At 37.3% G+C, this 98,443-nt stretch carries 96 protein-coding genes, 2 rRNA genes, 2 pseudogenes and 2 riboswitches; of the genes and pseudogenes, 90 read left to right on the top strand and 10 right to left on the bottom strand.

What is annotated here, in order from left to right; genetic code table 11:
• The 33 genes and pseudogenes from WQ54_RS18535 to WQ54_RS18365 form a co-directional block, all read left to right on the top strand.
• Positions 1-309 (top strand): 23S ribosomal RNA (locus tag WQ54_RS18535); the annotation flags it as partial.
• Positions 310-390: 81 nt separating this feature from the next.
• Positions 391-506: ribosomal RNA gene (gene rrf, locus WQ54_RS18530) — 5S ribosomal RNA — on the top strand.
• A gap of 1,033 nt (positions 507-1,539) precedes the next feature.
• Positions 1,540-1,893 carry a DoxX family protein gene (locus WQ54_RS18515; RefSeq protein WP_084822153.1) on the top strand — a complete coding sequence of 118 codons (354 nt, stop codon included), beginning with the start codon at positions 1,540-1,542 and terminating at the stop codon, positions 1,891-1,893.
• Between the two features lie 21 nt (positions 1,894-1,914).
• Entirely contained in the window at positions 1,915-2,682 is a 768-nt protein-coding gene (locus WQ54_RS18510) for a pirin family protein (RefSeq protein WP_331435138.1), read from the top strand.
• Between the two features lie 26 nt (positions 2,683-2,708).
• Positions 2,709-3,152: a MarR family winged helix-turn-helix transcriptional regulator gene (locus WQ54_RS18505; RefSeq protein WP_231597572.1), complete on the top strand. Its 444-nt coding sequence runs from the start codon at positions 2,709-2,711 to the stop codon at positions 3,150-3,152.
• A 30-nt stretch (positions 3,153-3,182) separates the two neighbouring features.
• A complete protein-coding gene (locus WQ54_RS18500) occupies positions 3,183-3,734 on the top strand; it encodes an NADPH-dependent FMN reductase (protein ID WP_046586129.1) in 552 nt (183 codons plus the stop codon).
• A gap of 622 nt (positions 3,735-4,356) precedes the next feature.
• Entirely contained in the window at positions 4,357-4,680 is a 324-nt protein-coding gene (locus tag WQ54_RS18495) for a hypothetical protein (RefSeq protein WP_052737864.1), read from the top strand.
• A 336-nt stretch (positions 4,681-5,016) separates the two neighbouring features.
• On the top strand, positions 5,017-5,418 hold the full coding sequence (locus WQ54_RS18490) for a DUF6157 family protein (RefSeq protein ID WP_046586127.1): 402 nt from the start codon (positions 5,017-5,019) through the stop codon (positions 5,416-5,418).
• A 49-nt stretch (positions 5,419-5,467) separates the two neighbouring features.
• Positions 5,468-5,769 (top strand): annotated as a pseudogene (locus WQ54_RS18485) (ATP-binding cassette domain-containing protein); the annotation flags it as partial.
• Positions 5,770-6,612: 843 nt separating this feature from the next.
• Positions 6,613-8,460, top strand: a complete 1,848-nt coding sequence (locus WQ54_RS35490) for a family 43 glycosylhydrolase (RefSeq protein ID WP_084822152.1) — start codon at positions 6,613-6,615, stop codon at positions 8,458-8,460.
• A 579-nt stretch (positions 8,461-9,039) separates the two neighbouring features.
• The gene (spoIID, locus tag WQ54_RS18475) at positions 9,040-9,819 is read left to right on the top strand and encodes a stage II sporulation protein D (RefSeq protein WP_231597571.1); all 780 of its coding nucleotides are present in this window, start codon (positions 9,040-9,042) and stop codon (positions 9,817-9,819) included.
• A 130-nt stretch (positions 9,820-9,949) separates the two neighbouring features.
• Positions 9,950-10,150 carry a helix-turn-helix transcriptional regulator gene (locus WQ54_RS18470; RefSeq protein ID WP_046586125.1) on the top strand — a complete coding sequence of 67 codons (201 nt, stop codon included), beginning with the start codon at positions 9,950-9,952 and terminating at the stop codon, positions 10,148-10,150.
• 2 nt (positions 10,151-10,152) lie between these two features.
• Entirely contained in the window at positions 10,153-10,593 is a 441-nt protein-coding gene (locus WQ54_RS18465; protein WP_046586123.1) for a hypothetical protein, read from the top strand.
• Positions 10,594-10,762: 169 nt separating this feature from the next.
• A complete protein-coding gene (locus WQ54_RS18460; RefSeq protein ID WP_052737863.1) occupies positions 10,763-11,233 on the top strand; it encodes an AAA family ATPase in 471 nt (156 codons plus the stop codon).
• A gap of 420 nt (positions 11,234-11,653) precedes the next feature.
• A riboswitch (cobalamin riboswitch) is annotated at positions 11,654-11,848 on the top strand.
• A gap of 248 nt (positions 11,849-12,096) precedes the next feature.
• Complete coding sequence (locus WQ54_RS18455; RefSeq protein ID WP_156178015.1) at positions 12,097-12,765, top strand: energy-coupling factor ABC transporter permease; 669 nt, start codon at positions 12,097-12,099, stop codon at positions 12,763-12,765.
• 1 nt (position 12,766) lies between these two features.
• The gene (locus tag WQ54_RS18450; RefSeq protein WP_046586119.1) at positions 12,767-13,060 is read left to right on the top strand and encodes an energy-coupling factor ABC transporter substrate-binding protein; all 294 of its coding nucleotides are present in this window, start codon (positions 12,767-12,769) and stop codon (positions 13,058-13,060) included.
• A 5-nt stretch (positions 13,061-13,065) separates the two neighbouring features.
• Positions 13,066-13,848: a cobalt ECF transporter T component CbiQ gene (cbiQ, locus tag WQ54_RS18445; protein WP_046586117.1), complete on the top strand. Its 783-nt coding sequence runs from the start codon at positions 13,066-13,068 to the stop codon at positions 13,846-13,848.
• A gap of 27 nt (positions 13,849-13,875) precedes the next feature.
• Complete coding sequence (locus WQ54_RS18440; protein ID WP_231597570.1) at positions 13,876-14,721, top strand: energy-coupling factor ABC transporter ATP-binding protein; 846 nt, start codon at positions 13,876-13,878, stop codon at positions 14,719-14,721.
• A gap of 128 nt (positions 14,722-14,849) precedes the next feature.
• Positions 14,850-15,029: riboswitch (cobalamin riboswitch) on the top strand.
• Between the two features lie 136 nt (positions 15,030-15,165).
• Positions 15,166-16,788 (top strand): precorrin-3B C(17)-methyltransferase, encoded by a 1,623-nt coding sequence (gene cobJ / locus WQ54_RS18435; protein ID WP_046586115.1) that lies wholly within the window; start codon positions 15,166-15,168, stop codon positions 16,786-16,788.
• 13 nt (positions 16,789-16,801) lie between these two features.
• On the top strand, positions 16,802-17,578 hold the full coding sequence (gene cobK, locus WQ54_RS18430; RefSeq protein WP_046586113.1) for a precorrin-6A reductase: 777 nt from the start codon (positions 16,802-16,804) through the stop codon (positions 17,576-17,578).
• The gene (locus WQ54_RS18425) at positions 17,568-18,233 is read left to right on the top strand and encodes a precorrin-8X methylmutase (RefSeq protein ID WP_197089625.1); all 666 of its coding nucleotides are present in this window, start codon (positions 17,568-17,570) and stop codon (positions 18,231-18,233) included. The genes cobK and WQ54_RS18425 overlap by 11 nt, the downstream gene beginning before the upstream one ends.
• Positions 18,208-19,344, top strand: a complete 1,137-nt coding sequence (locus WQ54_RS18420) for a cobalt-precorrin-5B (C(1))-methyltransferase (protein ID WP_046586145.1) — start codon at positions 18,208-18,210, stop codon at positions 19,342-19,344. The genes WQ54_RS18425 and WQ54_RS18420 overlap by 26 nt, the downstream gene beginning before the upstream one ends.
• Positions 19,319-20,512: a bifunctional cobalt-precorrin-7 (C(5))-methyltransferase/cobalt-precorrin-6B (C(15))-methyltransferase gene (locus tag WQ54_RS18415; protein ID WP_046586143.1), complete on the top strand. Its 1,194-nt coding sequence runs from the start codon at positions 19,319-19,321 to the stop codon at positions 20,510-20,512. Before WQ54_RS18420 ends, WQ54_RS18415 begins: the two co-directional genes overlap by 26 nt.
• Positions 20,512-21,216, top strand: coding sequence for a precorrin-2 C(20)-methyltransferase (gene cobI, locus WQ54_RS18410; RefSeq protein WP_046586108.1), 705 nt, complete (start codon positions 20,512-20,514; stop codon positions 21,214-21,216). The genes WQ54_RS18415 and cobI overlap by 1 nt, the downstream gene beginning before the upstream one ends.
• Complete coding sequence (cobM, locus tag WQ54_RS18405) at positions 21,216-21,998, top strand: precorrin-4 C(11)-methyltransferase (protein WP_046586106.1); 783 nt, start codon at positions 21,216-21,218, stop codon at positions 21,996-21,998. The genes cobI and cobM overlap by 1 nt, the downstream gene beginning before the upstream one ends.
• Complete coding sequence (locus WQ54_RS18400; protein ID WP_046586104.1) at positions 21,991-23,127, top strand: cobalt-precorrin 5A hydrolase; 1,137 nt, start codon at positions 21,991-21,993, stop codon at positions 23,125-23,127. Before cobM ends, WQ54_RS18400 begins: the two co-directional genes overlap by 8 nt.
• A complete protein-coding gene (locus tag WQ54_RS18395) occupies positions 23,124-24,509 on the top strand; it encodes a cobyrinate a,c-diamide synthase (protein WP_046586102.1) in 1,386 nt (461 codons plus the stop codon). Before WQ54_RS18400 ends, WQ54_RS18395 begins: the two co-directional genes overlap by 4 nt.
• The gene (locus WQ54_RS18390) at positions 24,478-25,107 is read left to right on the top strand and encodes a bifunctional precorrin-2 dehydrogenase/sirohydrochlorin ferrochelatase (protein WP_046586100.1); all 630 of its coding nucleotides are present in this window, start codon (positions 24,478-24,480) and stop codon (positions 25,105-25,107) included. Before WQ54_RS18395 ends, WQ54_RS18390 begins: the two co-directional genes overlap by 32 nt.
• Positions 25,104-25,865: a uroporphyrinogen-III C-methyltransferase gene (cobA, locus tag WQ54_RS18385; protein WP_046586098.1), complete on the top strand. Its 762-nt coding sequence runs from the start codon at positions 25,104-25,106 to the stop codon at positions 25,863-25,865. The genes WQ54_RS18390 and cobA overlap by 4 nt, the downstream gene beginning before the upstream one ends.
• A complete protein-coding gene (locus tag WQ54_RS18380; RefSeq protein ID WP_046586097.1) occupies positions 25,859-26,413 on the top strand; it encodes a nitroreductase in 555 nt (184 codons plus the stop codon). The genes cobA and WQ54_RS18380 overlap by 7 nt, the downstream gene beginning before the upstream one ends.
• A gap of 12 nt (positions 26,414-26,425) precedes the next feature.
• Positions 26,426-26,965 carry a cob(I)yrinic acid a,c-diamide adenosyltransferase gene (locus WQ54_RS18375; RefSeq protein WP_046586095.1) on the top strand — a complete coding sequence of 180 codons (540 nt, stop codon included), beginning with the start codon at positions 26,426-26,428 and terminating at the stop codon, positions 26,963-26,965.
• Positions 26,966-27,263: 298 nt separating this feature from the next.
• On the top strand, positions 27,264-28,103 hold the full coding sequence (locus WQ54_RS18370) for a class I SAM-dependent methyltransferase (RefSeq protein WP_046586093.1): 840 nt from the start codon (positions 27,264-27,266) through the stop codon (positions 28,101-28,103).
• A 162-nt stretch (positions 28,104-28,265) separates the two neighbouring features.
• Positions 28,266-29,465 carry a CbiX/SirB N-terminal domain-containing protein gene (locus tag WQ54_RS18365; protein ID WP_046586091.1) on the top strand — a complete coding sequence of 400 codons (1,200 nt, stop codon included), beginning with the start codon at positions 28,266-28,268 and terminating at the stop codon, positions 29,463-29,465.
• Between the two features lie 329 nt (positions 29,466-29,794).
• Here WQ54_RS18365 and WQ54_RS18360 read toward each other — a convergent pair whose 3' ends face one another.
• Entirely contained in the window at positions 29,795-31,024 is a 1,230-nt protein-coding gene (locus WQ54_RS18360) for an ROK family transcriptional regulator (protein WP_046586089.1), read from the bottom strand.
• A gap of 426 nt (positions 31,025-31,450) precedes the next feature.
• Between WQ54_RS18360 and WQ54_RS18355 the strand changes: the two genes are divergently transcribed.
• From WQ54_RS18355 to WQ54_RS18310, 10 genes are all read left to right on the top strand, one after another.
• Complete coding sequence (locus WQ54_RS18355) at positions 31,451-32,479, top strand: L-threonine dehydrogenase (protein ID WP_046586087.1); 1,029 nt, start codon at positions 31,451-31,453, stop codon at positions 32,477-32,479.
• A gap of 24 nt (positions 32,480-32,503) precedes the next feature.
• Positions 32,504-33,496, top strand: coding sequence for a hydroxyacid dehydrogenase (locus WQ54_RS18350; RefSeq protein WP_046586086.1), 993 nt, complete (start codon positions 32,504-32,506; stop codon positions 33,494-33,496).
• On the top strand, positions 33,493-34,329 hold the full coding sequence (locus WQ54_RS18345) for a sugar phosphate isomerase/epimerase (RefSeq protein ID WP_046586084.1): 837 nt from the start codon (positions 33,493-33,495) through the stop codon (positions 34,327-34,329). Before WQ54_RS18350 ends, WQ54_RS18345 begins: the two co-directional genes overlap by 4 nt.
• A gap of 26 nt (positions 34,330-34,355) precedes the next feature.
• On the top strand, positions 34,356-35,408 hold the full coding sequence (locus tag WQ54_RS18340; RefSeq protein ID WP_046586082.1) for a Gfo/Idh/MocA family protein: 1,053 nt from the start codon (positions 34,356-34,358) through the stop codon (positions 35,406-35,408).
• A 309-nt stretch (positions 35,409-35,717) separates the two neighbouring features.
• Complete coding sequence (locus tag WQ54_RS18335; RefSeq protein ID WP_331435137.1) at positions 35,718-36,689, top strand: ABC transporter permease subunit; 972 nt, start codon at positions 35,718-35,720, stop codon at positions 36,687-36,689.
• A 29-nt stretch (positions 36,690-36,718) separates the two neighbouring features.
• Positions 36,719-37,615, top strand: a complete 897-nt coding sequence (locus WQ54_RS18330) for a carbohydrate ABC transporter permease (RefSeq protein ID WP_046586080.1) — start codon at positions 36,719-36,721, stop codon at positions 37,613-37,615.
• Between the two features lie 83 nt (positions 37,616-37,698).
• Positions 37,699-39,333 carry an ABC transporter substrate-binding protein gene (locus tag WQ54_RS18325; RefSeq protein WP_156178012.1) on the top strand — a complete coding sequence of 545 codons (1,635 nt, stop codon included), beginning with the start codon at positions 37,699-37,701 and terminating at the stop codon, positions 39,331-39,333.
• A 158-nt stretch (positions 39,334-39,491) separates the two neighbouring features.
• The gene (locus tag WQ54_RS18320; RefSeq protein ID WP_046586077.1) at positions 39,492-40,802 is read left to right on the top strand and encodes an alpha-L-fucosidase; all 1,311 of its coding nucleotides are present in this window, start codon (positions 39,492-39,494) and stop codon (positions 40,800-40,802) included.
• A gap of 216 nt (positions 40,803-41,018) precedes the next feature.
• Positions 41,019-42,188, top strand: a complete 1,170-nt coding sequence (locus WQ54_RS18315) for an MFS transporter (RefSeq protein WP_046586075.1) — start codon at positions 41,019-41,021, stop codon at positions 42,186-42,188.
• Between the two features lie 263 nt (positions 42,189-42,451).
• Positions 42,452-43,807, top strand: coding sequence for a TrkH family potassium uptake protein (locus tag WQ54_RS18310; protein WP_046586073.1), 1,356 nt, complete (start codon positions 42,452-42,454; stop codon positions 43,805-43,807).
• A 438-nt stretch (positions 43,808-44,245) separates the two neighbouring features.
• Here the strand turns inward: WQ54_RS18310 and WQ54_RS34340 are convergent, their stop codons facing one another.
• Positions 44,246-44,392 carry a hypothetical protein gene (locus WQ54_RS34340; protein WP_197089624.1) on the bottom strand — a complete coding sequence of 49 codons (147 nt, stop codon included), beginning with the start codon at positions 44,390-44,392 and terminating at the stop codon, positions 44,246-44,248.
• A 594-nt stretch (positions 44,393-44,986) separates the two neighbouring features.
• Here WQ54_RS34340 and WQ54_RS18305 point away from each other — a divergent pair.
• The 14 genes from WQ54_RS18305 to WQ54_RS18245 all read left to right on the top strand — a co-directional run bounded on the left by WQ54_RS18305 (position 44,987) and on the right by WQ54_RS18245 (position 56,411).
• Positions 44,987-45,712, top strand: a complete 726-nt coding sequence (locus WQ54_RS18305) for a GntR family transcriptional regulator (protein WP_046586072.1) — start codon at positions 44,987-44,989, stop codon at positions 45,710-45,712.
• A gap of 285 nt (positions 45,713-45,997) precedes the next feature.
• Positions 45,998-48,124, top strand: a complete 2,127-nt coding sequence (locus WQ54_RS18300) for a BglG family transcription antiterminator (protein WP_046586070.1) — start codon at positions 45,998-46,000, stop codon at positions 48,122-48,124.
• Positions 48,125-48,151: 27 nt separating this feature from the next.
• Positions 48,152-48,595 (top strand): PTS sugar transporter subunit IIA, encoded by a 444-nt coding sequence (locus WQ54_RS18295; protein ID WP_046586068.1) that lies wholly within the window; start codon positions 48,152-48,154, stop codon positions 48,593-48,595.
• Positions 48,592-48,858, top strand: coding sequence for a PTS sugar transporter subunit IIB (locus WQ54_RS18290; protein WP_046586067.1), 267 nt, complete (start codon positions 48,592-48,594; stop codon positions 48,856-48,858). The genes WQ54_RS18295 and WQ54_RS18290 overlap by 4 nt, the downstream gene beginning before the upstream one ends.
• Positions 48,859-48,885: 27 nt before the next feature.
• Positions 48,886-50,181 carry a PTS ascorbate transporter subunit IIC gene (locus WQ54_RS18285; RefSeq protein ID WP_046586065.1) on the top strand — a complete coding sequence of 432 codons (1,296 nt, stop codon included), beginning with the start codon at positions 48,886-48,888 and terminating at the stop codon, positions 50,179-50,181.
• Positions 50,182-50,257: 76 nt separating this feature from the next.
• Positions 50,258-51,250 carry a phosphotriesterase gene (locus tag WQ54_RS18280; protein ID WP_046586063.1) on the top strand — a complete coding sequence of 331 codons (993 nt, stop codon included), beginning with the start codon at positions 50,258-50,260 and terminating at the stop codon, positions 51,248-51,250.
• 14 nt (positions 51,251-51,264) lie between these two features.
• The gene (locus WQ54_RS18275; RefSeq protein WP_046586061.1) at positions 51,265-52,005 is read left to right on the top strand and encodes a creatininase family protein; all 741 of its coding nucleotides are present in this window, start codon (positions 51,265-51,267) and stop codon (positions 52,003-52,005) included.
• Between the two features lie 55 nt (positions 52,006-52,060).
• A complete protein-coding gene (locus WQ54_RS18270) occupies positions 52,061-52,795 on the top strand; it encodes an SIS domain-containing protein (protein WP_046586059.1) in 735 nt (244 codons plus the stop codon).
• Positions 52,796-52,905: 110 nt separating this feature from the next.
• Entirely contained in the window at positions 52,906-53,049 is a 144-nt protein-coding gene (locus WQ54_RS32850) for a sporulation histidine kinase inhibitor Sda (RefSeq protein WP_231597569.1), read from the top strand.
• A gap of 583 nt (positions 53,050-53,632) precedes the next feature.
• Positions 53,633-54,115, top strand: coding sequence for a DUF2975 domain-containing protein (locus WQ54_RS18265; protein ID WP_046586057.1), 483 nt, complete (start codon positions 53,633-53,635; stop codon positions 54,113-54,115).
• A 9-nt stretch (positions 54,116-54,124) separates the two neighbouring features.
• Positions 54,125-54,349 (top strand): helix-turn-helix transcriptional regulator, encoded by a 225-nt coding sequence (locus WQ54_RS18260; protein WP_046586055.1) that lies wholly within the window; start codon positions 54,125-54,127, stop codon positions 54,347-54,349.
• A 166-nt stretch (positions 54,350-54,515) separates the two neighbouring features.
• Positions 54,516-55,307: a DUF817 domain-containing protein gene (locus WQ54_RS18255; RefSeq protein ID WP_046586140.1), complete on the top strand. Its 792-nt coding sequence runs from the start codon at positions 54,516-54,518 to the stop codon at positions 55,305-55,307.
• 368 nt (positions 55,308-55,675) lie between these two features.
• A complete protein-coding gene (locus WQ54_RS18250; RefSeq protein ID WP_046586054.1) occupies positions 55,676-56,167 on the top strand; it encodes a DUF2975 domain-containing protein in 492 nt (163 codons plus the stop codon).
• A 10-nt stretch (positions 56,168-56,177) separates the two neighbouring features.
• Entirely contained in the window at positions 56,178-56,411 is a 234-nt protein-coding gene (locus WQ54_RS18245; RefSeq protein ID WP_046586052.1) for a helix-turn-helix transcriptional regulator, read from the top strand.
• Positions 56,412-56,696: 285 nt separating this feature from the next.
• Here the strand turns inward: WQ54_RS18245 and WQ54_RS18240 are convergent, their stop codons facing one another.
• Positions 56,697-57,683: an SIS domain-containing protein gene (locus WQ54_RS18240; protein ID WP_046586050.1), complete on the bottom strand. Its 987-nt coding sequence runs from the start codon at positions 57,681-57,683 to the stop codon at positions 56,697-56,699.
• 279 nt (positions 57,684-57,962) lie between these two features.
• Between WQ54_RS18240 and WQ54_RS18235 the strand changes: the two genes are divergently transcribed.
• The 8 genes from WQ54_RS18235 (at position 57,963) to WQ54_RS35305 (ending at position 65,836) form a co-directional block, all read left to right on the top strand.
• The gene (locus WQ54_RS18235; protein ID WP_046586048.1) at positions 57,963-58,796 is read left to right on the top strand and encodes a sugar phosphate isomerase/epimerase; all 834 of its coding nucleotides are present in this window, start codon (positions 57,963-57,965) and stop codon (positions 58,794-58,796) included.
• A 109-nt stretch (positions 58,797-58,905) separates the two neighbouring features.
• Positions 58,906-59,622, top strand: a complete 717-nt coding sequence (locus WQ54_RS18230) for a GntR family transcriptional regulator (protein WP_046586047.1) — start codon at positions 58,906-58,908, stop codon at positions 59,620-59,622.
• 84 nt (positions 59,623-59,706) lie between these two features.
• Positions 59,707-60,546 carry a YitT family protein gene (locus WQ54_RS18225; RefSeq protein WP_046586045.1) on the top strand — a complete coding sequence of 280 codons (840 nt, stop codon included), beginning with the start codon at positions 59,707-59,709 and terminating at the stop codon, positions 60,544-60,546.
• Between the two features lie 354 nt (positions 60,547-60,900).
• Positions 60,901-61,590, top strand: coding sequence for a response regulator transcription factor (locus WQ54_RS18220; RefSeq protein WP_046586043.1), 690 nt, complete (start codon positions 60,901-60,903; stop codon positions 61,588-61,590).
• Positions 61,591-61,604: 14 nt separating this feature from the next.
• Positions 61,605-62,606, top strand: a complete 1,002-nt coding sequence (locus WQ54_RS18215) for a HAMP domain-containing sensor histidine kinase (RefSeq protein WP_046586041.1) — start codon at positions 61,605-61,607, stop codon at positions 62,604-62,606.
• An 86-nt stretch (positions 62,607-62,692) separates the two neighbouring features.
• Positions 62,693-63,457, top strand: coding sequence for an ABC transporter ATP-binding protein (locus WQ54_RS18210; RefSeq protein WP_046586040.1), 765 nt, complete (start codon positions 62,693-62,695; stop codon positions 63,455-63,457).
• On the top strand, positions 63,432-65,294 hold the full coding sequence (locus WQ54_RS18205; RefSeq protein WP_046586039.1) for an ABC transporter permease: 1,863 nt from the start codon (positions 63,432-63,434) through the stop codon (positions 65,292-65,294). Before WQ54_RS18210 ends, WQ54_RS18205 begins: the two co-directional genes overlap by 26 nt.
• A gap of 332 nt (positions 65,295-65,626) precedes the next feature.
• On the top strand, positions 65,627-65,836 hold the full coding sequence (locus tag WQ54_RS35305; RefSeq protein WP_046586037.1) for a YjcZ family sporulation protein: 210 nt from the start codon (positions 65,627-65,629) through the stop codon (positions 65,834-65,836).
• 116 nt (positions 65,837-65,952) lie between these two features.
• Here the strand turns inward: WQ54_RS35305 and WQ54_RS18195 are convergent, their stop codons facing one another.
• Positions 65,953-66,570, bottom strand: a complete 618-nt coding sequence (locus WQ54_RS18195) for a cell wall hydrolase (RefSeq protein WP_046586035.1) — start codon at positions 66,568-66,570, stop codon at positions 65,953-65,955.
• 340 nt (positions 66,571-66,910) lie between these two features.
• Between WQ54_RS18195 and WQ54_RS33770 the strand changes: the two genes are divergently transcribed.
• From WQ54_RS33770 to WQ54_RS18180, 4 genes are all read left to right on the top strand, one after another.
• Positions 66,911-67,051, top strand: a complete 141-nt coding sequence (locus WQ54_RS33770) for a hypothetical protein (protein ID WP_156178011.1) — start codon at positions 66,911-66,913, stop codon at positions 67,049-67,051.
• A gap of 176 nt (positions 67,052-67,227) precedes the next feature.
• Complete coding sequence (locus WQ54_RS18190; protein WP_046586033.1) at positions 67,228-67,731, top strand: DinB family protein; 504 nt, start codon at positions 67,228-67,230, stop codon at positions 67,729-67,731.
• 292 nt (positions 67,732-68,023) lie between these two features.
• Positions 68,024-69,478, top strand: a complete 1,455-nt coding sequence (argH, locus tag WQ54_RS18185; RefSeq protein ID WP_046586031.1) for an argininosuccinate lyase — start codon at positions 68,024-68,026, stop codon at positions 69,476-69,478.
• A 210-nt stretch (positions 69,479-69,688) separates the two neighbouring features.
• On the top strand, positions 69,689-71,245 hold the full coding sequence (locus tag WQ54_RS18180) for an amidase (protein ID WP_046586029.1): 1,557 nt from the start codon (positions 69,689-69,691) through the stop codon (positions 71,243-71,245).
• Positions 71,246-71,664: 419 nt separating this feature from the next.
• Here the strand turns inward: WQ54_RS18180 and WQ54_RS18175 are convergent, their stop codons facing one another.
• Complete coding sequence (locus WQ54_RS18175; RefSeq protein WP_046586027.1) at positions 71,665-72,168, bottom strand: DinB family protein; 504 nt, start codon at positions 72,166-72,168, stop codon at positions 71,665-71,667.
• A gap of 1,033 nt (positions 72,169-73,201) precedes the next feature.
• Here WQ54_RS18175 and WQ54_RS18170 point away from each other — a divergent pair.
• From WQ54_RS18170 to WQ54_RS32840, 6 genes are all read left to right on the top strand, one after another.
• A complete protein-coding gene (locus WQ54_RS18170; protein WP_231597568.1) occupies positions 73,202-74,074 on the top strand; it encodes a DUF1565 domain-containing protein in 873 nt (290 codons plus the stop codon).
• The gene (locus tag WQ54_RS34805; RefSeq protein WP_231597567.1) at positions 74,044-74,718 is read left to right on the top strand and encodes a hypothetical protein; all 675 of its coding nucleotides are present in this window, start codon (positions 74,044-74,046) and stop codon (positions 74,716-74,718) included. Before WQ54_RS18170 ends, WQ54_RS34805 begins: the two co-directional genes overlap by 31 nt.
• A gap of 263 nt (positions 74,719-74,981) precedes the next feature.
• Positions 74,982-75,458, top strand: a complete 477-nt coding sequence (locus WQ54_RS18165; protein WP_046586026.1) for a GNAT family N-acetyltransferase — start codon at positions 74,982-74,984, stop codon at positions 75,456-75,458.
• Positions 75,459-76,298: 840 nt separating this feature from the next.
• A complete protein-coding gene (locus WQ54_RS18160) occupies positions 76,299-77,483 on the top strand; it encodes a nitrate/nitrite transporter (protein WP_046586024.1) in 1,185 nt (394 codons plus the stop codon).
• Between the two features lie 327 nt (positions 77,484-77,810).
• On the top strand, positions 77,811-77,969 hold the full coding sequence (locus tag WQ54_RS32845; RefSeq protein WP_084822149.1) for a DUF1540 domain-containing protein: 159 nt from the start codon (positions 77,811-77,813) through the stop codon (positions 77,967-77,969).
• A 159-nt stretch (positions 77,970-78,128) separates the two neighbouring features.
• Positions 78,129-78,284, top strand: coding sequence for a DUF1540 domain-containing protein (locus tag WQ54_RS32840; protein ID WP_084822148.1), 156 nt, complete (start codon positions 78,129-78,131; stop codon positions 78,282-78,284).
• Positions 78,285-78,433: 149 nt separating this feature from the next.
• Here WQ54_RS32840 and WQ54_RS18155 read toward each other — a convergent pair whose 3' ends face one another.
• Positions 78,434-78,682, bottom strand: a complete 249-nt coding sequence (locus WQ54_RS18155; RefSeq protein WP_046586022.1) for a hypothetical protein — start codon at positions 78,680-78,682, stop codon at positions 78,434-78,436.
• Between the two features lie 1,222 nt (positions 78,683-79,904).
• Between WQ54_RS18155 and WQ54_RS18150 the strand changes: the two genes are divergently transcribed.
• Complete coding sequence (locus WQ54_RS18150) at positions 79,905-81,221, top strand: sugar ABC transporter substrate-binding protein (protein WP_052737861.1); 1,317 nt, start codon at positions 79,905-79,907, stop codon at positions 81,219-81,221.
• 261 nt (positions 81,222-81,482) lie between these two features.
• Here the strand turns inward: WQ54_RS18150 and WQ54_RS18145 are convergent, their stop codons facing one another.
• The 3 genes from WQ54_RS18145 to WQ54_RS18135 form a co-directional block, all read right to left on the bottom strand.
• Positions 81,483-82,733, bottom strand: coding sequence for a hypothetical protein (locus WQ54_RS18145; RefSeq protein ID WP_046586020.1), 1,251 nt, complete (start codon positions 82,731-82,733; stop codon positions 81,483-81,485).
• Positions 82,734-82,861: 128 nt separating this feature from the next.
• Positions 82,862-83,740: an AraC family transcriptional regulator gene (locus tag WQ54_RS18140; protein WP_046586018.1), complete on the bottom strand. Its 879-nt coding sequence runs from the start codon at positions 83,738-83,740 to the stop codon at positions 82,862-82,864.
• Positions 83,741-84,570: 830 nt separating this feature from the next.
• Positions 84,571-85,080 carry a GNAT family N-acetyltransferase gene (locus WQ54_RS18135; protein WP_046586016.1) on the bottom strand — a complete coding sequence of 170 codons (510 nt, stop codon included), beginning with the start codon at positions 85,078-85,080 and terminating at the stop codon, positions 84,571-84,573.
• A 292-nt stretch (positions 85,081-85,372) separates the two neighbouring features.
• On the opposite strand from WQ54_RS18135, the gene WQ54_RS18130 reads away from it, so the two are divergent.
• The 10 genes and pseudogenes from WQ54_RS18130 to WQ54_RS18085 form a co-directional block, all read left to right on the top strand.
• Positions 85,373-86,104, top strand: coding sequence for an alpha/beta fold hydrolase (locus WQ54_RS18130; RefSeq protein WP_046586014.1), 732 nt, complete (start codon positions 85,373-85,375; stop codon positions 86,102-86,104).
• A gap of 50 nt (positions 86,105-86,154) precedes the next feature.
• Positions 86,155-86,808, top strand: a complete 654-nt coding sequence (locus WQ54_RS18125; RefSeq protein WP_046586012.1) for a hypothetical protein — start codon at positions 86,155-86,157, stop codon at positions 86,806-86,808.
• A gap of 217 nt (positions 86,809-87,025) precedes the next feature.
• Complete coding sequence (locus WQ54_RS18120) at positions 87,026-87,463, top strand: MarR family winged helix-turn-helix transcriptional regulator (RefSeq protein WP_046586010.1); 438 nt, start codon at positions 87,026-87,028, stop codon at positions 87,461-87,463.
• 219 nt (positions 87,464-87,682) lie between these two features.
• On the top strand, positions 87,683-88,714 hold the full coding sequence (locus WQ54_RS18115; RefSeq protein WP_046586008.1) for an NADH:flavin oxidoreductase/NADH oxidase: 1,032 nt from the start codon (positions 87,683-87,685) through the stop codon (positions 88,712-88,714).
• A gap of 182 nt (positions 88,715-88,896) precedes the next feature.
• On the top strand, positions 88,897-90,108 hold the full coding sequence (locus WQ54_RS18110) for a multidrug effflux MFS transporter (RefSeq protein WP_046586006.1): 1,212 nt from the start codon (positions 88,897-88,899) through the stop codon (positions 90,106-90,108).
• Between the two features lie 129 nt (positions 90,109-90,237).
• Positions 90,238-91,062, top strand: a complete 825-nt coding sequence (locus WQ54_RS18105; RefSeq protein ID WP_046586004.1) for an aldo/keto reductase — start codon at positions 90,238-90,240, stop codon at positions 91,060-91,062.
• A gap of 377 nt (positions 91,063-91,439) precedes the next feature.
• The gene (locus tag WQ54_RS18100; RefSeq protein ID WP_046586002.1) at positions 91,440-92,222 is read left to right on the top strand and encodes a helix-turn-helix domain-containing protein; all 783 of its coding nucleotides are present in this window, start codon (positions 91,440-91,442) and stop codon (positions 92,220-92,222) included.
• 20 nt (positions 92,223-92,242) lie between these two features.
• Complete coding sequence (locus WQ54_RS18095) at positions 92,243-92,683, top strand: SRPBCC family protein (protein WP_046586001.1); 441 nt, start codon at positions 92,243-92,245, stop codon at positions 92,681-92,683.
• Positions 92,684-92,874: 191 nt separating this feature from the next.
• Positions 92,875-93,492: an NUDIX hydrolase gene (locus WQ54_RS18090; protein ID WP_046585999.1), complete on the top strand. Its 618-nt coding sequence runs from the start codon at positions 92,875-92,877 to the stop codon at positions 93,490-93,492.
• A gap of 63 nt (positions 93,493-93,555) precedes the next feature.
• Positions 93,556-93,774: pseudogene (locus WQ54_RS18085) on the top strand (hypothetical protein); the annotation flags it as partial.
• A gap of 140 nt (positions 93,775-93,914) precedes the next feature.
• Here WQ54_RS18085 and WQ54_RS18080 read toward each other — a convergent pair.
• Positions 93,915-95,054: a low temperature requirement protein A gene (locus WQ54_RS18080; protein WP_046585997.1), complete on the bottom strand. Its 1,140-nt coding sequence runs from the start codon at positions 95,052-95,054 to the stop codon at positions 93,915-93,917.
• Positions 95,055-95,441: 387 nt separating this feature from the next.
• Here WQ54_RS18080 and WQ54_RS18075 point away from each other — a divergent pair, with 387 nt between their 5' ends.
• From WQ54_RS18075 to WQ54_RS18060, 4 genes are all read left to right on the top strand, one after another.
• The gene (locus tag WQ54_RS18075) at positions 95,442-95,999 is read left to right on the top strand and encodes an NADPH-dependent FMN reductase (protein ID WP_046585996.1); all 558 of its coding nucleotides are present in this window, start codon (positions 95,442-95,444) and stop codon (positions 95,997-95,999) included.
• Between the two features lie 167 nt (positions 96,000-96,166).
• Complete coding sequence (ycaC, locus tag WQ54_RS18070; RefSeq protein ID WP_046585994.1) at positions 96,167-96,811, top strand: isochorismate family cysteine hydrolase YcaC; 645 nt, start codon at positions 96,167-96,169, stop codon at positions 96,809-96,811.
• 257 nt (positions 96,812-97,068) lie between these two features.
• Entirely contained in the window at positions 97,069-97,509 is a 441-nt protein-coding gene (locus tag WQ54_RS18065; protein WP_046585991.1) for a cell wall hydrolase, read from the top strand.
• A 111-nt stretch (positions 97,510-97,620) separates the two neighbouring features.
• A partial coding sequence (locus tag WQ54_RS18060) for an IS1182 family transposase (RefSeq protein ID WP_046585989.1) occupies positions 97,621-98,443 on the top strand: 823 nt, incomplete at its 3' end.

The following is a 98,443-nucleotide window of genomic DNA, read 5'->3' as shown; positions in this document are numbered from 1 at the left end:
GTCGTGAGACAGTTCGGTCCCTATCCGTCGTGGGCGCAGGAAATTTGAGAGGAGCTGTCCTTAGTACGAGAGGACCGGGATGGACGCACCGCTGGTGTACCAGTTGTCTTGCCAAAGGCATAGCTGGGTAGCTATGTGCGGAAGGGATAAGTGCTGAAAGCATCTAAGCATGAAGCCCCCCTCAAGATGAGATTTCCCTGTTACTTTGTAACGTAAGATCCCTGAAAGATGATCAGGTTGATAGGTCAGAGGTGGAAGCGCGGTGACGTGTGGAGCTGACTGATACTAATCGATCGAGGACTTAACCTAATACAAAAGCGAAAAGCTCAGTGAATGAATTGTATAATCGTTATCTAGTTTTGAAGGAATATGCCTTCAAACTTAAATATATCTGGTGGCGATGGCGAAGAGGTCACACCCGTTCCCATGCCGAACACGGAAGTTAAGCTCTTCAGCGCCGATGGTAGTTGGGGGTCTCCCCCTGTGAGAGTAGGACGTTGCCAGGTAAGAAGAGAAAAGATCAGTAGAGATATTGGTCTTTTTATTATGGAGTTAAATAAAAACCGTAAGGTTTTTTAGATAAAAGCAGAATTCAAAGTAACCCTTCTAGCCTGAGGCTTGGGAGAAGCAAGAAGGTCGAGGAAGCGCAGAGAGAGAAGACCGGAATGTGCGTTCTTCGGGCACATGAGGATCTGAACGAACAAGCTGACGAAGAGATTCGCCGCTTATCACAAGCCGAAATCCGAATACGGAAGTTAAGCTCTCGCGCCGATGGTAGTTGGGGGTCTCCCCCTGTGAGAGTAGGACGTTGCCAGGTAAGAAGAGAAAAGATCAGTAGAAATATTGGTCTTTTTATTATGGAGTTAAATAAAAACCGTAAGGTTTTTTAGATAAAAGCAGAATTCAAAGTAACTCTTCTAGCCTGAGGCTTGGGAGAAGCAAGAAGGTCGAGGAAGCGCAGAGAGAGAAGACCGGAATGTGCGTTCTTCGGGCACATGAGGATCTGAACGAACAAGCTGACGAAGAGATTCGCCGCTTATCGCAAGCCGAAATCCGAATACGGAAGTTAAGCTCTCGCGCCGATGGTAGTTGGGGGTCTCCCCCTGTGAGAGTAGGACGTTGCCAGGCAAACAAAAAAGAGTGGGCAAAAGTAGCTGACTCTTTTTTTATTCTTTCTTTTAGAGCTAATCCAGTGCACCACCACTTTAATATGAGATCCACTTTATAGAAAGTAATCGTTAGGTAGCTATGTTCCTTTTTACTTCTTTACTCCAGAATTAACTTATAATACAGCATTTTTCCATTAGATGAAATCGTGAGGAAACATGAGAAATCGTAAGGTCACTATTTCATTATAGAGGAGTTTAGAATTAATAAGGAACATTTTGAATAGTAAATAGCAAGACAACCCAATAACCATTAATTGGGTTGTTTTTTTTGTTGACAAAAAGTTTATCCTAATGTTAGGATAAAATAGTCCTAAAGTTAGGATAAATAATACTAGGATAAATAATGTTAGGATAAAGGGAGAGAAAATAAATGAATGTTCTATCAATTATTCTTCAAGGCATATTAGGATTAGGATTCTTAATGTTTGGGCTTATGAAGTTCGGTTCAAAACAAATGGTGGATGAATTTGGGCGTTATGGGTATCCAAGAGGTTTTAGGATATTCACAGGCTTGGTTGAAGTTATTTCAGCGGTATTCGTTATCTCAGGAATTTGGAATGATCAATTAGCTGCGTGGGGTGGTTTAATTATCGTTGGGACAATGATTGGGGCAATTTTCACGCACATCAAAGTTAAAGATCCTGTCAACAGAATGATGATGCCGATTGTTTTATTACTTCTTGGATTAGTTGTATTAGTATTAAATGTTGGATCATTGCTTTAAGCCTGTTAATATAAAGGGGGAATTACTATAGATATTAAAATAATTAAACCACAGGATCAGGCGTTTGGACAGTTTGATGGAGGTAAAATAGCAGAGCAGAAACCCATCGGCTTTTCTGGAGAAGGATCACTAATTAATAGGCTGGGTCCTTTATTTTACTGGGCATGGGCTAAAACTGAAGGCGAAAGTGGTATTGGTTTTCATCCTCATCAGGGATTCGAGATCTTAACCTACAACATTAAAGGAAAAGTTCGTCACCAAGATACTCTTGGTACAATTAGTGAAGTAGGGACTGGCGGTGTTCAAGTGATGCAAACTGGCTCAGGTGTGCAACATGCCGAAACTGTTCCTGAGCCATCAGAAGCGTTTCAAATTTGGTTCGAGCCGCACTTGAGCAAAGCCATTAAGCGATCACCTACTTACTCAAAATATGTGCATGAAGATTTCCCAGTCACCTCCGAAAACGGTGTAATCATTAAGACGATATTAGGTGAACACTCACCAATCAATCTCATGACAGACGGCAAAATGTACGATGTTTTAATTAGAAATGATGCAACCTATAAGTATTCTCTCTCACCTAATCGGACGCTAGCTGGTTTATCTATTAGAGGTCATGGTGGTTTGATTGATGAATCAGGACTTAGATTTGATAATAAGGATTTCCTCATTATTCAGTCAGAGAAAGCTGAAAGCTTTACCATTCAGCCCAAAGGTGAAGAACTAAGGATGCTGCTAATAGAGATTCCAACTGAAGTTGATTATCCTTTATACAGAAAACCAAGATAACCTTAATTTTTAAAGGAGGTTGAGTGATGGAAGATCAAAGTAATCGGGATTTGAGATTGTTTCGTGTTTGGATGAAAGCATCCAAAGCTGTTTTTGGAAACATCCAGAAAGATGTTGAAAGTCATAAAATTAGTAATGAAAATTTTATGATTCTTGAATTGCTTTACAGTAAAGGTCCTCATCCAGTCCAAAAAATTAGTGAGATACTCTCTATTCCAAGTGGAAGTATCACCTATGTAGTTGACAAGTTAGAAAAGAAAGGGCTTGTGGAGAGACAACCAAACCCGAATGATAGAAGGGCTTCTAATGTCGTTTTGACAGAAGAAGGAAGAGCACTATTTGACGAGATTTTCCCAAAACATGTTGCAACCATTTCTCAAAATTTATCATTTATTTCAAATGATGAAAAAGAACAGCTAATTGATTTATTAAAGAGAATTGGAATGGGTGCACAGAATTTGGAAAAATAAATTTATAAAAGTTATAGAGGAGGAACAAACATGGCAAATGAGAAATTGAATATTGGAATTATTTTAGGTAGCACAAGAGAAGGCAGAGTTAGTCCGCAAGTGGGAGAATGGGTACAAGGAATTGCTGAAAAACGTGGAGATGCAAACTATGAAATCGTAGATATCGCAGATTACCATTTACCATTTTTAGGGACAACTGATGGGACAGAACCTGGAATTGCAGCTTGGAATGAAAAACTTAACAACTTGGATGGTTTCGTATTCATCGTTCAAGAATATAATCACAGCATAACGGGAGCCTTAAAAAATGCACTTGATTTAGCTCGTGAGCCATGGAATAACAAAGCAGCAGGTATCGTTAGTTATGGGTCAACTGGCGGGGCCCGTGCTGCTGAACATTTAAGAGGAATCTTGGGTGAATTAATGGTTGCAGATGTCCGAGTACATCCTACATTGTCCTTATTTACCGACTTTGAAAACTATTCTACATTTAAACCAGCTGACTTGCACCTTAATAATGTAAATGCAATGCTTGATCAAGTTGTTGCTTGGAGCGGTGCATTAAGAACCATAAGAAAATAATCAAATATCATATTGAAGAAGAATTCGAATATTGAATATCGGGCACTACCTAAAAGTAGTGTCCGATATTCTTTTTTATTAAATTTAACTCGGTAAAAACATTTTAACGAAGGCGGTTTGTTGAATTACATACAGTATAGAAAAAGCCATCATCCTACTTAGGAGAATCGGTTTTTCATTCTTTATTGATTACTTAACTGGGTCGTTGTTTTGAAGGACTACACATGAAGCTACTTAGTACAATAGAAACCAAACTTACTATCAAGAATAGTAATCCTCCTAACTATTGCCGTATCAATTGTTATCTATAAATTGCACTAAGACAAAAACAACCCATTTTGGAAATCAGGAGCTTCTCCGAGCCGCAGAGTTAATCCAATATATACTAACATAATTTCCTATAGCAACTAATATACCTCACAACAAAATCGTTCCCATCATAGGGACCAATGAATTTCTCCGTAAGGAATGACAATATATGAACTAGTCTTAATGTGTTTTTCCTTTTATTGTCCCAAATAACGTGCAGTATAAGGCAAACAGAAATTGCTTATATTAATTGAAAATGATAAAGATGGTACATCGTCTATTTTATAAAATAGGGATTAGAGAGAGGGAGAAAATGAAAAAGTTACCTTTTATTTTATTAACTTTGTCTTTAAGTTCAGTCTTATATGGTTGTAAAAATGTTCAAGAATTGCAAGATAAAGAACCAGCCGAAAGCTTAGCAAATACAGGTGAAAAACCATTTGAACGAAAAGTCTTTATTATTGATTCAATTGATACTCCATTACCCCCGGAAGCCAAAAATGTTCAATCAATCCCCAATAAAAGTGAGCCTCAACAAATTCCAAATGCAAATCTAAACGACCCACTTGTCATTACAAAAATGCCGCATTCAGATAGGAAAAGCTCTGAAAAACCAAATGGCATCAGGCAAGGATAGAGAAAAAGATGTGTTAAACCAAATGTCGATCAAACCTATTATTTCGGTATTATAGAGATAAAGTATTTACGAAATAATTCTTATAATGAATAGCTTCAACATTATTTAGAAGCTTATTCAACAATCGTGCGTCCTATTGGAGTAGGGTTGATTGCTCCTATTTTGCTTTACAGAACAAATTTGTTTAACACTTAGTAGTGAATTGGATATTTATGTTAAAATGTAGATTGAGTTTTAAAGGATTGTACTTAAACTATTAAAGCAGGAGAATTAAAGCAGGAAAAATAATAAACGAATTTATAAACATTTTACTAGGTTTAATAAGGAGGGAGTTTTTTGAGTTACAAGAACACTTTTATTACAATTTCTGAGGATTCAACAGTTACTTCAGCTATTGTACCTGTCCCACGAAATGAAAAACCTACAATTGCTTCTATTGAATTTGATTTAATCAAGAATAATCCTTATAAATATACACAAGAGGATGTACAATTTAAAACTTATTTAATCAAGAATCAAATCGAGTCAAATAATTTAGTTGAACTACGTGAGCAATTCTTTACAAAACCTAAAGCATGTTTCAGAGCTTCTCCATTAGTAAAAAAATATGGGTGGGGAATACACTATGATGATAAAGGAAAAATTGCCCTATACGATGTTAAAAGTGAAACATATAATCAATTTCTCGAATCGAATATCATAGCCATTGTAAAAGGTATGCGTTCGAAAAGAAAATAAAACATTTTCTAACAAAATCTTTTATTCCGTTTAATGGTGCCTTTCTTGAGAAAAAGCAAACAGTTACCCAGGAGAATTATCAGGTGGACAAAAACAGCGTGTGGTAATTGCAAGAGCATTAGCGATGGGTCCAAAAATTATGCTATTTGATGAACCGACTTCTTCACTTGATCCTGAAATGGTTGGAGAAGTTCTAGAAGTTATGAAGCAATTAGCTAATGAGGGGATGACGATGATCGTTGTCACCCATGAGATGGGATTTGCACGTGAAGTTGGCGACAGAGTTATCTTTATGGATGGTGGTTATATTGTAGAAGAAAACGTCCCAAAGGAATGTTCGGCAATCCTTAGCATGAACGAACAAAATAATTCTTAAGTAAAGTACTTACTTTACTTGAATATTTTTTTACATTCACCATCCTTAGAGCTAGCATTGTGGTACGTAACCGAGATTTGGTTGTTAATGTTAGATCTAGTTTTATAATCCTTTAAAAGGCTTGTAGAGAAAGGAATATTTTCTCTCAAGCTTTTTTTTATTGTATTTAAATAGTCCTTTTTCATCTGATTTTTGATTTATTGTTCGGGGACCGCTTAAGCGTCCTTTTAGCTTAAGCACATTAACTTCCTTGATGCTTACTGGATTAATACTAATATGGGATTTTATTTCTATGAATGAACATGTCAGTAATAAGATAATCTTCTAATTTAACAAGCAGCTTAAAGGATCTTCAATTGGAAGATCCTTTTCAGTACCGATAATATCGCTTTTGTTGACTAAAAATGTATAAGGTGTTCATCAAAAAATAGAGCCGTTATTAACCTATACTACGAAATAATACTGAGGAGTGCATGGTCATTTTGACCATGCCTGTTCATTTGTATTAAAAAGAAAAGTATCTAAGCAACAAAATTTTTTAGAAAAGATTGACAATTCTGGATATGTATATATAATTTGTATTAAAACATATATTTTGTAATAAATAAGAGGTTATTTCGTGTGTAAATACGAATATTTAGAGGATTTACGCATTTTTTATAGATATAACACTTATTTAATACAAAATTTTTGTATTGAAAGGAGGAGTTTTAAAGAAGGACTGGCAAGCTTTTTTGAATTATTGAGTTTCGTAGAGTGAAAGTAACACTATTTTTTCATTTGTTAATTTTATAATGATTATCGGAGGTGGATGGCAATTGAACTTAAAAAAAGGAATCCCTTATAAGATGATGTTGTTGTTAGTTATGTTTACTCTTTTTTTATCTCTATTTGGTATCAATCATTCAAAAGCCGGATCTACATATACATTCTCTAATCCTATAAATACGGCAGGTGCTGACCCTTATGTGATGCTTCATACAGATGGGTATTACTATTTTACCCGTACACTTGGTCATCGAATAGATATCTGGAAATCAAGATCTCTGACTGGAATAGACCTGGGAGAACGAAAGACTGTATGGACAACTCCATCTAATTTAAGAGACATATGGGCACCTGAAATCCATTATCTCGATGGAAAATGGTATATTTATTATACGGCCAATACAGGATGCGGTGATGATTGTCGCGGCGTTTACGTGTTGGAGAATTCTTCTGAAGATCCTCTAGAGGGAGAGTGGGTAAATAAAGGGAAGGTAAATACTCAATACTCCGGTCTCGATGGTTCAGTATTTGAACATAAAGGGCAACGGTATTTCATGTATGCAGCATACGGAGATTGGTCTGGTAAGCATGGCAGCGCTATTGCAATTGCTCCAATGTCTAATCCTTGGACACTTGATGGAGAAAATGTCATTTTAACTAAACCTGAATTTGACTGGGAAAAGAAAGGGATGGATGTAAATGAAGGCGCTGTCATTTTGAAAAGAAATGGTAGTATCTTTCTAATCTATTCTGCAAGTGCGTGCTGGGAGGACGATTACTCTCTTGGCATGCTAACAGCTTCGGAATCTAGTAATTTGTTAGATCCATCATCCTGGACTAAATCAGAAACACCAGTTTTCAACAAATCTACAGAAAACGGAATATACGGCCCAGGACATAATTCATTTGTTAAATCGAAAGACGGTACACAAGATTTAATTGTCTACCACGGAAATAACGGAGCCGGCCAGGGTTGTGGACCACGTCCAACAAGAATTCAGGAGTTTGACTGGAATGCTGATGGTACACCAAATTTTGGCATTCCAACAAATGGACCCCTTGAAGTCTCTTCAGGTGATTTTAGAATTGAGGCAGAGCATGGCTTCCCTGAAAGCTCTACTATCATGAAGATGAAAGGAGCATCTGGCGAAAAAGTAGTAAGAATGAATAACACGAAAAGCTCCTTGTATATCAAAGATGTTAATGTGCCAGAGAGGGGAACGTATACTCTTACAATAGGATACAAAAGCAGTGCAGGACCTAAAGCTACACAAACGGTATCAGTAAATGGAATGCCTGGTAAATCACTCTCATATCCGCAAACAGGCAGCAACAAATTCGGAAAAGTGACGATACAGGTGGAATTGAATAAAGGATACAATAATACAATTGAATTTTCAAAAGGAAAGCATACGGTTGATATTGACTTCATTGAACTTTCAGGTGACAACGAGTTTTCCGTCAAATCTGGAAGGGAATATAAACTAATCAATCCAAACGGGGGTAAGGCGCTTGATATTATAGGGGCAAATACGGCAAATGATAGCTTTACTCAAGTATGGGATGAATCAGAGGGAAATCCAGCTCAACGTTGGAAAATTATAGACCTTGGAGACGGCACCTACACCCTAATAAACCCTAACAGTAACAAAGCGTTAACGGTACAAGATCCTTCAGCTTCATGGGGTAGAGCTGTAATACGCGATTATCAAGGCCTTGATACACAAAAGTGGAAAATTATCGACATAGGAAACGGCTATTGCAAATTAATCAATGTCGAAACAGCTAAAGCCTTAGATGTAGGTGGGGCAAGCATTGATCGTGGTGCGGAAGTCGGAACTTGGGAGGACATCCCTGGTGGAGTCGCGCAATATTGGCTATTATATCTTTTAGACTGAATAAAATAAGAATAATGGACTAATTCTTTGGCAGATAAAGAATTTCAATTCCGGAATCGGACGCGTTTCATAGAAACGCGTCTTTTATGTATTAGGCCAGAGTTAGATCCTCCTCCTTTTATAAGAAATATATGTAAAAATATAGGTGTCTGCTCTATGTTAAATACCTAATTAGTTACGGAGTCACAATCGTAGAATTGTATATTTTTACCATATAATGTATATGCTGCTATCACTGCAATTAACAAAGAAACAAGTTCCCTTTATATACATTTCCTGTAAAATGCTAGTTCTAAATGCTTGTCCAATCTCCATATAAATTAGTAAAAAAAATATATGGAGGCTTTAAATGAAATCCTTGAAACCCTTTTACATAATTGTGATATCTTTCATGGTTATTATTTTAGGTGTACCCTCATTAATTGTTATTGCTTTTGGGTCAAATGACACAAATCAAACCACAAAAAATATTTCCAAAACCACATCTTCACCTACAGCACCAACTAAAAACGATACAAAAAGCATGACTGTATCAGTATATAGGACGAATTTTCAAGAAATTGAAAAGGTTCATCTGGAATGCCTGCAAGTTATGAAGTGGAGGCCTTAAAAGCACAGGCAATAAGTGCAAGAACTTATTTATTTAGATTTCTTATGACAGATAAGGAAGGTCAAGTACCACAAGGATCTGATATTACAGACTCCACCAACCATCAAGTTTACAAAAGCCAGGATGAATTAAAAGAAATGTGGAAAAACGATGATTATGAAAGGTATATAAAGAAAATATCTCAAGCTGTTACCGAAACGGAAGGGTTAATCATGACTTACAATGGAAAACTCATTGATGCTTCTTTCTTCGCTATAAGCAACGGCTATACTGAGAACTCAGAAGACTACTGGAACGCATCCCTGCCGTATTTAAGAAGTGTACCTAGTCCGTGGGATAAAAATTCCCCTGATTTTATTGAAACAAAAGAAGTTTCTTCAAAAGAATTTCAGGCGAAGCTTGGTGTTAAATTGACAAGTGATATTAGTGTTCAAAGAACTTCCACAAATCGAGTGTCCTCTATTACAATTAACGGAAAGGAATTTACTGGTGAGATATTTAAGAAGGATTTAGGGTTAAGATCAACAGATTTTAGCTTTAAAATTATAGGCGATACGATCCAATTTACCACAAAAGGGTACGGACATGGAGTTGGTATGAGTCAATATGGGGCAAATAGTATGGCAAAGGAAGGAAAGACCTATAAAGAAATACTAGAGTATTATTATAAAGGCATTAAAATAGAGGATTTAAAATCAAATCAGGAATACAATGATAAGCTTGTCGTGAAAAGTGAAGAGACTTCTTAATGCTATTTTTAATACGTTAAAAATAGCATTTTTTAAGTAAATTTAAAATATATTGCAATGCTTTTGCAATATATATATTGCATTACGTAAAATATATGTTACATTTTTAATAGGGAGGGATATACATAAGGTGAAAAATAATGTGAAATTGGCTCGTGTACAAATGAACTTTACCCAACAGCAATTAGCTGAAAAAACGGGTGTTACCCGGCAGACTATTAGCTTAATTGAAAAGGGAAAGTATAATCCTTCATTAAAATTATGTTTGGATATATGTTATGCCCTTAATAAATCGTTAAATGAATTATTTTGGCTTGAAAAGGGGGATTAACAGTGAAAATAATTAAGGATGAACGTTTAATCATTCAAAGTTTAAGAAATATTCGTATCGCCTTTGTTTTCCAAACGTTATGCATCTTAGGGATTTTGATTTACGACGGAATAAATAAGGGAATTACACACGTTACAAACAATCCCTTATGGTTAGTTTTTATAGGAACTTCCGTTATACTGGGATACTTGAATTTAAGAATATCAGTCGATGAATATGAAACCCATAATGAGAAAAAACAACGACCTTATTATAAAAATGTATTTCTCTCATTGATTGTAGGAGTTATTTTTGGTGTGATTACCATCCTTACTCCTGAAGGTACTGTTCGTGATGCCGTTATCATAGGGGGAGTAATGTTTGGATGTTTCTTATTTTCATTTACAGTGGTCTACTATCTAAGAAAAAAACGTTATCATGAGGAAAATGATGATGAGGAGTAAACTGATTTGTCCAATCTTATTCCACTAAAGGGACAATGCTTCAATAAGGAAGTGTCTCTTTTTCTTCTTGCACAAACAAAGCAGTAAAGCGATTCGCTTTTTAAGTATAGAAGTATTCCATATTTCCCCACAGTTTTAGAAAAAAGCAAATGGCAGGAGGGGGTATCTAATGTTTAATGTTTGTATAGATTGTGGACAATACCGAGTTGATAAGGAAATCAAAGCACTTGGAGGAAAAACATTCGGGATATGTCCGGAATGCAATTATTCTCATGAGTTTTTGCAACTTCCATTGTTTATTGTTACTGGGGCAAGTGGTACAGGAAAATCGACATCTGCGTTTTCACTATCTAATTTGTCCAAAGATTATGTTCCGTTGGAGACAGACATATTGTGGGATAATCGCTTTAACACGCCAGAGACAAATTATCGGGAATATAGAGAGCTTTGGTTAAGAACCGCTAAGAACATTTCTCAAGCTGGCAAGCCAGTTATCTTATGCGGAACAGCGATGCCGGACCAGCTGGAGCAATGTGTTGAAAGGCGTTATTTTACTGAAATTTACTACCTGGCATTAGTGTGTGATAATAAAGAGCTTACTCAACGATTATTGAACAGACCTTCGTGGAGAAAGCAATAAAGAATTTATTAATAACATGATTTCATATAATAATTGGTTAATTGAAAATGGAGAAAAGAATAATCCTGTCATAGACTTACTATATACCACAAATCTATCTGAAAAAGAAACTGCTGAGAAAATCTTATTATGGGCATCGTCAAGGTGTTCATAGTTAAACTTGAGGGTGTAAGAGCATGCCACACATGAAATGACAACAAAGATCTGCGATCACAAGCCCAATTTTTAAATGCAGACCTGGATACTGCCAGGTATCCAAATCGTTAGTCATAAAAAGATTTGATTAAAAGACTATGTGAACGAGTTTGATTGAAAAAACTAAACTAAAAGCCGCCTTAGGGCGGCTTTTAATCATTTAATAGGGGATAAAAGAAAATATGGTAGACAGGAAGCGTCTGTTCATATAATATAAAGAAAATTATATACATCGTTTAAACAGGTGCTATGCATGTTAGAATGTATAGCTTAATAGGGAAGTTCGGTGAAAATCCGACACGGTACCCGCCACTGTAATTCGGAGCGACCTGCACAATGTCACTGCTTTAGTTTAAAGCGGGAAGGCGCAAGGAGCAATGAAGGTAAGTCAGGAGACCTGCCTGTTTAGATAAAACGACGTGACCTACGGGCTATAGGGGATGTTTTACGAAGACGGAAGTATGCTTTTTTCTGTTTAAAGCAGAACATACCATTGTTTTTTGTGAGCATTTAAACCCACCAGGTTTAAATGCTCTTTTTCGTTTGGTCACAATTATTTAGCATGGAGGTAAATTTAAGTGAAAAAAAGATCATTCTGGGTTTCATTTCTTGTACTGTTAGGTTTAACAAGCTATTTTTGGACGAACTCTTATCGACCAGCCTATGCCATGCATATTATGGAAGGATTTTTGCCATTTGGTTGGACTGTTTTCTGGTGGGGGATCACCATTCCATTTGTTGCCATTGGGATACGATCAATTACGAAAAAATTAAAAGAAAATCCTGAATTGAAGTCAATGCTAGGTCTGTCTGGTGCATTCGCCTTCGTTTTATCTGCGCTGAAAATTCCTTCAGTGACAGGCAGTTGTTCCCATCCAACTGGTGTAGGTTTGGGAACCATTTTATTTGGACCAACGGCGATGAGTGTTTTAGGGACAATCGTTCTTTTATTTCAATCACTCTTGTTGGCACATGGCGGAATTACTACGTTAGGTGCGAATGCTTTTTCGATGGCTGTCGTCGGACCTTTTCTTTCTTACGGAATATACAAGTTGGGAAGAAAAATGAATATATCCTTCGCCGTTTCAGTCTTTTTAGCTGCAATGTTAGGTGATTTAGGGACATATTTAGTGACATCGGTTCAATTAGCTTTAGCTTTCCCTGCTGAGATCGGCGGATTTGCGGCTTCATTTATCAAGTTTGCTAGTATCTTTGGTTTGACACAAGTACCTTTAGCAATTAGTGAAGGTTTACTTACAGTTATTGTGATGAACTTACTCCAAAAATATAATTTGGCAGAATTAAATCAAATACCTACGATGAAGGAGGCAAGGTAACATGAGAAATGGAGTATTATTTTTATTCGTGGTTCTATTAGCTATTATTCCGTTAATTTTTTTGAATAATGCTGAATTTGGCGGGGCTGACGGGAAGGTGGAGGAAGCGATTCTCGAAGTGGCACCTGACTATGAGCCTTGGTTTCATGCGATATGGGAACCGCCAAGCGGAGAGATTGAAAGTTTACTATTCTCGTTACAAGCGGCACTGGGAGCCATCATCATCGGCTATGTCATTGGGTATGGAAAAGCTAGAAAAAAGTATTCTTCATCCAAGCAATATCATAATGAGTGAATGCTATGATAAAAATTGATGATTATGCTTATACCAGCGGATTAAAAGATGTTCATCCCGTTGAGAAGGTCAGCTTTACGCTGATCTTTCTCTTTTTTACTATTCTATCAAAAAATATTTCGGTGGCTTGTTTTACCTTTACTGTAATGAGTATAGCGGTGATCGTGAAGGCGAAAATCCCGTTTATGGCCTATTTGAAACTTCTTGCCGTCCCTTTTGTTTTCTTAATGACAAGCTTGGTTGCCGTTTTATTTTCCATTGCACCTATTAATCAAGTAGGCCTAGATGTGCTTTGGATGGCTGAAGCAGGTTTATGGAAAATCTATATTAGTTCATATAGTATCCAACAATCATACGAACTAGCTGCAACGATATTGGCAAGTGTGAGCTGTTTATATTTTCTTATTCTATCAACTCCGCTTTATCAATTTATGTGGTTATTAAAAAAAGGAAAACTCCCCGCTGTTTTTGTAGAATTAATGGGGATTACGTATCGATTTATCTTTGTTTTATTGGAAAAGATGAATGAAATTTATATTGCACAATCCAGCAGGCTGGGCTATCAAAATTATAGAAGCTGGTTTTCCAGTGCAGCACAGCTTATTGTCAGTCTATTTGTTAAATCGATGCACTCAGCAAAAGAACTTCAAATCACGATTGATAGTCGAGGCGGAGACGAACATTTGTATGATGTGGATTTATCATTGGGCTATAATCGGGGGCATTTTGTCATTATTTTTATTTCGTTTGTTACACTTTCCATGATCTATATGATATCAAAATCATGAAAGACCAATGAAAAGGAAGTATGCAGAGTGAGTGAACAAATCATAACGTTTGAACAAGTTTCTTATCAATATGCAGATGGAACGATGGCATTGAATCAAATCAATCTTTCAATTGAAAAAGGGAAGAAGATCGCTCTATTAGGGAACAATGGCGCTGGGAAATCGACACTATTTCTTCTCATGAACGGTATATTAAAACCGACAAGCGGCAGCATTTTTTATAGGGGAAAGAAGTTGACTTATAAACGGAAAGAAATTCAGCAATTAAGGCAGCAAGTCGGGATTGTATTCCAAAATTCTGAGACCCAGCTTTTTTCATCTAGTGTCTATGAAGATATTAAGTACGGTCCAAAAAATTTACATTTACCCATTGAAGAAATCGAGAGGCGTGTAAAGGAAGTCATCACATTAACAGAAACGGAATCGCTTAAAGATAAACCCCCTCACTTCTTAAGTATCGGACAGAAAAAAAGGGTAGCAATCGCTGGAATTGTTGCGATTGATCCAGAATTAATGGTGTTAGATGAACCGACAGCTGGACTCGACCCTTATTATTCAAAAAGAACGATGGAAATCTTGGGAAAAATAAATCACCGAAATCGGACGGTTTTATTGTCAACCCATGATGTAGATTTAGCTTATGAGTGGGCAGATGAGGTCATTATCTTAAACAATGGCCACTTGTTAGCTCAAGGAATACCCGTAGAGGTTTTTAATCAAAGAGAAATTCTCGAAAAAAGCCATTTACAAAAGCCTTGGATGATGGAAGTGTTTGAAAGATTACAAGGAACGAATTTATCCAATAAAAAGTATCCGCGGTCGAAAGCAGAATTGTTTGAAATGATGGAATCAATTCAAGCATCGTTTTTTTGATGCAAAATCTTTTAAAAGCAACATTTCTACCTAAGAAAGAGTTGTGCTACATAAGATTTTATTTAATTGTCAAAAAATAAAATAGTATGTCAAATTTCTAGATTATATGTTATATTAAAAAAAATTCAAATAATTAATTTTAAATAAGTGCTCACATTGTGTGAGGTAAAAGGGAAACTAGTGAAAGTCTAGTACAGCCCCCGCTACTGTAAGAGCTGATGAAATTACAATACCACTGAGAAATCGGGAAGGTGTAAGAGTAAAAAGAAGCTTAAGTCAGGAAACCTGCTTATTTAAACGACACTTACTTTTCGGAGGGAGAAGTATAGGCGGAACAATTATAGCTATTGTTTTTGTGTTTCAGTATGCTTTTTTATACTGCTATTTCACATGCCTGTATTCCTTTTAAAGGAGTGCAGGCATTTTTTATTTGGAGGTAAGCCTATGAAAAAGGGGAAAATTTTTGTTGTCGGCTTCGGTCCCGGTGACCGTGAGCATATTACAAATCGAGCTGTCGCTGCATTGCAGCAAAGTGATTGTATTATTGGCTATAAAACATACGTGGAGCTAATTGAACATTTGGTAACAGCAAAATCCATTGTCAGTACAGGTATGACAGAGGAAGTATCGCGTGCACAGGATGCAGTAAAGAAAGCTGAAGCAGGACTAATTGTCTCAGTCATTTCCAGCGGAGATTCAGGCGTATATGGTATGGCGGGATTAGTGTATGAAGTGTTGATTGAAAAGGGTTGGACTGAAAAAGAAGGAATTGAGGTAGAAATTGTTCCAGGTATTTCAGCCATTAATTCTTGTGCGAGTTTATTGGGTGCTCCTGTCATGCATGATTCCTGCACGATTAGTTTAAGTGATCATCTGACGCCTTGGACTGTAATAGAAAAGCGGATTGAGGCAGCTGCGATGGCAGATTTCGTAATAGCTTTATATAATCCGAAAAGCGGTCGGCGGACTCGACAAATTGTGGAGGCACAAACGATTCTATTAAAATATCGTTCTCCTGAAACACCTGTGGGACTTGTGAAAAGCGCCTACCGTGAAAATCAACATGTAGTGCTGACAACACTGGCTGAAATGCTTGACCATGATATAGGTATGCTGACAACGGTTATGATCGGGAATTCTTCTACTTTCTTTTATGACAATAAAATGATTACCCCTCGAGGTTATCAGCGTAAATATACGTTAGGTGAAGAAAAACAAACCTTAAAACCGCATCAGCGTTTGAAAAAGGAAGCCGAACCATGGGCGTTGAATCAAGAAACAGGGGAAGCGAAAGCAGGTTATGAACAAATTGAAAGAAAAAAACAAGAAGTTAGCTCATTAGAGTTAGCATTAAAGGCTTTATCCATAGTGTCTAAATCGGAAAAAGAACATTCTCATATCGTACAGCAGCCGATCGAAAATATTTTTGAATTTGCTGTTTCGCCTGGTGTAGCAAATAAATTTATTAAGCCAGAGCAAATGCGCGTACTGGCTGAAACCATCGGTGAAACAGGGACCATGGAATATACACCGGATCATCGTTTTTTAGTAAAGATTCCAACAGATCAGCCTGAAGCGATTGTTGAGAAACTTGAACAAAATCATTTACTTGTCATGCCTGTGGGCGATGTGTTAAATCTAAAAGCTTGTGATTTTTGCTACGGTGAAAAAGCAGAATCTATTCCATATGCAGAAGAAATAGGAGCAAAATTAGGGGGCTTAAAGCTTCCAAAAGAATTACATATTGGTTTTAACGGTTGCGGTATGGCCTGTTATCGGGCTGTATTCGATGACATCGGGATTGTTTACCGAAAGAAAAAATTTGATTTATTTATAGGCGCAAAGCCGGTTGGCCGTACAGCCCATGCTGCACAGCCAGTAGCAGAAGGAATTAAGCCAGACCAACTGCTGCCGTTATTAACGAAAATGATAGAAGAGTACAAACAAAATGCCCACCCAAATGAACGCCTTTTTAAATATTTTAAACGGGTGAAAAGAATTCAGAATTTTAATTACCAGGATATGAGCTCCAAAATTGAAGTTGAGCCGGCACCATGTGGAGATTAGGAAGGAGGAACACATGATTTTATTTTTAGCAGGCACAAGTGATGCGAGATCATTAGCCATTCACTTGCAAAATCAAGGCTATCCTTTATTAGCAACTGTTGTCACAGAATCTGCAGCTGAAAGCTTGGATGCCCGCCATATACCTTATCAAATCGGGCGGTTATCAGTTGATGATATGATGGCGCTTATTCAGAAGCAAAAAATGACCTGTGTCATCGATGCCAGCCATCCATATGCGGAAGAAGCGTCGAAAACCGCAATGGCAGCAGCACAAGCATGTGAAATTCCCTATATTCGTTATGAAAGGCCAGAAGAACAATTTAATTCACCACTCATAACAGAAGTTGAAAGTTATGAAGAAGCAGCTAAATTAGCTCAGTTTCATAAAGGAACGATCATGCTGACAACAGGCAGCAAAACGTTGGAAATATTTGCTGAATATTTAATGCGCGATGAAATCCGGCTTATTTGCAGAATGCTTCCAAATATAGGGAACATGGAAAAGTGCAATCGTTTAGGTATTAAACAAAAGGACATTATTGCGATCCAGGGTCCATTTTCGGAATCATTAAATAAAGCACTATGTGAGCAATACAATGTGACGCTGATGATTACAAAAGAAAGCGGCAAAGTCGGATCTGTAGATGAAAAAATGACAGCTGCTCTGCAATTAGGGATTCCTGTTATTTTAATAAAGCGGCCAGCGATTAAATATGAAAATTTTTGTACTTCTTTTGAAGAAGTAACTCAACTATTGGGAGGTTTTATTCTTGGCAAACATGAACTTTAATACCAAATTTATTCCTGTAACGGTAGATCCAGACAAGATTTATGATCACAGTTTCGCCATTATCAAAGAAGAAATGGGCGAACATCCATTTACAGATGAGCAATGGCTGGTTGTTCGGCGGGTCATTCACGCTTCCGCAGATTTTGAATTAGGACGCAGTATGATTTTTACACCTGATGCCATTGAGGCAGGGATTCAATCCATTTTAGCTGGCCGTCATGTTGTGGCGGATGTACAAATGATTGAAAGTGGTTCAGGACGTAAGAGATTCCAAAAACATGGCGGTGACTTGCATTGTTATATTGCGGATGAAGATGTCTCAAAGGAAGCGAAGGCTCAAGGAACAACACGGGCTATTATTTCCATGCAAAAAGCAACGCGTTTACATGAAGGAGGAATTTATGCCATTGGCAATGCGCCAACTGCGCTGCTGGAGTTAATTCGATTAATTAAAGAAGGTGTGGCAAAACCGGATTTAATTATTGGGATGCCAGTCGGCTTTGTATCAGCAGCAGAGTCGAAAGCGGAGTTAGCGGTGCTTGAAGGGATTCCATTTATTACAAACGCAGGGAGAAAGGGTGGCAGTACAGTGACAGTCGCTGCACTTAATGCCATTTCGATTATGGCGGATGAACGGGCAAAAGAAACGAAATAAAAAAGATCCTTCACAAATGCGTCACGGCTACACGACAGGAGCTTGTGCAACAGCAATGACAAAGGCAGCACTTCAAGCTCTTGTCGAAGGAAAGGTACCAGATGAAGTCACGATTTATTTACCGGTTGGCCAGTATGCAACATTCAAAGTAACGGCATTTGAAGTGTCAGAAGGCAGGGTAATGTGTGAAACGATCAAAGATGCCGGGGATGATCCTGATGCTACGCATCAAGCACGAATTCAGAGTACCGTTTGTTATTCAAAAGAAAAAGGCATCCATTTAGATGGCGGGGTTGGTGTAGGGCGAGTGACAAAAGCGGGACTGCCTGTACCAGTTGGTCAAGCAGCAATAAACCCTGTACCGCGTAAAATGATATGCGGCGTTGTAAAGGAATCCATTGAAAAATATCAATTGGATTGTGGGATTGAAGTGGTCATTTCCGTACCCGATGGTGAGGAGATTGCTGAAAAAACATTGAATGGGCGTTTAGGCATAATAGGCGGCATTTCGATATTAGGTACACGGGGAACGGTTGTTCCATTTTCAAGCTCTGCTTATATGGCAAGTATCGTACAAGCGATCAATGTAGCAAAAGAATCAGGATGTGAGCATCTAGTCATTACGACAGGCGGACGAAGTGAAAAATATGCAATGCAGCAGTATCCTCATTTACCAGAAGAAGCATTTATTGAAATGGGCGATTTTGTCGGTTTTACATTAAAAAATATTGCGAGGAAGAAGATTCCGAGAGTCTCATTAGTAGGAATGATGGGGAAATTCTCAAAAGTTGCCCAAGGCGTTATGATGGTTCACTCAAAAAGCGCAGCGATAAGCTTTGAGTTTTTAGCAGGCATTGCCAATAAAGCGGGTGTTGATGAGGAGACACAGAGAGAAATTTTGCAGGCGAATACGGCTTCACAGGTTGGTGAAATGCTTCAGGGAAACGAGTCATTTTTTGCAGCAATTTGCAAAAACTGCTGTTATTATGCATTGAATCATATGAATACTGACATAAAAGTGTCGACAACCTTGTATGCGATGAATGGAGACTGTTTAGGAAAGGCTGAGAACATTGACAAATTGGATGAAGATGATTGGTATAGGGGATAACGGCGCGGAAGGATTGCTCCCTCAATATGCTGAGTGGATAAATGATTGTGATGTGCTTGTAGGCGGGGAGCGTCATTTGACATTTTTCCCGGAATATAAAAAAGAGAAAAAAGTAATCAAAGGCGGTTTATCAGCGTTAATAGCTGAATTACAGCAAGAAACACGGAATGTCGTTATTTTAGTGTCCGGTGATCCGCTGTTTTATGGACTTGGAAGTTTACTTGCAAAGAAGCTTCCACTAGAAATTTATCCTTATACCAGTTCGGTACAGCTCGCTTTTTCTAAAATGCAGGAAAGCTGGCAGGATGCGTATATTGTCAGCTTACACGGCCGTTCCATTAAAGGGTTTGCGCAAAGAATTGATGGGCGTAAAAAAATTGCTGTTTTAACAGATGAAACGAATTCACCGCAGGCAATTGCAACGTATTTAAAGCGTTTCGGCATGACAGAATATGATGCCTTTGTTGCTGAAAATTTACAAGGTGAAAAGGAGCGCTGCCGCTTCTTCACTTTGGATGAAATGGAACAAAGCTCCTTTTCTCCATTGAATGTTGTGGTTTTAAAACAGCGCATGGCGGTTGAACGCGCCTCTCTTGGAATTCCGGATGATGCTTTTTTTCAGAGAAAGCCAGATAAAGGATTGATTACGAAAAGAGAAATTCGGACACTTTGTCTGCAGGAGTTAGGGCTTAAAGAGAATAGTATTGTATGGGATATTGGCACCTGCACAGGCTCAGTTGCGATTGAGGCTGCGAAAATAGCTCGGGAAGGTGCCGTGTATGCAATTGAAAAAAATGAGGGTGATCTTGAAAACTGTCTGGAAAATCAATTAAAACATCGTACAGATTTTGTTGCAGTTCTGGGGAAGGCGCCTGACCGTCTGGATGAATTTCCAGATCCGCATGCGATTTTTATTGGCGGTAACGGTGGAAATATGAAGCATCTTTTGCAAACATGTATTACCCGCTTACAGCCAAACGGACACCTTGTTATGAATATAGCAACGATCGAAAATCTGGCAGAAGCGCTGCACCATCTAAAAACATTAGGCTGTGAAGTATCGATATTACAGGCACAAATTTCAAAAAGTAAGCCAATCTTACATTTAACACGTTTTGAGCCGTTAAATCCAATCTATATCGTGACAGCAAAGAAAGGAAAAGAATGATGAGAATGGGAACCTTATTTGGTTTAGGTGTGGGTCCGGGAGATCCAGAATTAATCACAGTAAAAGCATTTCGCAGACTGCAGGAAAGCCCGGTCATTGCTTATCCCAAAAAATTAAAGGGCAGTAAATCTTATGCCCATCGTATTGTTGAAGTATATATTAATCCGGCGGAAAAAGAGATGCTTGGCTTGGTATTCCCCATGACAAAAGATGAGGATACCCTGCGTACTGAGTGGACTAAATCTGTGGAAGCAATTTATGGCTATTTAGTACAAGGAAAAGATGTAGCTTTTGTAACTGAAGGGGACCCGATGCTGTTCAGCACATTTATTCATTTAATGAACTTAATGAAATCGATGTACCCGGATGTCCCAATTGAAACGGTAGCAGGTATTTCTTCATTTAATGGTTCTGTTAATCGTTTAGGGATTGCATTGGCCGATGGTGATGATTATGTTGCCATGATTCCTGCTACGGAGGATATGGATGAAATGCGCCGAGTGATTGAAACACACGATGGGATCGTCTTTATAAAAGTAGCAAAAGTATTAGACGCAATGCTCGATCTGCTGGAGGAAATGAATTTATTAGAAAAAGCACATGTGGTTACAAAAGTTACATCCGATGAAGAGGTCATTTGGAAAATCAATGAACTTCGGGGTGCAGAATTAAATTACTTGTCATGTATGGTGGTGCGCAAATAATGAAGAAAATTTGGATTATCGGAGCAGGTCCGGGAGATCCGGATTTAATCACGGTAAAAGGTTTAAAGCTATTAAAAGAAGCGGATGTTGTGATGTATACCGATTCACTTGTAAGTGAAACGTTAGTAGAGGAAGCAAAGGAGTCGGCTGAAATTATCCGTACAGCAGGGATGCATCTGCAGGAAATGGTGGATTGTATCGTCGATCGTGTTCATGCAGGCAAAAAGGTTGTACGTTTACATACAGGCGACCCGGCGATGTACGGGGCAACGATGGAGCAAGTAGCACTGTTGAAGAACCATGAGATTAGCTGTGAAGTTGTGCCAGGAGTAAGTTCTGTTTTTGCATCTGCAGCAGCTGTTGGGGCAGAGCTGACAATACCTGATTTAACCCAAACACTTATTTTAACACGGGCTGAAGGTCGGACGCCTGTGCCTGAGCGTGAAAAATTACAGGCTCTGGCAAGCCATCACTGTACGATTGCCATGTTTTTAAGTGCGACATTAACAAAAAAAATTACCAAAGAATTGCAGGCAGCAGGCTGGGCAGACGATACACCAGTTGCTGTTGTGCAGCGTGCTTCATGGCCTGACCAAAAAATTGTGCGGACAACACTGGCAGAATTAGATGAAGCAATGCGTGTCAATGGAATTCGTAAGCATGCGATGATTCTGGCAGGCTGGGCATTGGACCCGCATATCCATGAAAAAAATTATCGTTCGAAGCTATATGATAAAACCTTTACTCATGGTTTCCGCAAAGGTGTGAAGGCAAATGATTAGTTTACGTGAAGGTGAAATTCCTGTTATTGAAAAGCGCAAACCATATGCCCTCGTCGCCATAACGAAACATGGGGTGGCACATGCAAGAAGCTACGCGGAAAAATTTCCTTATGCGGACCTTTATTATATGAAGAAATTCGAGCAGGGCGACGAAGACACGCGCAAAATTCAGTTATTTGATGGCACGGTCCGCCTTTTATTGCCCGCTTTGTTCCAGCAGTATAAAGGAATCATTTGCATCATTTCTCTCGGTGCAGTCGTTCGCATGATTGCTCCGCTTTTAATTGATAAAAAGAAAGATCCTGCAGTGTTAGTGGTGGATGATAAAGGTCAGTATGTCATCAGCGTATTATCGGGGCATATTGGCGGTGCCAATGCCTTAACGCATGAATTTGCCCATGCGATTGGTGCAGCACCTGTCATTACAACCGCGTCAGATGTTCAAAAAACGATTCCCGTGGATTTATTCGGCGCCCAATTTGGGTGGATGTGGGATAGCGAAGAAAAATTAACCCCTGTTAGTGCATCGGTAGTCAATGAAGAGCATGTTGCGATCGTACAGGAAACAGGAGAAAAAAATTGGTGGATGTACGACCGCTCAATGCCTGAGAATTTAAACATTTATCCAACGATAGATGAAGCGATCAAGGCAAAGCCGCAAGCGGCACTGCTTATTACAGATCGTGTTATAGAGGCACATGAAGAGGTGCTGCTCGAGAACGGGGTTATCTATCGGCCAAAATCAATTGTACTTGGCATTGGCTGTAATCGTGGTACAACAATGGCAGAGATTGAACAAGTCATAGATGAAACATTAGCAGAACTGTGTTTAAGTAAAAAAAGTGTCAAAGCAATTGCGACCATCGATTTAAAGAAAAACGAAACAGGTCTGCTTGAATTAACTGCTAAACATAACTGGCCGTTTGTCACTTACACTCCAGTCCAGCTAAATGAAATTCCGATGCAAAACCCATCGGAAACAGTCTTTAAATATACTGGTGCGTATGGGGTCAGTGAGCCTGCCGCATTGCGTTATGCGAAAGCGAAAGAGCTACTGCTGGAGAAAAAGAAAAGCGGAAATGTGACGATCTCCATTGCACGAGTCAACTTTGAGGAGGAAGTACGATGAATCGATTTGTTCTTGCCGGTACTGGCAGCGGTGTTGGAAAAACAACGTTCACAATTGGCATCATGCGTGCGCTTATGAAGCGTGGTTTAACAGTCCAGGGCTTTAAATGCGGCCCGGATTATATTGACCCAACATATCATACTGCTGTCACACAACGCCCTTCTCGTAATATTGATAGTTTTATGATGTCCCATGAAACAGTCCGTGCAATTGTCGCAAGGGCGAGCCAAGATGCAGATGCAGCAATTATTGAAGGAGTCATGGGCTTTTATGATGGCAAATCGCCATTATCAAATGAGGGATCTGCTGCTCATATTAGTGAGATTACAAAAAGCCCCGTCATTTTAATTGTCAATGCAGCAAGTTTGGCAAGAAGTGCGGCGGCAATTGTCAAAGGATTTCAAATGTTAGATGAACATTCAAATATTGTTGGTGTAATTGCTAATCAATTAGGCAGTAAAAGCCATTTTGAAATTGTAAAAGCAGCGATTGAACAAGAATGTGGAATTCCCGTTATTGGTTATTTGCCGAAAGGGGCTGTACCAATGATGCCAAGCCGTCATCTTGGTTTAGTGCCAGCCATTGAACGAGGTGATTTAGATTCCTATTTTGATCGTCTTGCAGAAGCAATCGAAGAAACATTGGATATTGAACAGCTGCTGGAAATGACAAAGACAGAATCATTGAACGTCGCTGCATCTATTTTTGATGCACAGCCGCAAAGACAAGAAGTACATATTGCAGTTGCGAAGGATGCCGCTTTTAACTTTTATTATGAAGAAAATTTAGAATTACTCCGTGCATATGGTGCCACATTGCACTACTTCTCTCCATTACAAAATGAGGCAGTTCCAGAAAAAGCGAGGGGGCTGTATCTCGGCGGCGGTTTCCCGGAAGAGTTTGCGGAGCAATTGGCGAAAAATGAAGAAACGAAGCAATCAATAAGAGCCTCGCTTAAACGAGGGATACCAACATTAGCGGAATGCGGCGGTTTTATGTATTTAACAGAGGAAATTGTGAATCGTCAAGGACAGGCATTCCCGATGCTCGGGATTATTCCAGGACGTGTAAAGATGCAGGATAAATTAGCTGCACTTGGCTACAGGGAAATTACAGGTGTTTCTGGCAACTTTCTGATCAATGAAGAGGAGCAGGCAAAAGGGCATGAATTCCATTACTCAACATATGAGGGGGAGCCTGCATCACCAGCTTATTTTAGTAAAGGCCGTTTTCGTGCTCAGCAGGAAGGTTATCTACATAAAAATATTGTTGCAGGCTATACACACTTTCATTTTGCTTCGAATCCACAGCTTGTGAAAAATTGGCTGACAGCATGTTTGGAGGTAAACAATGAATTATTTCCCGCTTTTAATGAATATTGACTATAAAAAGGTTGTTATTGTTGGGGGCGGACATGTAGCGCGTCAAAAGGTAGAAGCGCTTCTGCCGACAAATGCGCAGGTAACAGTGATAAGCCCAGCGGTAACAGAAAAATTGCAGCACTATATTAATGAAGGGCTTGTGACATGGAAAGAAAAAGCATTTCAACCAGCTGATTTAGATGATGCAACACTGATTTTTGCCGTTACAGATGAAGAAGAGGTAAACAATGCAGTGGAAGAAGCTGCCCAGCATTGGCAATTACTTTGCCGTGCGGATGCAAAGGGACGTGTTGATTTCATCAATCCAGCAGTCGTTCGGCGCGGTGATTTCATTTTGACAGTATCGACGTCTGGAGCAAGTCCAGGACTGACACGCCAAGTAAAAACAGATTTAGAAGAGCAATTTGGCGTACATTACGCCCAGTATATTTCTTTTTTAAAGGAAGCACGTCAGCGAATTTTACAAGTGTTTACGGGCGATGAAAAAAAACAACTATTAGCGGAGCTCCTTGATCCACAATTATTACAATGGATGGAACAAGGTGAAAAACAAAATTGTGAAGCGTGGCTGCAGCAGCGTTTAGGAGAAAAAAAGTGAGCGGATTTGTATTTATTGTAGGGGCAGGTCCTGGTGACCCAAAACTCTTAACCATACGTGGATTAGAATGTATACAGAAAGCTGATGTGATTTTGTATGACCGTCTGGTGAATGCTGAATTATTAAAGCATGCGAAAGCTGATGCCGAGCTGATTTATTGTGGAAAAGAACCAGGCAGGCATGGACTTATTCAAGATGAAATTCATCGTGTACTAGTGGAGCAAGCCTATCTTGGCAAGCAGGTTCTCCGCTTAAAAGGCGGTGACCCATTTGTTTTTGGGCGCGGGGCAGAAGAAGCAGCGATTTTACGGCAAGCCGATATTCCATTTGAAATCGTGCCTGGTATTACAGCGGGGATTGCGGCGCCTGCTTATGCAGGAATTCCTGTAACACATCGTGATTATGCTGCAAGCTTTGCAATCGTGACAGGTCATGGCCGCCCAGATAAGGAGCAAGACTTTTTAAATTGGTCGGCGCTTGCTCAACTTGATACGGTGGCCTTTTATATGAGCATTGGCAATATCGATCATATTACAAAAAGCCTAATAACCTATGGCAAAAGTGAAACAACCCCTGTTGCCGTCATTGAATGGGGCACAACCAAACATCAGCGTACGATTACAGGCAAACTCTCCACGATTGCCCAAGATATTCAAATACATCGTATCTCTAATCCAGCCGTGATTTTAGTCGGTGAGGTTGTTAATGTACGGGAACAAATTACTTGGTTTAAAGAAAAGGAGCATGAATTATGTTAGATGCATTAAAAAAACGCCGTGCGATTCGTCAATTTGTAACACGCGAAGTGGAACGTGACAAAATTGAGACATTATTAGAAGCTGCAACGTATGCACCAAATGACCGGATGCGTGAGCCTTGGCATTTCTATGTATTACAGGGGGACAGCCTAAAACGTTATGAGCAGGTGGCGCTTGATTATTTACAAAAACGTTTTCCGACAAAACCGCATTTAGTGGAAAGCTCAATGAAAGCTATCACAAATACACCGCTAATTATTGTGGTGACATCTGCCATTGTCGATGGAGATGAAGGGGCAACAAAAGATAATACCTTTGCAGTCAGCAGTGCGATTATGTCGATGTGGTTAATGGCCGAACAGTTAGGTATAGGAATGGTATGGCGTACACGAGGTGTTGGCTTAGTGCATGATACAGAATTACATAAATTTATTGGCGCATCGGATGGTGAGCAATTAGTAGGGACGCTATGTATTGGGTATCCTGCCGAAGAAATTACTTCAGCGAAAAAGCGTACACCATTTGCAGAAAAAACAACTTGGCTATAAGGAGGTCTGTGCATGGCACGACAGGGAATGCTGTTAGTTTATACAGGAGAAGGCAAAGGAAAAACAACCGCTTCACTTGGTGTCGCATTACGCGCAATTGGCCGCGGCATGAAGGTGAAATACTTTCAATTTATTAAATCACCTGAACGTACATATGGTGAACAAATTGCCCTGCGAAAACTGGGTGTTGAAACCGTGCAATTAGGTGTCGGTTTTACATGGACGAAAACACCAGAGGAGCATCGAGAAGCGCTTGCTAAAGCCTGGCAGATGATAAAAGAAGAATTAAAGGATGAAACAACAGACCTATTAGTGCTGGATGAACTGAATAATGCGTTAGCCATCACACGTTTTCCGATCGACGATGTATTGCCGCTAAATGAGGTGTTAGAGGCCATACAAAACCGTCCTCAAACGATGCACCTTGTCATCACAGGCCGCTCGGCACATCCATCACTTCTCGCTTTAGCCGATTTAGTGTCAACGATTGATGCAACAAAACATTATTATGCGGATCAGGATGTCAAAGCGATGAAGGGGCTTGAGTTTTAATCACGAGCACGCACTGCTTAAATAAATAATCTGGCACCCAATTCATCAAAGAGGGTGACAAAAACTTGGCCGTGGGCGTACAAGCAAGTTGCCGCAAAGGATGATACCATCTTTTATTGCTGGGTCGTGCCGTGAAGAGAGTGTTTAGCAAGTAATGCCCTAGCTGCGTAAATCATACAGGTGTACATAAGCTGAAGTGCATTCTGAGGTATTTAAGCTTTGTACACAGTGAGGGCAGCTGTTGCAAACACAAAAAGGATTGCCAATTTTATGTTGTGGAAGTTGAGGAGAAAATTCAATGATAAAAGCCCCCCCTTTACAGTTTGATTTTGAAAAGCTGTGGAAAGAAGGCATGTTAGACTGGCATGGCAAGATGCCAGAACGAATGGTCAATGATGAGCTGGAAGAAGCATTTTGGGCGCAGTCGATGAAGAAAAAATCATATAAGCAAACAGATGACTATGCGATTAAAATTTACGAAAAAATGAAACAGCATATCCCGCAACATTCAACTTGTATTGAAATTGGGCCGGGATGGGGCAACTATTCATTCCAACTCATTCAAATTGTTAAACATTTAACATTAGTTGATGGTTCTGAAAGTGTGCTTGCTTATTTAAAACAATACTTTGAAAGCGATGGAAATGTTCAGTTCATTCATAGTAAATGGGAAGAAGCACAAATTGAACAGCATGATGTTGTGATTGGGGTGAACTGCTTTTATCGTATGTATGAAATGAATGCAGCGCTTAAAAAAATGAACAGGCTTGCCAAAAAACGTGCCATCATTGGCTTAACAACAGGACCTATTCAACCTCATTACGTTATTTTAGGTGAGCAGTTTGGCTATGACATTAAATATCCGCGGCGTGACTATATTACCATCGTCAATATGCTGTATCAGTTAGGGATTTTTGCAAATTGTGAAATGCTCAAGCTGGAGCGGGAGTATCGTTATGACACTTTACAGCAATTATATGAAGCACAAAGCAAAAAAATCTTATCAGCGCAATTTGATATGGTACATGTGAAAGCATCACTCGAACGCTTTATTTCAATGGAGGATGACCAGTATGTTTACCGTCACCCATTCTATGCTGCAATTATTAGTTGGGAGCCTGTGAAGTTACATGACTAAATTTCGTTTTACATTTCTAATGTAGGTTCTTATTGGAGATTTCTTGCTTCTTTGAAATGGTGAAAAAGGATGTTACAGGTCCTTCATATTTCCTTTCCAATGCCGGACAAGCAAATCTTTATTAAGTGTACATGATGATGCAATAGGGGGAGATCACACTATATGACAACCTGGAATTTAACGCAAATGCAGCGTCACTTACTCATTTGCAATGGGGCAACCTGTATGGGAGCGGGAGCTGAGGCGGTCACGCAGCAAATTCGAGACGAAATCCGGAAAAACCGTTTAGATGAGCATATTCATACATCGCGTACTCGCTGTAACGGCCGCTGTAAAGATAAATGTATCGTAATTGATTACCCAAAGGGGACATGGTATTCGGTTCAACATGAAGAAACTGCACGTGATATTGTTCATGAAGAAGTGAAAGAAGATGCGATCATTTATTCCATGGAGCAAGGTGTGCGGAAACGCAGCGAAGGCCGCATAAAAGGAATTGAAAAATATAAGAAAGGTAATGAACCGATGAAAAAAGCTGTATTATTTGTTGGACATGGCAGCAGGCTGGAGGCAGGGAATACAGAAGTTCGCGAATTTGTCGGGCAAATGAAAGAATACATCGATCCAGACCTTTTAGTAGAAACATGTTTTTTAGAATTTGCATCACCAAATATTGAGGATGGGATTCAGTTATGCATTGAAAAAGGCGCAGGTGAAATCCATGTCATTCCCATCATTTTATTACATGCAGGACACTCAAAACTGCACATTCCTGCAGAAATCGAACATGCTAGAGAGCAGTTCCCAGATGTTCAATTTACCTATGGCCAGACGATAGGTGTTCATGAGGAAGTGTTTGAAATATTAAAAACAAGACTTGCTGAAGCAGGTTTTGATGCGGACCGAAAGCATGAGGATACAGCAATATTATTAATTGGACGAGGCGGCAGTGACCCATATGCTAATGGGGATTTTTATAAAATCAGCAGATTATTGTGGGAGAAATTAAATGTACCTATCGTCGAAAGTGCCTTTATGGGGGTAACAACGCCAACTGTGCAGGATGGGATGGAACGCTGTATAAAATTAGGCGCAAAAAAAATCATCATGCTGCCGTATTTTTTATTTACGGGAATTTTAATGGAAAGAATGAATAAAATGGCCGAACAGTTTAGAGAGACTTATCCGCATGTTTCAATTGATATTGCTCAGTATTTTGGCTATCATCCAAAGTTAAGAACGGTCCTGTTAGAACGTATGAATCAGGCCTTAAACGGTACTTCAACTGGAATACAAGATTTAGAAAATTTCCGTAAATATGCAGAAGAACATGGGTATGAACATCATCATCACCATAATTAAAGGATAGATAACAGTTTTTACACTCCTATCTATTCATTGGTATCCTAAAAGAGGATCAATCATCTTGTATTCTCTAATCTATTAAGCTGTCAAAGATGTTGTTAAAGGTTGAACTGGGTATGTAGCCTTCTTTTTTGGTCGTTGTTCCTCCTGCAGCTGCAAGTTATTTGAATTTTTTCACCTCCATTATCGGATTGATGTTGATAAAAAAGCCCAAATCTCTATTCATACAGAGAAATTGGGCTTTTAATAGATGAAATTTCTAAGGTTATAAAATTGGCAGATTCATAACGTTGCCCCAAATAGTAGGAACGAATAAAAATATACTGCTAATTTGATTCTGGTTTCAAAGATGCTGGTACTGGGTCGAAAATAGTATTTATATGGTGATCAAGAGCTAGATTTGCTGCTCCTAACGCACCGCCAATTTCTGTGAATGTTGATGTTTTCACGGTAATATTTGCAGTTAAAGGACTCATCGCATGTTGTTTCATAACCTTTTCAGCAATCTTTATATAGAGACTGCTGCATTTTGGAATTGAACCACCAAGAATAATCACCTCTGGGTTTAATATGTTGACTAAATTTGCCATCGCAATCCCAAGGTAAGTTGCAGCTTTTTCTACTACTTGCATGGCTAATTGGTCATGTTGATCAGCCGCAATGCAAATATCCTCCGCTTTAAGTAGCTGTAAATCGTAATAAGGATCTTGCTGTAAAACAGAAGGCTCTCCTGTTCTTAGCAACATTCGTGCTTCTTTTTCTATTGCAGGTCCAGTAGCCAGTAATTGCAAACATCCTTTGTTTCCGCAAGGGCATAATGGACCATTTGGTTCGATTGTAATATGTCCCAGTTCCCCAGCCCCTCCAATTGCACCAGAGATGAGCTGTAAATTGTGAAATAACCCTGACGCAATTCCTGTTCCTATCCCTATATAAATCACTTCATTATGCTCTTTGGCTGCTCCGTATCTGCATTCAGAAAGTCCCCGTGCTTTGTGTCGATTTAACACGATCGTTGACCAGTCAATTGTTTCGTTTACTTCCTTTCCAATCTCAATATTATGCCAATCTAAGTCTGATGCACTATAAATTAATCCCAGTTTCGTATTTATTAATCCTGGCATACTAAGGCCAAGTAAAGGAAGAGGTGGGGTATTAAGGGACTGAATGAAGGGATTTAACTTATCTGTCAATGCCCGAATGACTTCCTTAGGGGCAGAATTTTTTACTGGGATTCTAACTTTTTTTAACACATTCCCAGGTAAATCAAAGGCACCGAGAGTCCACTCTGTATTATTAAAATCGGCCCCTATAATACCTCGTGTATATGGTGCTAATTGTAAAGAAATGGCGGGTCTCCCGCCAGTGGATTGACGGCTCCTTGTTTGTTGGACAAGGCCCATATCTATTAATTCGGAGATTGCTAAGGAAATGGTTGCTCTGCTTAATCCAGTTAATTCAGATAGTTGTACTCGAGATACATTTTTATATAGCCTTAATGCTTGAAGAATACTAGCTTTGCTGTTTTTATGTTCCGCTATATTAACATTTTCCATTATTGTTCTCCCTAAAAATATACTTTGTTTATTATTATACAAAAGTTAGTTGGATTAAAAAGATCTTGCGATAGGAATAAGTGTTTTATATAAGGTATAAATTTTTTATAAATTCTGTTAATTTAAATATTGACAAAAGTTAATGGACTAACTAATATGTAAATTAGTAAATAATGTTAGAAATGTTTTGAAAAATGATCACTCATTCTTTTTAATCTTCTCAGTCGCTTTGATATGTAAGCGTTTAATCACTCCTGCCCTTTGTCCCTTAACTCTTTTAAACATTTTTAGTCCAAAAATACTGTATTTACGTGTCTATGTCAATCAAAGTCTATTTTTTAAAAAAATAGAAATAGTAACTCAAGCAAATAGGCAAAGACTTAGAAGAAGCATTCTAGTATTTTGGATTTAAAGGAGGATGATTCAATGGTAAGAAAAATGATGGTGCCTCCACTAGAATTGGTTGAAAGCAATCAATCTGGCACTCAAATGTGTGCTGTAGTCGATCAGGTTGGTGAGATTTCATTAAAACGAGCATATATTCCTGAACCAGCTGAGGGAGAAGTACGCGTTAAGGTGAAGTGGGTTGGCATATGCGGAAGTGATGTAGAAGTGTTCCGGGGAGCAAGGGAACCGGAATTTATCAGTTTTCCAACTCGTCTTGGCCATGAAGTAGCAGGTGTAATTGATAAAGTGGGTGAAAATGTCCTCGGTGTAAAAGAAGGGGATCATGTAGCATTAAGATATGTCTGGGGAGCTTTTGCAGAATATGTTTGTTGCTCACCTTTTTCGATTAAAGTGTTGCCAAAAGATTTTCCATTAATAGAAGGTTCATTGATAGAAGTATTGCCTGGTGTGATTCATGCAGCTGAATTGGGCGAAATTACTCCAAATAAAAATGTGTTGATTATGGGGCAAGGTGTAAGCGGCTTGGTTATGACACAAATTATCAGCTTATTTAGTCCTCGCAATCTAGCAGTTACCGATTTATTTGATGAAAAGCTAAAGCTTGCAGAGAAATATGGTGCAACACATACATATAAATTACCTTCGTCAGATTCGAAAACAATGGATATCGTAAATAATGATTTTCGTGAAGGTTTTGATGTCGTGATCCCATGTTTATTGGAAGGGGATGGCATGGTCGATGCAATTGATGCAGCAGCCCAAAATGGCAGAATTGTCATGTATGGATGTATTGGGACTTGTCATAAACCGATAGATTTTTTTAAGATTCATAAAAAGCGATTAGATCTATACTCAACTGAGCCGAAAAGAGATATTGATAACCGACGCTATTTTGAAGAGGGGTTACGTTTAGTTCTTGATGGACTTGTTAATACGAAAGAAATGATTACTCATGTCATTCCATTGTCAGAAGTAGATCGAGCATTTGAGATTCGAAATCAACATAAAGGTGATACGATTCATGTCATGATTGATTGTGAAAAATAAAGTTGATCGAGAAGGAGGTTCTACATGAGATTAAAAACTCTGGTGCTTCCCGCAAAAGATAGATTGGATGATGTCTGTTCAGAGGAATGTCGTCGTTTACTCAATGTACATTTTGATCCAGTGTGGAATGAGTCAGGACGGGAATATACAGAAACAGAGCTTAAAGAGATGATTCAACATGCTGAAATTGTCTTGACAAGCTGGGGATCGCCAAAAATAACCGAAGAAGTTTTGGAAAATGCACCACACTTACTATATATTGGCCATGCTGCTGGTTCAGTAAAGGGGCGTATTCCTCTGCTCGCCTTTCAGAAAAATATCAAGGTTTTTTCAGCTGCTCCCCGAATCGCACAATCTGTCGGCGAGTACTGCCTAAATGCTTTATTGACATTATTACGCCCTTTACAAAAGCTGGATACTCAAGTAAGAAAAGGGAATTGGAAACATACAGGGATAAGAGGACGTGAATTAACAGGATCCACGATTGGAATCATATCTGCGAGTTCAACCGCACGTGAATTTATTAAATTGCTCGCTCCATTTCAGGTCAATATTTTCGTATATGATCCTTACTTGAGTGAAGAAGCAGCTGACCGATTGGGCGTTCAAAAAATGTCTTTAGAGGAGGTTATGAGATTACCGATTATCTCCGTTCATGCACCAGCACTTCCAGGAACACGAAATATGATTCATAAAGATTTCATTAAGCTTATTCCGGACGGTGCCATTTTTATCAATTCATCTCGTTCAACTGTTTTAGATGAAGAAGCACTATTAGAAGAATTAAAAACAGGACGATTTTTTGCGGCAATGGATGTGTTTTCTAAAGAACCGATTGATCACAATCATGCTATTTGCAATCTTGACAATGTATTGTTAACACCACATATTGCCGGTGACTCCCTTGAAGGTCATCTTGCTTTGATGGAAGAAGTGGTTAGGGATATTCTGAACGATTTAAGTAATCAATCGACTCGTTATCAAGTAAGTGAGCATCAATGGGAGGTGTTAGCGTGACAAAACGACCTATCTATGTCATGACAAAATTTCTGGTGGGTCTCAGTGTAGAGCAAATGGCTGAAAAACTGGCACCATTACAAATAGATGGTGTTGATTTTTTAATACGTGATGGTTATCCGCTGCCACCTTCTGAAGTAACGCCTGCGAGATTAAAAGAAGTAATTGATCAATTCGAGTCGTTTGAACTAAATGTTCCTATGATTGAACATGACATGATCGATCCCTATTCTATTGAAACGGAAAGAATTTATGTGGCAAGTGCTGATTGCGGAATAAATCAAATGAGACTTGGTCTTCAACAATATGATCGGTCAAAAAGCTATAAAGAAAATGCTGATATCGTTCGTAAACGGATTGCCGGGTTTGAAGAGCTGGGAAGAAAATATGGAGTTCGAGGTCTGCTTCAACAGCATGGCGGTTCCTTATATGCATCAGCAAGCGGGATGGCGATGGTGTTAAATGGTTGTAATCCTAAATATATCGGGTTTTACGCTGATCCTGCCAATCAACTTGCCCAGGAAGGTAGTGAGTTACCGGAAGTGACATTTGGTGTTGCAAGAGACTTCCTATCATTTGTCGGTGTGAAAAATGCAATTATGACAAGGAATGGCGGTAAATGGGAAGGCCTATGGACAACGCTTCCTGATGGAGCTGTCGACTGGAAAGAGATTGTCGCTCATTTAGACAAAATCGGTTACGAAGGTCCATTAGGATTACATGGCTATTATGCAAATCGTGACGAAGAGCAAATTTTGGCACAGATAAATGCTGACATCATCTATTTAAAAAGCCTGTTAACTAATACAAACAAGGAAATTGTTAGATTATAAGGTTAATAGAAAGAAAGGAGATTTGCATGACAGAAAAAGTAAGATTAGCAGTTGTCGGTCTTGGCCGTGTTTCCAAGTCACATCTCCCGGCTGTTAAAGCTCTTCGTAAAAAAGTAGAGTTAATTGCCCTTGTCTCAAGAGATGAAGAAAAAGCTAGGAAGGAAGCTTTGAACTGGGGAACAGTTAAGGTTTATACAAATTATGATGAAGCATGTATGGATAAAAATATTGATGCCTTCCTACTCCTGCTGCCGCATGATTTACACGCTTCCTATACAATTAAAGCTTTAGAGGCCGGAAAGCATGTTCTAATCGAAAAGCCGATGGCCATGAATGAAAAAGAAGCCCGCGAAATGGCGGAGGCAGCAGAACGTCATCAGGTAACGTTGATGGTAGGTCAAAGCCGCCGTTTTTTTGAACCAGTGATGGATTCAATTAAACGGATTCGAGCAAAAGAAATTGGAGATGTCATTAATATCAATGCCCTTTTGTTAGCGCAAATGCATCAGCCCGCTACCGAATGGTGGAAGAAAAAATCTCAGATCGGAGGTTTTATCATCCCATTATGGGGGAGCCATCTATTAGATTACATCATTTGGGCCTATGGCGAAATTCCCCAAACAGTTTATGCCAAAGGTTATTCCAATAACCCAAATTGGGAAGGGGAAGATGAATGTTCAATTTCTCTTACGTTTAGCAACGGAAGGATGGCTAATGTGTTGATGTCCTTTAATGCAGGAGCTCGTCCAACAGATGAAGACGGATTAACCGGTAAAAGAATTTGGTCTACTCAAAATAGTATTTATGAACGATATATCATAGGCACAAATGGCATGCTTCATTTAAAGGATGAGGATGAACTTTATTTAAATTCGAACAAAGTAAAAGATTCTCATTCATCACGCTCAAATTTCATCTGGCAGCTAGAAGAATTCATAGACTCTATTCATGAAAATAGGACTCCAATAGCATCAGGCCAGGAAGTATTAGAAGTCATGAAAGTAATCGATGCTTGTTTTGAGTCGATGAAGGAAAATAAAGTGGTTACTTTAATAAAAAATACGATAAAGGTAAATTAGTTATTTGCTAATAAAATAGGATGACTTTGCTGTTATCCAAAAGTAGGGAAAAAGAAGATCACGGAAACAAGATCACGTAACAGGAAAACACTACTTCCCCAAACCACATAAGTCTCAACATTTAGTATTGATCAACAATTACGCAGTTATTTCCATCCAGCAGTTAAAGCCTCCAAGATGACGAAACCATGCAGAAATTAAGTTGTACACTGAAAAGCGGAACAGTTCCAAGAAAAAGAGTTTTAAGTTTAATTGTTTGCTTGTAATGAAAGGTAAGTAGTTAGCTTCTATTTTAAAGGAGGAGAAATATTGCAAATCACTAATGTCTCAACTAAAAAATCAGAAGTTTCTGTAAATGTGAAGATTAAGACGAAAAAATCAGTGCTTAAGCAAATCAGGAACAGCTGGCAGCTGTATGTTCTTTTCTTTTTACCGCTTGTATATATCATTATTTTTCATTATATACCGATGTACGGGGTAACGATTGCGTTTAAGAACTTTAATCCAGCCTTAGGTATATTTGGAAGCCCTTGGACCGGGTTCGATCATTTTGTGCGTTTTTTTGAATCACATGAGTTTATACGAGTGATTAAAAACACATTAGGATTAGCCTTTTATCAATTAATTGCAGGGTTTCCGTTTCCTATTATTTTAGCTTTAAGTCTAAATTATGTGAATAAACGCCGTTTCAAAAAAACCGTTCAAATGGTGTCATATGCACCACATTTCATTTCAGTTGTAGTGATGGTTGGGATTATTCTCGTGTTCCTTGAGCCAAATGGGCCGGTAAATGCTTTGCTTAACTTATTCGGGCTTGAGTCCATCCACTTTATGGGGAATCCTGATTATTTTAAATCAATCTATGTATGGTCAGGAATATGGCAAAGTATCGGGTTTGGCTGTATCATCTATCTCGCGGCGTTATCTGGCATCAGCCCAACATTGCATGAAGCAGCTATTGTAGACGGTGCATCGAAGCTTCAACGAATTTGGCATATTGATATCCCTGGGATTTTACCGGTAACAGTCATCTTACTCATTCTCGATATGGGAAATATATTGAATGTAGGTTTTGAAAAAGTATTACTATTACAAAATCCTTTGAACTTACGGACTTCAGAAGTGATTGATACGTATGTTTATAAAGTAGGACTGGTATCTTCCATACCAAACTATTCATATGCGGCTGCTGTCGGGTTGTTTAAAGCCATAATCGGTTTAATCTTAATAATCTCAGTCAATAAATTGGCGAAAAAGGTTGGGCAAGAAAACTTATGGTAATGAAACTAAAATGAAAGTGGTGAATGTATTTGAATAGCAGTTCAATTAAAGAAACGAAGAAGGATAGAATCTTTACAATCTCAAATTATACTTTTCTAAGCATTCTCTTAGTTATGTTCTTATATCCTTTAGTTTATATTGTAAGCGCTTCATTTAGTTCGACAGAAGCTGTAACAGCTGGGAAGGTCTGGTTATGGCCAGTTGACTTTAGTATAGAAGGCTATCAAGCTGTTTTTAATTACAAATTCATTTGGACAGGTTATGCGAATTCCCTCTTTTATATGATTGTCGGAACATTAATCAATATTACATTGACCATTTTAGCAGCATATCCATTATCAAGAAAAGATTTTTACGGCAAAAATTTGTTCATGATGCTTTTCCTCTTTACCATGCTTTTTAGCGGCGGATTGATCCCAAATTATTTAATCGTGAAGGAACTTGGCTTGCTGGATACACGTTGGGCGATGATCATTCCCAATGCGATGTCAGTATTTAATGTCATCATTACAAGAACTTTCTTTAAGTCAACCATCCCTGATGAATTGCTGGAGGCGGCAAAAATGGATGGCTGCAGTGATTTCCGATTTTTACGAAGTGTCGTACTGCCTTTGTCAGGTCCGATCATTGCCGTTATGGCATTATTTTACGCAGTTGGACATTGGAATGCATTCTTCAACGCATTAATTTATCTTAGAGATCAAAATTTATTCCCATTACAGTTAATTTTGAACAATATCCTCGTTCAAAATGAAATTGATCCAACGATGATGGGAAATCTTGAAGAAGAAGCAGGGCGGGCTGGCATAAGAGAATTACTGAAATACTCATTGATCGTTGTCGCTTCAATCCCAGTTCTTATTATCTATCCATTTGTCCAAAAACACTTTGTTAAAGGGGTTATGATCGGTTCTTTGAAAGAGTAGAGCCGTTGTTCATTACTATTCATCGAGGGTGGTGATGCGCAATTAAAATGAAGTAGTTTTACTAAATAGCAAATGGGAGGTATGTGAATTTGAAAAGGCATTCTAGTATTCTTTTATCACTGCTTTTGTTACTATCACTGATCTTGACAGGATGTAAAAATAATGAGGAAGCGGGTACTGTCGAAAAGGATGATTCGGTTGAACTAACAGAAAAAGGTACATTTCCAATTACAAAAGAAAAAGTGACACTAAGAGTATTGACACCATCAAAGCCGACAGTAGAGGATTTTGAAACGAACGAATTTACAAAATGGTATGAAGAAAAAACAAATGTTCATATCGAATGGGAGGTAATTCCTAGTCAAAATGCTGAAGAAAAGTTGAATCTTGTTTTATCAAGCGGAGACTTACCAGATGTCATTATGAGCAGTCCGGTAACTCTTTCTCAGCTTATGATCTACGGTAAACAAGGATTGTTTTTACCTCTTAATGACTTAATAGAAGAGCATGGAATCGAAACGAAGAAAATGTTTGAAGAAAATCCAGCAGTTAAAGATGTTCTTACGGCACCGGATGGAAATATCTATTCTTTACCTTCGATAAACGAGTGTTATCACTGTACAATGGGACAAAAGCTTTGGATTTATAAACCATGGCTAGATAAGTTAGGTCTTAAAATGCCGGAAACAACGGAAGAATTCTATCAAGTTTTAAAAGCATTTAAAGAAAAAGATCCGAATGGAAACGGTAAACAGGATGAAATTCCGCTTGCTGGTACAAAAGATAATGATCGTTTCCCGGGATTTTTGATGAATCCGTTTATTTACAGTGACAAATATCTTGATAATGGCAAAGTCGTCGTTCCTTTTGACAAACCTGAGTGGAAAGAAGGATTGGCATTCCTCAACAAACTTTATAACGAGGGACTGATGGCAGCTGAAGCATTAACCCAGGATTCAGACCAGTTAAAGAAAATGGGTAATTCAGAAGAACCCATTTTAGGCGCAGCACCTGGAATTTGGCCGGGAAGCTTCATGCAGGCTGGCGGTAATGCTGGCAGGTGGCTTGACTACGTTGCTGTCCCGCCGTTAAAAGGTCCAGATGGGAACAGGGTTGCCTGGTATACTCCACCGGTAGCTGGATCTTCAATTACAACCTTTATTATTACAAATCAAGCAAAGCACCCTGAAATTGCCTTGCGATGGGCAGAAGGTTTTTACGACCAAGAAACAACTTTAAGGTCTGAGGCAGGTCTGCCTGATAAAGACTGGAGATGGGCAAAAGATGGTGAAATAGGGATTGATGGAGAACCGGCAACATGGGCCAGATTATCATCTTTCGGACAAATGCAAAATATTCACTGGTCACAAACAGGTCCATTAATCCGTACAAATAAATTTCGATTAAGTGAAGTTGCTTCAAAAGAACAACCTCTTGAGCCAATGCTTTACAAAGAGACGAAGGAAAAATATGAACCTTATAAACCAGATGAATCACAGGTTCTTCCGCCGCTTTATTTTAATGAGGAACAGTCTATGGAACTTTCAGAAATGGAAGCAACGATCACGAACCATGTTGAAGAAATGAATGCGCGATTTATTTCAGGTGATGCAGACTTAGAGAAAGACTGGGATACCTATCTGGAAACATTAAACGGTATGAATCTAGAAAGATACCTCGAAATATACCAGGAAGCATATGACTCTAAAAATAAATAATTGTTTAGTCATTTACAAGCTTATTGAAAGGAGAGGCATTATTCGATCATTTTGGCGGGATAATGCCTTAAATGAACGCACTGTTTGATTTTGAAACTCTTCTTTTTGCTGTGTTAGGTAAGATTTCTCAAATTAATATACGTATAGGAGGAATTCCAATGACAACATCTTTATTGAAAAAATATCCAAATTACCCGGATTATTATGGGAATCCCGAGTGGCTGATTCATGATCGCTTTGGGTTATTTATTCATTGGGGATTATATGCAAATGCAGCTCGTCATGAATGGGTAATGAACAGGGAGAAAATTCACCCAACTACATATAATAAATACTTTGAGCATTTTGACCCTGATTTGTTTAATCCGCGTGATTGGGCCCGGTATGCAAAAATGGCTGGTATGAAATACTTTGTCGTCACAACAAAGCATCATGAGGGGTTTGCGATTTGGGATTCAAAGCTAACAGATTATAAAGCGACAAACACTCCTGCTAATCGTGATTTATTACGAGAGATTGTGGATGCATTTCGTTCAGAAGGATTAAAAGTCGGCTTTTATCATTCTCTAATTGATTGGCATCACGAGGATTTTCCAGTTGACGGAATTCACCCGCAAAGAGATGATGAGGAATTTAAAAAACAAGCGATCAATCGGGATGTGTCAAAGTATGCAGATTATCTGCACGGACAAGTAAAAGAACTTTTAACAAACTATGGGAAGATTGATTATTTATGGTTTGATTTTTCATATCCTGCACGAAATTGGGGATGGTCAGAAGGTAAAGGTAAAAATGAGTGGCAATCTGAAAAACTAGAAAAAATGATTTTCGATTTGCAACCTGATATTATTTTAAATGATCGTCTGGATCTGGGTCGCGGTGTTATCACTCCTGAACAATACCAGCCTCGTGAAGTCTTAAAACAAGATGGACAGCCAATCCTATGGGAAGCTTGTCAAACATTAAATGGCAGCTGGGGATATGATCGCGACAATCTTGATTGGAAGGCGGTAAATCTCCTTGTTCAGATGTTAATAGATACTGTCTCTAAAAATGGAAATCTCTTATTAAATGTAGGACCGAATGGACGGGGAGAATTTGACAAACGTTCAATTGAAAGCTTAAAAGGAATAGGCGAATGGATGAGACTTAATTCTCGGTCGATCTACGGGGCAACAGCCAGTGAATGGAAGGCTCCTGTCGACTGTCGTTATACACAAAAGGGAAAACGTTTATATCTCCACATCTTTAATTGGCCATTTAAACACATCCATTTAGAAGGATTAGCCGGACAAATTAGTTACGCTCAATTTTTACATGATGCGTCAGAAGTTCGATATAAGGAGCATATATCAAATGAACAACTATCACATACTTCAACACGAGTGGCTCCTGGATCGATTACATTGGAGCTGCCAGTTCAACAACCGGATGTTGTTGTTCCAGTTATTGAATTATTCCTAAAATAACAAACATCTAAGTTAAAAGTGTATCTAATTGAACATTTAGGGTAAAAATATAAGATTAATATTTTTTAAAAAAAGAAGGCTGGTCCCAAGGATTATGGACCGGCCTTTAATGTGAGCAAAAAAAGAGGGGATTCAAATTTTTATAAAACATTTATAATGCAACAAAAGAATAAACTACTAGCAACAAACACCTTCAAGGTGAAAAGGGGGGATAGAATGGGGCTGCAAGGAAGAATAAGTTTAAGTGTTGGTTGGATAACTTTATTCCTAATGGGTACTGATTTATTTGTTGTATCTCCGTTATTACCGTTCATTTCGGAAGCGTACGATGTTAGTTCGGCGATGACAGGATGGATGGTAACTGTTTTTGCTGTAACCTATGCTATGGCTGCACCTTTCTTTGGCTGGGCTTCAGATAAAAAGGGAAGAAGGACTATCATTACGTTTGGCTTATTATTATTTTCCTTATCTAATGCCTTAACGGTTTTTTCACCTTCATTTGCTTGGTTAATCATCAGCCGTATTTTAGCAGGCTTGTCCGTAGCTGCGATAACCCCTTTGATTTATGCGATTATCGGGGATATTGCACCATCAAAACGGAGAGGTACTTGGCTTTCTATTGTCGTTTCAGGACATTTAACAGCTCTCTGGGCAGGAGCCCCATTTGGTACATTACTAGAACATTTTCTTGGCTGGCGTTCAGTATTTGGTGTAATGGCTATTATAGGAGCAATATTGGCTGTAGTAAATTTCAACACCTGGAAACATATCCCTAAAACCGATATGAAAAGAAATCTATTAAAATTGAATCTGCTAAGAATACTTGGTTCAGTAAGTGTTACCACAATCTGGGCCATTTCCATGTATGCTCTTTATGTTTACTTAGGTGCAGCTCTTTATTCAGAAAATAGCTTCTCATCTTCAGAAATCGCATTAGCTGTTACTTTTTATGGGATTGGTGCAGTATTGGGAAGTCTTATAAGTGGACAATTCACAGATAGGTATGGAGAAAGGAAGATTTCTAAAGCTACATTAATTTTCTTGATTCTTACACTCGTTTGTTTAGGTATATTCTTCTCATCAGGCGACTGGATTTATCTTTTCTTGTTCCTATGGGCTTTGGTTGGGTATGCAGGCTTTACATCATACCAAGCACGATTAGCAGTCGAATATCCAAAAGAACGGGGAATTGTGATGGCGTGGAATAATACAGCTCTATATATTGGTATTACCATGGGTTCGATGATTGGCGGTTATGTGATATCTAATTGGGGATATCTTTACCTTCCATATGTTTGCAGCACTGCGGCAATCATTAGTTTTCTCCTTAGTACCCAAAAAGTCCAAGAAGCAAAAAAAGAATCAGCTCTTTCAGCAGATGCATGACTTTAGAATGAAGTAACTAATAGATGCAATCTTTCAATATTAAAGCACTGATTGCCCCTATTAAAGTAACGGAGCAGTTTAGGTTAAAAAATTTTTGAAAATTGTGCTAGACGAACTGGACTTGAAAGGGCTGCATGAACAGCCTTTTTTTATTCGACTATCATGGCAGTTTAACAACATTATTAAATGGGAAATGTATTAATGATATTAATTTCATTTATATTCGATATTATATTGGCTAAAACATCTAAAAGAGGAGAAACATGAACATTATCAAACAGAAAAAGAAGAACACACTATCACCAGCGCAAATGATTGTCATTTATTACCTTTTAGCTGTGGTGGTTTCAACGATTCTATTAATGCTGCCCATTACACAACAGCCAAATGTTAAATTAACGTTTATAGATGCGCTGTTTACAGCTGTTAGTGCGGTTAGTGTGACAGGTTTATCAACTGTTGCGATTAATGAAGTTCTTAGTGTTCCAGGAACTATTATCTTTGCTGTTATCTTGCAATTTGGTGGAGTTGGAATCATGTTTCTTGGGGCGTCTGTTTGGTTTTTAATCGGAAGACGAATAGGAATAAGAGACAGGATGCTTATAATGACTGACCAAAATCTCCCGACTTTTTCTGGAATCCTTCAACTCGTCAGAAAAATCCTTTTCTTCTTTATTATTCTTGAAATAATTGGGGCGATTATTTTTGGTACATATTTTTTGAACTATTTTCCTACATGGCAAGAAGCTTACATACAAGGTTTCTTTGCCTCTGTAAGTGCTGCTACAAATGCAGGATTTGATATTACAGGAGAATCGTTAATACCATTTGCCCATGATTATTTTGTGTTAATCCTGACGATGGTGTTGTTAATATTCGGAGCAATCGGTTTCCCGGTCCTTATGGAGGTTATGCAGTTCTTTAAACATAGGAGTAGAACTCGTTATCGATTTTCCTTATTTACGAAATTAACGTCCCTTACTTTTTTTGCATTGATCGTTATTGGTACCGTATTGATTCATTTATGTGAACTAAATGGTTACTATGCTGATAAAACCTTGCACGAATCTTTTTTCTATTCCCTGTTCTATTCAATATCTTCCAGGAATGGCGGTCTCACTACCATGGACATTAATGAGTATTCCATTCCTACTCTTTTCATTTTATGCATTCTTATGTTTATAGGGACCTCTCCAAGTAGTTCTGGAGGAGGAATAAGAACAACTACTTTTGCGATTATACTATTGAGCATCTATTATTTTGCTAACGGAAACAAAACAATAAAAGTCTTTAAAAGAGAATTGGACATGGAGGACGTTATAAAATCCTATGTCGTCTTTACAACAGCTTTCATGCTTTGTTGTGTCAGTACTGTCATACTGACAATCCTTGAACCAACTTTTTCATTAATGCAAATCATATTTGAAGTATCATCTGCTTTTGGAACAGTCGGTATGTCCTTGGGAATTACAGCTGAATTAAGTACTCCGGGTAAAATCATCATTATGATTTTGATGTTCATTGGAAGAATTGGTATCTTTACATTTTTATTTTTGATGGGTGGCAAACCAATTAAAACGAATTACCACTATCCAAAAGAACGGGTCATCATTGGTTAAGTGGCGTTTCATTTATTAATCAGAATGACAAAGCAAAGGCTGGTTTATCTGTACAGCATAACGAAAGCATACTTCTAAGTGAAGTATGCTTTCTAATGTTCTCTAAAAACCAATATGCAGAAAGGAAGGATATGAGATCTTTTAAACATTGACAAAATCATTCCAGACAGAGAAATATTTTCGCTCAGAATTTAAAACAGAAAACCAATTAATTCACTTTTTTCGAAGAATAAAACTTTAAAAAATTCCAGCAAAACTAAACCAGTGTGCTTCGGTTGAATACCAAATCACACTGACTTCTGAATCTTTTTAAAGCGAATCAACATAACAGGGGGAGTACCACATATCTAAAATGATGATTCATGCTACGCAATCTGCCTTTTTTCATGATAAGTATATTATTTGAAATAAACAGCATCTATTAGAAAAGATCTACTTTTAGTTTTGATTAATCAACTCTGATAATTTCACTAGCAAAATCTCATACAAACTATCCATTTTCTTGATTTCACAATAGCCACTTTCGTAAATATGAATAATTTTGTAGAGTTTTGATTCATAAAAAACCTCATCGCCAACCTTCATTATAGGTCCTCTCTCTCAGCAAGGAATATACTAACATGACATTAGTAACATTAGAAAACGCTTGCTAACAAGCAAATATTTTACAAGAGTTGGTTTTTTTTCATTGTTTGTTAACATTTTTGTAACATTACCTGATTATTCGCGAATGAAATCGATTAACAAGTATCAGCGCGCCAATAGAATAAAACGTCGAGGATAATAAGAAAAATACATTTTCATGGGAGAGAGTCTGATGAAGAACCAATTGGTACAATCCTTCCAGCCCATCTTTACAAGAACATCATCTTGTGCAATACTGTTGAACAAACAGAAGCGCAAACAAAACCCTAAGCTATAAGACAAGACTGATTAGCAAAAGCCGTGATTATCCTGAGAATTGAAAACGAAATGATCGAAAAAGAAGTCCTAAGAAATAATGTGTAACAAGAAGGCAGTTAAGGGATTCATGCTGAATAATCCGAAGCCTTATTTAAGGATACAAAAATAGGCAAGAAAGACTCCAACGTTGCAGATAGAAAAGTTTTCTTTCATAATCAATTCAAAAGTCTTATAATAGCTTTGTTTATATCTATCAAATTGAAAGGAGATTGTTTTATGATCGATAAAAATTCTCCTCTTCCTTTATATTATCAGTTAGAAGAATTATTAAAAAAAGCAATTGAATCAAAAGAGTTTAATCCTGGTGATTTCCTTCCTTCTGAAAGGGAACTTTCAAAAATATATCAAATTAGCAGGATGACGGTTAGACAAGCTGTTATGAACTTAGTAAAGAAGGGGTATCTAACTAGAGAAAAAGGCAGAGGCACCTTCGTTTCCAATCAAAAGCTTGAACAAAACATGAAAGGGCTTACCAGTTTCACAGAAGAAATGCAAGCACGACAACTAGTTCCGGAAAGTAAATTATTATATTTTAAAATTTCTCCAGTCCAACAAAATTTGCAGGATCGCCTCAATCTTGAAGCAGGTGAATTGATCTATACATTTACAAGACTTCGATTAGCAAATGGTGAACCGATTGCTCTTGAAACCAGCTATTTACCTGTGAATTTAGTACCCGGTTTAACCAAAGAAATTTTAGAGCAATCACTATATTTCTATATAGAGGAAAATCTGGGATTAAAGATTGGTCATGCAACCCAAACAGTCGAGGCTTCATTGGCTGATGAAGAGGAAATGAAATATTTAAATATAAAAAAGGGTATGCCAGTTTTAATAAAGCATCGAGAAACATTTATTAACAATGGTACGCAGCTTGAACTAGTAAGGTCCGCCTATCGAGCTGATAAGTATAAATATATCATTGATATGGACAGAAAATAACTGCAAAAAGGCACCATCATTAAGAGCTATTCTCCTTCAAAAACTTCTAAATTGTCGTTGACTCATATGACAATTTAGAGGTTTTTTTATTTCATCTCTTCCCTTAAAACAGCCTGTTAATAAACCTCAGAGTCATTCCATCCAATTTTGCACAAAACAGTTGAGTAGGATTTGGTCTCTACATTTAGATAAAAACACATTATAGTAAAGGTACGCAGCAGTACTAATCATTAAATCAATACTTTTTTGCACAAACTATAAATCGGTGCAAAGGAGGTAACGTTCATGTTGGATCAACGCAGCACAGCCATTTTATCCCATTTAGTTCATTCGGAATCATATGTTCCAGTTAAAGAACTTATGGAAAAATTCAAAATTTCTAGAAGAACGATTTATTATGATATTGAAAAAATAAATGATTGGCTGGAAGAAAATGATTTATCTCCTGTGAAACATGTAAGAGGTGCAGGATTTATTCTTGATGATGAGACAGCATTCCTAATTCCAAAAAAGATTGAAATGGTTAAAACATGGCATTATGAGTACTCTGCGAAGGAAAGAAAAGCCTGGTTAGCCCTTTATTTACTAGGACGTGATACTCCGCTTTTTTTAGATGACTTAATGGAAAAGATCAGAGTAAGCCGAAATACAACAATTGAGGATTTAAAGGTATTAAAAGAGGAGATTGAACGATTTCAACTATCATTAGAGTTTGAACGTAAATCAGGATATATCCTTATCGGTGATGAAGACGACAAGAGAAAAGCTATTGTTTATTATCTGTCAAGTGTTCTGCCAAGTGAAGGCTGGCAGACATTATTGGCCAAAATTCCCACACTATTAAATAGTTCTTTAATGGATAACAAAGATCATCAAGAACTTTTTAATATCGACGAATTGAAAGTTGTTCGTAACATTGTTTCTGAAAGTGAAATAGACTTGAACCTTCAATACACTGATGATTTTTTCTACAGCTTAACTTTTCGCCTTATCTTATTCGTTAAAAGATTAATGCAAGGTAAACGAATCAAAATAGACAAAGTTGAAAAAGAGGTTTTAAGTGAAACGAAGGAATATCAAGCAGCAATGAAGATCTGTCAAAAATTATCAACTATTTTCAAACTAGATTTTCCTCAAGATGAGATCTTTTATATAACGAAGCATCTATTAAGTTCAAAAGTACAGTCTTCACAAAGGATTTTAGAAGAAAATAAGAATTCTGAAACACAGATGTTAAAAGAAGTGGTTTCCAATATGGTGACTGATTTTCAAAAATATGCATGTATTTTCCTTAAAGATCGGCATCTATTAGAGAAAAATCTACTCCTTCATGTGAAACCATCCTTTTATCGCATTAAATATGAACTTGAAGTTGAAAATCAAGTAGCTGAATTAATGAAAGAAAAGTACCAGGATATTTTCCAGCTCACAAAAAAGGTGATTCCTCATCTTGAAAGAGCCATTGGAAAACCCGTAAATGAAAATGAAACGGCTTTAATTGCCATGCATTTTGGCGGATGGCTGAAGCGGACAGGTGTTACACTTGCAAATCGTAAAAAAGTTCTGATTGTATGTGCAAGCGGATTAGGGACTTCTAAATTGCTGGAACATCAGTTAGAAGGACTTTTCTCAACTATTGATATTATTGATAGCGTTTCCTTAAGGGAGTATGAAAATAACGATTACAAAGTTGATTTCATTGTTTCTACTACTCCAATTCAAAGCAGGGAAATACCAGTATTTATCGTAAGTCCCATTCTAACCGAGGCTGAAAAAGAAAGTTTATTAAAGAAAGTAAACGCTTTGTTTGAAACAAATATAAAACACACGTCCTACTCTATCGAAGCATTAATGGATATCGTTCAAAAACATACGAAAATCGATGATAAGGTGAATCTTGAAAAAGACCTGAGGCAATATCTTAAGAAACCAATTTCAAAATTCGAGATATCAAATAAGCCGGCTTTAAGCGAGCTGCTGACAAAAGAATTTATACAAGTAAAAAAAGAAGTGAAAGACTGGAAGGAAGCGATCCGTACAGGGGCGCAGCCTTTGGTTGATCATCACTATATTACGGAAGAGTACGTAAACTCAATGATTGATACGATTACAAAATTAGGTCCCTATATTGTGATTGCTCCAAAAGTAGCCATTCCTCATGCCAAACCAGAGGATGGCGTGAAGAAACTGGGTATGAGTTTGCTGTGTTTAGAAAAAGGTGTGAATTTTTCAGCTTCTACAAGACATCATGTCAATCTAATCGTTGTGTTAGCCGCAATTGATGGAGAGAGTCATTTAAAAGCTCTTTCCCAACTAACTAAGCTGCTTACTGATCAAACATGCATGGATCAGATAATAAAAGCTCAATCTGCTGAAATAATTTTAAAAACGATTGTGGCCCATTCATATTAGGAAATTCATTGTAAAAGGAGTTTAGTTATGAGGTTTTTAGATGAAAGCTTAGTAGCTTTAGATGTTGAAACAACTTCACCAGAAGAAACAATTAAAATAGCAGGAAATTTGTTAGTGAATGAACATGTAGTTGAGGAAGAATATGTTGAAGCTATGCTTCAGTCATATAAGAAAAATGGTCCATATTTTGTACTAGCTCCAAAAATCGCATTACCTCACGCAAGACCTGAGGATGGAGTAAATGAGGCTTCTGTCTCATTCGTCAGATTAAAAAAGCCAGTTAAATTTGGCAGTGCAACTAATGATCCAGTAAAATTTGTTTTTGCACTAGGTGCATCATCAAGTGAAGAGCATATTAAAATTTTACAAAAACTAACTATGCTTTTAAATGACCAAAGAAATCTTGAAATGCTAGATAAAGCGGAAACTTATCAAGAAATTAAACAAATCATTGGAGGAAATGAAAAATGAAAATTTTATGTGTATGTGGTTTAGGACAAGGAACAAGCTTAATTTTACGAATGAATGTTGAAACTGCTTTAAGAGATTTAGGAGTTCAAGCGGATGTTGAGAATACCGATGTATCAAGTGCATCAAGCGAAAATCCGGAATATATCATTACAAGCAATGAATTAGCTCAATCGTTAGAGGGGCATTCCTCAAAAATCATTATCGTTAGCAATTATTTTGATATGAATGAAATCAAAACAGCGATCGAAAACAATATTAAATAAAAGAATAGATAATGGGGGGAGACAACAATGGAGGCAATTCAATGGATCGCAACAAACATCTTTGGGGTACCGGCTATTTTATTAGGATTTATTGTCTTACTAGGTTTACTATTACAAAAGAAATCAGCTAGTCAAACAATTAGCGGCACATTTAAAGCAATGATTGGTTTTCTCATTATCAACGCCGGTGCCGGAGTAATTGTCGGCGCACTAACGGTCTTTGAACCTATGTGGAAAGAAGTGTTTGGGCTAGAGACAAGCTCTTTCGCTAATTTCCTTGGCCAGGAAGAATTTAGTGCAAAATATGGCTCTGCCGTTACACTTTCTATGTTTATTGGTTTTGTAATAAACGTTTTATTAGCTCGGTTTACCAAGTTTAAGTATATCTATTTAACAGGACATATGATGTTCTGGACAACCATGATCTTTGCAGGGATCATTATTGATGCAGTGGGAGATCTATCATTTGGAAAACTAGTCTTTTTCTTATCTGTTTTTATGGGTCTTTATTGGACATTCCAACCTGCAATTGTTCAACCATTTATGAGAAAGGTTACTGGCAACGATAACATCGCATTAGGCCATACATCAGCTGTGGTTGCTGTACTTGCGGCTTTAGCTGGTAAATTCTTAGGAAATAAAGAGAATGATTCAGAAAAAATCAAACTCCCTAAAGGGCTTGAATTTTTAAGAGATTCCAATGTAATCACAGCTTTGACGATGGGGATATTATTCTTTGTAGGTGCTGTCATCTTAATGACAAAGGGTACTCCTGGAGCAGAAGAGTTAATCGCTAAATCAGGGGATCAAAACTTTATCATTTATTCAATTATTCAATCATTAACCTTTGCTGGAGGAATTGCTGTTGTCTTGCTAGGTGTGAAAATGTTCATCGGTGAGATTGTTCCTGCCTTTAATGGAATCGCTACCAAGTTAGTTCCTGGTGCAAAACCAGCTTTGGATTGCCCGGTTGTCTTTACGTTTGCCCCAAATGCAGTCATTTTAGGTTTCTTAGGTGCTTTTGGAGGAGCGTTAATTTGGTTAGTTATCTTAGGAAACACTGTTGCATATGTGTTCGTCCCAACGATGATTGTGTTATTCTTCCATGGTTCAACAGCAGGAGTTTTCGGAAATGCAACTGGCGGTGTCCGAGGAGCTGTTATCGGAGGATTTATTACAGCTACAATTGTATCTTGGGGACAATATTTGACTGTTAAATTCTTATTATCTTCAACTATCCCTGATACGGCAATGTGGGCTGCGGATTCAGATATGTTCGTGTTAGGCCCAATTGTGAAATTTATTGCGCAATTATTATTCTAATTTTAAATAACCGGCATGTATAGCATGTCGGTTTTTCAAATAAAAGGTGAATAAAAAATATAGTGGAGGTTAAATCATGAGCTATATTCGTACATTTAATGGAGATATTAACCCAAAAGAATTAGGGTTTACTTATTCTCATGAACACATCGTTTGCAGACCAGATTATTGGGTTCAACGGGGAGCAGACGATTTATTGTTAGATGATAAAGAAAAATCGCAAAAAGATGTTGAAGACTTTAAAAGATATGGCGGAAAAACCATTGTTGATGCTACAGCAATTGATTATGGCCGAGATGTTCAAGCCGTTAAACAAATTTCCGATGAAACAGGCATTCAAATCATCGGTACAGCTGGCTTTAATAAAAGTTTTTTATGGGATGCCAGAGTGAAGGAAGAATTAAAACCAATCATTGGTGATTATGAAACATATACAGAATGGATTGATCATTCGTCCATAAATGAGCTTACTGATTTTGTTATCCGTGAAGTCGAAGAAGGTCTTGAAGGCACTCCTTTTAAGGCTGGGCAAGTTAAATTCGGAACAGGTTATAACCGGATCACACCATTAGAAGAAAAAACATTACGCGCTGTTGCAAGAGCGCATCATGAGACAAAAGCGCCTGTACATTCTCATACTGAGGCAGGAACGATGGGGCTTGAACAGCTTGAGCTCTTGAAAAGTGAAAATGTCAATCTTGAATATCTTAGTTTAGGCCATATGGATCGAAATCCGGATCCTTATTACCATGAGCAAATTGCGAAAACAGGAGCATATCTAAGCTTTGATGGGATTGCAAAAATTAAATACGCACCAGAAAGTACTCGAATCCATTGTATATTAGAATTAGTAAGAAAAGGGTATGAAGATCAAATTTTAGTTAGTGGGGACACAGCTAGGAAAACTTATTATAAACACTATGATTATGGATTGGGGTTAGAATACATTATAGCAAAATGGGTTCCGCGTTTTATTGATGATGCAAACCGGCAAGGATTTGATGGAGAAAAATTAATTCAGAAATTTTTTGTTGAAAATCCGGCAAGATGCTTTGCATTTAAGAAATAAAGGGAGTATGAAGCATGTTATTCCAAAATGAAAATTCCTTTGAAGTGAAAGAAAAAATAAATAAAAGTAAAATAGCTATATTACCTATAGGTGCAGTTGAAGCACATGGACCACATCTACCACTTGGAACGGATAATTTCTTAGCAGAAAGAGTGTCAGAGAAAGTCGCTGAAAAAACAGGTGCTTATGTCTTACCGACAATGCCATATGGTCAGGTATGGAGCCTAAAAAATTTCCCAGGCAGCATAAATATTAGTAACGAAACATTAATCTCTTTGTTAGTGGATATGGGAAAAAGCTTATATGAACAGGGATTCAGAGTTTTCGCCATGATAAACGGGCACTTGGGAAATGCTGTTGCCCTAAAAGAAGCAGCAAGAAAACTATTTCAGCAATTTCCAGATTTTAAAATCCTATATTTATTCTATCCAGGTACAAAAAAGATCACCGAGGAAGTAAGAGAAACCATATCCTCTCACGCTACTTATTTTCATGCATGTGAAATTGAGACATCTTATATGCTGTATTTAGCAGAAGAATATGTAGATATGTCAAAAGCTATTACTGATATCCCGTCTATCCCTTTAAGTGCGGATGCAACACCAACACCTTGGGAGGAATTTACCAGTTCTGCCGTGCTTGGAGATGCAAAATTAGCAACGAAAGAAAAGGGTAAAAGAATTATCGATGTAGCTATTGAAAACATGGTGAACTTAATTGAAAGTGCCAAAAATGAAATAACTGATAATGAATAAGCCCCTTTATCAACAAAAGTTCATCAAAATCATTTCAAAGTGAGGAGACAAAAAAATGCTTACACAATTTTTTAATAAAGCAATGGAAAGATTAGAAATCGTTGAAAAAAATGAGAAAGAGAACTTACAAAAAGCAGCAGAAAAAGTGGCTGAAGCGATCCAAGGCGGGGGAATTATTCAACTATTTGGCTGCGGGCATTCCCACATTTTAACAGAAGAAGTATTTTATCGTGCAGGTGGCCTTGTTCCAATTAAACCGATTCTCATTGAGCCTTTAATGCTGCACGAAGGAGCTTTACGATCATCCGAATTAGAAAGAAAAAATGATTATGTAGGACAATTTTTAACCGACCAGGACATTCAGACGAGCGATGTAGTTATTGTTTTATCAACATCCGGACGAAATCCAGTTCCTGTTGATGTTGCAAATGAGGCGAAAAGGAAAGGCGCATTCGTAATCGGAATTACTTCCTTAGAGTACTCGCAAAGTCAGCCATCAAGACACAAAACAGGAAAACATTTATTCAATTCCGTAGACCTGGTGATTGATAACCATTCAGTAAAAGGGGATGCTATTCTTTCCTATGAAAAGGTACAAGTTCCATTTGGTCCAACCTCAACAGTTGTTGGTGCAGTTATATTAAATTCGATCTTTGCTGAATCAATTAAAATAATGGCAGATAACGGATTTGAACCGCCAATTTTCCTAAGTGGAAATATTGATGGGGCGGATGATCATAATGAAAAGTTAGTTGAACGCTATCAAAAAAGAATACCATTATTGTCTTAAATAAGAGCAAATTTTAATTAAGGTTATTAAAAATTTTTTAGATTGGGCCACTTGTCATTAACATGAAAGTGGCTCAATCGATTGAACAATATATAAAGAGGTGCACAAATGTGAAACTATCAGATTGTCATCTAATTGAGGCTTATTATTCTGCAATAGAATTGGATCTTGACAATGAATTTATTAGGATGCTAATAGAAGAAATAAATAGAAGAAACCTAAAGTTAATGACAAATCATCATCCTGAATGGTAATGATTATGCTATTAGAAAAAAACGACTTACACCTCTGATTTGGCTTCCTCGTAGGAAAACACCAGGCAAAGGCAATTATTACTGAGGATTTTCTTATTTACCGCAACTTTCATGTTAATTTGTTTAAACCAATTTTCAAGCTTTTGTCATGATAAATTCATTTAACAATTTTCCTATAACTTCGGTATGCATTCTTTCATAAAGCGGTTCTTCATATGAATTTACGTATATCATCTGAACCGATATCAATGTAATTCTTGAATTTTTACTTTGAGTTATTTTTAGATAACTTATTCACATTCCTTTGGTCCCCAGATACAAAAATTTTGATCTATGGTTCGATCAATTGATTTGAAAATCAAAAACTTTGTTGTCACTTTGGATAAGGAATAAACAAAATCCTGATATTGAATCGTTTAATTTTGGAGCATTTCTTTGTTAAGAGGAATGCTTTTTATCTTGTCAAAAATGATAGGATAATTCTATAACAATAACAAAATAATTATTTTCAATAATTTTTTATTGTAAATCGATAAATCGTGTGTTAAATTCGAATAAACAATAAATAAGTGAGGTGCTTTTTATGAAATTAGTGTCAACGCTCTTTTTAAAGATAGCTGTTATTCTTTTGGGGTTACCAGTTCTTGCTTTGTGCATCTTCTTGGTGCCCGAGTTAGCGAATGTTGCAGCAAAATTGCTTCCACAGTTTGCTCTTATGAAATATCTTGTTTCCATCGTTTTTTATGCATCGGCAATCCCTTTTTTCTTTGCTTTGTATCAGGCCTTCAAACTTTTGCGCTATATTGATAAAAATGAAGCTTTCTCGCAAATTTCTGTTAATGCTTTAAAGAAAATCAAATACTGTGCAATTACGATCAGTGGTTTGCATTTGCTAGTCCTGCCGCTCTTTTATCTCTTTGCGGAAATGGACGACGCACCGGGTGTCATCTTTGTCGGATTGGTTGTTCCTTTTGCTTCGATGGTGATCGCAGTTTTTGCGGCTGTTCTTCAAAAACTGTTAAAAGAAGCGATAGATATAAAATCAGAAAATGATTTAACGGTCTGAGGTGATAACATGGCGATTATAATCAATATTGACGTGATGCTGGCTAAAAGAAAAATGAGTGTGACTGAACTCTCGGAGAAGGTTGGAATAACAATGGCTAATCTTTCTATCTTGAAAAATGGAAAGGCAAAGGCGATTCGTCTATCAACATTAGAGGCAATTTGCAAGGCTTTAGAATGCCAACCCGGAGATATTTTAGAATATAAAAATGATGAAGAGACTCAAGGAACATAAAGTAGTGATAGTAACATTGTAAAGAAAAGGCTCATTACTATAGTTTTTCGCTTGTTTCTATCATTGCTGTCATAATTATCCATGAACCAAAAAATAAAAGGGGTGGTTACTCATGAATTTAACCATTCAAGATGGTACTCAGAAAAAAACGAAGAAGGCACAAGTCATGAGAGCATTAAATCAACTCGTTCGTTTTGGCTGGGAGCAGGCCCTATCCTGTTTGTTTCCTGTCGTTATATTTGCCTCTTTGGCTTTTACACAAATCATGCAGCTTCCCTTTCTGCCAAGGTATGACTGGCTGCTCATCATCTGCCTTCTGATGCAGTGGTGGATGGTGCGATCCGGGCTGGAAACACGAGATGAACTAAAGGTTATCACCTTATTTCACCTTATTGGACTCGCTTTGGAACTTTTCAAGGTACATATGGGCTCCTGGTCATATCCAGAGGAAGGATATTTCAAAATTTTTGGAGTGCCATTGTATAGCGGGTTCATGTACGCAAGTGTAGCGAGTTATCTCTGTCAGGCGTGGAGAAGGTTAAAGGTTGAATTGGTAAAGTGGCCGCCGTTTCTTATCGTAGTACCTCTTGCGTCTGCGATTTATTTGAATTTTTTCACCCACCATTATTGGATTGACATTCGTTGGTGGTTATCTGGACTTGTCATGATCGTCTTTTGGCATTCATGGGTTACATACGAGGTTAATGGAACTCGTTACCGCATGCCACTGGCACTTTCTTTTGTGCTCATCGGATTTTTTATTTGGATAGCAGAAAATATTGCAACGTTCTTCGGAGCTTGGGAATATCCAAACCAAACTGATGCATGGAGTCTCGTTCATCTAGGTAAGGTGAGCTCATGGCTCTTATTAGTGATTGTTAGCTTTCTGATTGTAGCGACGTTAAAACAGGTTAAGGGGAAACAAACCGCTCGGATCGATACTAGTCAATGTTTATAAATGCTATAAATCTTTTTTAAAATTCTTAGCATTGGAATAAATAAAGTTTTAGGTTAAAGTTAGTTCTAATTGCAAACAAAATACCGTATTAAATTAATTGGAAAAACCAACTCTGGAATTTGTTGTTTTTCCTTATAAATAAAGGTATGAATTGTGAATGAATGTATTTAATCAGATAGCAAATGAAGATTTAATAGTTTAGAGTTATCGAGCATTCCTATCTAAGAGGAATGCTTTTTTATTTTGTCTAAAATGAAATTGTATAATTTATCACAACAAAAATATAATAAAAAAGGATAATAATTTATTGTAAATCGATAAATTATGTGATAAATTCAATTTGACAATAAATAAGTGAGGTGCTCTCAATGAAACAAGTTTCAACATTATTTTTAAAGGTCGCTGTTTTCTTTATTGGCCTTCCGATTCTTGCTTTGTGTATATTTTTATTGCCTCAGATAGCGAGTGAAGCAATTGAACAAGCAGCTAATGGTTCACAGTTAGCCTATGTGGTATTTGGCCTTTTACTTATTATGTATGGATCGACGATACCGTTTTATGTTGCATTGTTTCAGACATTAAGACTATTAAGTTATATTGACAAGAACCAAGCGTTCTCGGAATTATCTGTAAGAGCTCTAAAGAAAATAAAAAACTGTGCCATCACAATCAGCGGCTTATATGTGGTAGCCCTGCCATTCGTATATATCATCGCGGAGTGGGATGACGCACCAGGTCTCATCGTCATCGGATTAGTCATTATTGGTGCTTCAATGGTGATCGCAGTCTTTGCTGCTGTTCTTCAAAAGCTTTTAAAAGAAGCGATTGATATAAAATCAGAAAATGATTTAACGGTCTGAGGTGAATAATATGGCGATTATTATCAATATTGATGTGATGCTGGCTAAAAGGAAAATGAGTGTAACAGAACTTTCGGAGAGGGTTGGAATAACAATGGCTAACCTTTCTATATTGAAAAATGGTAAGGCAAAAGCGATCCGATTATCAACTTTAGAGGCGATTTGTAAGGCTCTGGACTGTCAGCCAGGGGATTTACTTGAATATCAAAGTGAAGGTGACGATCAAGACCAAACAAATGGATAGATGAACTTATTTAGAACGTTTGATTCGATAAAAAAGCTAATTTAATAAGAGAAAAAAGAGTATATGAATACTTTTACTTACATGAACGGGTGCTTACTTATAGAACAAATGAAAAATGAAAAAACGCTTGGAATTTAACTCCAAGCGTTTTATTGTGCAACTGTTTATGATATTATAGTTTCTATTGTTTTTTAAATGAACGATTTTTTATGTGTAATGTAGATTTTCTCCTCTGTATCTGAACGAATCATCCAATTGAGGCAACTCTAATAGGTGTACAAAGGATTAATACTCAACCTTCCACATATATCTTCTTTTCGAAAGTGGGTGGTTACGTACGTCTGCCAAACGTTCGGCATATTTTCGAAGTACATAATTCAGAACAAGGGGGGCAATATAACCCTTTAACTCCGAATCAATTCCAGCTACATCAAGTTCCTTTGCATCTAAGACGACAAGTTTTTCACAATATCGTTTCGAGAATGCCAACGCCCGTTCATCTAACGGTCGTGTTTCATCTAGACCCAGTAAAATAATGAAAGGTGTATCTTTGTCGATTATCTCAAATGGTCCATGGAAATACTCACCTGAGTGAATCGCATTTGAGTGGATCCATTGCATCTCCATTAAGATACAAATTGCATAGGAGTAAGCGATTCCATAATTAGCGCCGCTTGCCATCGTATAGATCACTTTCTCATCCTTAAAATCAGCAGCAAATTGTTGAGCACCAGCTTCATATTGTTTCGCTGCATTCTCAAAAACTTTTTGCAAATTTGCCAGACTGGTTAGCATTTTTTCATATTTTTCGTTGCCTTCTAACACATGTAACACACCCATTGTGAGCTGATAAAGGGTTCCTAGATTTGTATCCATTGCATCAGCTTGTTCACCCCATTCATATTTCACAACAAATTGTGATTCACGTGCTAAAGGTGAACCTTCTTCATTTGTAAAACCGACAGTTACTGCGCCTTTCCTTCTTGCAAATGAAGCAGCTTCCACGGTTTCAGGAGTTGTACCAGACATTGAGCATAGGACGACAAGGGAGGTTTCTCCAAGCTTTCTGGGATTTCGGTGAATAAATTCATTGGAACTATATACATCTGAGGAAATAAACTTCGCTTCACGATCCATTATGTATTTGTTTGGATACATAACAGCAGAGGATCCGCCGCATGCAACAAAATAAACATGATCTATCGAACGGCCCTTTAGAAAATCTAACACCTTGCCAACTTGAGCATTCATCGCTTTTTGAGAATGTACCATTCTTTTTTGCCTCCTTCAATCTTAATTAAGCTATAACGATGTAATACGTTATATAACATCATGTTATTTTGTTTTTAAGTTTCTGTCAATCATTTTCTTATCGTCATATTTTGCTAGAAAGTGCTAAATCTTGCAAAGTAGGAGGGAATATCTCAACTCTAAAGACCTAATTGACTTATAACATAATATAATGTTATATTATCAAAAAATGCAAATCATGTGCTCTTTTCTTTTTTGGATGATCTACATATTTTTATAGCTTAAGAGGGGAGTTATAAAATGGGTAAACTATCGAGATCTAAAGTTACCGGAATGAATTTTCACTACAAGCATTATCCTTTTCGCTATTTCTTGGATTCCATGGTGCGTTACGAAATTAAGAATATTGAGATTTGGGGGGCATCTCCACATTTCTATGTTGAAAATATGAGTCTTCATGAGATAAGGGAGGTTAAAAAGGAGATCGAGCACCGAGATCTATCCGTCATATGCTTTACACCTGAACAATGTGTTTACCCAATTAATATCGCAGCAAAAGAGGCAGATATTCGTGAAAGAATTCTTAAATATTTTAAAAAATCAGCCTATGCAGCAAAAGAATTAGATTCGCCGCTTCTTTTAGTCACACCAGGCTGGGGGTATGAAAACGAAGCTGTTGGTGAAGCTTGGAAGCGCTCAGAAGAATCTTTGCAAATACTTGCTCAATTTGCCACCGAATTGGATATAACCTTGGCTCTGGAGCCTCTCACAAGAATGGAAACAAATCTGATTCATAACGCTTCCCAGCTAAAATGGATGCTAGAACAGGTAAACCATCCAAATCTTAAAGGAATGATTGATACCATTCCGATGGCATTAGCAGGAGAGGATTTCACTGATTATTTTACCCTTATGAAGGATGAAATCGTTCATATTCATTTTATTGATGGAAAACCGGAAGGCCATCTCGTATGGGGTGACGGAGTGTTACCGTTAGAAACTTATATCAATCAATTACATAAGGCTGGCTACAAAGGTTATCTTTCTCTCGAATATACCTCTTATCAATATGTCCAGCAACCAGATGCTGCAATGGAAAGATCGTTCGAAGCGTTGTCTTGTTATTTCGTTTAAATGATCTTCCTGGCGTATGAATTTTGGAGCTTATCAGAACCCCTTAGGTTGAGACAACGAACAAGAAAGCATTATAATAGAATTATTATCCAATAAGACAGGTGAAATTATGTTAAGACAAGATGATAAAGTTCCATTATATGTACAATTAAAGGAATCGATTCGAAGTTCCATTTTAAACGGTCAGTTAAAATATGGAGAAAAAATCCCTACTGAAATTGAATTGAGTGAGAGTCATAAAATTAGCCGAATAACGGTGAGAAAGGCGATTCTTGAGCTTGTTGAAGAGGGATACCTCATCAAAAAGCAAGGAAAGGGTACATTTGTCAGCAAGCCAAAGATTGAACGAAAGATTGTTCACTTTCTAAGCTTTTCAGATGCTTGTAAAGCAAATGGGTTAAAAGCGGGCAGTAAGGTGATAAAAAAGGAAATTATTCAGCCAACACCAAAAGATCAAGAAAAGCTTCAACTTGATGAAAATGATGCGATGGTGTATATCCAAAGAGTGAGGTATGGCGGTGACTCACCCGTTATGCTTGAGAATAATTATTTTTCCTATAAAAACTACCATTTTCTTCTTAGTGAGAATTTAGAGACATCTTTATACCAAACACTTGAAGAAAAACACCAAATAAAACCATCCCATTCTGGCGAGCTTTCGTTGGAAATTGTCCGGGCAACAGAAGATCAAGCGGAATTGCTTGAGGTTGCAACCGGAGAGCCGCTCTTTTATATGGATACGGTCATTTTTGATGAACATAACCGACCGGTTCATATTGGGAAACAGTATATTATTGGTGAAGGCTATAAATTTATCTTAAAATAAACACAAAAAAGACAAGGTAATGAGATGGCTATTATTATCTTGTCCTTTCTTTACTTGTTATAGGATGTTTGCGAGGTTATTACTATGAATCTATTTATACAAAAAATAGCCATGCTTCTTGCTGGCTCTTTTATTTATGCATTGGGAATAAACTATTTTGCCATCCCCAATAAGCTATCTGAAGGTGGCATCATTGGAATCACCATCATTGTCTATTATCTTTTGGAATGGTCTCCGGGAATCGTCAACCTTATCTTAAATGGATTATTGTTTGCGCTTGGCTACAAGCTGCTTGATAAAAAGACAATTCTTTTTACCTTATTAGCGACTGTTTTCTCCTCCTTTTTTCTCTATTTAACAGAAGGCTGGGGAGAGTCATTGGGTGGAGATACTTTATTAGCTGCCTTATTTGCCGGTGTATTCGTAGGAGGCGGGCTTGGTCTGGTCTTTCGAGCAGGAGGTGCAATGGGAGGTACAGCAATTCTGGCAAGACTCGGGCATTATTATTTTGGGTGGAGTCTTAGCAGAACCATTCTGATCATAGACCTTATCATGATTGCAGGCTCTGTCTATGTCATTGGCCAAGAAAAAGCCATGTATACATTAGTTGCCGTATTCGTCGGGGCTAAGGTGATCGATCTTGTTCTTGAGGGATTGGATTCACAAAAGGCTGTCACCATTATTTCCAGCTCTGCTGATAAAATTTCTACACAGATTACCTTATCTTTAGCCCGTGGCGTGACTGTTTTTAATGCAAAGAGGGCTTATACTGGTTCGGACAAGGAAGTACTCTATGTTGTGATTAACCGCCAGGAGCTAGCTAAATTAAAACAGCTTGTTCGTGCGGTTGATGCCAATGCCTTTGTCGTTGTTCATGAAGTTCGCGACGTCATTGGCGGAGGATTTTCGGTTGAAAAAGCGTAGATTTGCTTGATGCTGTAAGTTTTTGAAGGATTCATTATTATAGTAGCAATCGGCTTTACGCTAATGATTTTATAAAAACGTTGAATGTCTTAGCAAAAGCTATTTTATAATCTTTTTTCAGAAACCCTCTGCAATTAACCACTCCGCACTACATTGTATACAGCAACAAAGTTTACAATAAGACCCTTATGATAAGAACAGGATTCAGCTCCTATTGAAGATTCCTGTTCTTTTCGTTTTTATTAACATAAAGTTAATCACTACTAATTCCTTATAGTCGTGTAAGCTTTCATATCTGTTTTGAAATCATTTCCATTGTATGGCATAATTTTCTAGAGACAGAGGAGTGAGAGGATGCAAACAGTGTTGATTATTGAGGATGATCCGAAAATTGCGGAGCACCTGCAATCCTATATCGTGAAATATGGCTACAAAGCCATCATCGTCAAACGTTTCGATAATGTCATGGTAGAATTTGGTCAACAAAAACCAGACCTTGTTCTATTAGATATCAATCTTCCTAGCTATGATGGCTATTACTGGTGCCGGCAAATCCGGAAGGAATCGATCTGTCCGGTTATTTTTATTTCCGCACGGGTAGGGGAGATGGATCAGGTGATGGCGCTGGAGAATGGCGGTGATGATTTTATCACAAAGCCGTTTCATCCTGAAATTGTCATGGCGAAAATTCGCAGTCAGCTTCGTCGTGCTTACGGCGAATATGCAGCACAGGCCCAGGAACGAGTATTAGAAGTGGAGGGGTTAAAGCTATACCCGGAAAGATTGGAATTGTCCTTTCGTGACCAAACCGTCCAGTTATCAAAAAAAGAAGCGGATATTATTGAAAGTTTACTAGAACGCTATCCTCGTGTAGCCGGTCGTGAAGACCTCCTGGAAAAGCTATGGGATGAACAGGTTTATGTCGATGAAAATACGTTAAATGTGAATATTACACGAGTGCGTAAAAAGCTTGAAGCAGTTGGAATTCCTGGAGCAGTTGAAACTGTTCGGGGTGCGGGCTATCGGTTGAATGTGACATGGTGAAAGGCAGGAGAGAAATGAGGTTATTCCTTAAAGAGCATGTATTGTTAATTGCTGTACATGTGATTCATTTTTTTGTGATTTTAGGCATTTATTGGCTTGATGGCTACCGTCATCTGCTACCAGCCCTCTATGCAATCTTTCTCGGCCTGGTCTTTCTCACGGGCTACCTTGTTTACCGCTATTTGAGTCGACGTCAGTTTTATATGAGGCTGACGAACTCACTTGATTCCCTTGACGATTCCTTCCAAACAACTGAGCCTTCCCCGATATCTGTGGCGCTTGATCAGCTATTAAAGGATCAGTATAAGCTTTATCAAACAAAGATTAAAGCGTTGGAGTCCAAACAGGAAGAGCATTTGAAGTTTATGGACCAATGGGTCCATCAGATGAAAACACCGCTTTCTGTCATTGAGCTGATCGCGCAAAATTTGGATGAACCTGACTCATCAAGTATTCGTGAAGAGACGGATCGCATGAAAACCGGCTTAAATACGATCCTTTATATGGCAAGACTTCGAACCATCGAACAGGATTTTCATATCAAGCCTGTAAAATTGTCTAAAATGGTGAATGAAGTAAATGGTGAAAATAAACGGTTCTATATTCGCAACAAGGTGTACCCCCATCTCCTCCAGCAAAAAACAGATATCACTGTAGAAACAGATGAAAAATGGATGTTCTTTATCCTTTCGCAGCTGATCAATAATGCGGTCAAGTATTCGAAAGGTAAGAGTAATAAGATCGACATTTCGATTTACGAAAAGGCCGGTGAGGTCGTTTTAGAAGTAAAGGACTATGGCGTTGGGATTCCAGAAGCGGACAAGCGTCGTGTCTTTGCCCCATTTTATACAGGGGATAATGGAAGGAAATTCAGAGAATCAACAGGTATGGGTCTGTATTTAACGAAGGAAGCATGCGAACACCTGAGACATCGCATTGAGCTTGAATCAAAGGTTGGAGAGGGCTCAACTTTTCGCATCATTTTTGGAACGACACAAAACCTTACAACGATGTAAGGAAAGTGAAAGAATAATCGATTTTTTGAAGATTAAAGAGAGGCTATACTTATCACAAGTCAAAGGAATGGAAAGGAGAACTTGTGATGCTAAACGTAAAACAAGTGAGTAAGATTTATGAAGGAAAGATCGCTTACCGGGCATTAACGGATATTGATTTAACAATTGAATCAGGCGAATTTGTAGGAATCATGGGACCATCTGGAAGCGGAAAAACCACACTGCTAAACATGATTGCTACTATTGATGAGCCGACAACAGGAGAGATTTTGATCAACGGAAATAACCCACATACATTAAAAAAAGAGGAGTTAGCAAAGTTTCGTCGCCGTGAATTAGGTTTTGTCTTTCAGGACTTTAATTTGCTTCATACCTTAACAGTAGAAGAAAACATTGTCCTGCCCTTAACATTGGACGGGAAAAAAGTAAAGGAAATGAAGGGAAAAGCCAATGAAATTGCAGAAAAATTAGGGATTACCGGGATTATGAAAAAACGGATCTATGAAATATCCGGAGGACAAGCGCAAAGAGCAGCTGTTGCCAGAGCGATGATTCATTCACCTAAGCTGTTATTAGCGGATGAACCAACGGGAAATCTTGATTCCAAGTCTTCCAAGGATGTAATGGAAATGCTTGAATCGATAAATAAAAATGAGCGGACGACCATGATGCTCGTCACACATGATCCACAAGCTGCCAGCTACTGTAATCGGGTTGTCTTTATTCGTGACGGAAAATTCTATTCGGAGATTCACCGTGGTGACCATCGCCAAGCCTTTTTCCAAAAGATTATCGATACTCTTTCTTTATTAGGAGGGGATGCACATGACCTTTCGCCAATTCGCGTTTAATAACGTCATCCGTAATAAACGGTTATATGCTGCCTACTTTCTCAGCAGCTTATTTACGGTCATGGTCTTTTTTACCTTCTCAATTTTTGCAAATCATCCTGTATTAAGCGGGAAGGATATGAACTCTAGTGTTACACAAGGAATGAATGCAGCAGCAGGGATCATATACGTGTTTTCCTTCTTTTTCGTTCTATATTCGATGAGCTCCTTTTTACAATCTCGGAAAAAAGAGTTTGGTTTATTAATGATCCAAGGGATGTCCATGAAGCAGATCCGGTTAATGGTGTTTTTAGAAAATATGCTGATCGGATTTTTTGCCACACTTGGCGGGATATTCCTTGGCGTTGTCTTTGCAAAGGCGATTTTGCTATTAGCTGAAAATGTCTTGATTATAGAAAGTGCACTGCCTTTTTATTTTCCCACATCAGCAATCATCATCACCTTTGTATCCTTTATCATTTTATTTTTCTTTATTTCCTTATTTGTAACGTATGTTTTGCGTAGCAAAAAGCTAATTGAATTAATTAAAGCCAATAAAATTTCGAAGGGTGAGCCTAAAGCAAATCTCTTTTTAACGCTGGCAGCAGTGCTTTTATTAGGAGCCGGATATACTGTTTCCTTACTGGTAGAAGGGATGATGGTCGTAATTGCAATGGTGCCTGTTATCATTGTTGTATGTATCGGGACCTATTTGTTGTTTACACAATTAAGTGTTTATGTGATTAGAAGTTTAAAAAAGAAGGAACATGTTTTTTGGTTTAAAACGAATATGCTTCTGTTTTCCGATTTAGCGTTTCGGATGAAGGATAATGCGCGCACATTTTTCATGGTCGCGATTGTGTCAACGGTCGCGTTTTGTGCAATTGGTTCATTATTTGGCTTTCAAACTGTCTTAACATCAAGTATAAAAGCGACGAATTCAACGACGTTTTCTTATAAAACTAGTGAAGAAAATAAAGAACAGAATGTTGCGTTTATCAATCAAACTTTAAAAGAAGAGAAAATTGAAACAAAATCAGAGTATACGGACTTGCGATATTTTCCAATTGGCCAGGATACTATTCTGATCACAAGTGAATCTGATTTTAACCGCTTTGCCTCTTTAATTGGTGAAGATACAACTGACATAAAAGAAGGGCAAGTTATGGTTGTGGAATTTGAAGGAACAAACTTTGGCCAAACAACGGAACTGCTAAAAGAAACAATTAAACTAACTTCAGGTACTACATTGAAACCTAATGAAGTCATGCATTCAAAAGCACTGCCTGCAACAGATTCCTATTATATAGTTTCAGATCAGGATTATCAGAAGCTTCCTGAACCAGAGGATGTACAAAGCTATTATGCATGGCAGGCTACAAATGGGGAAGAAGGGATCATGGCTGCCTCTGAAAAGCTGTACGAGAAATTACCAAGATATGAAATCACAGCAGTCGAATATGAAATTTATGAAGTGATGAAAGGCTACGGACCGATTTTATTTGTTGGACTATTTATTGGCATTGTCTTTTTCGTATCCGCTGGCAGCTTCCTTTACTTCCGACTTTACATGGATTTGGATGAGGATAAACAAAAATTCAAGTCGATTTCAAAAATGGGCTTAACCGATAAAGAGCTAAATAAAGTATTAAACAGACAAACGATGATTTTGTTTTTCGCACCAATCCTCATAGCGCTCATCCATGGAGCGGTGGCTCTTACAGCATTATCAAACCTGTTCTATTTTAACCTGTTTAAGGAATCTGTTATCGTTCTAAGTGTTTTCTTAGTAATCCAGATTGTATACTTTTTCATTGTACGCTTTTTCTATACGAAACAAATTAAGGCATCGATTTAACATAATAAATACAATGAGGGTTAGACACATGTTTACCCTCTCAATACTATGAATAACAACTGGTTATTCAAGAACGAAGCATTTTCGATATTCCTTCATGACTTGATCAGCTCTTCACACGAAGTTCAAATTGGCTCTTAGGCAGCATGATCAGGCAATGAAATTTATATCCACACGAAAAGAGAAATTCACGATTTACCCAATTTGATGAAAATGGGCTTCATTTTAGGCGGATTAAACAAGCAGTAAGCGCAATAGACGGGCTCAAAATTTTTCTAAACGTATATACTATATCGTCTAAGACTTTTACAAACGAAAGGAAGAGGTTTAGAATGTACGGTTTCGAAAATTCTCCGAATGTAGCTGGAGCTATGGCAAACGCACCACATGTTGCTGGTGTAGCAAATGCTCCACACCCAGTTATGCCATCTTATGTAGCTCCTGCTTATGGATATTGTGCACCATCTTATTGTAATACGTTTGTGCTTGTCGTTGTATTGTTTATCTTATTAATTATCATTGGCGCAACAATCTACTGCTAATTTAGATTCTCTACAAAAAGGCACCGAATTGTGCCTTTTTTTTTCATTTTTCTTTCCTTTGACTCACTATATGAGAATCAAGTAACTTGTCCTCTTTCCATCCTTCAAAATGTTGTTTAATTCTTAAAAACATGCTCTCCAATTTTAACCGTTGTCTCTCTGGAATCCAGCCAGCGATTTTCAGCAATATCTGGATTGTAAAAGAATAAAGAGTCTTGAGCGACATGTCTCATGTTTGAGAGAGCTGCTTGTACCGCTTGGACAGATGCCTGATCAGCTGGTTTATTGATTTCACCATTTGCAACGGGCTGGAATTGTCCTGGCTGGTAAATGACCTCTTCTATTGTATCAGGGAATTTTGGGCTTTCAACTCGATTTAAAACGACATTCGCCACTGCCACTTTCCCCTTGAAAGGTTCGGATTGTGCTTCGGCTCTGACAACTCTAGCTAATAAATCGATTTCTGCCTTAGAGAAGATTCCTTTGCTTGCTTGAACCTCTCCACGACTTGGAACAGAAGGGCGCTTGAATTTATTTGTATTGATCTGCTGACCGACGAAAATCAGATCAAGATTCTTTACTTGCGGGTTTGCCTTTGCTAATTCCTTCAATGATAGACCATGTTCCCGCGCGATGTTAAACATCGTATCGCCTTTTACTGCCGTATAAGCAAAAGTAGGTTCAGCCAAAAAAAGAGATGCTAGTAATGTTAGTAAAAATACTAGTTTTTTCAAGATTTGTCCTCCTAGTGAATATCGTATTTTGAATCTCTATTAATCTCTATGAAAGAAAAATAGTGAATAGTGTTACAAGTTGTTTACATAGTGATTACATATGGTTGAAAGGGGAAAATAAGGATTTTGCAGGAAGAGAAATGATTGTTTTTCTAACGGTTTACTTAAGGATATTATGAATAAATTGCGATTAAGAGTTTTTCAAGGTGAGATAGGAAAATACATGAATATGAACCATTTACAAAACATTTATTAATTTTTTGTAAATGATGACACATCTATTCACCTTCATCATATAGTAACTCCTGTGTGAGAAATTAATTAGGAAGGAACATCAAATATGAATAACTCTCAAAACAAAACATCCGTTAAAAATGAGTACAAAGAGGGAGGAAGCAGCTTTAAGGTCATTGAAATAAATGTATCTGATAAAACGGAAAGCTTATATGCTGTGGTGACTCCAATAAAGAAAATGCAATAAAAAAGGCATTTTGAAATAGAAAACCATCTTTTTTGTAAGTATACATAGAAAAGATGGTTTTTTTATTATTTCATACTATCTTTCTATGAGTAGTACTCTGAATGGGTAATTTTGTTACTTTGTGATATACTATGCAGCGAAATTAAAAAATCACTTGAAAGGCGGAGGAAGATCAAATGTACAGATCAGTTGCTGAATTTATCGAAGAATGGAATTATGAGGCAGCTTTAACGCAAAAGGTTTTAGATGCCTTAACAGATGAATCCCTAGCACAAAAGGTTTCATCAGATAATCGTACCTTAGGTGCGATTGCCTGGCATATAGTCGCAAGTACACCAGGAATGCTCATGGAATTTGGCCTTACGGTTAAAGAGATGAAGGATCCAAACTCTGTTCCAACCTCAGCCAGGGAAATCGCAGAAACCTTTCGCAGCATAAGTTCAGACACTAGTGAGGCAGTGCAATCACAGTGGACAGATTCATCATTAAGTGAAATGAAAAATGTATTTGGCAGAGAAATGCCAAGAGCTGCCATGCTGTCATTGCTTATTAAACATATCATCCATCACCGCGGACAAATGACCGTTCTCATGCGCCAAGCAGGAGTGCAGGTTCCAGGTGTATATGGCCCATCGAAGGAAGAATGGAGCCAAATGGGCATGGAAGCACCAACGATATAAGATTTACATATGAGCAGAGGACACTGAAATCAGTGTTCTCTTTTTAGCTGTTTTTGAATATGGGGACGGGGTAAAATACTAGGAGGTTGTGAATCAAATAAATTGACAGGTGGTTCAATTCTTGAAAAGAGTGGTTCATAAATAAGATATGTCGTTCAATTCAAGGCATTCTCCTGAAAAAACGAGTTAAGATATATAATCACTAATTCCCACGATCAAAGTTTACAGGCTCAAGTTATGAAACAAAAGAATATACATATATGAAACACTGAGACTGGAGTGAACTAGAACGATGTCATCCAAGCGATCTCCTATCTACATTAACCATATTCTTGAGCCTGGCTACAAGTTTACAAAAAAGCATTTTCTCTCCTTTATGATTGAGATCAATATGGCTCATGCAGCGATGCTGACCCGTACAAAGATTCTGCAGGAACTGGATGCAAAAAAAATCATCAAAGCCAACCAGCAATTATTACGAAAAGGGTTCGTAAAAGAGTATGACCCTGCATTTGAAGATTTATTTTTTATGATCGAAGGGGAGCTAAAAAGGGAATTAGGTGAAGAGTTAGTTGGCAATATGCATATTGCCTTTAGCCGGAATGATATGGATGCAACGATGTACCGGATGTTATGGCGTGAGAAGCTTATCCATTGGATGAGCCTTGTTATCGATTTGAAAAAAACCCTTCTCAAGCTTGCGAAGGAGCATAAATTAACCGTGATGCCGGCATATACCCATAATCAGCAGGCACAGCCGACGACATTTGCTCATTATATTCTGGCAATTGACAAGCATTTAGAAAGGGATATCAATCGCGGATTTTCGTTATTAACTCGAATCAATCAATCACCAATGGGAGCTGCGGCCCTGGCAACGACGGGCTTTCCAATTGACCGCCATTATATCGCAAAAACATTAGCCTTTGATAAGCCGCTTGATAATTCCTACGATTCCATTAGTGCTGCAGACTATATGCTTGAAATCGCCAGCACCTTGTCCATTTCCTTAAGCACTTTATCTCGTTTTGTTTATGACCTGTTATTTTTTACAACAAATGAGGTTAATGCGATAAGCCTTGATGAAAGCTTGGTCCAGACCTCAAGCATCATGCCGCAAAAGCGAAATCCTTCTTCATTAGAACATACCAGGTCATTGATCAGCAGAACTATAGGGGAATTACAATCAACGTTTATGATGACACATAGTGTGCCATTTGGTGATATTGTGGATATTGGTGATGATATCCAGCCAATCCTTGAACAAGGCTTCACTCATTCAGTTCAAATAGTCGGATTACTAAAAGAAATTCTCAATAATATGACGATTAAGAAAGATATATTATTAAAACGTTGCCAAGAGGGATTTTCTACTGCTACTGAACTTGCAGATGTTCTTGTTAGAGACTGTAACCTATCGTTTCGACAAGCACACCATCTTGTGCATGCATTTGTCAAACGGTTAGCTGCTGCAGGGAAAAACCTGCAGGAAGGAAATGCACAGCTGCTTAAGGACATTGCGAAAGAAAGCTTTAATCTTGAATTAGCTTTAGTAGAGGACCAGTATAAAAGGGCCATCGATCCTTATCAATTTATTAAGGTCCGTTCTGTTCTTGGAGGGCCTAACCCAAAAGAAACAGAAAAACAGCGAAAATTATCAGCCCAGCGAGTAGAAATGTTCATCAGTGAGTTGAGTAAGTGGAAAATTACGTTTACTCGTTATAAAGATGAATTGAAAAAAGCATAACCTAATGACTATCACACGATCAGAGTCCATTCTCCTAAAAGAGAGTGGACTTTTTGGAAAGGAAAGGACTCTTTATCTCTCGTAAAGATTCTAAAACTAGCAATTGATAGTCCGTTTGTAACAATTTCTTCCTAACTGTAAGACATAACCAGTCAATTTTGCTATATTCATAGTGTCTTATATAATGAATAGGGTTAGGGAGGATGACAGATGACAAAATGGTATATGAAGTCTTTCGGGTTTATTGCTAGTTTCGCATTGGCAGGTAGTTTGTTCGCTGTTCCTGCGAATGCGGCGCCAAATACAGCAAATCCTGTTGTCGAAAAAGCTTTAGTTGCTAAGATTGAGGAGGCAACCATTTTTGAGCTGCAGCATGCGATGCAGAAGGGGGCATTATCTTCAGAGAAATTGGTTGAATACTATTTAGAGAGAATCGAAGAATACGATGATACGATTCATTCCGTTATTACTGTTGATGACGATGTCATCGCAGAGGCAAAAGAGCTCGATAAAGAGCGGAGGGCTGGTAAAGTCCGCGGATCCTTACATGGAATTCCTGTTATTTTAAAAGATAATTATGATACATATGATATGCCGACGACAGCTGGATCATTGTCTTTAGAAGGGTCGATTGCTTTGGATGATGCGTATCAAACAAAGAGATTAAGAGAAGAGGGCGCGATTATATTAGGAAAAGCCAACCTTCATGAATTTGCGTTTGGCTTTCAAACCTACAGTTCATTAGGAGGCCAAACCTTTAATCCATATGACCTATCAAGATATCCAGGTGGTTCGAGCGGAGGTACGGCCGCAGCGGTTGCAGCTAATTTAGCAGCGGTTGGACTGGGAACAGATACAGGTGGTTCGATACGAATTCCTTCTTCTTTTAATAACCTTGTTGGCATCCGTCCAACTATGGGACTGGCTAGTCGGGATGGCATCATTCCTCTAGCGCTCTCACAGGATGTTGGCGGCCCAATTGCCAAGACTGTTGAGGATGCCGCAATTGTTCTTGATGCAATTGCAGGCTACGATCCAGCTGATCCGGTGACAAAGACCAGCATCGGCAATGTGCCAAAAACCTATACACATTATTTGAAAAAGAATGGGTTAAAGAATGCACAAATCGGAGTTGTCCGAGAATTATTTGGACAAGACCAGCAAGTCAATGAAGCGATGGAGCAAGCGATTACGGACATGGAGAAGCTTGGAGCAAAAGTAGTTGACGTAACCATTCCGAATCTAAATAACATTCTCGCTTATCCAAGCTTAAGCGGCTTTGAATTTAAGTTTCAACTGAATGATTACTTAGCTTCCTTAGGACAGGATGCACCTGTTACAACACTAACAGAGATTATTAATAGCGGAAAATTCCATCCAAGCTTAAAAAATTCATTAATCGCTAGAAACAATCAGGTATCATTAGAAACCAATGAAGAATACCAAAACATCATCACCAACCGTCCAAAGCTGACAAGAGAAAGTCTGATGGAGACCTTTACAGTAAACGAGCTTGATGCGCTAGTCTACCCAACCTCAAATGCTTTACCTGCGAAAGTTGGAGAAAATCAGGGAGCCGGAAATGCCAATCGATTAAGCCCTTATTCAGGATTCCCGGCTATGTCTGTCCCAATTGGTTTTAGTGACAATGGGCTGCCAATTGGCATGGAGCTATTGGGCAAGGAATTTGATGAGCCAACCCTTATTAAGCTGGCATACTCCTATCAAGAAGGAACGAACCATCGGAAAGCACCAGTGCTTCATTAAAGAAAAAATGAGTGCCAATTATGAAAATAAACAGTTTCCCTTTAGAGCAACAAAAACTAAAAACACATACAATGTTAAGTTAAATAATCGAAGTTAATACGTTGATGTTTTACACGCTGGGCCAGGATATACGAACGCTGCTACTACTGGTTATTATTCATCCGACCATAAAAATGGAAGGTGAAAACTAACTCCTGCTCAGTGGTTAGGTATTCCTGATAAACAATTTGACACAAAAGGGCTTGGGAAATCACTCCTAGCCCTTTACAATTTAATTAAGTTCCTTAATTAGTCTAAGAATGTAGCGAATTCATACGAAAAAAGTAGTTCAGTTTTGGAGCGTTTTTTTTTTACGTTTTTACTCTAAAACTAAACTACTTATATGAAAAATTTACTTTTTTTTGTTATCACACATGATACTAAAGTGGCGGGTTTTCCACACCTAAATGAATCCAATCTTCTTTTGGCGGTCCATAAACCCCATAAGGCTTGATGCCTGCTTGACGTAAAAGCACTGTAGCTTGTCCGCGATGATGAACAATATGTTTAATTAGTCCCATTAAAATTGACGCATTTGATTCTTCACGTCCAAATGCCGTTTGTACTTGCTTCAATGAGTCGTCTGTCCATTGTTGTTCAATGACTTGGGCTGCATGAGAACTTACCTTTTGAAAGGTTTCGGCAATTTCCTTTGCTGAGGCAGGGACATTTTCTGCATGTTCTACTGCTTTTATTTCCAAGCCAAAATGAGCTAAATATTCTGGAATACTTGTTGTTAAATGCCAGATAATTCTTCCTAAATTGCGACCGTCTGAATAAACTGTTTGTTTTAATGAATCATCAGTCAAACCTTCTAACACCTTTTGCGTTAACATTGCTTCGCGGTTCCATTCTCTAATAAAGTCCTCATTCGTTACATACATAGCCAATACCTCCAGATTCCAAATAATTGGTATTTTCTCTCAGAAACTAAAGTATAAAACATTTGTTCGTATTTTTCAAATTCCATTCGAACTATTTTGCTCGTTTTCTATCATTCTTTGCTTCATTTTTCTAAGCGAAAAATGGAAATTAATATGGCGGAACATGTTAAAATACTATGATGATAAGGAATAAGGGGGAATAGCGATGAAGCTGGATCTTTTACAATGGAAATCGGCTTTTTACTATACGAAAACAACTATTTGGATGGTTTAAAAAAGCACAAGTGTATTTTTGTCAATTTCTTTAAGCGTATAGGTGCATAAGTAAGGAAATGTAATTCTGTACCATTTGTTTCTGCTGTACGCTGCTTTGCCAGTGCCTCAAGTAATTGCAATTTGTTTCAACGAAGTTTCTTCTCGGAACATAGCACCGATAGCCACTCTGCACTGACAGCCGCTATTGCTATAATGCGGCGCTCAGTTGGAGCTGCATCAACAACAATTCCTCAACCAGCACATATACCAAATGCTCCAATCTTTTCTTGATCAACAAATTTAAGTTTATGCAGCTGCCAAGTTATTCATTGTGATTTTCAAAAAAACAAAGGTTTACAAAGAATCTCAGATAATTTTAAAAGAAAACTAGGCATTATCAGACCATTATTAACCGAATGTTTGCACTATAATGAAAGTAGTGTAACCGCTAACAATTATCTGGATTTACAAAAGTCCAATACATAAAAGACATAGGCAGCTTGAAAGGGTATTTGTCCATCGTATCCCTCGATGCCAGGAAGAAGGTTACAGATCTGATTTGGCCTGTTTAAGTGGAAAACCTTGTGTTAGAAATAGGCACTGCAAGGATGCGAGAATGGAAAAGAATGACTGATTTTTCACTTGCTTTATAGGAGGTGACTTTATCCGTAACCCGCTGTTGCCTATGCCCCTTGTTAGGGAGACAGGGAATCTATATACCTTTTAAAGCAAGGGCAGATCAGATCGGATGAATCAATTGACGAGAGGAGAGATCATTTTGAACAAAATTGAGAGTTTGTTTATGATCGGTTGTATGCTTGTAGCAATGTTTATGACAAGTGCTGTTTATGCAGATGGAATGACAGGTCCGACTAGTTTTTATATTTCTCCAACTGGCAGTGATAGCAATCCAGGAACGAAAAGTGCGCCATTCAAAAGCATAATGAAAGCACAATCGGTAGCTTCCTTCGGGGATACCGTATACATTCGTGGAGGAGTTTATGATGATTTTGAAATAACAGAAACCGATAATCCACACGAGGATGTTTATCATTTTGTGCATGATATTTATAAGAGTGGGATTACCTATACGGCTTATCCTGGAGACGAAAGGCCTGTTTTTGATTTCAGTAATGTGCCAACTAATCAACGTGTAGCTGCTTTTTATGTAGGAGACGATGTAACCGACATCAATTTTAATGGATTTGATGTGACAGGGGTTAAAGTAGGTGATCAAAAGCAATCCGAAGCTTTTAGAATTAGTGGTCAAGCCAATTTCGAGAATATGGCTGCCCATGATAATGAAGCAAATGGGCTTTACTTTACTGGAAGAGGGACAGGAATCGTACTTAATTCTGATGCTTATAACAACATTGGACCAACTGATACTTCTGCTTCAAATACAGATGGTTTTGGTGCTCATGGCGGTGCAGTTTCGTTTATTAACTCCCGTGCATGGAATAACAGTGATGATGGATTCGACAGTATCAGTTCAACTGGGCCAGTGGTTTATGACCATTGCTGGGCATTTAATAATAGGGGTAATCAGAATGGTATAGGCGACAAAATGGGTTTAAAGTCGGCGGATATTCGTATAGAACAACTGGTCTGCCAGATCCATTGCCAGTACATACTGTTAGATATTCTTTAGCTGTTAATAACGGAGCTAATGGCTTTTATGCGAATCATCAACCAGGGAAATCAGCTAATTGGATTAATAACACGGCATATAATAATGGTATTTCTTATGGTGCTAACTTCAATATGTTAGAACGTGTTAGTCCAACTAGTGAAGAAAACATCCCAGGTTACAGAGAAGTTTTACACAATAACATTGCTTATAAGGGGATATCAATAATAAATGAAAATCATCCGCAAGAAAATGTAACGAATAATTCTTGGACTATAGATGGCGGTCTTGAAATCAAACCTGAATATTTTTATAGTCTGGATGTAACCCAATTATCAGCGCCTAGAAAAACAGACGGTAGTTTACCTGATGTTACATTTATGCGTCCTGTACCCACCAGTCCTCTTTACAAATACGAGTTAGGCTACCTTGCTGACCAAAAAGATCCTATTTTATCCTTACAGGAACTAGTAAAATCATTCACCGAAGAAGGCACAATCGATAATCATGGAATTGCAAACAGCCTCCAAAAGAAACTGAAGAACCATAATCTATCTGCTTTTATTCATCAGGTAGAGGCTCAATCGGGAAAGCATATAGATAAGGAAACAGCAAATATTCTTCTTCGAGATGTGAACGCGTTTAATGCGTTGATAACCAAATAAGGAATGACCACTGAGAGAAGCACCCCATATAACCATAGTGGGTGTTTCTCGCTATTTAATACAGTGCATTTTAGTGAGCCCAATTATACCTTGGAGTAAATCGTCCGTTCCAGTCATTTTATCTGCTTTGGTTGTTTAAAGGAAAATAATTTGAGACGTGAAGGATAGTAGTATTGAATTGTTAGCTGAATAATAATAGAATAACTCTATTAAAAATAAATAGAGCCTATTAAAGAAATTAGTAGGAACTGGGGGATAAAAATATGCAGATTCGTGAGATTGAAGAAAAAGACAATAAAGCAATAGAGCAAATTATTAAACGCTCATTGGAATCATTCGACTTAAACATTCCAGGAACAGCCTATTTTGACCCCCAGCTGAGTAATCTAGCACAATATTACAAACAACAATCAAATGCTAAGTATTGGGTTGCAGTGAATGAACAAGATATAGTGGTAGGCGGTGTGGGTATTGCGCCATTTGGAGAGAAGCAGGGGATTTGCGAGCTGCAAAAGCTATACATTACACCAGAAGTTCATGGTATGGGCCTGTCAAAGGAATTGATGAAAGAAGCACTCGATTTCGCCAAGGAACACTATACATACTGTTATTTAGAAACATTGAAGAAACTCCGGGTAGCTAATCTCCTTTACATCAAATTAGGTTTCCAACAGCTTGAAAAAGCATTCGATGATTCAGAACATAATGCTATGGACGCTTGGTATATCAAGAAATTATAAACTAGAAGAGGGATTCTTATTTTTCAGGGAAGTCTGATCAAAAACCAAAGAAACTCTTTTCTAATCACTGTATAGAGTATATAAAAAAGAAGATGAGTTACTATTTATAGTAGATATTCATCTTTTTCTGCTTGAATGTGCTTGTTAAAAAGACCATACAAGTATCCTTTTTTAATGTACTAAATAATTGCTAATGTCAACCGATAATGATCATTTTCCTTATTCCTGATTACTCAAATGTTTGATTTATAACTCTTCAAAGAAATAGAGCAAATCAACAGCTAGAATGATGCTCTTTATGTTTGTAGTTCGAAAAAAATGGATAAATGAAAGAGTGGAAAAGAGCCTCCTAATAATGGAAGGCTCTTTTCTCATTTGTGTTCGTTTCATGCAGTAATAAAAGGTTGACTTTAATGATTGAAATGAAAATTTTAAAAAATCGTAATCCTTAGTAATTACTTGGATCATCCCAACCTCAATGATATAAAAACGGGGGCAGCGTTACATTTTGAAAATTCCATGTGATATTTCCTTACATGTTTATGTGAAGATAAAAAAAGAAGTGATATTGTTTTATTAACAAAAAGTTCAGAAACAATAGGAGGAATTCACAATGAAAAACATCGGAAATTTATCATTTTTAATATTAGTAATAAGAGTCATATTTTCAAAAAAGGCACCAGTTTTATATTAATGAGTTATTGAAATAAACACTCTTATCTTGAATTGTTGATCTATTATGGTGCTCGACGAGAATTGTAATTGTATAGATTTTAATTATTGCAAAATAGTATCTTGGAACTTAACATATAGCACCAAGAGAATCACAAGGTGGTCTTTATGAGGAATACAAATGGTCAAACATCAGTATTAGTTTTATCAACTGTGTCAATGATTGTTTCATTTACCATATGGTCGGTTTTTGCACCGATTGCTACAGAAATTCAAAAAATTTATCAGTTAACCATTACTCAAAAAAGCATTCTTATTGCTACTCCAGTATTATTGGGATCCTTAATGAGAATTCCCATGGGGATATTAACGGATCGATACGGCGGCAGAAGAATTTTTGTGTTGACTATGTTGCTGCTTATCTTTCCCATGGTTGGGGCAGGTTTTGCCGATTCTTTTGCCATGTTGTTATTTTGGGCTTTCTTTATTGGAATGGCAGGAACAACTTTTGCTATTTCCATAACCTATGTATCTAAATGGTATCCTCCTCAAAAACAAGGTTTGATCTTAGGAATTGCTGGGATGGGAAATCTAGGATCGGCAGTAGCAAATTTCTTGATACCCTCCATTTTTAACTCTTATGGACTATCATGGGTATTTTGGAACCTAGCTATTGCTATGGCATGTATGTCAATTCTTTTCTGGGTAGGAACAAAGGATGGACAAGGAACAAATGAACATAAAACTTTAAAGGCTTCTCTTTCCGTATTAAAATTTAAAGAAACATGGTATTTATCGGTTTATTACTTCCTTACATTTGGAACCTTTGTAACTTTCAGTATTTATTTACCTACATTTTTGAATGATCTCTTTCGTATCACTGCCCTTGAAGCTGGAATTAGAACAGCAATATTCGTCGTATTGGCTACGCTAATACGTCCAGTTGGAGGCTATCTTTCCGATCGTTTTGGAGCAAAAGGGTTGTTGAATCTTGTTTTTAGCGGAGTAACAATTTGCGGGTTGTTCATTGCCTTTACTATGGAAAACTTCCTGTTCTTTAGTGTAAATTGTTTGATTGTCTCTTTTTTATTAGGAATAGGAAATGGTGCGGTTTTCAAGATGGTACCTGAAATCTCTAAAGGAAATACAGGTGCAGTAACAGGGATTGTCGGTGCTATTGGAGGAGTCGGAGGCTTTTTTCCTCCAATTGTCCTTGGCTTGACAAAAGATTTAGCTGGAGATTATATGATAGGTTTTCTTTTATTATCTATTCTCTCCCTTTTTTGCTTAATCCTTAATCATAAGGGTGTTAATAAAACAAGATTGAAAGTAAGTCCACAAAAAAGTGCATAAAACACAAATAAAAGCATCTGCAACATATCAAATGCAGGTGTTTTTTTATGTGCGGCTTTCCTTGGTGTAATGTCTTGAGTAAAAGTCCCGAACAAGTATGCAGAACAAACTTAACGCAATGGTGTCTATTATGACATGGAATCATGAGGATGGAAGCAGCAAAAAAACGAATAAAGGCCAATCCCTTATCTATCAGGGAATTGGCCCAAATATTTTACCGTGAAAAATAATCTAATTACAGAAGGATTTTGAGCTATTGAAAGGGAATAAATATTATCAATGTATTGTATGATAAAAGTTCACATCCATTTGAAGGGAGGTGAATCTATGACTCAAAGCGTATTATGTGAAGTAAGTAGTTGTAAAAACTGGGATCAAGGAAACAAATGTACTGCTAATGAAATTTATGTAATGAGCCTTGAGAGTGCACAACCTTCTGAAATTAAAGAAACAGGCTGTAAAACCTTTGAACCTTCTGCTTCATAAAAAAAGCCTCTTAGATGTTGCTAATAACAACAACGTTGCTTTCTTCATCATTAAAATTCTAAATGTTACATTCAGTTAAAATAAAGCTAAAGAAAAAAGTAAAGAAAGTATCAACCATCTCTAAAATGTTAATGATAACAAAAGAGGAGGTGTGATACTATGGCACAAGATGTTCTTTGTGAAGTTAATAACTGTACGTATTGGGGTTCTGGAAACAAGTGTAATGCGGATGCTATTTATGTTGTAAGTCATAAAGGTAAGGAAGCATCCAATAGTGAAGAAACAGATTGTAAGACATTTGAACCAGGGAATTGAATTCTTAAGGTAACCAAAATTTTGGTTACCTTTTACTATTTATAGTATTGATAATAACTATCATTTTCATTCGTATTTTATGAAATTATTTTATATCTTTTTGAAAAAGAAGGGGTAAAAATTAATTTTTGCTGTTATCCTATGAAGAATTAAGACTGAAACTGTCTCTTTTTTTTGCTTTCAAATATAAGGTAATGGGCAGTTTCCACTTTTTCTTCTATGTAATTCAGTGAATAATCACCTAATGGATCTGATAAATCACCGATTGCTCGAGATAGGTTATCAATCACAAGTCTTAATGTATCAAGCTGTTTTAACTCTCTGGTTAAATTCATCTCATCCATAATTTCATGAGCAAGATGTTGAATACGGCGTAAACGCACTGCTTTTGTCTGCATATATTTACAGCCTCCTCCGTTAACAAAAGAAATATTAATAAAATAAATATATGGTTAACAGGAGAGGTTTATGAGTAGATACTAATGATCAATCCGTTTCTTCTAAGCTTCTAATTAAGAAGCTTAAGTAAAATAGGCAGACAAAGAAATAAGTTCTCCTCACTCCCTAAACTGGCGTATTTATGGAATTAACTATAAATGAAAAGCAGAATGTTACTTGCTCGTTCCACTAATCAACCTACATATAATTTAAATGAACAAAGAATGAAAGAAAGATGTATAAATGAAGGTATCAAAGGAGGGGGTGGGTTTTTAAAGCCGCTCATCTTTTTTTCTTTGTACTCATAAAACTCAGTTAAGAGAATTTGCAAACATTCCTTAAAAAATTTTTTATTTCTTCCCAAATAATGCAGGATAGTGATGTTGTGAAATTGAATTAAAAATTAACTGAAAAAAGGAGTTGATCAATTCCTTATAAGTTAGGAAAGCATAGGAAGTAATAATGATTGGCGGAATCAATCCTTTTTTATTTTGTGTCATTCTTGTAAAGCTCACGATCTATTCTTAATTAGATTTTTCCGTAAACGTTCTCTTATAGTCATATAGATTCTCCACAATTATTTTTTGGAGTCTACTTGAAAGAATGAGCCTATCCAACTCTATTTTAAGAGTTTGGCTTTTTTGACCAATATTCATTTATTCATGCAAAATTGATATACAACGAAATTTACAATAAATTCCTTCCCTTGTTCCCTGCTGCATTACTTAAAATTTTTTTTGGAAATCAATTTTCAATAATCCTAAACAATAGAGATTATTTTATAAGTAGTAAGATCAAATCAATCCAGTAAAAATACGTTTGCCTATATTGAGTTGAAGATCTATCTGCTTCATAATTGATATAGGTGTTTTAAACGATCATTATGAAAATTTTCAGGACAAATGGCTGGATTCTGAATCAACTGAAAAACTAAGCAGACGCTTAAAATTTGCTTCGTACATCTTATCATTTCTAATAAAAGTACTGAAAAGATATTCCACAAACTGTCATTAAATTATAGACTTTTTAGGAATAAATGATAACGCTTTCATAATTATTTGCTCATTTTAAGGAGGTGGTTAATTACTTAATCTTGCAATGTCTTGTTTTACGTAACAATTATTCATATTAGTTTTAGTCAAAAAATTTTTTATCGACATGAAAAAGATATGGGGGAATTGTATGAAGAAAACAAAACTTGCCTTTTTATTCCTTGCTTTAATGCTAGTTATGGTATCAATCTTACAAGGGTGCAGCGATTCTAGTAGCACAAGTTCTAATGCTTCAGATGAAAAAGTAAATTTAACGTTTTCTACTTGGGGAAACCCTGGTGAGATTAAAGTTATACAAAAAGCTGTTGACGGCTTTATGAAAGAAAATCCAGACATAAAAGTAAAACTAGTACCAATCCCTAATGATGGCTACGTTCAAAAATTACAAACACAACTTCAAGGTAGTCAAGCTCCAGACGTTTTCTACATTGGTGACGGTGATATTTCAAAAATCATTGAAACTGGTAAACTTGCTCCTCTTAGTGAATATATGAATAATAACTCTGAAAGCTATGTAAAACCGGAAGAATTTGCAGAAGGGTTATGGGGCGCTGCAAGAAAAGACGGAGAAATATACGGTCTTGCTGTCGATTGTAACCCAATGTTAATGTACTACAACAAAAAATTATTCTCTGAATTAGGTATTAAATCTCCTCAAGAATATTTTGATGCAGGCGAGTGGAATTTTAAAGCTGTTGAAGAAGTAACAAGTCAATTACGTGATGCTGGTAAATATGGATTTATTGTTGATAACTGGTGGGGTCCGACTTTTAGCTGGATTTGGGCTAACGGTGGAGAAATTTATAACAAAGAAACAGGTGAATTTGTTTTAGATCAAAATGAAAAAGGAATCGAAGCAATGAAATTCCTAGATCGTATGATTGATGAGAAAAACTTTACGTATACTGGTTCTCTTCCTAAAGGTCAAGGTGCAGAAGCTATGTTTATGTCTGGCCAAGTAGGTATGGTTGGTGCAGGTAGATGGTTTACTCCTTTATTCCATGAGAACAAAGGTCTGGAGTGGGATTATATTCCTTGGCCATCGAACACTGAAAACAAAACTGAGCCAGTGGGGATTCCAACTGCATATATGGCTGCAAACAATGATTCAGAGCATAAAGAAGAAGCAATGAAATTCGTAACATATTACACATCCAAGATTGGACAAGAATTGCGTCTTGCAGGTATTGGAAATGCGATTCCTTCAATCGGCGGAATTGATGAAGCTATAACAGAATCAAAAGTACCTGAACATGTACAATATATCTTTGACGCACGTGAACATGGTTTCGCAAATGCTATACAATCTACGATTCCTGGATTAGATAAAGAAGTTAATGACATTATTGACTTAATGTATCTTGGTAAAGATAATGCAGAAACAACTGTAGAAAAAGTAGCAACAAAAGCGAAAGAAATGATTGAGGAGCACAAAAGTGATAACTAGTTTAAGCGAAATGGTGAAGGAAGGTTAGCCTTTCTTCACCATTATAGAGGATCCGCATATTCCTTTTGTATTTTCGCTTCTAACTCTATAACTGAGGTATTCTTTGATCTATGATTTCTATTCCTGAGTGACTTATACCCAAGAGGGGATAGGCGCTGGAGTTATACAGCAAAACAGATTTAAAAAGACTAGCCCATGTTGAATTTTTAATGGGCTAGTCTTTTTATGAGAGAAGGTATTAATTGAAGTCAGCAAACGACATTATTTTTTTGAAATGGAGGCGGCATTTACCTTATCCCAGAAATAGTCGAGCTCTTTCTTCGCTACTTCTCTAACAAATTCTATATCCTCCCCAATAAGATCGGGAGTCCATTTACGGCCAAAATTAGCATGAACAACTTCATCTGCCCAATCATAATCTTGAAACTGTGCCATTAACGGATGTTTTGCTACATCACGGCAAAATTCATATTCTGCTCGTTTTCCGGTACGTGTCATTGCTCCTTCTTCAATACCGATTGATAACCACGCATACTGTGTTCCAGGTAATTTGTGAGCATTAATATCATAATCAGAAGTGTACTGTGGCTGGCTCATCCAATCGATGTCTTCAGCTTCAAGAGCGGCTTGACCAAACAACGCATGTCTAACCTCATCCCAGAGATGTCTAGCTAAGTCATAGTAAAATTCCCAAGGCATATTTTTTTGCGAAAACATAACCCCTGCAATAAGTTCAGCAGCAGTCATTTCTTCTTGTCGAACACGCATCTTAAATAAAAGTTCCGCTTGTATTTTATTTTCTGGAGGGTTAGGAACGCACGTTCGTGAAAGTGTAGTCGGACCCATTTTTCTTGGGTCACGGACCGATTTAATTGGTAATTCATAAGGTTTTTGTGAACGCCAACGATGAGGCAAGCTTGAGGATTTTTCTTGTAAACCATCGATACCTCCTGCTGCAACAAGGAACTCCTGCAATTTTGCTTTAAATTCATCGGCACCTTCAGGATATATATTCATATGTTGGATAACCTGAAGCATTTCTTGTCCCCACTCAACTTGCTCTTCAAGATCAATTAAGATGGAACGGAGTAATCTAATCGTAGGTTGATCGACAATTTGCTGTGTTTTAGCAATATGCTTTTTATATGTTTGAATAAGAGCAGGCTTAATAACTTCGTATATTCCGATAGTTAATTCCAAATCATTTTTTGCATGTATTAATTCTTCCATTAACAGTGATAAGGTTGGATCAGGATCACGGTTAACGAATTGGGTGGATGTTCTTAACTGACTTAGGCGCCTTCTTAGTTTATCAGTTGCTTCAGCATCTTCATAAAGATGTTTACCAAGAGCGACCTTGAGATCCCAGTCTTCCCGAGAAGGAAGCTGTCCTGCAGCTATGTAGACTAGATTTTCATGGATGAAACGATATCGTTGGATCACTTTAGCATTTTTCTCTACGCTGTATTCACCGACAGAATATGGATTTTGAATACCTGCATATTTTACCATTCCATTACCCTCCAGTTTAAGCTGAAATTTTCATTATAAGCGTTTAAAAAACCTAATTTAATTATGAAATAGATAGATCTTCAACTCAATATAGGCAAACGTATATTTACTGGATTGATTTGATTTTGCTAATTGTTGAATAATATATATTTATTAAGAGGGTATGGAGAACTGTATTCTTCAGTAGTTGCTAAGTGATGCAGCCGGGAATCAGCATATTTGTTGCGATATTGAGTTGCTGTCATTCCTTTTACTTTAAGAAAGGACCTGGAAAAATAATGCTCATCTTTAAAACCAACTGCAAATGCAATTCGTTTAATACTCCATTGCTCTTGTAAAAGTAGCTGACATGAACGTTCAATACGTCGATACATGATTGCCTTTTGAGGCGGTAGTCCGATATGTTCGGTAAAAATCCGTGTAAAATGCTCATGTGACCACCCAGTACAATGCGCAATTTCTGCTACAGTAAGATTTTTTGTAAGATTTTTATCAATAAAGTCTAAAGCCTTAATAATTTGCCTAGGTTTATTGTAGAAATTTGATTCAGTTTTGTTTTCTACAGTCGTGCTGTTTAATTCAACCAGTGCCGATAATAATAAATAATTACATCTTTCATACCATTGGAATGCTCGAGTATTTGCTAAATATAATATATGTTTTAACATTGGGGGAACTAAGGATACCTCCTCAACAGTCAAATATGAGTTTTCTTTTAAAAATAAATCATTAATTGGTGAATTTGATTTTGAAATATCAAAGTTGAAGTGAATAAAGAGATGTCTTGTCGGTTGAATTGGGTCAAAAATGTACATATGTTCTTCGAATGGCCGAGTGATAATAAAACCAGGTTTTTTCAATAAATACGTATGATCATGTACTTCGTATTTCGTATTTGACCCATTTGGAAAATAAACGATTTCATATTCAGTTAGGCTTCTAGGACCCAACATCCATCCTGGTTTAATGATAAATTCTCCTGCCATTTCAATATGTGGTAAAACCATATTATCTATACCTCTTTGTTAGTCTTTGTAGTAATTAAACTAAACCTAGCTGTACCCTTTTATTCTTTTAATATATCACACTAGAGGTTATTGTTAGGAGGATTGTTTCTAGTTATTAGATGTTATTGTTAGGGCAGTGGATATCATCCATTTAATGATCCAAAGATGGGCATGAACTTTCAGTCCAATGATTTAAAAAAGGAATGTCCGGTTTGAAAAAGGATATTTCATATGCATTTTAGCAAATGTTTTTTCATAGAAAAAATTCTGTAAAGAATATAGGATTCAGAAGAAATAAGTGAAATTGGAAGAAATATTGATACAAAGATGAAATGATATAAAAAACTTATGCAGGGGCAAAACATCTTTGTGGCAAAGAAGAATGACATATCAATACTGTCTGCTTTTTTTGTTGGAGAAATTAAAAGTCAATTCACAGTATTTATAAAAAGTGCATTTACTGAATTAATAAATAATTTATAATCCATTAACATTAGCTAAATATAATTATGTTACCTTTAAATTGTAACGATGAAGATAATAATATTCTATTGAGGATAGGGTGTGTTATGTAAAATGGTTACTAAAGTGAGCATAAGTTTTTTATTACTAATGGTGCATTTCTATTTGGTTTAAGGTGCATCTAGAACTTTATATTTTCATATTGTATAACAATTTATTCATAATTCCGAAGTCAGCAAAAATAATGCTGACTTTTTTATTGTGCAGAACTGAGTACAGTACTATACTCAATATTGTAGCGAGACTGCTCTCTGTAACGAACTCGGAATAATAAGATATGATGATCCATATTAAAGAAAAGGACCCAATTAGTCCTTCTTAAGTGAGATGCTGAGATGCATGATATGTTGTTCGCCGCTTGGTCCTAGGAAAACTTCATTATGATCTATAAATCCAGTCTTTTTATATAGATTAATTGCAGCTGTATTTCTCTTATTCACACCTAGTACTATTTCGTTAACATTCTTTAAATTTTGGTTAACAAAAAGGGGTAATAATAGAAGACCTTTTTTGGCGAAGCCATTACCTTGAAAATCATGATTTATGGAGAATGCAGTTAATAATCTAGCATTCATGTTCTTAGTATATTTCACTACTTTTTCTCCAGTTTCTAAGGCAAAATAGCCAACCGGAATATCATTATTCAGTATTAAAACATGAGCGGTCTCTTTTGATAGGTTAGGATCATTAATTTTTTCTAAAGGATAACAGGTGAATTGCAGCTTCTCCGGAGGTAAGTGGAAATTTGAAATCATTGGCTCGTAATAGTTTGTATAATGAACCAACCTAACCAAATTGTTTTTAGTAGTAGTTTCCATGTTAATGCTCCTTATTTTATATGTAATAGTTAAATTATAGAATAAAGGAAAAACAGAAACAACCGTTCGATACTCAGATCGTTTTTATCTATTAAATAAACATATTTACATAAATTGTTCTGTGCTAAAAATAAATACCAGTAAATAAGTTAATACGTCGTTTACTAAAATGATGTAATAACAAATTCAAGAAAAGGGCGCGTATATGAAACAACGCGTCTTTTTGATTAGGGTCCTATTGGTCATTAACAACATTGGAAAATGGGTCAACAGACATAAAGGAGGACCTCACATGAAAAAAGTTTTCAGGTTTGGGTTGATTAGTATAATTGTTCTAACTGTTTGTACATGTTTAGGATTCTTTATTTGGTCGCAACAAACCTATGAACCAACTGAAGAACTTTATACACTTGTAGATAAGAACGAGATAAAGCAAGATGAATTTGGGGTTATTTTCAAGCCAAAAGGGAATAAAGACGTAGGTATTATTTTATATCCCGGGGCAAAGGTAGAGCCAGAGGCATATAGCTACATTGGTCAACAACTAGCAGATCAAGGATATTTAGTCGTTATACCCAGGGTTTTATTCAATTTCTCGTTGTTCGATATCAATATAACGCAGGAAATAGTCAATGAATTTGAATCAGTTCGAGAGTGGTATGTGGGAGGGCATTCGTTAGGGGGAGTTTCAGCTGCCACTTACGCATATGAACATCCTAATAAAGTAGATGGACTTATTTTATTGGCTTCTTATCCTAGTAATAATAACGATTTCTCTAACATGGATCTTCCGATGCTATCGATCTATGCTGAAAATGATGGCTTGTCGACCATAGAGAAAATAAATGAAACGAAGCACTTACTCTCAAAACGGCTCATGATATATGAAATCAAAGGTGGTAACCATGCTCAATTCGGCATATATGGTCCACAAAAAGGTGATAACAAAGCAACTATTTCAATTAAAGAGCAACAGAAAACGATCGTTAACGTGATGAGTAAATGGTTAAGTACTTTTCATTAACGTTTCATGCAGAATAGAATTTTAAATTAAAGCTATGAGGGATGATAATTATGGACACAGTTCTATACTTCTGCTATACAATGATCTATCTTATTCTCTTTCTTATAGGTGTTAAGCTGGCTAAGAGAAGGCACAACTTTATATCTTATTCAAGCTTCCTGCTTTTAGTCACTTTTGGACTCATTCTAGATAATTTGATTATCGCCTGTGGAAAGTTTATTGGGGAGAGTCCTTTTCTAGAAATAATAAACATTACTCGTTATTGGGTTCACGGCTTTATTACCCCAACTCTAATAATGTTCGGATGGGCTATGGCGAAACGAGTTGATATTTCTTGGACAAAAACGACAAGGAACGAATGTATCTTTCTTTTTCTTACGATAGGATTGGTTGTATTTGAATGTATAATAAATATGCAAAAAACCTTTGTGCCGGTATACGAATACGGTGTATTGAGATACGTAAGCCAAGAGTCTTCAGGTCCGCCTCTAATGGTACTTATAGTCGTATTGACCCTTTTAGTTATTAGCATTTATATTGTTCGCAAAGTACGTTGGATCTGGATGTTGGTTGGGGTATTGATCATGATTTTAGGAAGTGTTATCCCTATCCCCATAGAGAGTTCTGCGATAACCAATGCTTTCGAGTTGATCTTTTTATGTTTTTTATGGCTAACGAATGATAAATTGGCTTTTCGTTACTAATCACTAATCGTTTCATGCTCGTATGTTTAAACTGGTGTTTTAATTAAAAGCATCATTCATAAATTTCCGTTTTTGTCTACCAAAACAATAGATTCGTTTGACGCCCTCCATCACGTCTTGATATTATAGAAAGAGTGAATAAGGTTCTTGTGACAATTATATAATGGAAGCACAAAGAATCTTGATAAATAGAAAGACCTAGAACAGGTGGCTGCAAATGGAATCAAATCAAACAAATCAACTAATCTCTAGTTGGTTATCATTTACACATATCCAAACAAAAATTACGGATGAATTGGAAGCCATTCTTCAAGAAAAGCATCAATTATCTGTAAAGGAATTTTATGTGCTTTTATTTTTATCAGAAACGCCGAATAAAAAATTAAAGCTCCAGGAGCTGCAAACGATGGTTGGCTTAAGTCAAAGTGCGATGTCGCGACTCGTCAGCAGATTTGAAGCAAAGGGATGCGGGGCATTAAAACGCCATCATTGCATAGACGATCGCCGAGCTATTTATACTTCCTTGACTGAGGAAGGAGAAGAAAAGCTGAAAAAAGCGCTTGTCACGTTTCAAGAAACACTTGAACAAGCATTTGCTGACGAAAATATACAGGCAGAGCTAAAGGGCATTATTTTGCGTCATATTAAACGATAAAAGATAGCTTTTTATCCCATTTTTGGTAGGGAATGCATTTTATTTGACGATGTGTTTTGTCATATGCTAATTTGTATGCATGCACATACATTTACAAGCTGAAGTTTCTTTTTCCTAAGGGAAGATGGTAGGATTTGTGAATGAAAACCATCAAAATTATGCATTTTACTATATGTGCTGATTTAATCGTACAATGCTATGATAAAAAGGAGTCTTACAATGGAACATTTATTTAGCCCTTATACGCTAAAAAGTTTAGAATTAAAAAACCGCGTCGTCATGCCTCCAATGTGTCAATACTCTGTCACTAATAAGGATGGTATTGCGACTGACTGGCATTATGTTCATTATGTTAGCCGCGCAATTGGTGGTGCAGGTTTAATTATAATTGAAATGACAGATGTTGAGCCTGATGGCCGCATTTCAGATTATGATCTAGGCTTGTGGTCAGATGAGCACATCCCGGCCTTAAAACGAATTGTGGATGCGTGTCATCAGTATGGAGCAAAAGTGGGGATTCAAATTGCTCATGCTGGCCGAAAAGCGGAGGATGCTGAAGTGCCAGTAGCACCATCTGCGATTCCATTTGATGAAAACTCAAAAACACCAAGAGAGCTTTCCACTGAGGAAGTAAAAGAAATGGTTGAAAAATTCCGTTTAGCTGTCCGCCGCGCGGTAAAAGCAGGATTTGATGTCATTGAGCTTCATGGAGCACATGGTTACCTGATTCATCAATTTCATTCAGCTTATACGAATCAACGAACTGATGAGTATGGAAGAGAGTTAACGAAGTTTGGCGTGGAAATTATTAAAGCAGCTAAAAGCGAAATGCCTGCTGATATGCCGTTAATTATGCGTATTTCTGCTAAAGAATACGTGGAAGGCGGGTATGGCATTGAGGAAAGTATTGAAATTTCTAAAGTGTATCAACAAGCGGGAGTTGATATGTTCCATATAAGTGCAGGGGGAGAAGGTCCGATCGCTGCAGCAGGCAGACCGGGAACACATGTTGCTTACCAAGTGCCATTAGCAAGAGCCATCAAGCAAGAGCTGAATATTCCAGTCATTGCTGTAGGAAGACTTGATGAGCCAGCACTTGCAAACTCCGTCATTGGAAACGAAGAAGCTGACTTAGTGGCTGTTGGAAGAGGGATGTTAAGAAATCCGTATTGGACTTTGGAAGCTGCAACAGTCCTACGTAAAGAAACAGAATTGCCAAAGCAATACATTACAGGATTCCCAAGAAACTAATCTTGATCTTGTCTAACCTTCACTCAGGAACGAGTGTCTTTCTTGATACTTGTTCTTGAGTGGAAAAAGTTAAAACAAATACTGATTATTGATTCATCTTTTAACCGGTTAACATTATAATAGTTAAAGTGTAAGGTAGTTTACTAGAAAATGTCTATCAAGACAGAAAGGCGAGAAATACAGTGACAAATTTAACAGGGGCGAAACGAATACAACTGGCGTTACTTTTAGGATCTCTCGGATTATTAGGTCCATTTACTATTGATACGTATTTGCCATCATTTCCTACGATTGTAGAGGATTATCATACAAATGCATCACTGGTCCAAATTAGTTTAACATCTTGTCTATTAGGACTTGGATTAGGCCAATTGATTATTGGACCAATGAGTGATGTGCAAGGGCGTCGCAAGCCATTGCTTATTTTCTTATGCTTTTACTTATTAGCATCTTTAACTTGTGCATTTGCACCAAATATTTATTTCTTTATCGCTTCCCGTTTTGTTCAAGGGTTTGCTGCAGCTGGCGGACTCGTGATTTCACGTGCCATTGTTCGCGATGTTTATAGCGGCAGGGAGCTTACAAAGTTTTTCGCCTTATTAATGCTAGTCGGTAATCTCGGGCCGATTGTTGCACCGATTGCTGGTGCAGGGATTCTCGCATTTGGAGATTGGACCTGGGTATTTATTGTTTTGAGCTTAATTGGTCTTGTGCTATTATTGACCGTTGTCTGGAAGCTTGAGGAGACCCTGCCGCAGGAGAACCGTATTCCCAGCAACCTTCCACAGGTAGTTAAGAATTTTGGAACCCTTTTAAAAGATCGTCAATTTGCAGGCTACACGCTGACACAAGCGTTTATTATTGCTGGAATTTTTGCTTACGTGTCAGGGATTTCGTTTGTTTATCAAAATATATACGGTGTGTCGCCTCAAGGATTTAGTTTGTTATTTGGCGTAAATGGAATTGCTTTAATCATTGGCAGCCAGTCAGTTGGCCGCCTTTCCGATCGTATATCGGAAAAGGCCTTTTTAAAAATTGGCTTGATCATGGCTAATACATCTGCAGCTTTATTGCTAGTAGCCATTTTTCTTAAAGCACCGCTATTCTTGTTTGCAGTACCAATCTTCTTTTTCGTCTGTTCGATTGCAATTATCTCGACAACGTCGTTTTCATTAGCAATGGAATCACAAGGACATATTGCCGGAAGTGCATCTGCTTTATTAGGAGTATTGCCATTTTTCTTTGGCTCCTTAACGGCTCCGCTTGTCGGATTAGCAGGAGAATATTCAGCAGTGCCGATGGGTATCATTATCTTTTTAAGCAGCTTATTCGCCTTTTTATCTTATTACGGATTAGTCCGTAAAACTTCTATACGGGTACACGCAACGAGATAGTGAATGAACTCAGCTAATCAGGTTAAAAACAATTTAACCTTACTTATATCGATTTTGAATGAAATCATTTAAATGAATAGATATTAGTATGGTTAGATTGTTTAAATATTATAAAAGGAGACATGTAAAATGAATAATGTAACCTTAAACAATGGATTAGAAATGCCTCAGCTTGGATTTGGTGTATGGCAGGTTCCAGATGAGGGGGCAACCGCTGCTGTTAAAAAAGCAATTGAGGTTGGCTACACATCGATTGACACAGCGATGATCTACCAAAACGAAGTCGGTGTTGGGAAGGCAATTAAAGAATCATCTGTTCCGCGCGAGCAATTATTCATTACAACAAAAGTTTGGAATAGTGACCAAGGCTACGAAAATACTTTGCGTGCCTTTGATGAAAGTTTAGAAAGATTAGGTCTGGATTATATCGATCTTTATTTAATTCACTGGCCAACTCCGCAATTTGACGAGTATGTTGATACATATAAAGCATTAGAAAAGCTCTATCATGATGGACGAGTAAAAGCCATTGGCGTATGTAACTTTGAAATTGAACACTTAGAGCGTCTGTTAAAAGAATGTGATGTCGTTCCTGTCTTGAACCAAGTTGAATGCCATCCATACCTTGCTCAAAATGAATTAAAAGAATTCTGCGCAAAACATAATATTTTCGTTGAAGCATGGAGCCCTCTAGATCAAGGTGGAGAAGTGCTGCAGGACGAAGTTATTCAAAAGATTGCTGCATCACACAGCAAAACACCGGCACAGGTTGTGTTGCGCTGGCATTTGCAAAACAATACGATTGTTATTCCTAAATCTGTCACACCGTCAAGAATCGAAGAGAACTTCAATGTTTTTGATTTCGAGCTAACGGAAGATGAAATGGCGGAAATTAACCTGATCAACCGCGACCGCCGCAAAGGTCCGCATCCAAATGATATGAATGTTCGATAAGACATTATAAGAAAGCCCAACCTTGTTGTTAGCAGGGAAGGGCTTTTTTATATTATTTTTATTTTTTTCTTCAATACCTTCTAAATCCTTATTCATAGGAGAATAATAGCAGGTTTCCAGAACCAAACTATTGTTATGTTCCCCAAAAAAATGAGCATTAGAATACGAGTTCTCCTTTTTGTCTAAAAACTTTTATATACGGTTATCAACAACAAGTTAAGTTGTTTATTGTTTGTAATATCTTATAGCCTGTTTTTTTTCTTCTGTGATTCTAATATTGATCTATTATGTTCTTTATGTTACCATAAGGTCACATGATTATTATGTGACCTTATGGTAATATGTAAAATTTCACCAAAGGAAGAAAGGGTGTTTTCATGGAAGAAGAAGAGCTTTCTATTGTTTTTAAAGCATTGGGACACCCGATTCGAAGACAAATTCTTGATCTCCTCAAACAATCACCTCGTACAACTGGAGAACTAAATGAATCGTTTCCCGAAGTCACTAGGTATGCAATTATGAAACACTTGAAACTATTAGAGGAAGGGAATTTGGTGGTGGTTCGCCGACAAGGGAAATTCAGACTGAATTTTTTAAATGCTGTACCGCTTCAAGAAATGCATAACCGATGGGTTGGGAAATACATGCAATCAACTGCAAACTCACTATTAAACCTGCGATCAGCAGTAGAACAAAAAGGAGAGGTTGAACCGATGTCAAAAACAAACCGAGATTTTCTTATTGAGCAAGAAGTATTTATTAACGGATCACGTGAAGTTGTATTCAAAGCATTAACGGAAAAGGTGGAGGATTGGTGGGAATTCCGCATTGCACCAAAAGGAATTTCGTCCCGCTTTACTTTTGAACCAGTTCCTGGAGGACAATTTATGGAAAGATGGGGCGAAAAAGAAGGTGCAGTCTGGGGAAACGTCTATTATGTTAACGCTCCTGAAGAAATTCGTCTATATGGGCATCTAGGTATGCAAGGTGCAGTTAACAGTGCCTACACATATCGTTTGCATGAAAAAGAAGGAGGCACACTGCTTCAACTATCTCATTCTGCTTCAGGTATTATTCAAGAAAATTGGGAACAGGATCATAAAAAGGGATGGGATTATCTTTTAGGATCCTTACTTAAAAACTACGTGGAGCAAAAATAGATCATTATTCGGAGGGAAAAATGAAGGTAGACGTATTGACCGAAATGATATTTAATCGACCTCTAAGAGAGGTATCAGAATATGCAGCAAATCCTGATCATGCACCAGCATGGTATGTAAATATTCATTCAGCTGAGTGGAAAACACCTAAACCTCTCACATTAGGAAGTCAAATTGCTTTTAAAGCAAAATTTCTTGGCCGTGACCTTGCTTATGTGTACGAAATAGTTGAATATATCCCTGGAGAAAAACTAGTGATGAAAACGGCTAATGGCCCTTTTCCAATGGAGACCATTTATACATGGCAGGAAATCGATGAACATCATACGCGAATGACTTTACGAAATAGAGGAAATCCAACAGGATTTTCCAAGCTGTTTTCCCCTTTTATATCAATGATGATGAAAAAAGCAACGATGAAGGATCTAATAAAATTGAAGGAGATCTTGGAAAGAAGCTAGTTTAGATTTTTTCATATCAATCCTCTTTTATTTAATATTGTAGTAACTGGCGATGCGTAGACAAGGCAATCGCCTTTTTTTGTTTTGCTTCATTAATCTTCTAATTAACAGATAGATTAGTAAAGGTCCTGATTAAGTACACAATAAGAATGTGGTAATATTAGGTATAATTAAAATGGTGGTGAAGATACATGGAACCTAAATGGCTTGAATGGGCGAAACAACTTCAATCTATTGCACAAGCTGGATTAACGTATTCAAAAGATGTATATGACTTGGAAAGATTTGAATTAATCAGAAAGATAAGTGTTGAAATATTGGCACAACAAGCAGAGATTGACAAAAAAATCATAAAAGATTTGTTTGCGAATGAAACAGGTTATGCAACTCCGAAGGTAGATATTCGGTCTGTTATTTTTATGGATAATAAGATTTTAATGGTTCAAGAAAATACTGATGGGGCTTGGTCTTTACCAGGCGGTTGGGGGGACATCGGATTAACTCCTAGTGAAGTTGCGGTTAAGGAGGTAAAAGAAGAAGCCGGGTTTGATGTCAAAGCGGTAAAATTGATAAGTGTGCTTGATAAGAAATGCCATCCTCATCCTCCTTCTCCCTATCACGTTTATAAAATGTTTATCCAGTGTGAAATCATTGGGGGGCATCCAAAAGAAGGAATTGAAACAAGTGCCGTTGAGTTTTTTGCTGAAAATGAACTGCCGCCATTATCTATCGCGAGAAATACGAAATCACAAATTCAATTAGCTTTCAAACATCTACATAATCCACAAGAACCTGTTTATTTTGATTAAATAAAAATAGACAGGACCACTCTATTTACAAACTGACATAAGAGTGAGCAAGCGTAGCACATCGAGGAAGAAATTGTGATTGTCATTAATAATCAAATAAAAACAATAAGCACGGAACAGGCAAGTGCTACTCAGGTTGCAAGCGGCGGTGGAGATGAAAGTGCAGCCGGAACGAACCCGGCCATTGAAAGTTCCAATACCAAACAGAAACATGCTGTTGGGGGAGATGAATCTGGCTCTGCGGAAAACTCAGGTGAAGATGACAATCAAACAGAACAGTGATTTTATGACATGATCTTCTGCAACTGGCGCGTTGAATTGGGAACGCGCCTTTTTTGTCCATAGGGTTGAAAAAATGAATAATAGATAAGTTACCATGGCAATTTTTATATATTTTTTCACGAAAGACTTAAATGAACCTTTTAAACATTTTTTATAGGAAGATTCTCATTAGATATCGGTTGCATTTTATTTGTAATTGTTAATTTAGTAAAGATAATAAAAAACAAGGTTAATTCTGCTATCATCACAATATTTGGTACTACTACAATCAAATTGATAATAAAAAAGACGGCTAAAATCCCTAAAAATAATCCTAAATGATAAATTTTCAATCGGTGATGCACATGTCGATAATGATGGAAAACAACTGTTGTTGACAGGAAATAAAGCAAAACTGAACCAAAAACAAAAAATAAGATAAATGAGTAATGGACCTCATGTAAATACAAAAGTCTAATTGATGCTGCAATCATGCTTAAAGACATTAAAATAAACAGGTGACCATAAATAATGATTTGTCCGGAAGTTTGCACAGACTTGTCGAGTTTCTTCTCGATATTATCGAAATATTGCCACCACATCGATATAATCAGGATAAATGAAATGATCGCAAAGCCTATTGATTCCCAATTTCCTTGTGTTGGCTGAATAACCGTAAGCGTGCTGATAAGAGCTTCCCCAAAGAGAATAATGGTAAATAAACCAAATCGCTCTAGCAGGTGAGCCGTATTGGGGGGAACCTTTTCTAAGCACTTTCGTCCAAGCACCGGGACTAGGATATCAATAAGGATACCCGTATACAATATTGCATATCGAACCCAGGAATCAAAAAAGACGGAGAACAATGAAATGACGATTCCAATCCAAAAATACCTTCCCAAAAAGAGGGCTGCTTGTTTTCGAACTCCAGTTTCTATACGCTGGACAATAAGATATTGAATCGCAGTCACTGCTCTTAAACCAATATACCCAATTAAAAAAGAAAGATAGTAAGGATCGAAATCAACTGATAAGCTTGATGTCATAATTAGGACAAAAAACATTTGCAGGATCAAAAAGATACGTTGATGAAATAAATCTTTTCCAAATCGGTTAATAAAGATGGTTTGTCCCACCCAAGCCCACCAAATTGGAATAAAAATTAAGACAAACTTTACTAAATACTCTGTTTGGATATGCCCATTTTCTACATGAAGCAAAACATGCGTTGCCGCAGCAACTGCCGCCACAAACAACAAATCATAAAAAAGCTCTAACCACGTCACTTTCTTTTCTTCCATTTCTGCACTCCCTCCAATTCTTTATAGTTTCTAGTATGCTAGAAATATATAGAAATTGAAAGAAGAAATAAAATGGACATAAACTATTTGCCATATTTTTAGAGCAATGTGTCTCGGTTGATTAAAAGTATTTCGTTTCATTCTTTTAAAATTATCACTATTAGATGTAGTACTTTTTAACCTAGCTATTATGTTAACCAATTTAGCAAACACAAGCAGAGGAATAAGAAAACAAAAGAAAAATCCTTTCATCTCCAAAACTATTCTAGCTTTTTTGTAATAATTACTTCATTAAAATAAAAAATCTGACAATTAGGTAAAACATCACTTCTTGCATTTTGGTATATTATGGTACCATGAAAGTGATTTCAAACGAGGAGGAATTGTATGACCAAAACCATCGGCCTTATTTGTGGTAGTTTACGTAAAAACTCTTATAATCGAATCATAGCTCAATCATTGACAGAGCTGGACGATTCCCTTCAATTTCGTTGGATCGAGATTAATGATCTGCCTTTGTTCAACGAAGACTTAGAAATAAGTGTTCCAGAAACAGTGACATCATTTAAATCCGCTATTCAGGACGTTGACGGTATCATAATTGTAAGTCCGGAGTATAATTCTGGAATTCCAGGCGTATTAAAGAATGCGTTAGACTGGGCATCAAGACCTCGGGAATCCGCTGTTCTAAGCAGAAAACCGGCTGGCCTAATTGGTGCAACTCCCGGGGGATTAGGTACTGCCTTTGCTCAAATGCAAATCAGACAAATCCTAGAGGCCATGCAGGTTCATGTTCTTCCATTTCAAAAGGTGCTGATTTCACAAGTACATAAAAAAATTGATTCTGATCAGAAAGTACTCACAGACGAACATACAAAACGTTATCTTCAACAATATTTACATCAATTTATTCACTGGATCGATCACACTCCAGCTCTAGATTAATCGAAAGAGACCAAGCTTTATCAATCATTTATCTTCTACATAATAAGATTATAGAAAAACGAATACCGGTCAACAATTCAATTAAACTTTAACAAACGAAGAGGTTTATTATATTTTCCTATCTATAAATCTTCTTCAATAACTTAATTTAAAGGGAGGACATTAAAATGTCTGATTTCTATTCTCGTCTTAATAAAGATGATGCTGCCGTTCTTTTAGTTGATCATCAAACCGGTCTAATCTCCGGTCTTGTGCGTGACTATGGTGTTGATGAATTCAAGAACAATGTTTTGGCCCTTGCTAATACTGCTAAGTTTTTTGATTTACCAGTTATTTTAACAACAAGCTTTGAAAATGGGCCTAATGGGCCGCTCATGCAAGAATTAGTTGAACTTTTTCCACATGCGCCAAAAATAGCTCGACCTGGACAAATTAACGCATGGGACAATGAAGATTTTGTCAAAGCAATCGAAGAAACTGGAAAAAAACAACTGATTATTGCGGGCGTAGTAACAGATGTTTGTGTTGCATTTCCTGCACTTTCCGCGGTGAACGCTGGTTATGAAGTATTTGTTGCTACTGATGCTTCTGGAACATTCAGTAAACAAGTAGCGGATGCGGCATTAACACGGATGGCCCATGGCGGGGTGCAGCTACTGAACTGGTTTAGCATTGCGTGCGAGTTACAGCGTGATTGGCGTAATGATGTTGAAGGTTTTGGCGCTTTAATTTCCAGCCATCTTCCTGGTTATCAAAATCTTATTGGAAGCTATAGGGGAGCTCAGAGAGATTTTAGTAAGCAGCCAAACTAGAATAACAGATTATTAAAGACTCAATTGTTCTAAAACACAGTGAGCTTCTTTTTTATTGGACTATTTTTGTCTTTAAATAAAGATCCATTAATTGAATACTTTAGAGTATTAACTTATTAATGCTCCTTTTAAAATTCGAATATCCAACCCTTTAGATAATTTGTAGAATGACAAAGTTATACATTAAGAACATCTTATTTTATATACAATGACATCAGTAAATGCTTTTTTTCATATTATATTTTTGGGGTGAAAAAATGGCAAGAGTAAGTTACCGAGATGCGGATGTTGCCTTAATGGCTAGGATGATGAGAGCAGAAGCCGAAGGTGAAGGAAAGCAAGGAATGTTGTATGTTGGAAATGTCATTGTAAATCGTCTTGTAGCAAATTGTTTAGACTTTAAAGATTTAAGAACCATTAGACAAGTCATTTTCCAAGTTCAAGGAGGAAATTATTCCTTTGAAGCTGTTCAAAAAGGGAATATGTTTTATCAAAGAGCGCGAACGGCTGAAAAAAGATTAGCAAGACAGAATTTGGAATTTTGGCGGCAACACCCAGGGAAATATGCTCTTTGGTATTTTAATCCATATGCTCCTTGTCCCCCAACATGGTATGATCAACCTTTTGCTGGACAATTTAAAAATCACTGTTATTATGAACCTAAAGCTGGAACATGTGCTAGTGTATACGGACGTTAAGCTTACTCTTTGAGTAAGCTTCAGCTTGTAGACAAAGTCTGATATTCAGGCAGGTCTACAAGCTTTTTTTGTCGAATAAAGAAGTAAAGTTGGTTTGAGGGGTGCAAATATATGTTATCGAAACAATCAATGGAAGGTCGTTATCAAATATCGATGATTGCACTTGATGAAGTAGTTCCTGCTAATCATCTTGTTCGAAAGCTTGAAGCCGCTATTGATTTTAGTTTTATTTATGACCTAGTTGAAGATTTGTATTGTTTGGATAATGGTCGTCCAAGTATCGACCCTGTTGTGTTAATAAAGATGGTCTTTATTCAATATGTATTCGGAATTAAATCAATGAGAAAAACAATAGATGAGATTGATACGAGCGTTGCGTATCGCTGGTTTTTAGGCTTTGACTTCAATAAAAAGATTCCCCACTTTTCTACCTTCGGTAAAAACTATGAGAGACGATTTAAAGACACAGATCTTTTTGAGAAGATTTTCTACCATATTCTTAATGAAGCGATAGAAAAAGGGTTTGTTGATCCTTCTGTTGTTTTTATAGACTCTACACATGTTAAAGCAAATGCAAACAAGAGGAAGTTTATAAAAGAAGCTGTCAAAGCAGAAACAAAAAGCTATCAAACTCAACTAGAAGAAGAGATAAACGAAGATCGAATTGCACATGGAAAAAAGCCTTTACCCCCTCAAACAAAGGCGGAGACGAAAGAAATTAAAGTAAGCACAACTGATCCTGAAAGTGGCTATTATGTTAAAAATGAACGAGAGAAACAATTTGCCTACTCCTTTCACACAGTTTGTGACAATAAGGGATTTATACTTGCCAATCAAGTGACAGGTGGAAATGTACACGATAGTCAGGTAATAAATCCTCTTGTAGATGAATTGATTGAAAAAGTAGGCAAGCCTAATGCTCTTGCTGGAGACG

Origin of the sequence: Bacillus sp. SA1-12, from assembly GCF_000981385.1 — a bacterium.
In the GTDB taxonomy this organism is placed as follows: Bacteria; Bacillota; Bacilli; order Bacillales; family Bacillaceae; genus Metabacillus.
Note: the sequence above shows the minus strand (reverse complement) of the source record. Positions and strands in the feature narration are given on the sequence as shown.

Excerpts from the sequence above, each read along its gene's own strand:
- WQ54_RS18515 (WP_084822153.1), top strand. The coding sequence starts at position 1,540 with ATGAATGTTCTATCAATTATTCTTCAAGGCATATTAGGATTAGGATTC.
- WQ54_RS18505 (WP_231597572.1), top strand. The coding sequence starts at position 2,709 with ATGGAAGATCAAAGTAATCGGGATTTGAGATTGTTTCGTGTTTGGATG.
- WQ54_RS18500 (WP_046586129.1), top strand. The coding sequence starts at position 3,183 with ATGGCAAATGAGAAATTGAATATTGGAATTATTTTAGGTAGCACAAGA.
- WQ54_RS18495 (WP_052737864.1), top strand. The coding sequence starts at position 4,357 with ATGAAAAAGTTACCTTTTATTTTATTAACTTTGTCTTTAAGTTCAGTC.
- spoIID (WP_231597571.1), top strand. The coding sequence starts at position 9,040 with ATGCCTGCAAGTTATGAAGTGGAGGCCTTAAAAGCACAGGCAATAAGT.
- WQ54_RS18460 (WP_052737863.1), top strand. The coding sequence starts at position 10,763 with ATGTTTAATGTTTGTATAGATTGTGGACAATACCGAGTTGATAAGGAA.
- WQ54_RS18455 (WP_156178015.1), top strand. The coding sequence starts at position 12,097 with ATGCATATTATGGAAGGATTTTTGCCATTTGGTTGGACTGTTTTCTGG.
- WQ54_RS18450 (WP_046586119.1), top strand. The coding sequence starts at position 12,767 with ATGAGAAATGGAGTATTATTTTTATTCGTGGTTCTATTAGCTATTATT.
- cbiQ (WP_046586117.1), top strand. The coding sequence starts at position 13,066 with ATGATAAAAATTGATGATTATGCTTATACCAGCGGATTAAAAGATGTT.
- cobJ (WP_046586115.1), top strand. The coding sequence starts at position 15,166 with ATGAAAAAGGGGAAAATTTTTGTTGTCGGCTTCGGTCCCGGTGACCGT.
- cobK (WP_046586113.1), top strand. The coding sequence starts at position 16,802 with ATGATTTTATTTTTAGCAGGCACAAGTGATGCGAGATCATTAGCCATT.
- WQ54_RS18425 (WP_197089625.1), top strand. The coding sequence starts at position 17,568 with ATGAACTTTAATACCAAATTTATTCCTGTAACGGTAGATCCAGACAAG.
- WQ54_RS18420 (WP_046586145.1), top strand. The coding sequence starts at position 18,208 with ATGAACGGGCAAAAGAAACGAAATAAAAAAGATCCTTCACAAATGCGT.
- WQ54_RS18415 (WP_046586143.1), top strand. The coding sequence starts at position 19,319 with ATGAAGATGATTGGTATAGGGGATAACGGCGCGGAAGGATTGCTCCCT.
- cobI (WP_046586108.1), top strand. The coding sequence starts at position 20,512 with ATGAGAATGGGAACCTTATTTGGTTTAGGTGTGGGTCCGGGAGATCCA.
- cobM (WP_046586106.1), top strand. The coding sequence starts at position 21,216 with ATGAAGAAAATTTGGATTATCGGAGCAGGTCCGGGAGATCCGGATTTA.
- WQ54_RS18400 (WP_046586104.1), top strand. The coding sequence starts at position 21,991 with ATGATTAGTTTACGTGAAGGTGAAATTCCTGTTATTGAAAAGCGCAAA.
- WQ54_RS18395 (WP_046586102.1), top strand. The coding sequence starts at position 23,124 with ATGAATCGATTTGTTCTTGCCGGTACTGGCAGCGGTGTTGGAAAAACA.
- WQ54_RS18390 (WP_046586100.1), top strand. The coding sequence starts at position 24,478 with ATGAATTATTTCCCGCTTTTAATGAATATTGACTATAAAAAGGTTGTT.
- WQ54_RS18380 (WP_046586097.1), top strand. The coding sequence starts at position 25,859 with ATGTTAGATGCATTAAAAAAACGCCGTGCGATTCGTCAATTTGTAACA.
- WQ54_RS18375 (WP_046586095.1), top strand. The coding sequence starts at position 26,426 with ATGGCACGACAGGGAATGCTGTTAGTTTATACAGGAGAAGGCAAAGGA.
- WQ54_RS18370 (WP_046586093.1), top strand. The coding sequence starts at position 27,264 with ATGATAAAAGCCCCCCCTTTACAGTTTGATTTTGAAAAGCTGTGGAAA.
- WQ54_RS18365 (WP_046586091.1), top strand. The coding sequence starts at position 28,266 with ATGACAACCTGGAATTTAACGCAAATGCAGCGTCACTTACTCATTTGC.
- WQ54_RS18360 (WP_046586089.1), bottom strand. The coding sequence starts at position 31,024 with ATGGAAAATGTTAATATAGCGGAACATAAAAACAGCAAAGCTAGTATT.
- WQ54_RS18355 (WP_046586087.1), top strand. The coding sequence starts at position 31,451 with ATGGTAAGAAAAATGATGGTGCCTCCACTAGAATTGGTTGAAAGCAAT.
- WQ54_RS18350 (WP_046586086.1), top strand. The coding sequence starts at position 32,504 with ATGAGATTAAAAACTCTGGTGCTTCCCGCAAAAGATAGATTGGATGAT.
- WQ54_RS18340 (WP_046586082.1), top strand. The coding sequence starts at position 34,356 with ATGACAGAAAAAGTAAGATTAGCAGTTGTCGGTCTTGGCCGTGTTTCC.
- WQ54_RS18320 (WP_046586077.1), top strand. The coding sequence starts at position 39,492 with ATGACAACATCTTTATTGAAAAAATATCCAAATTACCCGGATTATTAT.
- WQ54_RS18315 (WP_046586075.1), top strand. The coding sequence starts at position 41,019 with ATGGGGCTGCAAGGAAGAATAAGTTTAAGTGTTGGTTGGATAACTTTA.
- WQ54_RS18310 (WP_046586073.1), top strand. The coding sequence starts at position 42,452 with ATGAACATTATCAAACAGAAAAAGAAGAACACACTATCACCAGCGCAA.
- WQ54_RS34340 (WP_197089624.1), bottom strand. The coding sequence starts at position 44,392 with ATGAAGGTTGGCGATGAGGTTTTTTATGAATCAAAACTCTACAAAATT.
- WQ54_RS18305 (WP_046586072.1), top strand. The coding sequence starts at position 44,987 with ATGATCGATAAAAATTCTCCTCTTCCTTTATATTATCAGTTAGAAGAA.
- WQ54_RS18300 (WP_046586070.1), top strand. The coding sequence starts at position 45,998 with ATGTTGGATCAACGCAGCACAGCCATTTTATCCCATTTAGTTCATTCG.
- WQ54_RS18295 (WP_046586068.1), top strand. The coding sequence starts at position 48,152 with ATGAGGTTTTTAGATGAAAGCTTAGTAGCTTTAGATGTTGAAACAACT.
- WQ54_RS18290 (WP_046586067.1), top strand. The coding sequence starts at position 48,592 with ATGAAAATTTTATGTGTATGTGGTTTAGGACAAGGAACAAGCTTAATT.
- WQ54_RS18285 (WP_046586065.1), top strand. The coding sequence starts at position 48,886 with ATGGAGGCAATTCAATGGATCGCAACAAACATCTTTGGGGTACCGGCT.
- WQ54_RS18280 (WP_046586063.1), top strand. The coding sequence starts at position 50,258 with ATGAGCTATATTCGTACATTTAATGGAGATATTAACCCAAAAGAATTA.
- WQ54_RS18275 (WP_046586061.1), top strand. The coding sequence starts at position 51,265 with ATGTTATTCCAAAATGAAAATTCCTTTGAAGTGAAAGAAAAAATAAAT.
- WQ54_RS18270 (WP_046586059.1), top strand. The coding sequence starts at position 52,061 with ATGCTTACACAATTTTTTAATAAAGCAATGGAAAGATTAGAAATCGTT.
- WQ54_RS18265 (WP_046586057.1), top strand. The coding sequence starts at position 53,633 with ATGAAATTAGTGTCAACGCTCTTTTTAAAGATAGCTGTTATTCTTTTG.
- WQ54_RS18260 (WP_046586055.1), top strand. The coding sequence starts at position 54,125 with ATGGCGATTATAATCAATATTGACGTGATGCTGGCTAAAAGAAAAATG.
- WQ54_RS18255 (WP_046586140.1), top strand. The coding sequence starts at position 54,516 with ATGAGAGCATTAAATCAACTCGTTCGTTTTGGCTGGGAGCAGGCCCTA.
- WQ54_RS18250 (WP_046586054.1), top strand. The coding sequence starts at position 55,676 with ATGAAACAAGTTTCAACATTATTTTTAAAGGTCGCTGTTTTCTTTATT.
- WQ54_RS18245 (WP_046586052.1), top strand. The coding sequence starts at position 56,178 with ATGGCGATTATTATCAATATTGATGTGATGCTGGCTAAAAGGAAAATG.
- WQ54_RS18240 (WP_046586050.1), bottom strand. The coding sequence starts at position 57,683 with ATGGTACATTCTCAAAAAGCGATGAATGCTCAAGTTGGCAAGGTGTTA.
- WQ54_RS18235 (WP_046586048.1), top strand. The coding sequence starts at position 57,963 with ATGGGTAAACTATCGAGATCTAAAGTTACCGGAATGAATTTTCACTAC.
- WQ54_RS18230 (WP_046586047.1), top strand. The coding sequence starts at position 58,906 with ATGTTAAGACAAGATGATAAAGTTCCATTATATGTACAATTAAAGGAA.
- WQ54_RS18225 (WP_046586045.1), top strand. The coding sequence starts at position 59,707 with ATGAATCTATTTATACAAAAAATAGCCATGCTTCTTGCTGGCTCTTTT.
- WQ54_RS18220 (WP_046586043.1), top strand. The coding sequence starts at position 60,901 with ATGCAAACAGTGTTGATTATTGAGGATGATCCGAAAATTGCGGAGCAC.
- WQ54_RS18215 (WP_046586041.1), top strand. The coding sequence starts at position 61,605 with ATGAGGTTATTCCTTAAAGAGCATGTATTGTTAATTGCTGTACATGTG.
- WQ54_RS18210 (WP_046586040.1), top strand. The coding sequence starts at position 62,693 with ATGCTAAACGTAAAACAAGTGAGTAAGATTTATGAAGGAAAGATCGCT.
- WQ54_RS18205 (WP_046586039.1), top strand. The coding sequence starts at position 63,432 with ATGACCTTTCGCCAATTCGCGTTTAATAACGTCATCCGTAATAAACGG.
- WQ54_RS35305 (WP_046586037.1), top strand. The coding sequence starts at position 65,627 with ATGTACGGTTTCGAAAATTCTCCGAATGTAGCTGGAGCTATGGCAAAC.
- WQ54_RS33770 (WP_156178011.1), top strand. The coding sequence starts at position 66,911 with ATGAATAACTCTCAAAACAAAACATCCGTTAAAAATGAGTACAAAGAG.
- WQ54_RS18190 (WP_046586033.1), top strand. The coding sequence starts at position 67,228 with ATGTACAGATCAGTTGCTGAATTTATCGAAGAATGGAATTATGAGGCA.
- argH (WP_046586031.1), top strand. The coding sequence starts at position 68,024 with ATGTCATCCAAGCGATCTCCTATCTACATTAACCATATTCTTGAGCCT.
- WQ54_RS18180 (WP_046586029.1), top strand. The coding sequence starts at position 69,689 with ATGACAAAATGGTATATGAAGTCTTTCGGGTTTATTGCTAGTTTCGCA.
- WQ54_RS18175 (WP_046586027.1), bottom strand. The coding sequence starts at position 72,168 with ATGTATGTAACGAATGAGGACTTTATTAGAGAATGGAACCGCGAAGCA.
- WQ54_RS18165 (WP_046586026.1), top strand. The coding sequence starts at position 74,982 with ATGCAGATTCGTGAGATTGAAGAAAAAGACAATAAAGCAATAGAGCAA.
- WQ54_RS18160 (WP_046586024.1), top strand. The coding sequence starts at position 76,299 with ATGAGGAATACAAATGGTCAAACATCAGTATTAGTTTTATCAACTGTG.
- WQ54_RS32845 (WP_084822149.1), top strand. The coding sequence starts at position 77,811 with ATGACTCAAAGCGTATTATGTGAAGTAAGTAGTTGTAAAAACTGGGAT.
- WQ54_RS32840 (WP_084822148.1), top strand. The coding sequence starts at position 78,129 with ATGGCACAAGATGTTCTTTGTGAAGTTAATAACTGTACGTATTGGGGT.
- WQ54_RS18155 (WP_046586022.1), bottom strand. The coding sequence starts at position 78,682 with ATGCAGACAAAAGCAGTGCGTTTACGCCGTATTCAACATCTTGCTCAT.
- WQ54_RS18150 (WP_052737861.1), top strand. The coding sequence starts at position 79,905 with ATGAAGAAAACAAAACTTGCCTTTTTATTCCTTGCTTTAATGCTAGTT.
- WQ54_RS18145 (WP_046586020.1), bottom strand. The coding sequence starts at position 82,733 with ATGGTAAAATATGCAGGTATTCAAAATCCATATTCTGTCGGTGAATAC.
- WQ54_RS18140 (WP_046586018.1), bottom strand. The coding sequence starts at position 83,740 with ATGGTTTTACCACATATTGAAATGGCAGGAGAATTTATCATTAAACCA.
- WQ54_RS18135 (WP_046586016.1), bottom strand. The coding sequence starts at position 85,080 with ATGGAAACTACTACTAAAAACAATTTGGTTAGGTTGGTTCATTATACA.
- WQ54_RS18130 (WP_046586014.1), top strand. The coding sequence starts at position 85,373 with ATGAAAAAAGTTTTCAGGTTTGGGTTGATTAGTATAATTGTTCTAACT.
- WQ54_RS18125 (WP_046586012.1), top strand. The coding sequence starts at position 86,155 with ATGGACACAGTTCTATACTTCTGCTATACAATGATCTATCTTATTCTC.
- WQ54_RS18120 (WP_046586010.1), top strand. The coding sequence starts at position 87,026 with ATGGAATCAAATCAAACAAATCAACTAATCTCTAGTTGGTTATCATTT.
- WQ54_RS18115 (WP_046586008.1), top strand. The coding sequence starts at position 87,683 with ATGGAACATTTATTTAGCCCTTATACGCTAAAAAGTTTAGAATTAAAA.
- WQ54_RS18105 (WP_046586004.1), top strand. The coding sequence starts at position 90,238 with ATGAATAATGTAACCTTAAACAATGGATTAGAAATGCCTCAGCTTGGA.
- WQ54_RS18100 (WP_046586002.1), top strand. The coding sequence starts at position 91,440 with ATGGAAGAAGAAGAGCTTTCTATTGTTTTTAAAGCATTGGGACACCCG.
- WQ54_RS18095 (WP_046586001.1), top strand. The coding sequence starts at position 92,243 with ATGAAGGTAGACGTATTGACCGAAATGATATTTAATCGACCTCTAAGA.
- WQ54_RS18090 (WP_046585999.1), top strand. The coding sequence starts at position 92,875 with ATGGAACCTAAATGGCTTGAATGGGCGAAACAACTTCAATCTATTGCA.
- WQ54_RS18080 (WP_046585997.1), bottom strand. The coding sequence starts at position 95,054 with ATGGAAGAAAAGAAAGTGACGTGGTTAGAGCTTTTTTATGATTTGTTG.
- WQ54_RS18075 (WP_046585996.1), top strand. The coding sequence starts at position 95,442 with ATGACCAAAACCATCGGCCTTATTTGTGGTAGTTTACGTAAAAACTCT.
- ycaC (WP_046585994.1), top strand. The coding sequence starts at position 96,167 with ATGTCTGATTTCTATTCTCGTCTTAATAAAGATGATGCTGCCGTTCTT.
- WQ54_RS18065 (WP_046585991.1), top strand. The coding sequence starts at position 97,069 with ATGGCAAGAGTAAGTTACCGAGATGCGGATGTTGCCTTAATGGCTAGG.